Genomic DNA, 113,207 nt, shown 5'->3' with positions numbered 1-113,207 from the left:
CGGCTCGGTCCACGACAAGCCACCCTGCATCTGGGAGGTCTAGCCTTATGGCAGCCAAGATGATCGCGTTTGACGAGGACGCCCGGCGCGGTCTCGAGCGCGGTATGAACCAGCTCGCCGACGCCGTCAAGGTGACCTTGGGTCCCAAGGGCCGCAACGTCGTGCTGGAGAAGAAGTGGGGCGCTCCCACGATCACCAACGACGGTGTGTCCATCGCCAAGGAGATCGAGCTCGAGGACCCCTGGGAGAAGATCGGCGCCGAGCTGGTCAAGGAAGTCGCCAAGAAGACGGACGACGTCGCGGGCGACGGCACCACGACCGCCACCGTGCTCGCCCAGGCGCTGGTGCGTGAGGGTCTGCGCAACGTCGCCGCCGGCGCCAACCCGATGGCCCTGAAGAAGGGCATCGAGGCCGCCGTCGAGCGCGTCAGCGAGGAGCTCTCCAAGCTGGCCAAGGACGTGGAGACCAAGGAGCAGATCGCCTCCACCGCCTCCATCTCCGCCGCCGACCCCGAGATCGGCTCGCTCATCGCCGAGGCGATGGACAAGGTCGGCAAGGAAGGCGTCATCACCGTCGAGGAGAGCAACACCTTCGGCCTCGAGCTCGAGCTCACCGAGGGCATGCGCTTCGACAAGGGCATGACGTCGATGTACTTCGTCACCGACTCGGACCGCATGGAGGCCGTGCTCGAGGACCCGTACATCCTGATCGTCAACAGCAAGGTCTCGGCCAACAAGGACCTGCTGCCGCTGCTCGACAAGGTCGTCCAGTCGGGCAAGCCGCTGCTGATCATCGCCGAGGACATCGAGGGCGAGGCCCTGGCGACCCTGGTCGTCAACAAGATCCGCGGCCTGTTCCGCTCCGTGGCGGTCAAGGCCCCGGGCTTCGGCGACCGCCGCAAGGCCATGCTCAACGACATCGCCATCCTGACCGGCGGCCAGGTCATCGCCGAGGAGGTCGGTCTCAAGCTCGAGAACGCCACCCTCGACCTGCTCGGCCGCGCCCGCAAGGTCGTGGTGACCAAGGACGAGACCACGATCGTGGACGGCGCCGGTGACGCCGAGCAGATCGCCGGCCGGGTCAACGAGATCCGCGCCGAGATCGAGCGCACCGACTCCGACTACGACCGCGAGAAGCTCCAGGAGCGCCTGGCCAAGCTGGCCGGCGGCGTGGCCGTCATCAAGGCCGGCGCCGCGACCGAGGTCGAGCTCAAGGAGCGCAAGCACCGCATCGAGGACGCCGTGCGCAACGCCAAGGCGGCCGTCGAGGAGGGCATCGTGCCCGGCGGTGGCGTGGCGCTGCTGCAGGCCGGCGCCAAGGCGTTCGACAAGCTCGAGCTCAACGGTGACGAGGCCACCGGTGCCGCGATCGTGAAGAAGGCTCTGGAGGAGCCGCTGAAGCAGATCGCGGTCAACGCCGGCCTCGAGGGCGGCGTCGTGGTGGAGAAGGTGCGCAACCTCACCCCGGGTGAGGGCCTGAACGCCGCCTCCGGCGAGTACGTCAACATGTTCGAGTCGGGCATCATCGACCCGGCCAAGGTGACGCGCTCGGCGCTGCAGAACGCCGCCTCCATCGCGGCGCTCTTCCTCACCACCGAGGCCGTCATCGCGGAGAAGCCCGAGAAGACCCCTGCCGCTCCGGCCATGCCGGGCGGCGGCGACATGGACTTCTAGGTCTCTCCTCGCCGCAAGAGCTGAGGGCGGCCCGGGTCTTCCCGGGCCGCCCTTGTGCGTCTCAGGCCGGATCCGCTGTTCACACCCCGTAGACGGGGACGATGTGGCCGCGCGCCAGGGTGTTGGCGGTGATGTTGAAGCCCACCACCGCCGGGTTGACGTCGCCGTCCACATCCAGCTTGTCGACCCCCAGGGCGTGGACCGTGAAGACGTAGCGGTGCGGGGCGCCAGGAGGCGGGGCCGCGCCGCCGTACTCCTTCTTGCCGTAGTCGTTGCGGGCGTGGACCGCCCCGGCGGGCAGGCCCTTGAACTCGGGGCCGGTGCCCGCGCCCCCGGGCAGCTCGGACACGGAGGCGGGGAGGTCGAACACCAGCCAGTGCCAGAAACCGCTGCCCGTGGGGGCGTCGGGGTCGTAGCAGGTCACGGCATAGCTGCGGGTCTCGGCGGGCGCGCCCGACCAGCGGAGATGGGGCGACTGGTTCTGGCCCGTCATGCCCCAGTCGTTGAAGACGTGGAGGTCGCTCAGCCTCTCGCCGTCCCGGAGGTCGTCGCTCTCGACCACGAGCGCGGGAACCGGCGGCAGGTATTCGTGTGGCAGCGGTGCGGGCACGGCATCCTCCTAGGTTGAGAGCTGCTTGCCCAGCCATCCTAGAAGCGGCCGCGCCCGCCGCCGGTCAGGTGCTCGCGCCTAGGCTGTCAGCTGCGCGGGCAGGGGCTTGTCGTGCAGGACCGTCAGTGACGTCACCGCTCGGGTCAGCACCACGTAGAGCCTGGCCAGGCCCCGGGGCTCGGCCGCGACGATGTCCGCGGGCTCCACGACGATGACGTGGTCGTACTCCAGGCCCTTGGCCAGGGTCGCCGGGACGATCAGCAGGCGGTGCTCCTCGGCGGAGTCCGGGTCGAGCACGGCATGAGGGACGCCGGCCAGCGCGCGCGAGACGTCGGCGATCAGGGCGTCCGGGACGATGACGCCGACGGAGCCCTCTCTGGCCAGGGCCTCCGCGGCGGCCTCCGTGACCGAGCCGCCGGGACGTACGGTGAGCGAGCCGACGCCCGGGCGGAGCGAGCGGGGAGCGGCCAGGTCGGGGGCGATGGAGGGGAGCAGGCGCGCGGCGTAGTCGAGGACCTCCCTCGGCACGCGGAAGCCGAGCGTCAGCTCGGTCACCTCGCCCTCGCGCTGGCCCAGGTGCTCGAGCACCGACTTCCACGAGCTGGTCGACCACGGGGTCGTGCCCTGGGCCAGGTCGCCGAGCACGGTGGCCGAGCCGTTGCGGCAGCGGCGGCCGAGCGCTCTCAGCTGCATCTCGGAGAGGTCCTGGGCCTCGTCCACCACGAGGTGGCCGAGGGACGGGGTGCGTTCCATGAGGTCGCGGAGTTCGTCCAGGAGCGCGGCGTCCGCGGCCGACCATTTGGCGGACTTCCAGCTCCGGTACGGCTTCCGCCAAATGAGCATTTCTTGCTCTTCGGGTGACAAATCGGATTTAGCTGCTTTGACGGCTGTAGCGAGAAATTCCGGGTCGGAGAGCAGGCGATAAAGGACCTGTTCTGGCGTTAGTTTTGGCCAGACCGTATCAACGAGTTGCTTCACCGGTTTCGACCTGGCCACGGCGTCCTGGACCCGGTCGTCGGGCGATTCGCCGCGCTGCTCCATTCGTACCAGCACCATGTGGGCCAGCCGCTGGGCCAGCGCCGCTCGACCCGGGTTGTATCGCGTGGTGCCGCGCAGGGAGGCGACGATCTCGCGTACCTCGTAGTCGGCCACCCGGTAGCGGTACGCGCCCTTCGTGAAGACGATGCCCTCCTCCGGCTTCACGATGTGCAGCCAGAGCGCGCGCTCGAGCACCGGCGCCATCCTGGCGTCGCCCTTCACGGCCGCCACCATCGGGTCCTCCGGCGCCGCGTGCTCGCCGAGCAGCCCCGCGACCGTGGTCTGGTCGACCTTGACCTCGCCGAGCGCGGGAAGCACGGAGGAGATGTAGGAGAGGAAGGCGCGGTTGGGCCCGACGATCATGACGCCGGCCCTGGCGAGGCGCTCGCGGTGGGTGAACAGCAGGTACGCCGCCCGGTGCAGGCCCACGGCGGTCTTCCCGGTGCCCGGGGCACCCTGGACGCATACCGTCTGGGCCAGGGTGGAGCGGACGATCTCGTCCTGGTCCGGCTGGATCGTGGCGACGATGTCACGCATGGGGCCGGTTCGGGGGCGCTCGATCTCCTCGGTGAGGATCTTCGACGGGCCGATCTCGACGCCGTCGCCGAGCGGCTCGTCCTCGAACGCCGTCAGCGCGCCCCCGTGGTAGCCGAAGCGGCGCCGCCGTACGACGCCCATGGGGTCGGTGGGGCTGGCCTGGTAGAACGCCCGCGACACCGGGGCGCGCCAGTCGATGACCAGGGGCTTGCTGTGGCCGTCGTGCACGTGGCGGCGGCCGACGTAGATCGTGCTCGGGAGGTCGTCGCCCGAGGCGCGGTCGAGGCGGCCGAAGAACAGCGGCGTGTCGGGATGGTCGGCGAGCGCCGCCACCCGCTGGTCGAGGAGGGCCTGGAGGATCTGCTGCGAGACCCAGTCACCCGCCGCGTCGGCGGACAGCGACTGGGCGTGTGCGCGCATGGCCTTGAGCGCGGCCCTGGACTCCGCCAGGTGGGCCTGCTCGGCGGCGAGCACGTCGGAGGGTATATCGGGGGCCAACTGGTGTCCGGGCATGCGAAAGCGCCTCCCTGGCTGGTTCGGAGGTGGTAAAGGCAGCGAATCGGCCAGTCTAGTGGCGACTCCGGGCGGCTTCCACAGCATTTACCACCGACACGACGCCGGGCGGAGTAGCGGTTGTTCGGGCGGGGTAGGGAGGGGTGGTGGCGCGGATTCAGCTGCGTTTCTCGCCGATCATCCCCACGATCGCGAGCTTCCTGCTAGCAGCCCTCTGGGCGTTGTCGGTGTTCGCGGACTGGGGCCTGGAGGCGTTCTGCGCGGGCGGCGAGTCCGGTTCGGCGTGCTCCCAGCGCCTCGGCATGGTCTCCACGCTGTCAGGGCTGTTCGCCGTGCTCGCCGCCGGCTGCACGGTGGCCGCCTGGCTCCTGCCGTGGTCCAGGAACGACCCGCGCACGTTCGGGCGGATCCTGGGCGCGGGCCTGCTCTCCTGGATCGTCGCGGAGGGAGTGCTCTTCCTCGGCGGCCTCATGGTGCGATAGGACCCGGCCCGCGGACCCCCGTGGCGACCCCCCTCCGACCAGTAACCAACGGCTAATACCGAAAAAATCGGGCATATCAGGTGGGTTTGTCGGATCATGGGGGTATGTCGCAGGCGGCGTGATAGTACGCAGGTGAGGGGGGTGGTTCGATTGTCTTCGGCCCGAGGAGTCTCGTGGACGTGACGCCACGCTGAACATGCCTGGCCGCTCGAGGTGAGCGGCCGGGCATCACACCTCGCCGAACACGTCGTCGGCGTCGATGATCTGGTACGCGTACCCCTGCTCGGCCAGGAAGCGCTGACGGTGCGCCGCGAACTCCTGGTCCACCGTGTCCCTGCTCACGATCGTGTAGAACCGGGCGCCCCCGCCGTCGGCCTTGGGCCGCAGCACCCGGCCGAGCCGCTGGGCCTCCTCCTGGCGTGAGCCGAACGTGCCCGACACCTGGATCGCGATGGCCGCCTCCGGCAGGTCGATGGAGAAGTTGGCCACCTTCGACACCACCAGCACCTGGATCTCCTTGTCGCGGAAGGCCTGGTAGAGCCGCTCGCGCTCCTTGATCCGGGTCTCGCCCTTGATGACCGGCGCGTTGAGGTGCTCGCCGAGCTCGTCGAGCTGGTCGATGTACTGGCCGATGACCAGCACCTGCTCGCCGAGATGGCGGCGGACCAGCGCCTCCGTCACGTGCGTCTTGGACGGCGTGGTGGCGCAGAAGCGGTAGCGCTCCTCGGACTCGGCCATCGCGTACGCCAGCCGCTCCTCGTCCGTCAGCGTGACGCGCACCTCCACGCAGTCGGCGGGCGCGATCCAGCCCTGGTTCTCCATCTCCTTCCAGGGCGCGTCGTACCGCTTGGGGCCGATCAGCGAGAACACGTCGCCCTCGCGCCCGTCCTCGCGCACCAGCGTCGCGGTCAGCCCCACCCGCCTGCGGGCCTGCAGGTCGGCGGTCATCCTGAAGATCGGCGCAGGCAGCAGGTGGACCTCGTCATAGACGATCAGGCCCCAGTCGCGGGCGTCGAACAGCTCCAGGTGCGAGTAGACGCCCTTCCTCCTGGTCGTCATCACCTGGTACGTGGCGATGGTGACCGGGCGGATCTCCTTCTTCGAGCCGGAGTACTCGCCGATCTCGTCCTCGGTCAGCGACGTGCGCTTGAGCAGCTCGGTCTTCCACTGGTGGGCCGAGACCGTGTTCGTCACCAGGATGAGCGTGGTGGCCTGCGCGTGCGCCATGGCGGCCGCGCCGACGATCGTCTTGCCGGCGCCGCAGGGCAGCACGACCACGCCCGAGCCGCCGTTCCAGAACGCGTCCGCCGCCTCCCGCTGGTACGGCCGCAGCCCCCACCCCTCCTGCAGCAGCTTGATCGGGTGGGCCTCGCCGTCCACGTAGCCGGCCAGGTCCTCCGCCGGCCAGCCCAGCTTGAGCAGGGCCTGCTTGACGTTGCCGCGGTCGCTCGGGTGCACGATGACCGAGTCGGCGCCGAGCCGCTCGCCCAGCATCGGCTGGATCTTCTTCGAGCGCAGCACCTCCTCCAGCACCGCCCGGTCGGTGGAGGTCAGCACCAGGCCGTTGACCGGGTCCTTCTCCAGCCGGAGCCGGCCGTACCTGGCCATGGTCTCGGCGATGTCCACCAGCAGCGCGTGCGGCACGGGGTAGCGGCTGAAGCTGATCAGCGCGTCGATGACCTGCTCGGCGTCGTGTCCGGCGGCGCGGGCGTTCCAGAGGGCCAGCGGGGTCACGCGGTAGGTGTGCACGTGTTCGGGGGCACGCTCGAGCTCGGCGAACGGCGCGATCGCCTTGCGGCACTCGTCCGCGCGTTCGTGGTCGACTTCGAGCAGCAGCGTCTTGTCCGACTGGACGATCAGCGGTCCATCGCTCACTGGCATTTCTCCGTGGTGTCGTACGGGGGCCTCGCGCAACAGGACCATCGTCTCCTGATCCCGGCTCCCCCGCTCCGAGACTCCAACAACCCGCGAGCCCGGATTAGTCCAAGAAGCCCCGCCGAAGTGCCATGGCGGACGTCAGGAGCGGTCGTCCAGGTAGCCGGCGAGGCCCAGGAAGAGGAAGACGGCGACGCCCAGCACGAAGCCGGCCCCGAACAGGACCCAGCTCCAGATGACCATCGTGCGGGCGGCCCGCGGCTCCGTGCGGGCCTTGCCGATCGCCAGGCCGGCCAGGATCGCGCCGGGCAGGCCGAGGATGTTGCAGCACGAGACGAGCGCGAGGAGGTTGAGCACGAGCGAGACGATCGCGTTGGCGCTGGGCCCGTCGTTGCGCGGCGGCGGGGGATAGCCGTAGCCGTAGCCGTACTGCGGGGGCGGCTGCTCCCCGTAGGGCGCGCCATAGGGCTGGTACGGATAGCCCGACGGATCTTCCTGGCTCATGGTCACCTCCAGACACGTCAACACTTATCACGGAAATCAGACGTGCCTGACCCTGAGTGCGCGATCCGGCAAGGGGAGCGAGGTGCGGCTAGAGCCGCGCCCGCAGCGCCTTCCTGTCGAGCTTGAGCACGCTCGTGACCGGGACCGAGTCCACGAACCGCACCTCCCGCGGATACTTCACCCGGCCCACCCGCTCGCGCGCCCACTCGATGAGCTCCTCGGCCGTCACCGACGCCCCCTGGCGGAGCTGGACGAACGCCACGACCTCCTCGCCGATCCGCGGCTCCGGCCGCCCCACGACGCCCGAGACCACCACGTCGGGGTGCCGGTTGAGCGCGTCCTCGACGTCGCGCGGGAACACGTTGAAGCCGCCGCGGATGATCAGGTCCTTCTTCCTGTCGACGATGTAGAGGTAGCCGTCGTCGTCCAGGCAGCCGATGTCGCCGGTACGCAGCTCGCCGCCGACCAGCGCGGTGCCCTCGGGGTCCGGCTCCTGCTCGCCCCAGTAACCGAGCATCAGCGAGTCCCCCGAGACGCAGACCTCGCCGACGTCCCCGATCTCCACGGCCTCGCCGTCGCCGTCGCGGATGGTGATCGTGTAGCCGGGCAGCGGCAGGCCGACGCTGCCGGCTTTGCGCCCGTCATGGGGGTTGAACGTGGTGACGGCGCTGGTCTCGGTCAGGCCGTACCCCTCGAGGATCCGCACGCCCGGCATCCTGCGCTCGAACTCCTCCAGCACGTCCCTCCCGAGCGGCGCCGCGCCGCAGGTGAGGTATGACAGGTCGGGCAGCGGGTGCGACTCGAGCGGCTCGGCGAGGAGCAACTGGATCATGGAAGGGACGACGGTGCCGAACTGGACGCGCTGCTCGGCGGCCAGCCTGAGGAACGCCTCCGCCTCGAACCGGCGCATCAGCACCGCCTGCTGCGGCTCCGTGGCGTGCATGGAGGCGACCGAGATGATCAGCCCGTACGCGTGGGAGAGCGGCACGGGCAGCAGGGCGCGATTCTTCCCTTCCTGGTGGGAGGTGTCCCAGACGTCCTTGGCCACCTTCCAGAGTCCCTGGTGGCTCAGCATGACGCCCTTGGCCTTGCCGGTCGTGCCGCCGGTGTACATGAGGGCAGCCAGATCGCCCGGATCCCTGGCCACCGGGCCGCGTTCGGACGCCCGTTCCAGCTCGCCCGTGTCCACATAAATCGTGATATCGGCGGCGGCGGCCCGTACGGTCTCCGCCAGCTCGGGCGAGGTGACGATCGCGGACGCGCCGCTGTCGAGCAGGATGTGCCGTAGCTCCTCGGCGCCCACCAGGAACACCACCGGTGTCACCACCGCGCCCGCGGCCCAGAGCGCCTGGTAGATCAGCGGCACCTCCGGCGAGGTCGCCATCATCACGGCCACCCGGTCACCGGGCCTGATCCCCGCCTCGACGAAGCCGCCGCACATCCGGCGCGCCCGCTCGGCGAGCGCATGACTGCGATGCCAGACTCCCTCGTAGAAGATCGCGTCGTGATCGTCGAAGCGGTTCCATGACTCCTCGGCCAACCGGCCCAACGCCTGCTCGGTCCTCACATGCCCAACCTGATGTGATCGAGGTTCCGCCGTCAAGCCTTGACTACGCTCAGTGGACAGGGAGCAAGTGCCGGGTAAATGGCGATATATCTCTCTTAAGGCTATTCTTGCTCTCTCGTTCGTCTGGATCGTGTAATGGTGAGACACCTAGGGGCCGTGGGGCCTGCGGAGAGCGATGGAGGGCATGATCGACATGTCCGCGACAGCGGCCCTGGCTGCGAGTCTCGCGCGAAAAGCCTGGTCGCACAGGGCTCGTGACTCTGTGCGATCGCCCGGTATTAAGAGAAGAAACTTGTTAGGCAACGATATTTTCCGTAGAAAAGTTTCCAGTCAAGCCTGGGGTGACTTTCGTGGCCGAAACGCCTGAATCGGGCGAGATCGATCTTGACGACAGAGCGCTCCGCCGGCACCTCATAACCATCTCCGACTACGTACGGTCGGTCGCGGCGCCGGTCACCAGAGACCTCAGCCGGCGGGAGGCGGACGCGCTCCTGCGCTCCTACCTGGAGCCGGAGTGCTTCCCGGAGGCGGTGCGCCGGCTCTCCGTCCGCCACCTGCTGGTGCTCGTGGGCGGAGAGGAGACGGGCAAACGACTGGGAGCCATGGCCCTGCTCTCCCGCATGTCCCTGGCCGACGGCGACGCGATCACCGTGCTCTCGCCCGCCCGCACCGCCGCCGAGCTGCTGTCCAGGACCGAGTACGAGCCGGGCAGGGCGTACCTGCTGCACGACTGGATCGCGGAGAGCACCGACACGCTCGAGCTGGTCAACCTGGCGCGCAAGCTGGCCGAGCTGGGCTCGTACCTGGTCATCACCAGGAACGGCACGCCCTCGCAGGCGGTCGAGGTGGAGCAGCCGTGGTCCGCGCCCGACCCCGGGGAGCTGTTCGACCTCTGCCTCAGGACGTACGACGTGCGTGCCGTGCGGACCCCGGAGGAGCTCGCCCGGGCCAGGGACCTGGCGCTGGTGCTGCCGACGCCGGCCGAGGTCGTGAGCCTGGCCACGCGGCTCGCGCGGGGCGAGGAGGCGGCCGGGGAGGAGGTGGCGGCCTGGTTCGACACCAAGCCGCCGCCGCACGAGGTGCGGGAGGCGGCGGCGCTGGCGTTCCTGCACCGGGCGGCCGAGCCGGTCTTCGAGCGGCAGTGCGCCCGGCTCGAGCGGATCTGCCAGACGCACGAGAAGCGCGGGCCCCAGCCGGCCGGGGCTCATCATCCCCTGCTCGGCTCCCACGAGGGGCGGGTGCGCTTCCTGGCGCCGCACCACCGTGGCCAGGTGCTCGCCGAGCTGGTCGGACGGTACGGGTTCTGGCTGTGGCAGCCGTTGCGCGAATGGGTGCGGTCGCTGCCCCTGGAGGGGCTCGAGGAGTCGGTACGGGCTTCGGAGGGCGTGGCGGCGCTGGCGGCGTACTCGCTGGGGGAGGTCCGGGAGGAGTTCCTGGAGGTGTGGGCGCGGGGCGTGGCGCCGCTGGCGGCGGCGAACGCGCTGTCGTACATGTGCGCCGACGACACGCTCGCCCCTGAGGCGCTGCGGCTGGCGCTGGCCTGGGCCGACGAGCCCGGGGACCCCCGGGCCGCGGCGGCGGCCGTGGCGCTGGGCGGCGGGCTGGCCGTCCGGTACCCGGCCGACGCGGTGCGGCACCTGCGGCGGCTGGCATCCTGCGACGGGCCCGCTGCGACGGTGGCCAGGGGATCGCTGGCGCTGCTGCTCCGACAGGCGGGCAAGCGCGACGACGCCTCCGCCCGCACCCTGATCGCGCTGGCCGCCACCACCGCCACCGGCCCCTGATACGGCGCGCATCGCATTCTGCCCGCGCGCCTGCGGACACCATCGGCACCGTCACGGCGCTGTGCGGCACGAAAGGCCGGACGCCCCGCACGGGGACGCGCTCGATGGGAGCCGCGGTACCTCCGGAGACCGCCTCGCAGCGGGGCCGGATGCGGCGCTGGGAGGTGGGGGTCAGAGGCCGGCGACGCCGGTGATGCGGTGGAGGGCGAAGCGATGCACGGCGGCCCGGGTCTCGTCGTAGGCCGTCAGGTAGCCGCCCTCCATCCGGGCCGGCTCCAGGATGCGCGAGGTGGCGTTGCCCTGCGAGTCGAGGTAGCCGATCCACACCCGGACGCCCTGCTTGATCGCCTCCTGCAGCGCCGAGATGGTGGCCGTCGCGGGCCCGCGCGGCACCTGGCCGCCCGGCGCCTCCACGGGCTCGCGCCGCGCCAGGTGCGCCGCGTCGCCGGCCCGCATCGCGCGTACGGCGGCCACCGCCACCTCGGGGTCCAGGCCGTTGCCGGAGGAGACGGTACGGACCGGCGCGGGCCCCTCGGTACGGCGGCTGTCGAGCTGAGAGATGATCACGTCGCCGTCGAGCGACTCGGCCACGGGCGCGTACCCCATGGCACGCAGCGAGTCGACCAGCGCCGCCCTGGAGGAGCGGGAGGCGATGACGGTGGGGGCCAGCCGGCGCAGCCGCAGCGCGGCGGAGCGCCGGTCGGCGGTGATCTGGTCGAGCAGCGCGGGGTCGTCGCAGCGGATGTACGCGCTGGCGGTGCCCACGCGGATGCGGCCGTGGCGCCTGGCCACGTCGGTCACCAGGTACGACAGCGCCTGCGGCACCGGCGTGGCCGAGTGGCGGGCCAGCATCGACACCAGCTCCTCGCCCCCGTGCCCGGCGTCGAGCGCCCGCCGGATCGAGCCTTCGCTGAACCGGTAGACCGTCGCGCCGCCCTTCGACTCCACGTCGGCGGTGAGCGTCATCCAGCGGTTGAGCTCGCTCGTGAGCGGCCCGGGCGCGACGGCGGTGAGGTCGGCCTGGAGCAGCACGTGATCGACGGGCTCGGGCAGCAGCGGCGCCAGCACCTCCGCCGGTTCGCCGCCGTCGAGCAGCGCCCGCCCGTGCGTCGACAGCGCGCCCAGCCCGGTCACGCCCACCTGCTCGGCCTCCCGCAGGGCGAACTCGATGAGCCGCTCCCGCAGCGGCCCCTTGCGGCGCGGCTGCTCCCACGCCAGCCGTTCGAGCACGGAGTCACGCGAGGGCGCGAGGCCCGGAGCGGCGGCCAGCACGCCCAGCGTGGCGGCCCTGACCCCGGGGGCGGAGGCGCGGCGCAGGTCGGTGTGCAGGGCGTTGAGCGGCCTGTCACGCTCGTCCCGCTCACCGACCAGGCCCGGCACGCGGTCCATGTGCAGCCACGTGGACGCGAGCGCGACCCACCGGTCGGCGGTCGCCCTGACCCGCCACAGGTCGTAGCCGGAGGTCGGCAGCCACTCGCCGTCCACGCCGCCGCCGGCCGCGATCAGCCCGGCCGCGTACGCGACCTCGACCACCAGCGCCGCCACCCACTCGGGCAGGTCCAGCTCGCCGGCCGTGCGCTTCATGTCGCGCACGCCGAGGCCGCCGGTACGCAGCACGCCCGGCGGATCGACGCTCCACCGGTCGCAGAGCTCCTCGACCGACCGGACGAACGAGAACGCCTGCCCCGCCGCCGTGCGATCGGCCAGGTCCTTGTCCCGCGTGGCCCCTTCGAGCGGCGGCGGAACGGCCAGCAGGCCGCGGTGCACCCGGCCGCCACGCAGGTGGAGCCCCACTTCGCGGGGCAGCGTCACGCTCTCCTCGCCCGTGGCCGCCAGCAGCCCCCTGGCCAGCAGCTCCTCGATGGGCGAACGCGCCGACGCCACGCGTACCTCGCGCCTGGCGTTGGGCACGCGGCCGGTGGGCGGGCCCCAGGCGAGCTGGTCGAGCGCGCCCCTGGCCTCGGGGGAGACGGACTCGATGAGCGCGGCGGGCTCGGCCAGCGCGGCCGCCAGCCGTTCCTTGCCCGAGCCCTGTGTGCCCGGCGCGATGTCGTCGGCCATCTCGTCGAGCTGCTCCGGCGCGTGGTGCCGGAACGCGTCGACCGCCCGCGGCCCGAGCCCGGCCGGGTCCTCGAGCACCTTGCGCACGCCGGGGCCCAGGTCGAGCGCGTCGTCGGACCCGTAGACCAGCGCCAGGTCACGCAGCCTGTCGAGCGCCGCCGACAGCGCTGTCTCGGCGTCCGTGCCTGGTCGATCATCGCTCACGGCCGCGCTCACGAGCTCGCGCAGCCGTTCCGCGGACACCGGCCCGTCCTGCACGGCCAGCGTCTCCACGACGGCGAGCGTGAAACGGTCGAGCCGGTCGAGCACCCTGCCGATCGCCGACGGGCTGCCTGCCCGCGACGCCAGCCCTTCCAGATGCGCGGGCACCGGAGTGATCAGCTCGGGCCGCGCTGAGACGAGCGCCCGTAGCTGTTCGTCCGTGCGCCCCCTGATCCACTCCGTGAACTCCATCGTTGCCATGGTATGTCCCACCTGATTGGGGCAGCATGGCTAGACGTGATAGAGCGCGCGGACCAGCTCGTGCTGAACTACGTCTCCAAGGCGGCGGACGCCGCCCACGGCGTGCTCAGGGCCGATCAGCGGCTCGACTTCGCCAAGCGGCTGCGGGCCAGGATCGAGGTCGAGCGGCGCGGCAGCCAGAACGCCCGCGAGGTGGCGAAGGTGCTGGCCAGGTTCGGCGACCCGGCGGCCCTGGTCGAGCGCGAGGCTCGCCGGCTGGCCGAGGCGGGCGTGCCCACGAAGCGCGACGCGGCGGCGGGAACCTCTGGGACCGCGGCTCACAGTGCGTCCACGACGGCCACGGGAGCCCGGCAGGAGCAGCCTCCGGGTGCGGGGCCGCTTCCCGGCCAGGACGCGGGGGCCACGAGGCGGTTCCCCACGATCGTGGACGACGGTGACGTGCCTGCGGGCGTGCGGGCGTACCGGAGGATCGCTCAGGAGAGCCTCGGCGGGCGGCCGGGCCGCGGGCTGCCGTTCGCGGGGCTGCGCCGCCTGGCCATGCCCTTTCGCAGCGGACTTCCAGCTGCGGAGTCGAGCGCAAACCCGATGGCGACCGGCGGCAGGGACGCCAGGACCATCGTCAAGGAGCACTCCCGCGAGACCGCCGCGATGGTCATCCTGGTGCTGGCGGCGCTGCTGCTGCCGTTCGACCTTCCGCCGGTGGCGATCTTTGAGATCCCCGTGCTGGTGTGGGCGGTCGGCGCGGTGATGGTGCTGTTCAGCGAGAGCTGGAAGGTGGGCGACAAGCTCCTCGGGATCGGCGCGCCGCTGCTCGGCTACTCGGTGGGCGGCGTGCTCGTCGGGGGCCTGCGGGTGGGGAGCGAGCCGGGGCTGCAGGCGTTCTTCACGCAGTTCTACGACGTCAGCGGCACGATGTTCATGATCGGGACCGGGCTGGGCGTGGTGTGGCTGGCCTACCGGCTGCTCGACGTCAGCTGACCGGCGCGGGGCTCGGAAGGAGACCGACCGCCAGGCGTACCCAGGCGGCGACGAACTGCTCCTTGTCGGCGTGCCCCGGCAGCTCGCCCACGGTCTCCTGGAACAGGCGGTAGTGCACCACGGAGCCGCCGAGCACCGCCGAGATGCCCGTCCAGTCGAGCTCGACCTCCCTGTACTCGGGCTGCGCCCTGAACCAGGTCACGATCGCGTCGAACATGGGCTGCAGCAGCCCCTCCCGCACCACGGTGACCAGTTCGGGGAACTGGCTCAGGTCGCGGAAGAACACCCGGGTCAGCTCGGACTCCTCGCGCACCTTGGCCAGCCCGGCGCGGCACACGTGGGACAGCCGCTCCTCCAGGTCCACCGACGCTTCCATGGCGCTCAGCTCGGCCAGGCTCTCCGCCACCTGGCTCCTGGTACGGCTGGCGTGCTCGTTGATCGCCGCGGCCAGCACCTCGTACTTGGACTTGAAGTGCCGGTAGAGCCCTCCGGCGCCGGGGGACAGCCCTGAGGCGGCCTCGATCTCCGCCACGGAAGTGGCGGAGTAGCCCCGCTCGGCGAACAGTCGCAGGGCCTCATCGATGATCCGCTCACGGGTTGATCTGGTCATATTTATCCTGGTACCTCCAGGTTGAGGGTAGTCCTAACGGCGGATGCGTCCAGCGGGCTCATGGAGCGGCGCGCCGGATCAGGCCCGCGACGGCGGAGCCGATGATCAGCCAGACGACCGCGGCGAGGCCGCAGTTGACCAGCGTCGTCCAGCGCGGGTCGGCGAGCTCGAACAGGTTGGCCAGGCCCAGGGAGAGCGATGCGGCGAGCGACTCCACGAACTGGTACCAGACGTTGGCGGGGTTGGCCTTGAACACCGTGAACACCGCGTACAGCACCATGACCAGCGCGGCCACCCTGGAGGCCACCTTGACCAGGTAGGCGAGGGCCGACACGGTCCGGTGCCAGGCCGTCGCCGCCGGACGGGCCGGTCTGGCGGGCCGGTGCGGGCGCGGCGGGGCGGAGGAGGCGACGAGCCGGTCTCCGGCGTGCGGCGGCTTGGGGGTGTCGGTCACAGCCGCTCCTCTCCGATAAGTAATTCCTTTCATCGCATTCTTACGGTCCCGCGACAAGGCTGTCAGTAGGGGACCGCCGTTACGTGGGCTTGGGTGACGTTTGGCATCCTGCACATGTGACGACTTCGGTGGGATTCGACCTCGACATGACATTGGCGGACACACGAGCGGGGATCGCCGCCGTTTACGACGAGCTGTCCGTGCGTTTGGGCGTGGCCATTGACTCCGCGGCGGTGGTGAGCAGGCTGGGGCCGCCACTGGAGATGGAGCTGGCCAACTGGCTGCCCGCTGAGGAGATCGCGGCGGCCGCCGACCTCTATAGGGAGATATATCCGGAAATGGGGGTCCCGGTGCACACGGCCATGGCGGGCGCGCACGACGCGATCGAGGCCGTACGCGCCGGTGGCGGCCGGGTGATCGTGGTGACCGGCAAGAACCTGCGGGACGCCATCGGCACGGTCAAGGTTCTCGGCCTCGCCGTGGACGAAGTGGTCGGCTCGGTTTTCGGTGCCGCCAAGGGTTCGGCTCTCGCGCGCTTCGGCGCGGCGGCTTATGTTGGTGACCATGTCGCGGACATCGAGGCGGCACGTGCGGGCGGCGCCGTGAGCGTGACAGTCGCGACCGGCCCTTACACGGTGGGAGAGCTGCGTGAGCATGGAACAGATGTGGCGCTGGCCGACCTGACCGAATTCGCCGCCTGGTTCGCCGGTTGGCGCAAGCATGATGAACTCCGGTAATTGTTCGGGATTTACCCGGTCGCCCTGGCGCGCTCAGGGGCATAACCTACATCCATCCATCTTTTCGACTGTTTGAACGAGGTCCTCCTGTGCCGAGTGGCAAGGTCAAGTGGTACGACGCCGACAAGGGATTCGGCTTCCTCACCCGCGACGACGGCGGTGAGGTCTTCGTGCATTCATCCGCGCTGCCCACCGGTGCGGGGCCGCTCAAGCCCGGTCAGAAGGTCGAGTTCGGGGTGGCCGAGGGGCGTCGCGGCCAGCAGGCGCTGTCGGTCAGGATCCTGGAGCAGCCGCCGACCCTGGCCAAGGCCAAGCCCAAGGGCAAGCGCAAGAAGCCGGACGAGATGGTCGTCATCGTCGAAGACCTGATCAAGCTGCTCGACGGCGTCTCCACCTCCTACCAGCGCGGCAAGCACCCGGACGCGGCGCACGCCAAGAAGATCGCGCAGGTGCTCAGGGCCGTCGCCGACGACCTCGACGCCTGACGCGGCGGGCCGGGACGCTCAGCCGTTGGGGTTGGTGAGGGGTTTGGTCGGGTCGAGGGTGTCGGCGCGCTGAAGGTCGCGCTCGCCGGCCTCGGCCCGTTCCCTGCGGAGCTTGGCGTCGGTCGCGCGCACGCGCTGCCTCCTGGCGATCAGCAGCCAGCCGAGCGCGGCCGTCAGTGCGACGGCCAGCGTGACCAGCCCGGCCAGGCTGCTCTGGGAGAGCGACAGCACCAGCCCGACCAGGCCGCCGAACACCCAGGCGAGCTGGAGCATCGCCTCGACCACGCCGAAGGTGGAGGAGCGCACCTCCTCGCCGATCTCCCGCTGCACGATCGCGTCGAGCGCGAGCTTGCCCAGCTCCTGCGCGAAGGCGGTGATCAGCGAGATGGCCAGCGCGGTCCACAGGCCGAAGAAGATCGCGGTCCCGATGGCGGTCACGACGGTCACGGCGAGCGTGACCAGCACGATCAGCTGCGGCGCGTGGTTGCGCGTCCAGTTGGCCACGGCGGCGCCGACCAGGCCGCCCAGCCCGGCCGCGGCCGCCAGCAGCGCGATCGTCTTCGTGATGTCGAAGAACGGGTCCCGCGTCCCCGCGGCCAGCCACGGCACCGCCTTGTCCTGCACCAGGAAGAGCAGGAAGAACAGCAGGAAGCCGGAGAAGACCCGGAGCGCCACGTTCGCCCAGACGGCCTCGGCGACCGCGGGGCCCACTTTGAGCAGGGTGCGCCACCGGGGCGCCGCGCCCTCTTCCTCCAGGTCGGGCGAGTCGACGTGGCGCGGCAGGCGTACGGCGGCGACTCCGAGCAGCAGGAAGGCCACCATCGCGACGCGCAGCACCATCGCGCTGCCCAGCCACGCGGTCAGCCCCGCGCCGATCGGCACCGCGACGCCCGCGGAGACCAACGTGAACAGCGCCACCCGCGCGTTCGCCGACACCAGCGTGATGTCGGCGGGCAGGACGCTCGGCATGATCGCCGCCCGCGACACGTTGTACGCCTTCGACAGCACCAGCACGCCCAGCGCCCCGATGAAGAGCGTCGGCAGGTCGCCCGGCCCCACCGCGGCGGCCATCGCGAAGCAGAGCAGCCCCCGCCCGAACAGCGTGCCCGCCATCACGTACCGCCGCCCCGACCTGAACCTGTCGAGTATCGGCCCCACGAACGGCGCCAGCAGCCCGAAGGGCAGCATCGTGATGACCAGGTAGAGCGCCACCGAGCCGCGGGCCTCGCCCACGGGCACGCCGAAGAAGACCGTGCTCGCCAGCGCCACCGTGACCAGCGCGTCGCCCGCGCTGTTGCCCGCCGACAGCTCGATCAGGCGGCCGAGCCCGGTGCGGTCCGCGCCGTTGGCGTACGTGAGGCGCCGCGTCGCCTTGCCGACTTTTCGCGCACCTCGTGCCGTGGCCCTGCTCGCCCTGGCCGTGCCGCCGGCCGTGGCCCGGCTCGCGCGCGCGGTCGCGCGTCCCGCGTCGGCGACGCCGCGCGCCACCCGCCGCGAGATCTCCCGTGCCCGGCCCCAGCCGCCCTCCACGACTACCAGTCTTACCCGATTCGTCCGCGATCTCGGAGCAGGAACCTCTGTTGTGGGCGTCTCAGGTCCGCCCATGGGTGAGAATGAAGTGTGAGCGAACAGCACCTTTCGGCGGAGGCTGCCCGATGAGCCGCACCAGGGCCCGCGTCTCCGCTCCCGACCAGGCCTGTGTCGCCGCGGTCGATCTGGCGCGTGCCGCGGCGGAGGAGCTCGCGCGTCCGGGGGAGCCCGGCGAGCACCTCGGCTTCGAGAGCGAAGGCGACCGGATCGTCACCCACTACTTCGCCTGTCTCGACAAGGCCTATCGCGGCTGGCGCTGGGCCGTCACGGTCACGCGCGCCTCGCGGGCCAAGAAGGTCACGGTCAGCGAGGCCGTCCTGCTGCCGGGCACCGGAGCGCTGCTCGCGCCCGAGTGGCTGCCGTGGAGCGAGCGGCTGCGCCCCGGCGACCTCGGCGTGGGCGACCTGCTGCCGACGCCCGAGGACGATGACAGGCTCACGCCGGGTTTCACCGAGACCGACGACGAGGCAGAGCATCAGGCGGTTTTCGAGTACGGCCTGGGCCGGGCCCGTGTGCTCTCGGCCATCGGCAAGGACCGGGCGGCCAGGCGCTGGCACTCGGGCGAGCACGGGCCGCACACGCCGATCGCACACGCCGCTCCCGCGCAGTGCTCTACCTGCGGCTTCTACTGGATGCTCACGGGTGGCTTGCGGCATATGTTCGGGGTCTGCGCCAATGAGTACGCGCCGGACGACGGCAAGGTCGTCGCCGCCGACCACGGATGCGGCGCCCATTCCGAGGCCGCCATGATGCCGCCGCCCGTCGAGCAGGCCATTCCCATCCTCGACGACCTGGGCTACGACCTGATGGAGGAGGAGGCGGCGGGCTCGGTCGACGAATCCGCCTCCGAAGAACTCGGCCATTCCTGATCGCGAAGGCCGCTAGCCTACCGCCTGGCCTCTACCTCTCTATCAGGATCGTGATCGATGACGTCCGACATCTCTGGCACCTACGGCACTGACCGGATGCGAGCCGCCGTCCTCTCCGCGTGGACGGCCTCGCCCGCCCGGTTCCGCGAAGACGCCAACGCGGAAGAGGACTTCGCGCTCGGCGGCTACCGCGACCGGCTGATCGTCGAGCTCGCCCAGAACGCCGCCGACGCGGCCCTGCGCGCGGGCGTGCCCGGGGTGCTGCGGTTGACGCTCGACGGCGACGTGCTGACGGCCGCCAACACCGGCGCCCCGCTCGACGCCACCGGCGTGGAGGGCCTGTCGACGCTGCGCGTCTCCGGCAAGCGCGACGAGTTCGGCGCCGCCGGGCGGTTCGGGGTCGGGTTCGCGGCGGTGGTGTCGGTCTGCGACGAGCCGTCCATCGGCTCGCGCGGGAGCGGCGGGGTACGCTGGTCGCGTGCCGACACCGCGGCGGCCGTGTCGGAGATCCCCGCGCTCGCGGGCGAGCTGGCCGACCGCTCGGGGCACGTCCCGCTGCTCAGGCTGCCGTTCGACGCACCGCCGCTCGACGTGCCCGAGGGGTTCGACACGCTCGTACGCCTGCCGCTGCGCGACCGGGCCTGCGTCGACGCGGTCCGCCGCATGCTCGACGAGACCAGCCCGGCGCTGCTGCTCGGCATGCCGGCGCTGGAGGCCATCGAGATCGAGCTCGACGGGTCCGTACGTACCGTGGTCGCCGACGGCTGGCACGTCGTGTCGGAGTCGGGCGAGTTCACGCCGGAGGAGGTGAGCCGGCTCTTCGCCGACCGGCCCACCGAGGAGCGCGCCCGCCCCTACTGGTCGCTGCGCTGGGCGGTCCCCGTCACCGGCACCGGCGAGCCGGGGCCGCTGCCCGCCACGGTGCCGCCCGTGGTGCACGCGCCCACGCCCAGCGACGAGCCGCTCGACCTGCCCGCGCTGCTGATCGCGTCGTTCCCGATGGCCACCGACCGGCGCCACTTCGCCAAGGGCCCGCTGGCCGACTTCCTGGTCGAGCGGGTGGCCGACGCCTACGTGCGGCTGCTCGGTGAGCTGCCGCGCACGCCCAAGCTGCTCGACCTGGTCCCGTCCCTGATGGGCAAGGGCGAGCTGGACGCCAGGATCCGCCGCGCCGTGCTGGCCAGGCTGCCCTCGACGCCGCTGCTGCCCGCGCTGTCCGCGCCCGCGCCGGCCGTGCAGACGCCGTCCTTCGCCGACGCCGAGGTCTACGAGCCCGACGCCGAGTGGCAGGTCGAGCACCCCGCGCGCGAGCCCGACGGCGACGGCTGGGTGGTCGCCGGCCGTGAGGCGGCCGTGGTGCCGTCGGCCTCGGCCGAGCTGCTCGCGGCGGTCGCCGACTTCGTGCCCGGCCTGCTGCCCGCCGGGTGGCCCGCCAGGCACCCGGCCATGGCAGCGCTGGGCGTGCGCAGGGTCGAGCTGGCCGACGTGGTGGATCTGCTGTCGGGCGAGGCCGTCGAGGCGCGCGAGCCGTCGTGGTGGCGCTCGCTCTACGCGGTGCTGCCCGCCGACGACCCCGAGTCGCTGGGCGCCCTGCCGGTGCCGCTGACCGACGGCCGGCTGGTGCGCGGCCCGCGCGGCACGCTGATCCTCACCGACGGCGGCGCGGAGCTGGACCTCACGCCGCTGGGGCTGCGTATCGTGCACCCCGAGGCGGCCCATCCCGCCCTGCTCAGGCTGGGGGCGGCCGAGGCCACGCCGCGCACGATCCTCGAAGACCCGCTGACCAAGGCCGCCGTGGCGCAGTCGCTCGACAGTCCCGACCCCGAGCCGGTGGCGCGGGCCGTGCTGTCGCTGGTGGAGGCGTCGGCGCTGGCGCCGGGGGAGGCGCCCTGGCTGGCCGAGCTGGCGCTGCGCGGCGCCGACGGCGAGCTCTACCCGGCCGGGGAGCTCATGCTGGCCGACGGGGCTCTGGCCGGGCTCCTGGAGCCCGACACGCATCTCGGCGTGGCCGCCTCCGAGCTGGAGGCGGAGTACGGCGCGCGGGTGCTCGCGGCCGCGGGCGTGCTCGACGGGTTCGCGGTGGTGCACGAGGCCGACGTGCTGCTCGACCCCGACGACTGCGACCACGACCTCGACGGCGAGGCCGACTGGCTCGACCACGTGCTTGACCTGCTGCCCGAGCTGGGCGTGCCGCCGCTGGTGCCGGAGTTCGTGGCGGTGCGCGACCTGGAGCTGGTGGCCGACTGGCCGGCCGCCCTGGAGCTGCTGGCCCGCCCGCCGCTGCGTGCCGCGCTCCACCCGGTGCGGGTGGCCGGGGTGGAGGTGCCGTCCTACACGGCGTGGTGGCTGGCCAACCACCCGGTGCTGGGCGGGCGCAAGCCGCAGGAGCTGCGGCTCCCCGGGGCCGACCCGCTGCTCCAGGGCCTGTACGAAGACGCGCCCGCGGGGCTCGACGAGGCGGCCCTGTCCATGCTCGGCGTCCGTACGACGCTGCCCGAGCTGCTGGCCTCGCACGGCGGGCCCGAGGAGCTCCTTGACCTGATGGCCGACGCCTCGATCGAGGTGGACCGGGCGCAGCTGCGCGCCCTGTGGATCGCGCTGGCCGCCGTCGATCCCTCTCGCGTGGCGCCGCCGTCCCAGGTGCGTGCCGTGCTCAGAGGCTCGATCGTGGTGGCCGCCGCGGACGACGCCGTGGTGGTGGAGGCGCCCGACCTGCTGCAGCTCGTGGCCGACCGGCCGCTGGTGCTGGCGCCGTACGATCTGGCGGAGGCCCTGTCGGAGCTGCTCGACCTGCCGCTCGCCGGGGAGCTGACGTCGGGGGAGGTCACCTCACAGGGGCAGGTGCGTCCCGTTCCCGCCGAGGTGACGGCCCTGCTGCCGACGGCGCCGGCCACGTACGTGGAGCACGAGAAGCTGCTGGTGGACGGGGTGGAGTGCACGTGGCGCTTCTTCGAGGGCGCGGTGCACTGCACGGGGCTCGACGGGCTCGCCCGCGGCCTGGCCTGGGCCACCGGCCAGTGGAACGACCGCCTCGCCGTGGCGGCGCTGCTGCGTGATCCCGAGTCGGTGCCGCTCCTGCTCGCGGAGGCCGACCTGTCCTGACCGCCGCGTCAGCGGCGCGGGCGCCGTACGAACCACATGCCGAAGAATCCGAACCCGACCCCGGTCAGGCACGTCCAGATCCACCACGTGTGCTCCGGGGCGGGACGGAAGATCAGCAGGACGACCAGCGCGACGGCCCAGAGCCCGGTGCCCACGGCGACGGCGGCGGTGTCGTTGGTCTTGATGGGCTCCGGATCGGGATGCCACTGCTGCTTCACGTTGTCCAGCCTAGCTTCCAATCGGGTCTCGATCTCATTACTGACTCTTTTCGCAGGTCACCGCGACTGTCACTCTTCGCGTCGTGAGTGACACTCGTAACGCAATAGATCGTTTCTTCGCAATCACCGCAAGAGGGTCAACAGTCTCCCGAGAGGTGCGAGGTGGCCTGGCCACCTTCTTCACCATGGCCTACATCGTGGTGCTGAACCCCATCATCATTGCCAATGGCACCGACGTGCAGAAGCAGGTCATCGGCGACGGCACGACGCCCAACGTGGCGCTGGTCGCCGCCGGGACGGCTTTCGTGGCGGGCGTGCTGACGATCCTCATGGGCGTCGTCGGCAGGGTGCCCTTCGCGATGGCGGCCGGGCTGGGGCTGAACGCCTTCGTCACCTTCAACATCGCCAAGGTGATGACCTGGGAGGAGGCCATGGGCCTGGTCTTCCTCGAAGGCGTCATCATCGCCATCCTGGTGCTGACAGGGCTCAGGACGGCGGTCTTCCACGCCATCCCGGCCCAGCTCAAGACCGCCATCAGCGTCGGCATCGGCCTGTTCATCGCGCTGATCGGGTTCGTGGACGCCGGCTTCGTGCGGCGGGTGCCGGCCGGACCGCCGCTGGAGATGGGCATCGGGGGCAGCCTGACCTCGTGGCCGGTCTTCGTCTTCCTGGTCGGGCTGCTCGCCACGGCGGTGCTGGTCGCGCGTAAGGTCAAGGGCGCCATCCTGATCGGCATCGTCGGCACCACCGTGCTGGCGATCATCGTGGAGCAGCTCACCAAGTCCGGCGCGTCCTCGCCCGAGAACCCCGGCGGCTGGCAGCTGAACGTCCCCACCCTCCCCAAGGAGATCTTCGGCTTCCACAACCCGCTCACGCTGTTCACGGAGTTCGACCCGTTCGGCGCGTTCAGCCGGGTGTCTGTGCTGCTGGCCGTGCTGTTCGTCTTCACGCTGCTCATCACGGACTTCTTCGACACGATGGGCACCATCGTGGGCGTCGGCCGCCAGGCGGGCCTGGTGCAGGAGGACGGGACGCTGCCGCGTACCAGGGAGATCCTGCTCGTCGACTCGATCGGCGCGGCGGCCGGCGGCGCGGGCTCCGTCTCCTCCAACACCACCTACATCGAGTCGGCCGCCGGCGTCGGCGAGGGCGCGCGCACCGGCCTGGCCAGCGTGGTCACCGGGCTGCTCTTCCTCGTGGCGATCTTCTTCGCGCCGCTCGTCACGGTGGTCCCGTACGAGGCCGCCACGCCCGCGCTGGTCGTCGTCGGCTTCCTGATGATGACCGCGATCCGCGACATCGACTGGAACGACTACGAGATCTCCATCCCGGCGTTCCTCACGATCGTCGTCATCCCGTTCACCTACTCGATCTCCAACGGCATCGGCGCCGGCTTCATCAGCTACGTGCTGATCAAGGCGGTGCGGGGCAAGACCCGCGAGGTCCACCCGCTGATGTGGGTGGTCACGCTGCTGTTCGTGCTTTACTTCGCGATCGGGCCGATCCGAGCGCTGTTCGGAATCTGAGTACGTGGGAAGAGGCCGCCCTGCGCCTGCGCGTGCGGGGCGGCTTCGAGGTACCAAGAAGGCAGGGCCCCTGAACACCTGATTGGGGAAATATCTTGAGATGCCGTATAGTTAGCAAAGGTAATGACACATGCTAACCAACACCCAGCACAAGACAGACCTGCGCAGCGACGCAGGCCTGGCTTCAGCCCTGCGCGTCTCCTTGGCAAGGCTGACCAGGCGCCTACGACGACAGGCGGCAGCCCACTCGCTGACTCCCACGCAGTTCGCGACGCTCGCCGCAGTGGAACGGCATTCCGGGATAACCCCCGGCGAATTGGCCGAGCTCGAGAAGGTACAGCCGCCCTCGATGACCCGCGTGATCGCCGCGCTCGAGGAGCGTGGCCTGGTGTCACGCTCCCCGCATCCGAGCGACCGGCGGCAGGTGACCGTGAGCGTGACCGAGGCCGCCCAGAAGCTGCTGAAGGAGGAGCGGCGCCGCAAGGAGGCGTGGCTGACGCAGCGGCTGAAGGAGCTCACGCCGGAGGAGCGGACGATCCTCAGGCAGGCGGCTCCGATCCTGGAGAAGCTCAGCAGGATATAGAGCCTGAAGAACCCAAGACCGGGATGTTCCGGTCGCTCAAGGTTCGTAACTATCGCATGTTCGCAGCCGGGGGCATCGTCTCCAACGTCGGCACCTGGCTGCAGCGCACCGCCCAGGACTGGCTGGTGCTCGATCTGACCCACGGGAGCGCGGCGGCGCTCGGCACGGCGACCGCGCTGCAGTTCCTGCCGATGCTGCTGTTCGGGATGTTCGGCGGCGTGCTCGCCGACCGCTACACCAAGCGGCCCATCCTGATCGCCGCCCAGTCGCTGATGGCCACGCTGGCCCTCACCATCGGCGTGCTGACCATGACGGGCGCCGCCCAGGTCTGGCACGTGTACGTGATGGCGTTCCTGCTCGGCATGATCTCCTGCGTCGAGGTTCCGACGCGGCAGGCGTTCGTGGTCGAGATGGTCGGCCGGCAGGACCTGCCCAACGCGATCGCCCTGAACAGCTCGATCTTCAACCTCGCCCGCGTGGTCGGCCCGGCGCTGGCCGGTGTGCTGATCTACGTGCTCGGCGGCACGGGGCCCATCTTCCTGATCAACGCGCTGACGTTCGGGGCGGTGATCTCGAGCCTGATCTTCATGCGGAAGTCCGAGCTGAACCCCGCCGCGCCCGTGCCCCGGGCCAAGGGCCAGCTCCGCGAGGGGCTCCGCTACGTGATCCAGCGCGAAGAGCTGCTCATGCCGGTGCTGCTGATCGGGTTCGTGTCGATGTTCTCGCAGTCGTTCTCGATGTCGATCGCGCTGATGGCCCGCCAGGAGTTCGGCGCGGGAGCGTCCTCGTTCGGGCTGGCCTCCAGCATGTTCGCGGTGGGTGCGCTCGGCGGCGCGCTGCTCGCGGCGCGGCGGGCGCGGTTGACGCGCAAGGTGCTGATGGCGGGGGCGCTCGGGTTCGGGCTCTTCCAGATCGCCACCGGGCTGGCCCCGTTCTACCCCGTCTACCTGCTGCTGCTGATCCCGACCGGGATCGCGCTGATCACCATCAACACGGCCGCGAACGCCAGCGTCCAGATCGCCACGTCGCCGGAGATGCGGGGGCGCGTCATGGGGATCTACATGCTCGTGTTCACCGGCGGGGCTCCGCTGGGCGCGCCGCTGATCGGGTGGCTGTCCGAGCTGGGGGGTCCGCGCACGGGCGTGATCCTCTCCGGCGTGCTGGTCCTGGTCGGCACCGGGCTGGCGGTGCTGATGACGAGGCTGATCAGCGCCAGGGTCGCCAGGCAGCCGGTGCTCGCCGTCGCCTGAGCGACTGTCGCCTGAGCGACTGTCGCCTGAGGCGCGTTAGCCCGTCGCCTGAGCCCGTCGCCTGAGCCGCCCGAGCCCGAGGTGGGACAATCGGGTGGTATGAGGCTCTTCGCCGCGCTGGTGCCGCCCGACAGGGTGCTGGACGAGATCTCGCACGCCATCGCCCCGCACGTCGGGCAGGTGCCGGGGCTGCGCTGGCCGGACCGGGCCACCTGGCACATCACGCTGGGCTTCTTCGGCGAGGTGCCCGAGCACATGCTGCCCGAGCTGGAGGTGCGCCTGGCCCGCGCCGTGCGCCGCTACAGCGTGCTCGACCTGGCCTTCGAGGGCTTCGGGGCCTTCTCGTCCGTACGCCGGGCCAGGGTCTTCTGGGTCGGCGTCACCGGCGACTCCATGACCAGGCTGGCCGACTCGGTCAAGGCGGGGGCGCGGCGGGCGGGAGCCGTACAGACCGATGAGAAGCGGTTCCACCCGCACCTGACGCTCGCCCGGACCAAGACGGAGACGGACCTCCGCCCGCTGGTGGAGTCGCTCTCCGGGTTCAGCGGCTCGCCGTGGCGGGCGGAGCACGTCCATCTCGTCCGCAGTCACACCGGGCCCCAGGTGAGGTACGAGTCACTCGCCGAATGGGCTCTGGCACCCGTCGAGCGGGGCTAGGCTCCAGGGCGTGGATCGTCCTCGCCCGTGGCTGCTGCCCGTCGTGCTCGGCCTGCTGCTGCTCATCGTCGTGCTCGGCGCGCTGCTGACCTGATTTACCAGGCCTGATCTACCAGGCGTAGTCCTCAGGGGCCGTCTTGTGGCCCGGGAAGATCTCGTCGAGCCGGGCCAGGGTGGCCTCGTCGAGGTCGATCTCCAGGGTGCGCAGGCTGCCCTCGAGCTGCTCCAGGGTGCGCGGGCCGATGATCGGCGCGGTGACCGCCCGCTGCTTGAGCAGCCAGGCCAGGGCCACGTACGCCGGCTCCTCGCCCAGCTCGTCGCAGAGCTTCTCGTACTGCTCGATCTTGTCGCGGTGCTTCTCGAGCTCCTTGACCATGTGGTCGGCGGCCGAGCGGCCCTTGTCCATCTTGCGGAGCACGCCGCCGAGCAGGCCGCCGGCCAGCGGGCTCCACGGGATCACGCCGAGGCCGTAGTCCTCACAGGCGGGCAGCACCTCCAGCTCGACCGTGCGGGTGAGCAGGTTGTAGTGGGACTGCTCGCTGATGAGGCCGTTGAAGTTGCGCCTGGCGGCCGACTCCTGGGCCTTGGCGATGTGCCAGCCGGCGAAGTTCGACGAGCCGACGTAGATGATCTTGCCCTGCTGGCGCAGGATCTCCATCGCCTCCCAGAACTCCTCGAACGGAGTGTCCCGGTCGACGTGGTGCGCCTGGTAGATGTCGATGTAGTCGGTCTGCAGGCGCTTGAGCGAGGCGTCGCAGGCCTTGCGGATGTTGAGCGCGGACAGCTTCTGGTCGTTGGGCCAGTCGCTCATCCTGCCGTTGAGCTTGGTCGCGATGACCGTCTTCTCCCGGCGCCCGCCGCCCTGCGCGAACCACCGGCCGATGATCTGCTCCGTGATGCCCTCGCCCAGCTTCCATCCGTAGACGTTGGCCGTGTCGAAGAAGTTGATCCCCAGATCGAGGGCCCTGTCCATGATCGCGAAGGAGTCCTCCTCCGTGGTCTGCGGGCCGAAGTTCATGGTGCCGAGGCAGAGCGGGCTCACCTGGAGTCCGCTGCGTCCGAGATTGACGTAGTCCATGACTCAACCCTAAGGACCTGGAGCGCACTCCAGGCCATACACTAGGTCCATGATCTCGACTGGAGCGCCGAGGGAAACCCGCGCTTCGTGATCGCTTTAGTCCGCACCGCAGTGCCGCTCTTCCTCGCGATGATCGCGGGCATGGCCGGCTCGCTGGTGGTCACCTCGGTGCTGGGCAAGCATGACACCGTCACCCTCGCCGCGTTCGCCGTCGTGACCGCCGTGCTCAATCCCGCCACGTCCGCGGTCCAGGGTGCGCTGCGCGGGCTCGGGCCGTTCGTCGCCCCCTACCGGGACGACCCGGCGGCGGCCGTGCCGATCGTGCGGGACGCGCGCTGGCTCAGCCTGGCCACCGGCCTGCTCGGCGCGGTCGCGGTGATCTGCGTGCCGCTGCTCGCCAGGTCCACGGGGGTGCCCGGCGAGGTGGTGGCCGAGATGGGCCTGCTGCCGTACTTCCTGGCGGCGTATCTCCTCGTCTTCGCCTCCACCGGCGGAGCGAGCACCATCCTGGTCGCTCTCGGGCGGAGCCGTAGCGTGCTCTGGCCGACCCTGGTCTTCGGCGGGGTGCTGAGCGTGCTCACCGTCGCGCTGGTGCCGTCGCTGGGGCTGACCGGGGTGGGCCTGGCCTGGGTGATCTCCGGTACGGCGGCGGCCGCCACGGCCACCTACAACCTGCGGCGCGCGCTCGGGCGGCCCGTCGGGCAGGCCAGGCCCAGGTTCGGCGAGATCGCCCGCCTGGCGAAGGTCAGCATCCCGCTGGCCGGGACCGTGCTGATCAAGTTCGGCGTGCTCGGGGTCGTCACCTTCGCCGCGAGCACCACGAGCACGCGCGACACCGCCGCCCACGCGGTGCTGACCACGCTCACCGGCTTCATCATGCTGGCCTCGCTCTCCATCGCCCAGGCGGCGGTGCCGGACATGGCCCGCGCCTCCGACACCGCGCAGGTACGGCGGGTCAGCCGGACCGCGGCCCTGCTCGCCGTGACGGGGACGCTGGTCGGCGCCGGGCTGCTGCTCGGGTTCGGGGATCGGCTGCTGGCGCTGTTCAGCGACGACGCCGCGGTGCGCGAGCGCGTGCTCTCGCTGCTGCCGCTGATGCTGCTGTCGTCGATGCTCGACGGGGCCCAGGCGGTGCAGGGCTTCGGGCTCACCGCGCTCAAGCGGTCCGCGTCGAGCATGGGCTATTTCTCCATCGGGTACGGGCTGCTGGTCGTGGCCGCCGTACCCGTGGCCAGGACCTGGGGGATCACGGGCCTGTGGACGGCCATGGCGGCGGCCAACGGGCTGCTGGTGGTGCTCCAGGGCACCGGTTTCCACCGCCACAGCGCCAAGGTGGGGCGGGTCCTCGTCGGCTAGAACCCGGGAAGGGAGAGGCTGCCCGACCATGCCTTGTACGTGTACTCGGCGAGCTTACGAACCTGGCCGGTGTTGACGTCGAGCGCGTACGTGACCTGGCCCAGCGTAGGTACGCCGTCCTCCTTGCCCTCCCCCCAGGAGCCGCTGTCCGCCACGGCGCTGATCATCACTTCCGTGGGGCTCTGCCAGCCGCCGATTCGCAGGCCACGGAGCTTCTTCGAGGCGTCGGTGAACTTGGCCTTGGAAAGGATCTCGCCGGTGGTGACATCGAGTGTGACAATCGTGTCGAAGTCATGGGTCATGAAGTGGTCCTTGAACTCTTTGCCGTCGAGGTAGGCCAGCGTGCGCCCGTCCGCGGACAATTCGCTGACCTCCTGCGCGGACTTGCCCAGCGGCGTCACCTTCCCGCCGTCGAATATCCCCAGCCGATCCTTGTCGTCGCTGACCACGACCGGGCTCCCGCCGTTGCCGATCCGTTGTACGTGCCAACCCTCGGGGATCTCGGTCACCTGGCCGCTCTCCATGTCCACCACGGAGCTCGTCTGTCTGGCCAGGCCGAGGAAACGCCCGTCAGGGGAGAGCACCAGCATCATCCCGTTCTTCACCATCGTCTCCCGCGTGACGGTCTGCGGGGTGAGCCAGATCCGGCCGTCGGCCAGGTCCCGGACCGCGAACCTCTGGTCCTTCTCGCTGTAGTACGCCACCCGCTTCCTGTCCGAGGAGATCTGCACAGGTCCGCCGGTGTTCATGTAGTTGCCGGGAGTCTGCTCGGTGTACACGCTCAGTGCCTCGGGCATCCGGAAGCTCTCGCCTGTGCTGGTCACCAGCCGCCACTGGGCGCATTCCTTGTCGAAGGTCCGGGTGTTCTTCCGGGGGTCCCACCGCCGGCCGCAGAAGTCGTAGTACGCGTACGCGGCCGGGTCCACGCCGGAGGCGGGCAGCACGTCCGCGATCTTGCCGCTCATCGTGGCGCCGCCCGGGGCGGTGATCAGGACGGTGGCCGTGAGCGCCGTCGCGACCAGCGATGCCACCGCCGAGCCGAACGTCGCCGCCTTCTTCCTGCGCGCGCCCCGCACGGCCCGCTCGGCCAGGTCGACCTCGGGCGCCTGGGCGGCGATCAGCCGGAGCTCGTCACGGAACCGGGTCATCGGTGGGCCTCCTCGGGATCGACGTCGTGGAGCAGTTCGGCCAACTCGGGTGCGAGGGCGCGTAAACGGCCGAGCGCGTGGTTGGTCTGGCTCTTGACCGTGCCGGGCGAGCAGCCGAGCAGGTCGGCGGTCTCGTCGATGCTGCGGTCCTCGTAGTACCGCAGCACCAGTACCGCCCGCTGCCGTGGTGTCAGGCGCATGAGGGCCCGCTGCAGCGCCATGCGGTGCAGGCTCTCGTCCCGCGGGTCGGCCCCGGGCTCGGTCTCCGGGGGGTGCGCGGTGAGCGTCTCGGTGGCCCGCCTGCGCCGCCGCCAGGAGATGTGCTCGTTGACGAGCCCCCTGCGTACGTACGCCTCCGGATTGCCGTCGCGCGCCAGCTTCCTCCAGTGCCTGGCGGTACGCATCAGAACGGTCTGCAGCAGGTCCTCGGCCTGCGGGGCGTCGCCAGTGAGCAGGTACGCGGTACGCATCAGTGCGTGCTGACGCCCCCGGACGAACTCCCTGAAGCCCTCATATGGGTCCATGCCCCTCCTTCCACCCGCTATCAACGCGCACGGGAGCGGCGGCGTTGGAAGCCGGCCCGTGGGGCATGATGTCCGAGTGGGGGATGTCGTTTTCCGGGCGATGGGGGCTGTTGTGGCGGCGGCCTGCGTGCTGCTGGCCGTTCCTGCCCAGGCGGCGGCGGACGACGGGGGCCAGCAGCTGTTCACCTTCAAGGACCGCCGGATCACGGAGTCGAGCGGCCTGGCCGTCTCGCCGACCCACGAGGGCGTCTACTACACGCACAACGACAGCTCCGCCGCCCCCACCTTCTACGCCGTGGACGGCAAGGGCCGGACGAAGGCCACCTTCCAGGTACGCGGCGCCCAGGCCAGGGACTGGGAGGCCATGGCCGCGACCAAGGACCCGGCGACGGGGCAGGGCGTGCTCTGGTTCGCCGACATCGGTGACAACCTCGACGGGGCGTGGCCGGACGTCTCCATCTACCGGGTGATGGAGCCGCAGACCCTCCAGGACGCCACGCTGCCCGCCACCCGCTACCGCTTCCGCTACGCCGACGGCGGCCGCAACGCCGAGGGCATCATGATCAACCCTCGGACGGGCCGGCTCTACGTGGTGTCCAAGGAGTTCGCGGGGTCGGTCTACGCCGCGCCGAAGAAGCTCCGTACCGACAGGACGAACGTCCTGCGCAAGGTGGCCGTTGCCCCTCTCATGGCCACGGACGCCGCCTACGCCCCCGACGGCTCCTCGTACGTCATCCGCACGTACTTCTCCGCCACCCTCTACGAGCCCTCAGGGAAAATGATCACCAGGGTGTCGATGCCGGAGCTGAAGCAGGCCGAGTCGATCGCGTACACGGCCGACGGCAAGGCCCTCCTCACAGGGTCGGAGGGTCCCCGCAGCCCGGTCTACCGCGTCCCCTTCCCGGCCGGCACGGCAGCCACTCCCGCGCCCACTCCCACGAAGACCCGGACCCCCGCCACCCATGCGGCCGCGAGCACCGGCCAGGCCCGTGCGGCAGGGACCGGCTTAACGGCCAAGAACATCCTGATCTGGCTCGCCGCCGCCGTGGCCGCCCTGGGCACCATCACCTTCATCGCCCGCCGCACCCGGTGACAGTCAAGGGATGAGCAGCCCCCAGTACAGAGCCCAGGGGATGAACAGGGTGCCCGCGACCGCGACCATGCGCACCCTGAGCGAGGCCGTACGCCACCGGGTGAGACAGGTGAGCGCGGCGACAGTGGCGACGGCCGCGAACAGCTGGGCGGCCAGCCAGGTGACGGGACGGCCGAGCAGCATCGGGCCGGTCGTGACGCCGAGGCCGTTGGACGTCATGAGCAGGCTGACCAGCGTGTACGCCATGGCGACGATCGACAGGGCGCCCGAGACGGCCAGGATGCGGGCGGCCCAGGAGCCCGCGCCCAGGCGGCGCACGGCGTAGGCCAGGAAGGCCAGCAGCATCAGCGCCATGGCGCCGACCATCAGCTGCCACGACTCCCACCAGGCCGACGGCGGAGTGTCGATGCTCCGCGACTCCTGCGCGGGGTACGGCTGCGCGCTGGAGGGCGGGACGTCTCCCGCGGCCACGCCCGTCACCCACGACCCCACCGCCTCGGCGTACCCGGGGGTGAGGGTGCTCTCGTTCACGTGCAGCGCGTGGGGAGCGCCCGGGAAGAACTTCACGGTCAGGCTGCTGTGCACGTTCGCGCGGAACCGCTGGGCGCTCTCGGCCGGCATCACCTGGTTGTCGGCGGCGCCCCACATGGCGAGCACCGGCTGCGTGAGCCTGCCGAGCGTGACCGCCGGGTCGTAGTACGCCTCGGGGAAGAGCCCGGCGTCGGCCGCCAGCCGGTGCAGCGAGCCGGCGTACGCCCGGCGCAGCGAGCCGCGCACGCCGGCCCGGTCGAGCTTGTTCATCGCGTTCCAGGACTGGGTGCGCAGCGGGGCGAGGCCGGGGCCGCCCACGGTGACCAGGAACTTCACGTCCTTCGACCGGACGGCCGCGATCGGCGCCACCCAGCCGCCCTCGCTGAGCCCCCACACCCCCGTGGGTCCCACGCCGGGCTGCCGCCTGAGCACGGCCAGCGCCGCCAGCGCGTCGTCGGCCAGTTGGGAGTAGTCGCGGTGCGTCTTGGAGTAACCGGTGGCCCGCTTGTCGGGGGCCAGCACCACCATGCCCTGCCTGGCGAAGGCCTCGGCCTCGGCGCGCAGCTCCCGCCAGCTGTTGCCGGCGCCCGACCCGTGCACGAGGAGGAGGCCCGGCAGGTCGCCCGTCGCGCGCGCGGGCCGGAAGATCTCGCCGCCCAGCCGCTGTCCGTCCGTGGTCGTGAAGGTGACGTCGGTCGTCTTCAGCGACACGTCCTGGCCGGCTGGGGTGTGGAGGGATGCTGCCAGGAGAGCGGCGGCCACGAGCTTCATCGGTGTTTCTCCGTCTACGAAGTGCTGCGAACAACGACAAGTCTCGAAAAATCGGCCTTTAAGGGCATCGCCGACGCAGGCGATCTGGCCCCTCCCTCGCGTGGGGGAGACACGGGGGATACTTGGCCTTTGTGCCCGATCTGCTGAAGAGGCTCAGGGAACGCCTGCGCGCGATCCCGCCGGTCGGCGTCGACTTCGCCATCGCGCTGGCCGCGCTGATCGGTCAGACTGTCCCGTTCCTGTTCACGCGGAGGATGTCCGGCCCCGAACCGTGGACCCTGGCCGAATACTGGCCGGTGCTCCTCAGCTCGCTGCCGCTGCTGGTGCGCCGCCGCTTCCCGATGACGGTGTTCGTCGTGGTGGCGGCCGCGTCGGCGGTCTACTCGCTCAAGGATCCCGACATCCCGCCCCAGCCCATCCCGTACGGCTGGGTGGCCGGTCTCTACACGGTCGCCGAGCTCTGTCCCGGCTGGCAGCGGGCGCTGGCGATCCTGCTCAGCCTGGTCCCCGGGGTCACGGTCTCGCCCGCGACCTTCGTACGCAGCGCGCTGACCGCAGGGGCCGCTTACGTCATGGGCCGCGCCGTGGTGCAGCACCGGGAGTACGCGGCCCTGGTCGAGGAGCGAGCCGCCGAGCGGGAGCGGGCCAGGATCGCCCGCGACATGCACGACATCCTGGCCCACGGCATCAGCGTCATGATCGTCCAGGCCGAGGCCGGGCCGTACGCCGTGCGCAACGCGCCGGAGCGGGCAGAGCGGGCGTTCAGGGCGATAGCCGACACGGGCCGGGAGGCGCAGGGCCAGCTCCGCCGCATGCTCAACCTGCTCAGGGAGGCCGACTCCGCGCGTGCCCCGCAGCCCACCCTGGGCGCTCTCCCGGACCTGGTCGCCCGGGTCTCCGAGACAGGCCCCGCCGTACGGCTGGCGGTCTCGGGCGCCCCGGCCGCCCTGCCCGCGGACGCCGAGGTGGCGGCGTACCGCATCGTCCAGGAAGCGCTCACGAACATGGTCAAGCACGCCCAGGCCACGACCGGCGAGGTCAGGCTCGACTGGAAGGACGACGAACTGATGATCACGATCTCCGACGACGGCCGCGGGCCGGCTCCCGGCGGCGGCGGCCACGGCCTGGTCGGCATGCGCGAGCGGGCGGCGGCCTGCGGCGGAACCGTCACGTACGGCGCGGGCGCCACGGGGTTCGAGGTCGTCGTCAGGCTGCCCGCCGGGGAGCCGATGTGACGATCAGCGTGCTGGTGGCGGACGACCAGGAGCTGGTCAGGAGCGGGTTCGCGCTGATCGTGGACTCCCAGCCGGACATGCGGGTCGTCGCAGAGGCCGGCGACGGGCGGCAGGCGGTCGAGGCGGTCCGCCGCCACGCCCCCGACGTGGCCCTGCTGGACATCCGGATGCCCGGCATGGACGGCATCGAGGCCGCCAGGGCCGTGTGCGCGGAGACGGCCACGAAGGTCATCATGCTGACCACGTTCGACCAGGACGACTATGTCTACGACGCGCTCCAGGCCGGGGCGAGCGGCTTCCTCCTCAAGGACGTGCGCGCCGACGACCTCGTTCACGCGATACGGGTCGCCGTCGGCGGCGAGGCCCTGCTCGCGCCCGCGGTCGCCCGCCGGCTGATCGACGACATCGTCCGCAAGCGGGCCCGCCCCGGGCCGCCCCCCGCGGACCTGAGCAGGCTGACAGGGCGCGAGCGCGAGACCCTCACCCTGCTCGGCCGCGGCCTGTCGAACCCTGAGATCGCGGCGGAGCTGGTGGTCAGCGAGCACACGGTGAAGACGCACGTCAGCAACGTGCTGACCAAGCTCGGCCTCCGCGACCGGATCCAGGCCGTCATCGCCGCCTACGAGACGGGCCTCATCCAGCCCGGAGCGTGAGCGTCACCGGACGGGCTAGGGCCGGCGGTCGTTGGAGAGGTTGATCCGGATCTCCGTGTTGCGGTATCCGGCGCGCCCGAACGCGGCCGCCATCGGCGCGTTGCCCACGTCGGTGGTGGCGGTGATGCGTAGCTCTCCGTTGGCCGCGTGCATGCGGGTGATCTCGCCGAGTATCTCGTCCACGTAGCCGCGCCCCCGGAACTCCGGGACCACCCCGAGGTACCCCACGTTCACGCTGTACGGCGTCGCGGAGGGGATCGCCATTCCCGCCACCTCGCCCTCGTGCGTATAGCCGATCCGCCACCACTCCCGCTTGCCCGGCGCCCTGAGATAGAAGTCCATCTCTTCGCGCGCGGTCGCGTCCACGCCCTTGGCCGCCACGCTCGTTCGGGTCTGGGCGTCCAGGCTGCCCTCGGCGATTCTCGTGAACACCGTCAGGAACTCCTCGTCGGACGCCTCGGCGAACCGCAGCACGCCGGTCGCCGGAGGCAGCCCGTCGGCGGGTGTCCACTCGAACTGCAGCCGCTCCACTTCCCGGGTGAGGCCGGCCGCGTGTGCTGCCGCCCGCCGCCATTCCACGGCCGCCGAGGTGAGCGGATCGTCGCGCCAGCCGCCGGCTGCCTTGATCGCGTACTGCACCGGCTGCGGGAATCCGGGCAGCGCGGCCCTGATCAGCTCGGCGGCGATGGCCGTGCGCTCACCCACTGCGGGGTCCACGTCGAGGCAGTCGAGTGCGACCGGGTACGCGCTGTCCCTCGGCCCCCACCACAGCGCCCGCCCCACGACCTGGTCGTCGACCTCGGCGATCCACGTCCATTCCGGCCGGTACATGTTCTCGGCCAGCTCTGCGAGATAACGGTCGGCGGAGATCCAGCCGACGGGCTCGGTCACGCTCCACGCGGTCACGCGGTCGAGGTCGGCGGCGACGGTAGGGCGGTAGGAGATCATCTGGGGAAAATACCTAACCTTTGTCATAATCTGAGCAAAATGTCCGGTCACGTGTTGAAGCCCGCCTTTGTGCGGCCCGAAGGCGGCGGCACACACCTTCATGAGGGGTGAAATCGCGTCGGCGCGATGGCGGACGCAGGCTACCAGGGGCTGAACACGCGTCACTCGGCCGTGTGCGCGAGGATGGCGGCAGCCAGTTCCTCGTGTACCTCCGGCGGCAGTGTGTGCCCCATGCCCGCCACGATCATCAGCCGCGCCCCTGGGATCTGCTCGGCGATGATCGCGCTGTGGCCCGGCTTGGCCGGCTCATGGCTGCCCTCGATGACCAGTGTGGGCGCCTTCACCTGATGGAGCACGCCCACCGGCTCGAAGTCGGGCTTGGCCATGGCTGCCAGCCGGTGGTTGACCACCGCCGACAGGTCGCGGGCCCGGTCGTAGATCCGTTCCTGCAGGCGCCGCGCATGATCACCTGGCCCTCGCCGCCGCCGAGCGGGGAGGAGCCGATGACGGTCAGCGAGCGCACCCGCTCGGGCCGTTCCACGGCGACGAACTGGCCGAGCAGGCCGCCCGCCGAGTGGCAGACCAGGTGCGCGCTCTCCAGGCCGTGGTCATCCATCACGCGGTAGACGTCGTTCTTGATGTCGTCCCATGTGTACGGCTCCGCCTCGAAGTCGACGGTGCCCGACATGCCGGTGTCACGGTGGTCGTACCGGATCACCCGGCGGTCTCCGGCGGTCAGTCGGCCGGCGAACTCGTCCGGCCACAGGATGCCCTGCGACATCGAACCCATGATCAACAGGATCGGCGCATCCGTCTCGGCGCCGAACTCTTCGCTCCAGATGTTCACGTTTTGCATGCCTCAAAGCATGCTGACGCCGGCTACTGGTGCCTTCTGTAGAACTACTGGTCGCGCCAGATCCGTACGGGGGCTGATGCCCCGCAGGTCCGGAGCGCGGCCTCGTGACTCGAAATCGAACGTGAGTACGATGGTCTCATGTATCTGCCGCCGGAGTGGCCGCCCGAGGTCCGTCCACCCAGCGTTCCCGACTGGGAGACCTCGGCCGTGGCCTGGCTGCTCGATGCCGTGCCCCCGGACTACCGGGCCTATGAAATCTTGAAACGCTTCCCGATCGCCTTGGCCAGGATGGCTCTTCACCACGTGAACGCGGCGGTTGAAGCGGCTCGGGCGGGATACCGGAGTGCCGCGGTGGATCTCAAAGGTCAGCTCCCTCCTCATGCTGTCGAGGCGGTGCTCGACGTCTATCGCGAGGAGGGGCCACGTCTGGTCCGCCTGGCCCGCTCCATCGCCGTCGTGGAGCAGGCGTTGCGTGGCGACATGTTCACCGCGACCATGCGCAACTCCCGATGAGGTGCTCAAGAGGCGCGGATTCGTACGGATATGGCGGTGAGGGCCGGTTAGCGCGGAAAATCGTCATGTGACGGAGAAGATCGGGGTCGTGGGAGCCGGCATCGTCGGCCTGGCCGTGGCGCGCGAGCTGGCGAGGACCAGGGGCGCCGAGGTGACCGTGCTGGAGAAGGAGTCGCACGTCGGCGCCCACCAGACCGGGCACAACAGCGGCGTCGTTCACGCGGGCATCTACTACCCGCCCGGCTCGCTCAAGGCCAGGTTGTGCCGGGAGGGCGTGGCGCTGCTCAAGGAGTACTGCGCCGCGCACGCGCTGCCGTACGACGAGGTCGGCAAGCTGGTCGTCGCGAGTAACCAGGCCGAGCGGCCGCTGCTGAGCGCGCTGGCCGAGCGGGCGCGCGCCAACGGCGTGCCCGGCATCGCCGAGCTCGACGCGCTCGCGCTGCGCGAGATCGAGCCGCACGCGGTCGGCGTCGGCGCGATCCACTCGCCGTACACCGCGATCTGCGACTTCCCCGCCGTCGCCCGCAGGCTCGCGCTCGACGTGGCGGAGATGGGCGGTTCCGTACGCCTGTCGCATCCGGTCAGGGGGATCAGGGAGCGTTCGGGAAAGGTCGAGGTGGTGGCGGCGAAGCGGAGGTTCGCCTTCGACCGCCTGGTGGTGTGCGGGGGGCTCGGGACCGACAAGGTGGCCCAGCTGGCGGGGCATCCGGGTGATGTGCGGATCGTCCCGTTCCGAGGGGAGTTCTACGCGCTCACGGATGCGGCCAAGGACCTGGTGCGCGGGCTGATCTATCCGGTGCCGGATCCGCGCTATCCGTTCCTGGGGGTGCACCTGACGCGGCAGATCGACGGCCGGGTGCTCGTGGGGCCGAACGCGGTGCTCGCCCTCGCCTATGAGGGCTACCAATGGCGAAATATCCGTGATTTCGGGCGGATTCTCAGCTGGCCGGGGACATTGCGCATGGCCCGGGCTCACTGGCGTACCGGGATCAAAGAGACCTACGGCTCCATCGTCAAAAAAGCCTTCCTCAACGGGGCGCGCCGCTACGTCCCCGAGCTCGCCGCCGCCGATCTCGTACGAGCCCCCGGCGGCGTCCGCGCCCAGGCCGTCGCCAGGGACGGCCGCCTGCTCGACGACTTCGTGGTCGACGTGCACGGCAACATCGTCCTGGTACGCAACGCGCCTTCGCCCGCGGCCACGTCAAGCCTGGCAATTGCCCGGCATATCGCCGGAATTGTCCCAGCACTCGTCCGATGAGGGCATCCTTGAACGTGATGGAATCACGCCTACTGATCGTCGAAGACGACCCGAACATCCTCGAGCTGCTCGCCGCCAGCCTGAGGTTCGCGGGTTTCGACGTGACCACCGCGAAGAGCGGCCACGACGCCGTCGCCGCCGTCCAGCGGCACCGTCCTGATCTCGTCGTGCTCGACGTGATGCTGCCGGACCTGGACGGCTTCGAGATCGTCAGGCGGCTGCGCGGCGGCGGGCTGCACACGCCCGTGGTGTTCCTCACCGCCCGTGACGAGACCGAGGACAAGATCCGCGGGCTCACGATCGGCGGCGACGACTACGTGACCAAGCCGTTCAGCCTGGAGGAGGTGGTCGCCCGGATCCACGCGGTCCTGCGCCGCACGAGCGGCGACCTCCCGGCGGCCCCGCCGCGGCTCACGTTCGCCGACATCGAGCTGGACGAGGAGAGCCACGAGGTGTGGCGCGGGGGCAACGCGGTGGCGCTGTCGCCGACCGAGTTCAAGCTGCTGCGCTACTTCATGACGAACGCCGGCCGCGTCCTGTCCAAGCCGCAGATCCTCGACCACGTGTGGGACTACGACTTCCGGGGCGAGGTGGGCATCGTCGAGTCGTACGTGTCCGTGCTCCGCCGGAAGATCGACAATCGCAGCCCCCGGCTCATCCACACCCTGCGCGGTGTCGGATACGTGCTGCGCCTGCCGCCGAGCCCCTGATGCGCGGCCTGCCGCTGCGGATCAAGCTCATCGCGTCGATGGTGGCGCTGCTCGGGTTCGGGCTGACCTTCATCGGCCTGGTGAGCGTCTCGGTGCTGCACGGCTATCTCCTCGATCGGGTGGACAGCCAGCTCACCCTGCTCAGCGCCCGCATGGTCAAGAAGGTCAAGAGCGACTGGCGCAACGACAGGGAGACCGCCGACCGGCCGATCCTCATCGAGTCCGACGCGATCGCGCTCGTCAAGGAGCCCGGCGGCCAGTTCGTGCCGATGCTGACCGACCGCGACGTGGACGTGAAGCCGAAGCCGGTGCTGTCGCCGTCGCCGGGCGCGGATCCGTACACCACGCACGCGATCAGCGGCGACGGTGAGTGGCGGGTGCTGGAGAGCACGGTCCAGCGGCGCACGCTCGTGGTCGCGGTGGACCTGGAGGAGGTCGACGCGATCACCAGGCGGCTCGTGCTCATCGAGCTGCTGGGCGGCGGCGGCATCCTGCTCCTGCTGGCCGTCGTGGGCGTCACCATCGTGCGGCGGAGCATGCGCCCGCTCGGCCAGATCGAGCGCACGGCCGAGGCCATCGCCGGGGGAGAGCTGGGCCGCCGGGTGCCGGACGCCGACCCGCGTACCGAGGTGGGACGCCTGGCCAGGTCGCTGAACGGGATGCTCGCCCAGATCGAGGCCGCCTTCACGGCGAGGTCGGCGTCCGAGGCGGCGGCGCGCCGCTCCGAGGACCGCATGCGGCAGTTCGTCGGCGACGCCTCGCACGAGCTGCGCACCCCGCTGACCTCGATCCGCGGGTTCGCCGAGTACGCCAGGCAGAACCCCGGCGCCGACCCCGCCGAGCTGATGCAGCGCGTGGAGAAGGCCGCGGGCCGGATGAGCCTGCTGGTGGACGACCTGCTGCTGCTGGCCAGGGTGGACCAGCAGCGGCCGCTCACGATGCGCCCGGTGGACATGCTGGCCCTGGCCGCGGACGCCGTGCAGGACGCGAGGATCCTCGCACCCGACCGGATCATCAAGCTGGACGTGATCGGCGGCGCGGCCCTGATCGTCTCGGGCGACGAGGTACGCCTGCGCCAGGTCATCAGCAACCTCGTCAGCAACGCGATCATCTACACCGAGCCGGGCTCGCCGATCGTCCTGCGGGCCGGGGCGGGCGCGAAGACGTTCTTCCTCGAGGTGGTCGACCAAGGGCCCGGGCTCACCCCCGAGCAGGTCGAGCGCGTCTTCGAGCGCTTCTACCGCGCCGACTCCGCCCGGTCGCGCCGCCGGTCCGGCGAGGACAGGGGCAGCGGGCTGGGCCTCGCCATCGTGCAGGCGCTCGTCCACGCCCACGGCGGCACAGTGACGGTGGAGAGCTCGCCGGAAGCCGGCTCCACCTTCCGGGTCGAACTCCCACTTGCCTTGGAGTGAGCGTTCAGCTAACCCTCAGGTCGCTGAGTCACTCTAAGTAGGTGATGAAATCCGAGGCGCTGATCATGGTGGTGGACGACGAGCCCAGCATCCGGGACCTCTTGTCCGCCAGCCTGCGCTTCTCCGGGTTCGAGGTGCTGACCGCCGCCGACGGGCATGAGGCCGTCGAGGTGGCCGACCGGACCTCGCCCGACCTCGTGGTGCTCGACGTGATGCTGCCGGACCTGGACGGGTTCGAGGTGGCCAAGCGGATCGACGCCCCCGTGCTCTTCCTGACCGCCCGCGGCGACACCGAGGACAAGATCGCCGGGCTGCGGGTGGGGGACGACTACGTGACCAAGCCGTTCAGCCTGGAGGAGGTGCAGGCCAGGATCCGGGCCGTGCTGCGGCGCACGCGCGGGGAGGGCGCGCCCGCCAGCAAGCTCAAGGTGGCCGACCTGGAGCTGGACGAGGACGCCCGCGAGGTGTGGCGGGCCGGACGGCAGGTACGCCTGTCGCCGACGGAGTTCAAGCTGCTGCACTACTTCATGGTCAACGCGGGCCGCGTGCTGTCGAAGGCGCAGATCCTGGACCACGTGTGGAACTACGACTTCGGCGGCGACGCGGGTGTCGTCGAGTCGTACGTCTCCTACCTCAGGCGCAAGGTGGACGACGTCGAGCCGCGCCTCATCCACACCCTGCGCAGCGTCGGCTACGTGCTGAGAGAGCCGCCCACAGGCTGAACACGGCCCACCGTGGGTAGCGTGACTCCATGGACCTGCTGGGCGCGTTGGAGGCGCTGCGCCGGCCGCTGGGTCGCGAGCTGTTCCCCCTGGCGGTCGGCGATGCGGCGGGCGACCGGCGCGCGCAGCGCGAGCTCGCCGGCCAGCTCGACGACTACCTGCTGCCCCGCCTGCGCGCCCTCGACGCGCCGCTGCTGGCCGTCGTCGGCGGGTCCACGGGGGCGGGCAAGTCCACGCTGGTCAACTCGCTGGTCGGGGCCGACGTGACCGAGCCCGGCGTGCTGCGGCCCACCACGCTGGTGCCCACACTCGTGGTCAGCCCGGCCGACCGGGCCTGGTTCATGGGCCAGAACGTGCTGCCCGGCCTGTCCCGTGCCACCGGCGCCGGGCCCGGAGAGCTGCGGGTGGTCCCCTCCGACGCGCTGGGTCCCGGTCTCGCGCTGCTCGACGCGCCCGACATCGACTCCGTGGTGGTCGCCAACCGGGAGCTCGCCGCGCAACTGCTGGCCGCCGCCGATCTGTGGTTGTTCGTCACGACCGCCGCCCGGTACGCCGACGAGGTGCCGTGGAGCTTCCTGCGCTCCGCCCGCGAACGCAGCACCGCCCTGGCCCTCGTACTGGACCGGGTGCCCCCGGACGCGGTCGGCCCCGTCTCGCGCGACCTCTCCCGCCTCCTCGCCGAGAACGGCCTCGAAGGCACCCTGCTGTTCACCGTCCCCGAGGCCGCGCTCCCCTCCGAGCGGGCCAGGCTGCCCGCGGAGACCGTGCGGCCCATCTCGTCCTGGCTCACCGGGCTGGCCGCCGACGCCCAGGAGAGATCCCGCGTCGTACGCCAGACGCTGTCGGGAGCGCTCGACAGCCTGGCCACCCGGGTCCCCGTGCTGGCCGAGGCCGTCGAACGCCAGCAGGCGGCCTTCGAGGGCCTGCGCTCCATCGTGGCGGGCGCGTACGCGGGCGGGCTGGCCGACTTCGACGCGGGCATGCGTGACGGGTCGCTGCTGCGCGGCGAGGTGCTGGCCCGCTGGCAGGACTTCATCGGCACCGGCGACCTCATGCGCTCCCTGGAGAGCCGGGTCGGCTGGCTGCGCGACCGGATCGTCGGCTTCTTCACGGGGCGGATGCCGGAGGTCCAGCTCAGGGACGCCCTGGAGAGCGGCGTGGAGGCGCTCATCAGGGGCGCCGCCGACGGGGCCGCCGAGCGCGCCCTGGAAGGCTGGTCGGCCGCGCCCGGCGGTCCCGGCCTGCTCGAACGGCTCGGCCCCATGGAGGCCGCCCGCCTCGGCCGCGCCTCGCCCGACCTGGCCAAGCGCTCGGAGTCGGCGGTCCGCGGGTGGCAGGAGTTCGTCCTGGACCTCGTACGGGAGGAGGGCTCGGAGCGGCGGACGGCCGCCCGCGTGGCGTCGTTCGGGGTGAACGGGGCGGGGCTGCTGCTCATGCTGGCCGCGTTCGCCTCGACGGGCGGGCTGACCGGGATCGAGGTCGGCATCGCGGGCGGGACGAGCCTGCTGTCGCAGAAGCTGCTCGAGGCCGTCTTCGGGGACCAGGCGGTGCGTACGCTGACCGTGTCCGCGCGGGCGGACCTGCGGGACCGGGTGCGCAGGCTGCTGGAGGAGGAGTCGTACCGGTTCACGGCCCAGCTGGAGGCGGTGGAGCCGCCCAGCGGGACGGCGAACGCGCTCCGGGTGGCGGCCGAGCGCATCCACATGATGGAGCGGCCATGAAGCTGCTCCGCCGTAAGGAAGGCCCGTCTCTCGACTCCCGGCTGGCTGCCCTGTCCGAGGCGGCCTCGCTGGCCGAGGGGCGGCTGGCCGAGGAGGCGGTGTCCGGCGCACGCGCGGTCGCCGAACGGGCCGGGGCACGCCGCAACCTCTCGATCGACCACACGGTGGCCGCGCTGGCGGGCGCGACGGGCAGCGGCAAGTCCTCCCTCTACAACGCCCTGGCGGGAGAGGACCTGGCGGCGGTGGGTGTCGTACGGCCCACCACCTCGACCGCGCAGGCAGCGCTATGGGACGGCGAGGGCTCCGGCCCGCTGCTGGACTGGCTGGACATCCCCCAGCGCCACTCCGCCGCCACCGCATCCGACCTGTCCGGACTTATCCTCCTGGATCTGCCCGACCACGACTCCATCCGGCTCTCCCATCGCCTGGAGGTGGACCGCCTGGTGGAGCTGGTGGACCTGCTGGTCTGGGTGGTGGACCCGCAGAAGTACGCCGACGCCGCCCTTCACGAGCGCTACCTGCGCCCGCTGGCCGCGCACCGGGACGTGATGCTGGTGCTGCTCAACCAGGTGGACCGGCTTCCCGCGCAGGCCGTCGAGCGCTGCCTCGCGGACCTCCGCCGCCTGCTGGAGGAGGACGGCCTGGCGGGCGTCCCGGTCCTCGCCGTGTCCGCCCGTACCGGTGCGGGGCTCGGCGAGCTCCGCGCGCTCCTCGGTGACCGCGTCGCACACCGCAGGTCCTGGTCCACGCGCCTCGCCGCCGACATCACCACCGCCGCCACCCACCTCGGCGGGCCGGCGGCGGAGGGCGGCGCGGGGCGGACGGTGGGGATGGACCGCGCGCTCACCACGGCGCTGTGTGACGCGGCCGGGGTGCCGCTGGTCGTCGAGGCCGTGGCCAAGGGACATCGGCACCGTGCCGTCGTCGCCACGGGGTGGCCCGTCACCCGCTGGATACGGAAGCTCAGACCCGACCCGCTGCGCCGGCTGCGCGTCGGCACCACCGTCCCGGCAGGCAGGCGTCCGAGCGAACAGGGCGAACTGGCGGGCGGGCCGCCGGACGAGCGTCCGGCGTCCGGGGCGGCGATCGTCGGCCGTACGTCCGTGCCGGCGGCGTCCGGGGCGGGGATCGTCGGCCGTACGTCCGTACCCGCGGCCTCGGCCGTACAGAGGGCGAAGGTCGAGACGGCGATCAGGGACGTCGGCGAGGCGGCCGCAGCGGGCCTGCCAGGTCCGTGGGCGGCGGCGGTGCGGCAGGCGGCGCGCTCCCGTTCCGGGGAGCTGTCCGACGCGGTGGACCGGGCGGTGGCCGTGAACTCCCGCCGCGCCACCAGGCGTCCCAGGTGGTGGCGGGCCGTGAACGCCCTGCAGTGGCTGGTGTTCGCGGCCATGCTCGCCGGTGGCCTGTGGCTGGGCGGGCTGTTCGCGATGGACTACCTGCGCCTGCCCCAGCCGCCGCTCCCGACCGCGGGCGTGGTGCCGTGGCCGACGGTGCTGCTGCTCGGCGGGGCGCTCGCCGGCGTGCTGATCGCCTTGCTGTCGAGGCTGGCCGCGTGGGCAGGCGGCAGGAGAAGGGCCAGGCGTACGGCCAGAGCCCTGCGTACGGCCATCGGCCAGGTGAGCGACGACCTCGTGCTGGCCCCCGTGCGAGCGGAGCTCGACCGGTACGCCCGCTTCACCGAGGCGATCGACCGAGCCCTAGGCGGCACGTGACGGCCGGAGCAGCACGGCCGCCAGCCCGGCCCCCGCCACCGCGAACCCGGACGCCGCCAGGAAAGGCGCCGACGCCCCTAACCGCTCCCCGATCACCCCCGCGGCCCCCGACCCCAGAGCGCCCCCCACACCGATGGCCGTGGAGATCCACCCGAACGCCTCCGCCTGCGCCGCCGGCGCGAACTCGTCCACCAGCAGCGAAGACGTGGTCAGCGCCGGATTGAACACCAGCCCGCCGCCGAACAGCACCGCCCAGAACAGCGGCCACGCCTCCACCACCGCCAGCGGCGCCAGCACCACCCCGAGCGCCAGCATCAGCCCGACGATCCGCACCCCGGCCCCGGACCGCCAGGCGCGGGCGCCGTAGGCGGCGGCCCCCGCGATCCCGCCCAGCGAGAGCGCCGCCACCAGCGGCCCGGTCGCCGCGGGCACCCCACGCGCGGCGGCCAGCGCTGGCACGCCCACCTGCAGCGCTCCCAGCGTCCCGCCGAGCAGCAGCACCACGGCCAGCAGGACCGGCATCCGCCGATCCGTGAACACCCGCCCGCGCTCCCGCGAGGGCACGCCGGACCCGGCCCGCAGCGCGCGGGCGAAGCCCAGCGTCCCGGCCCCGGCCGCCACGGCCACGAGGCCCAGCCCCAGCGGAGCCCCGGAAGCGGGCATGATCGCGATCAGCGTCCCGAACGCCAGCGGTCCCAGGAGCATGGCCAGCTCCTGCACCAAATACACGAGGCTGTAGGCGGCCGTACGCCCCTCGCCCGCCATCCGGCGGCCCCACTCGATCCGCATGCTGACGGAGATGGGCGGCAGTCCCACCCCCGCCACCCAGGCCAGCGCCACCACGATCCACCAGGCCCAGTGGCCGGCGCCCACGACCAGCGCGACGAGCGCCGCCACGTGCAGCAGCGCAGTGGCGGCCAGCACCGGCCCGGACCCGCGCCGGTCCATGAGCCGCCCCTGCACCGGGCGGCCCATGCCCGCTCCCACGGAGAACGCCGCCGCGGTCACCCCGGCCAGCGCCAGCGACCCGCTCGAGCCCTGCACCACCAGCACCATCCCGACAGGCGCGACCTGCTGGGTGAGCTGCGCCAGGAAGCCCAGGACAGCCTGTGCGGGCACGCCGGGCAGCCCGAGCAGCCTGCGGTACGGCACCGGTTCCATACGCCGCACGCTATCCCTTGAAGATCAGGACGTGGGGCAGCCGTTGGCCTGGTTGAGATTGTCAATGATCGTCTGGGGCATCGGTGTCGCGTACACGTCGACGCTGGCGCGGCCGGGCTCGGTCATGCTGCCGCCGTTCACCAGCCAGGAGTCGGGCACGGAATCCTTCTTCTCGTAGTCGAGAGCGTCGGTTCGGCTCGGATCCTCGACGATGAACTCCTCGATGCTCACTCCGCGGTCCCGCAGCATCGTCCGCACCTCTGCGACGGTCTTGTTGTAGTAGGGGACGCAGTGCATGGGCTCACCCTTGGCGTCCCACGAGGTGGTGCTCTGGAACTGTTCGCCCGGCCTGGCCTTCCTGCCGACCGTCACGCTGGCTGAGCCCTTGAAGCCGACGGGGATCTTCAAGCCGATGGCGCAGCCGTCCAGCTTCTCGCACGGGCCGGGCGGGTAGATGCCCTGGATCTCGGTGACGTACTTCTGGTCGGGAGTCGTAGGGAAGACCTGGCCTTCGAAGGCGGCGGTGGCGGGGATCACCTTGATGGAGACGTCGAGCCCGACGGTTCGCAACTGTGTCTCGTAGCTGTCCGGGTCGGCGTACAAGTCCTTGATCTCGATGATGTAGTAGCCGCCCTCCTTCTTGATGTCCAGCGCTGCGGCGGTGGAGTTCGGCAACATCCAGGTCAGCGCCACGACGGCGGCCGTCAGCAGGCCACCGGAGACGGCGACCACCCGTCCACGCCTCCTGCCGGTCCTGCCGGTCTCGGGAGCGGGCGACCCGGCCGTGATCTCGTGCATCAGCTCGCGGGCGCCCTCGCTGACTTCCGGCACCGGCGGGGCCGCGAACCGGGCGACGATCTGGTCGATGTCCTGGGTCATGACTGTCCTTTAGCGAGAGAAATGGCACGCTGTCCGTATCCGGTGAGGTCGGGGTCGAGGCCCGCCAGCTCCTTGGCGAGCCGTTTGCGGGCGCGGTGCAGCCGGAGCCTGGCGGCCCCGCGCGAGCAGCCGAGCACCTTCGCGATCTCGGCCCCGTCGAGCCCTTCCCACGCGACCAGTGCGAGCAGCTCCCGGTCGTCGTCGGAGAGTCGCTTGAACGCCTCGTACGCGGAGTCGGCGCCGGCGACGGAGGACGCCCACGTCGTGATCTCCTCGCGCAGCCGTACGGCCAGGGCGGCCCGGCGTTCCTCGCCGCGGAAGTGGTTCGCGAGCACGCGCCTGGCGACGCCGTACAGCCAGAGCCTGGCCGCCTCCCCCTCGGGGACGTCGTGCAGGCGGCGCCAGGCGGTTGTGAACGTCTCCGCGATCACGTCCGCGGTGTCGTCAGGGGAGTGCGTACGCCGCCTGACATAAGTGGCTACGGCGGGATAATGCGCCATATACATCTCCTCGAAGCGCTGCTCGAGCTCGGGTGGCCCCATGTGGTGGTCCTTCCAATTGGCGAACACACCGGAGGAGATGTCCGGATAAGACAGGATGTTTCACCTAGTGCCGAGCGAGCCCGCGACCGTGCGCAGCGCCGACAGGAGCGGGCGCAGGAGGGGATGGGCGTCGGCGCCCCGGCGTATGGCGGCGAAGACGCGCCGCTCGGGCCCCGGCGTCTGGCGTACCACGACCCCCGCCAGCGCCATGTCGCGCAGGGCCAGCCGCGGCACGAGAGCCACCCCCGCCCCCGCCCCGACCAGGGCGACCACGGCGCGGAAGTCGTCGGAGCAGTGCGCGAGGTTCGGCGTGAAACCCGCCTGCCGGCACGCGAACGTGATCACATCGTGCACCGGGTTGCCGGGATACGGCCCGATCCAGGTCGCATCGGAGAGCGACACGAGGGTGGCCGACCCCGCCAGCGGGTGGTCCTGGGGGAGCACCAGGTCGAACGGCTCGGCGTACAGCGGCAGGCGCGCCAGGCGCCGGTCCGCCGCGTCGGGGGCGCCCCGGTACTCGACCGTGATCGCCAGATCGGCCTCGCCGTCCAGCAGCATGGCCAGGCTGTGGTCGCCCTCGGCGTCCAGCACGCGTACGCGCACGCCGGGCGAGGTGGCACGCAGGGCGGTGATGGCGGGGGAGAGCACGGCGCTGATCGCGGTGGCGAAGCAGGCCACCGTGACCTCGCCCGCCTCGCCCGTGGTGTACGCGGCCACCTCGGCCTCGGCGCGTTCGAGCTGGGCGAGGACCTCGTTGGCGTGGCCGAGCATGATCTTGCCGACGGCGGTGAGGTGCACGCCGCGCCCGTCACGGGTGAGCAGCCGGTGGCCCACCTCGTGCTCCAGGGCGGCGAGCTGCTGGGAGACCGCCGACGGGGTGAGGTGCAGCGCGGCCGCCGCGGCGGTGACCGTGCCGTGATCCGCCACCGCCCGCAGCGTGCGCAAGCGCCGCGTGTCTATCACGCAGCGAGAATACTCACCCCGCGGGCGACAGCTGTCCGGAGCGGTGGTTCAGCCCCGGGCCTGGATGAACGCCTGGACGGCGCGGTCCACGTCCTCCTGCGAGTGGGCGGCCGAGAGCTGGACACGGATCCGGGCCTGGCCGTGCGGCACGACGGGGTACGAGAAGCCGATCACGTAGATGCCCAGGTCGAGCAGGCGATCGGCCATGGCGGCGGCCTCGGCGGCGTCGCCGATCATGACGGGCACGATCGGGTGGTCGCCGGGCAGGATGTCGAACCCCGCCTTGGTCATCTCGCTGCGGAAGCGCGCGGTGTTGGAGCGCAGCCGCTCGCGGGCCTCGTTCGAGGTCTCCAGCAGGTCGAGGATGCGCAGCGACGCCGAGGCGATGACGGGGGCGAGCGAGTTGGAGAACAGGTACGGGCGGGAGCGCTGCCGCAGCAGCTCGCAGATCTCCTTGCGGGCCGAGACGTAGCCGCCGCTGGCGCCGCCGAGCGCCTTGCCCAGCGTGCCGGTGATGATGTCGATCCGGTCGGTGACGCCGTGCAGTTCGGGCGTGCCGCGACCGGTCGGGCCGACGAAGCCGACGGCGTGGGAGTCGTCGACCATCACCATGGCGTCGTACCGCTCGGCCAGGTCGCAGATCTCCCGCAACGGCGCGAGATATCCGTCCATGGAGAACACGCCGTCGGTCACGATCAGCCGCCGCCGCGCCTCCGACGCCTCCTTCAGCCTGGCCTCCAGCTCGGCCATGTCGCGGTTGGCGTAACGGAAGCGCTGGGCCTTGGAGAGCCGGATGCCGTCGATGATGCTGGCGTGGTTGAGCGCGTCGGAGATCACCGCGTCCTGCGCGTCGAGCAGGGTCTCGAAGACGCCGCCGTTCGCGTCGAAGCACGAGCTGTAGAGGACGGTGTCCTCCATGCCGAGAAAGTCCGACAGGCGCGTCTCGAGCTCCTTGTGCACCTCCTGGGTGCCGCAGATGAACCGTACGGACGCCATGCCGAACCCCCACCGGTCCAGCGCCTCCTTGGCGGCCTCGACCACGGTGGGGTTGTCGGCCAGGCCGAGGTAGTTGTTGGCGCAGAAGTTCAGGACCTCGCGCCCGGCCACGCTCACCGACGAGCTCTGCGGGGTGGTGATCACGCGCTCGGGCTTGAGCAGCCCGGCCTCGGTGATCTCGTCGAGCGTGGCACGCAGCTGCTCACGCACGTTTGCGAACATCAGGCAGCACTCCAATCGAGGATGACCTTGCCCGTGCGGCCGCTGGCGGCCGTGTCGAAGGCGGCGTCGAAGTCTTGGTACGGGAAACGGTCGGTGATGACCGGGGAGAGGTCGAGACCCTTCTCCAGCAGGACGGACATGTTGTACCAGGTCTCGAACATCTCCCGGCCGTACACGCCCTTGATCGTGATCATGGACGTCACGACGGTCGCCCAGTCGATCGCGAACTCCTCCGCGGGCAGCCCCAGCATGGCGATCTTCCCGCCGTGGGTCATGTTGGCGATCATGTCGCGCATGGCCTGGGGATTGCCGGACATCTCCAGCCCCACGTCGAAGCCCTCGCGCATGTGGAGCTGCCGCATGCCGTCGGCGATCGACGACCTGGAGACGTTCAGGGCGAGGGAGACGCCGAGCTTGCCGGCCAGGTCGAGGCGCTCGTCGCTGACGTCGGTGATCATCACGTTCCGCGCGCCGACGTGCGTGGCCACGGCCGCGGCCATCAGCCCGATGGGGCCCGCCCCGGTGATCAGCACGTCCTCACCGACCAGGGGGAACGACAGGGCCGTGTGCACGGCGTTCCCGAACGGGTCGAAGATGGCCGCCACGTCGGGGTGGACGGGGACCCGGTGCACCCAGACGTTGGAGGCGGGCAGCGTGACGTATTCGGCGAAGGCGCCGTTCCTGTTGACCCCCAGTCCGACCGTGTTCCGGCACAGGTGGCGGCGGCCCGCCATGCAGTTGCGGCACTTGCCGCACACGATGTGGCCCTCGCCGCTGACGAGGTCGCCGACGGAGACGTCCTCGACTCCCGGCGCCACCTCGACCACGTGGCCGCAGAACTCGTGCCCGACGATCAGCGGAAGCCGCAGGGTCTGCCGCGCCCAATCATCAAATTTCCGGATATGCAGGTCGGTGCCGCAGATGCCGGTCCGCAGCACCCGGATCTTCACCTCGCCGGGGCCCAGCTCGGGCTCCGGCACGTCCACAAGCCAGAGGCCGGCCTCGGCCCTCTCCTTGACCAGCGCTTTCATGGCTCCATTCCCCCTAGTCCGAACCTAACGCACTGTGCCCGCTCACCTCCGAGCATGTCCATCGAGGGATTCTTAAGTGCCCCCACAGCTCTGCTTCACGCCGCGGCAAAGGCGCCCCTTGTGGTGCGCAGCCATGCCGAGGGGCGGCATCGATGCATGGGCCATGCTCAGAGTTGCGCGATTTGCGCTAGTTAGTTGCATAAATAGGTAATAGCCTGGGCCGGCTGTGGCTGATTGGGAGGAAGAATGGAAGACCTGCGCATCGGCGTCATCGGCCTGGGCCTGCGTACGAGCCTCGCCCTGCACGCGCACCGGCCGGGCAGGGGCTCGGTCGTGACGGCCCTGTGCGACTCCGACCCGGCGGTGCTCAAGCGGCAGGCGGGCAGGTTCGAGGCCGAGTTCCTGACCGGGGACCACCGCGAGCTGCTCGCCCGGCCCGACCTCGACGCGGTCATCGTCAACACCCCCGACGACACCCACGAGGCCATCGCCGTCGACTGCCTCCGGGCCGGCAAGCCCGTCTACCTGGAGAAGCCGATGGCGATCACGGTGGAGGGCTGCGACAACATCCTGCGCGCCGCCCGCGACACCGGCACCCGCCTGTACGTGGGTCACAACATGCGTCACATGGGCGTGGTACGGCTCATGCGCGACATCATCGGCAAGGGCGTCATCGGCGAGCCGAAGACCGTCTGGGTGCGCCACTTCGTGTCGTACGGCGGCGACTACTACTTCAAGGACTGGCACGCCGACCGCGCCCGCACCACGGGCCTGCTGCTGCAGAAGGCGGCGCACGACCTGGACGTGATCCACTGGCTGGCCGGCGGCTACACGTCCAGGGTGAACGCGTTCGGCGACCTCATGGTCTACGGCGACCTGCCGCGCCGCGCGCCCGGCACGCCACGGCCCGACGGGTGGCTCCAGGAGTACGAGTGGCCGCCGGTCGCACGCACCGGCCTGCACCACGTCGTGGACGTCGAGGACGTGTCGGTCATGAACATGCGGCTCGACAACGGCGTCATCGCCGCCTACCAGCAGTGCCACTTCACCCCCGACTATGTGCGCAACTACACGGTCATCGGCACGGAGGGCCGCCTGGAGAACTTCGGCGACGGGCCGGGCGACACGGTCAAGGTGTGGAACACGGGGCCCACGGCCTACCGGGACGACTGCGACATCGCGTACAAGGTGCCCCTCGCGGAGGGGTCGCACGGGGGAGCGGACGCGCAGATCATGGCGGAGTTCTGCCGGTTCGTCCGGGACGGCGGCGCGACGGACACCTCTCCGGTGGCGGCCCGGATGAGCGTGGCGGCCGGCTACATGGCCACGATGTCGCTGCGGAACGGCGGCATGCCGTACGATGTGCCGCCACTGGATCCTGAGCTGGCCGCGTACTTCGACGCCGGGCAGGGCTGACCAGGATACGCAGCATATGCCCGCGTGCTGGGGACGGGGATTCGCGAAGACATCGTCGGCCTGCGCGGGTCGCCCCGCGGAACCCGGCCGCGCCCCGCGGACAGTAGACAGATGTGGATATGTCGATGCGTGCCCGTATACGTAGCGGGGACAAGGCGGCGTTCGGCGAGCTCTTCGACGACTGCGCGAAATCCGTCTACAACCATGCCTTCCGCCTGACCGCCAACTGGTCCACGGCCGAGGACGTGATGGCGCTGACGTTCCTCGAGGCCTGGCGATTACGGCATCGGATCGACCCCGAGGGCGGCTCGCTGCGGCCCTGGCTGCTCGGTATCGCCACCAACGTCGCCCGGAACGTGCGCCGGGCCGCCCGCAGGCACGACGACGCGCTGGCCCGGCTGCCCCGGGGCGAGGAGGTGCCGGACTTCGCCGACGAGGTCGTGGGCCGCATCGACGACGCCCAGCGTCTGGCGGCGGTGCGGCAGGCGTACGGGCGGCTACGCCGGCAGGAGCAGGACGTGTTCGCGCTGTGCGTGTGGGCCGGGCTGGACTACGCCCAGGCGGCCGAGGCGCTCGGCGTCCCGGTGGGCACGGTCAAGTCCCGGCTGTCGCGGGCCAGGAAGAAGCTCGCGGATCGGGAACCGCCCCCGCATCCCCGACAGGTAGTAGGTGACCTCGGCCCCGAGAAGGAGGAGATCCGATGAACTGGCCGGCCGAACGCGATCTTCCCGAGGGCCGTCACCGACTGCTCAAGGAGTTCGTCATGACCGAGATCGACCGCAAGCCCGCGCGGAGGCGCCTGACCGTCCTGGCCCCCGTCGCCGGGCTGGCCGCCGCCGCCGCGGTGGCCCTCCCGCCGCTGTTGGGCGGCGCTCCCGCGTACGCCGTGACCAAGGGCCCCGACGGGCTCATCGAGATCACCATCAACGAGGCCAAGGACCCGGAGAAGCTCCAGGAGGACCTGCGGGCCATGGGGGCGAACGTGGTGGTGGACTACATCCCCCAGGGCAAGAAGTGCAGCCCGCAGCCGCGCAGCAGCCACTTCCTCAGCAACGAGGAGGCGCCGCTGGCGGTCTTCCCGCGCCCCAAGGGCTGGGAGCCGGCGGAGGGCTCGGAGCCGAGCTTCCTCATCGACCCGCGCGTGATCGGGCCCGGCCAGACGGGGGTGCTGGAGTTCAGCGTGGGGGAGGTGGGGGGCGGCATCGTGGCAGGCATCTGGGCCCGCGTCGGCGAGGGCCCGATCGCCGACTGCACGCTGGTGGACACCACGGAGGCACCGCTGTCCCACTGACCAGGCCAAATTACGGCGTCCGGCTGCACCCTCGTGTGTGGCGGGCGCCGTTGCCATTAGTGGGGACTCCAGGGTTGGAATCGCCGTTCTAACTATGCAACACTGTTGCAAGCTTGCTACATGGTCGGAAAAGGAAGACATCAACACAACGAGATCAACGCGGCCCTCAAGGCGATCCGCAAGATCGGGTGGTTGGCCGTGGTGGAGAGCCACAACGGTCACCGCTGGGGATCGGTCGAATGCATCTGTGGACGCGATCCGTACACAATCTGGTGCACGCCACGAAACCCGGGCAACCACGCGAGAGACATTCTCAAATGGGTCCGTAAGCATGCGGTGTGCAAGGGCGAGGAGGAGTCATGATCGAGTGGGACTTCAGCATCACTCTGAACCGCGAACCCACCGGCGAAGAGGCGGATGCGCTCTACGAGGCCGGTCTCGACGACTGCTCGATCGGGGGCGCCAAGCTCTACTGCGACCGTGAGGCCGAGACCCTGATGGACGCGATCGAATCCGTTCTCCTCCAGATCAGGACGGTCCCTGGTCTCTGGGCGACCGGCGTGGGAGAGGACGACGGGGTGACGCTGGGGGACGCGGCGCGCCGCCACGGGGGCCGTACGCAGGCCAGCCTGCGGCAGCTCGCCACGGGGCAGCGCGGTCCCGGTGGCTTCCCGAAGCCGCTGATCGAGGCCGACAACATCAGCCTCTACTCCTGGGCCGAGATCTCCGAGTGGCTGCGCACCGAGATGGGCGATGACATCCCGGCGGTGAACCGCGACATCGTCATCGCCGACGCCGCGGTCAAGCTGGCCTGCCGCGCCCGGGAGACTCACCAGCAGGCCCAGGTCGGTCACATCTACGAGATCGCCTGCTGATCCCGGCGGACGGCTCACTCCTCGACCGACCTGCCGTCCGCCCGGAAACGATCAGCGCTCCGCCTCCCTCGGCTTCCGGTCCACCTCAGGGAAGGGCGACGGCTCCTGGACCCCCTGCGTGAGCTGGCGCGGCCCGCCGGGGCTCTCCGCCTCCTGGGCGTCCGCGACCGCCTCGGCGGCCGCCTCCGAGGCCTTGAGCACCTCCTCGTCCGTCTGCGACGTCTCGGGCACCTCCTCGCGGGTGGCCGCCGACTTGGGCAGGGCCTCCGTGAACGCCTTCGAGACCCCCTGCAGCGCCGAGGTGACCTCGCTCGGGATCACCCAGAACGTGTTGCCGTCGCCCTGCGCCAGCTGCGGCAGCACCTGCAGATACTGGTACGCCAGCAGCTTCGGGTCGGGGTCGTTGCGGTGGACCGCCTGGAAGACCTGGTCGATGGCGCGCGACTGGCCCTCGGCCTCCAGGATGGCCGCCGTGCGCTGGCCCTCGGCGCGCAGGATGCGGCTCTGCTTGTCGCCCTCGGCCGTGAGGATCTGCGACTGCCGCTGGCCCTCGGCGGTGAGGATGGCGGCGCGCTTGTCGCGCTCGGCCCGCATCTGCTTCTCCATCGCGTCCTTGATGGTCTTGGGCGGGTCGATGGCCTTGATCTCGACGCGGTTGACGCGGATGCCCCACTTGCCGGTGGCCTCGTCGAGCACGCCGCGCAGCTGGCTGTTGATGGTGTCGCGCGAGGTCAGCGTCTTCTCCAGGTCCATGGAGCCGACCACGTTACGCAGTGTGGTGACGGTCAGCTGCTCGACGGCCTGGATGTAGTTGGCGATCTCGTACGCCGCCGCCCGCGGGTCGGTGACCTGGAAGTAGAGGACCGTGTCGATCTCGACGACGAGGTTGTCCTCGGTGATGACGGGCTGCGGACGGAAGGAGACGACCTGTTCGCGCAGGTCGATCATGGGGTAGACGCGGTCGATGTACGGGATGACGAAGTTGAGACCCGGCTTGAGCGTGCGGTGGTACCGGCCGAGTCGCTCCACGTTGCGTGCGCGCGCCTGCGGGACGATCCGTACGGCCTTGAGCACGGTGAGAAAGGCGAACAGTATGATCAGGATTCCGACCAGCAACAGTGGATCCATGAGTCACTCCCGGGGATAGACGAGGGCTGTCGCCCCTTCGATCTCGATGATGTCGACGGTCGCCCCCTCGGGGATCACCAGCGTCTCGTCGTAGGCGCGTGCCGACCACTCCTCGCCCCCGATGCGTACGCGACCGTCGCGGCCCGTCACCTCTGAGACGACGTAGGCGGGCTTGCCGACCAGTGCTTCCACGCCGAACCGCTGCAGCGGCCGCTGCTTGATGTGGCGCATCGCGATGGGCCTGAGCACCATCAGGCCGGCCGCGGACGAGGCGGCGAAGCAGAGCAACTGCAGGGGGACGGGCAATCCGACGACGGCGGTGAGGGCGGTCAGAAGAGCGGCCGCGCCCAGCAGCCCGAGCGAGGCCGTGAGGGTGAATATCTCGGCCACCCCGAGGACCACCGCGAGGATTACCCAGACGATCCAATCTGCCATGTCCGGCCCTCCTGATGGGACAACGGGCCTGTGTCTGTAAGCGTTCCCCCTCCTCTACCGTAATCCTGGAATCATCCTTACGGCACCCGGCCACCTGCGGGATCGGCGTCAGGCAGGGCGCTGCCTTGCCGCCATTTCTCCCACGACAGCTGCCAGAAACCCCATCCGTTGCTCCATTCGAGCTCGCGGTCGGTGCCGGTGATGGTGACCGGGTCGCCGCGCAGCGAGCCGTCGTAGAACCAGGCCGCCTGGTCGGGCCTGGCGTTGATGCAGCCGTGGCTGACATTTGCCCGGCCCTGCGCCCACACATTGTCCTTGGCATGCACATATTCGCCGCTGTTGGAAATGCGTACCGCATGGTCGATCAGCACGTCGTAATAGCCGGGCTCCCCTTTGACCCGCCCCGGGGAGATCATGCGGACCGGGTCGCCCTTGTCCATGGTCAGGTGGATGCCGCTGGTCGTGGTGTATTCGGGGGTGGTGGCCATGCCCGCGCTGATGGCCATCCGCCGCACGATCACGCCGTCGCGGCGGACCAGCATCTGGTGGGTCCTGGTGTCGACGGTGCTGGTCTGCGCGCGGCCGACGGTGAAGGCGAAGGTGGAGTCGGTGGCGCCGTAGCGGCCCGCGCCCGCGCGTACGCCGGCCAGATGCGCGGTGACCGTGACCCGCTGGTGCGGGGTCCAGAAGCGGCGGGTGCGGTAGATCACCTGGGTGTCGCTGGTCCACCGCCACGCGCCCTCGACCGGATGCTCCGCCTTGACCTCCAGCGCCCGCTCGACGGCCGCCTTGTCCGCTATGGGGGCGTCGAAGTCGATGATGACCGGCATGCCGATGCCGGCCGTCTCGCCCGGCAGCGGCGTCGTCGAGGCGACCTGGAAGCTCTGCTCGACCGGGCGGGTGCGGAAGCGGCCCATCGCCACCGTGGCCGGGCCGCGGGCGCCCTGGGCCGTGGCGGTCACCGTGTATTCGGCCGCGGGCTTGAGCGTCCAGGCGGAGCGCCAGATCGTGCCGGAGCCGTCGAGCCGTCCTGGCACCGGCGCCCCGCCCACGGAGACCAGCACCCGGCCGAGCCTGCCGCCGAGCGACCTGATCACCAGGCCGCGGTCGGTGCGGGCGCGCCTGGTGTCGAAGGCCGGCGAGATCTGCACGACCGGGGGCGAGGACGGGGTCTCAGCCGTCACGGACGTGCAACCGCAGACCAGGAGGAGCAAGATGACACAAGTCAGCACCGCCTGCCGCATGTCACTCCTGAGGGATCCGAGGGAGGGGTCGAACCCAGGGTAGCGGTCAGTCAGCGATCATTCACCTTGAGTCACTTATACGATCGTTCCGGAAACTTCTCCCAATGTGAGGTCGCCGGCCGTGGCCCGGATGGTCACCGTGTCGCCGTCCTCCAGGAAGGAGCGCGTCTCACCGCTCGGGAGCTTGAGAGGATCGCTCCCGTTCCAGGTCAGCTCGATGAGCGAGCCGCGCTCGCCCGGCGCGGGCCCCGAGATCGTGCCGCTGGCGAACAGGTCTCCGGTGCGCAGCGAGGCCCCGTTCACCGTCATGTGCGCGAGCATCTGGTCGGGGGTCCAGTACATGCTCGAGTACGGCGGTCGCGACACGACCTCCCCGTTGAGCAGGATCTCGAGCGAGATGTCCAGCCCCCAGTCGTCCTGCCTGCGCAGGTAGCCGACCGGCTCCGGATCCTGGGGACGCCCGGGTATCCGGGGCAGCGCCTCCAGCGGCGTGATCCACGGCGAGATCGACGTGGCGAACGACTTGCCCAGGAACGGCCCGAGCGGCACGTACTCCCACGCCTGGATGTCACGCGCGCTCCAGTCGTTGACCAGCGTCACGCCGAACACGTGCTCCTCGAAGGCCCCGGCGGGCGAGCCGAGCGCGGTCGGCACGCCGACCACGAACCCCAGCTCCGCCTCGATGTCCAGCTTCGCGCACGGCCCGAACGCGCCGGGCCCGAGCTGTCCTTGCGGGCGCCGGACCGGCGTGCCCGACACGACGACCGTCCCCGCCCTGCCGTGGTAGCCGACGGGCAGGTGCCGCCAGTTCGGCTGCAGCGGCTCGGTGCCCGGCCGGAAGATCTGGCCGATGTTGCTCGCGTGGTCGATCGAGCAGTAGAAGTCGACGTAGTCGGCCACCTGGAACGGCAGGTGCAGCCGCACCTGCTCCAGCGGGATCAGGTGCCGCTCCGTCATGGAGGCGTCGTCGGTCAGCTTGTTCCGGATGAGCGCCCTGGTGTCGCGCCAGGCCGTGCGCCCGCGCGCCATGAACGGGTTGAGCGTCGGGGCGGCGAAGACCTCGTCGTGCAGGGCCGGCGCCAGGTCGAGCACGTGGTCGCCGTAGCGCACGCCCACGCGGGGTGACTCACCGGGGCGCGAGAAGACGCCGTAAGGAAGATTGTCCACTCCGAATGTCACGTGATCAGCCCCAGTGTGCGCAGGTCTTCGACGGGGGTGCTGGTGCTGCATGAGCCGTAGCTCACCAGCAGCCGCCGCGCCCGTTTCGCGGTGTCCTCCGGTACGCTCTGCGCGAGCCGCACGATGTGGCCCACGTCGGTGGTGCGCAGGATGGGCACGGGATCGCGCCCCTCGACAGCCTCGCAGACCGCCAGCACCAGGTTCAGGAAGCCGTGCCGGTCGACGCCCAGCGAGGGGTCGAAGTGGCGTACGGCGTGGTGCAGCCCGGCCGTGGCCTTGAACGGGATGTCGTGCTCGACGCAGAACCTGATGAACGCCCCGAGATGCTCCGCCGGCGGGAACGCGTCCGCCGTCAGCCCGCCGCAGCGCACCTTCAGCCCGATCCCGTCGGGCACGTCGAGGCCCAGCCTCCCCGGCGCCAGCTCCACGAAGAGCCGCACGCCCGCCGCCAGCCCGAGCTCGCGGGCCAGCACGTCGATCGTCATGTCAGGCGGCAGCGCGGCCTCGACGAAGTCGACGGGCAGGTCGTCGAAGCCGGGCACCTCCTCCTGGTCCAGGATGAGCCCGATGCGCCGCGGCAGGTAGTCCATGTCGCGCAGCCGGTGCAGTCGGCTGGCCGGGCAGAGGAAGCGGTGGGTGAGCACGGAGCTGCCGTGCTCCAGATCGCGCCGGTTGCGGGCCAGCGCCTCGTCCATGTGCAGGGACGTCGGCGGGAACAGCCCCGCGTCGTCCACCAGTGCCGTGTAGACGTTCATCGTGACCACGTCCACGCATAGCCGGGATCCTCGCAGGACAGCGCGCCCTGGCCCAGGTCGAGCGGGCGGAACGTGTCCACCATGACGGCCTTCTCGCTCGTCGTCGTGACGCCGCGGGAGACCGCGTCGATCACCGCCTCGACCGCCCCGGGCTGCGGCCCGTGCGTGAAGCCCGCGGGGTGCAGCGAGATCGAGCCGACGTCGATGCCCGAGCCCTTGCGCGCGGAGTAGTCGCCGCCCACGTAGAACATGAACTCGTCGGAGTCCACGTTGTGGTGGTTGTACGGGATCGGCACGGACTCGGGGTGGAAGTCGAGCGGCCGCGGGCAGAACGAGCAGACCACGAACCCCGGCCCCTCGAACGTCTGGTGGACGGGCGGCGGCGCGTGCGTCTTCTTCACGATCGGCTCGAAGTCGTCGATGTTGAACGCGAACGGGTAGAGGTAGCCGTCCCAGCCCACCACGTCGAACGGGTGGTTGCGGTAGACCAGCCGGCTCAGCCCGCCGCGCGTGCGGACCAGCACCGGCACCTCCTCGCCCTCGACGAGGAGCGGCTCGGCCGGGGCGCGCAGGTCGCGCTCGCAGTAGGGCGCGTGCTCCAGCAGCTGCCCGTACTGCGACAGGTAGCGCTTGGGCGGCCTGATGTGCCCGCCCGCCTCGATGGCCAGCACGTTGACCTGGCCGTCCGGCACCCAGCGGTGGATCGTGCCGGTCGGGATGACGATGTAGTCGCCCTCGCCCGCCTCGATCACGCCGTACGTGGACTCGAACCTGACGCGGCCCCGCTGCACGTAGACGCACTCGTCGCCCATCGAGTTGCGGTAGAGCTCGCTGGCCTGGTCGCTGGTGGCGTACGACAACCGGACGTCGCCGTTGCCCGCCAGCAGCATGCGTCCCGTGACCAGGTCACCCGCGCTGGACAGCTCCTGCGTGCGGAAATGGCGCGGCGAGAGCGGCAGGTTGGGCTCCAGCCGCGTCTCCGCCGTGGGCGTGACGGCCTCCGCCTTGACGATCGCGGTCGGCAGGTAACGGTGGTACAGCAGGGATGAGTCGGACGAGAAGCCCTCCTCGCCCATCAGCTCCTCCGCGTAGAGACCGCCGTCCGGCCGCCTGAACTGCACGTGTCGCTTGCGCGGCACCTCCCCAACGACGCGGTAGTACGGCATCCCTGCCTCCGTAGTGATGTCCGTTAATCGGACGGAAGTGTCCTTTATCTGTAACAACCGTCCGCCATCGGCCTGGAGATGTCAACCCAGCGCGGCGGCCAGCTCGGCGGCGGCAGCGACCACCCGAGATCCCGTGGACTTCTCCAGCGGCCCGAACGTCACCACCCCCACCGAAGCCTCCAACCAGGACAACCCGGTGACGGGCGCGGCGACGCCCCGCGCCCCTTCCTGCAACTGCCCCTCCGTCGTGAAGTAGTCGTCACGCCCCTCGCGCAGCGCCAGGATCGCCTGCCCGGCCGCCCCTTTCGCCAGCGGATGGCGAGAGCCCTCGCGGTAGGCCACGTGCATGTCGGTCCAGGACGGCTCGACGACCGCCACGGCCAGCCCGTCGTCGCCCTCCGCCACGGTCAGGTGCGCGGTCGCGCCCACGTCCTCGGCCAGCCGCCGCAGCGTCGGCACGGCCGCCGCCCGCAGCAGCGGCTGCACGGCCTGCGCCAGCACCAGCACCCCGAACCCCAGGTGCACCCGCCCTTCGGCGTCCCTGCGGACGAACCCCTCGCTCATCAGCGTCGTCAGCAGCCGGTACACCACGGGACGGCTCAGCGACAGCTCGGCGCTGAGCTCGGTCGGCGTGCGGCCGCCCTTGCCGTCGGCGAGCAGTCTGAGCAGGCGGAGCCCGCGCTCCAGGGTCTGAGCGGATTCAGCGGCCATAGGACCGATTATCCAGTGACTCTGCGCACTGAAATGGGTACGTGTCCGAGTCGGGGGGATGACGATGCTGCGGCAATGGTGGGTGCTCGTGCTCGGTGTGCTCGCCGTGTGCGCTCTGTACACCACCGTGCCCAGGCTGGCCATGACCTTCATGGCCCGGCAGATCCCGCTCGATCCGCCCGCCGACAGCCTGGTGGAGAGCACATTCGACTTCACCCAGGGCATCGAGGTGCGCCAGCAGCTGCTGCCCACCACGAAGGGCGTCACGTTCCGCCCCGCCTACCTCGCCGTCGGGATCAGGGTCGACCAGAGCGGCAGGCTGTACGGCATGCCGCAGCGCTCCGGCACGTACGTCACCCCTGTCGAGCTCTGCGCCGGCCAGTCGTGCCAGGGGCGGCCGCTCACCCTCATCGTGCACGGCAATGTGCCCTGGGAGCCGCGGGAGCTCACCTTCCCGGGCCGGGTCGGCTCCCCGCTGGACAGCGAGATCGGCGTCAACGGCGGCCCGCCGGGCGTGGTGCCCACGTTCACCGTGACCGATCACGAGAGGCTGCCCGCCGGCGTGACCGTCGGCCCCGACGGTCACGTGGGCGGCGTGCCCGTGGTGGCCGGCATCTCGGAGGTGCCCGTACGGATCTGCGTGGCGGGCAACTGCGCGGGCGTCGTGGTCCGGCTCATAGTCGTCTGACCGGCGTGGACGGCCCCTGGTAGGGCCCGCCTTACCGCAAGTCGGGGGAGTGCGGGCATGATCCGGCCCGGGTGCGCGGCGGACACTTCAGGTACGCATCGCTCACCTATGGAGGTCCGCCATGAGCACCGTCATGAAATCACGCATGGAGCCACGCAGCGCCGACCCGCCGCCCGTCGTGCAGACCGCCGCCATGCTCTGGCTGACCGCCGTGGCGTTCGGCGCGTTCGAGACCGTCCTGATGGTCGCCCAGCTGCTGTACGAGGGCACCGCCACGGTCGCCGGACTGCTGCCCCAGGCCGGGATCCGGCTGGCGGTGTTCGGCGCGGCCGTCTTCCTCGCGCTGCGGCTCAGGCGCGGCGAGAACTGGGCGCGCCTGACCCTCGCCGTGACGCTGGGGATCTTCGGCACGCTCTCGCTCGTCATCGGCCCCGTCCAGTGGCTGCTGGCCGGCGGCTCGATCGGCGCGGCCGTCGCCGGGGCGGACGCGATGCAGCTGATCTTCGCGGGCAGCAGGATCATGCACGTGGTGGCCGTGCTGGGGGCGGTGACGCTGATGTTCCAGCCCAGGGCCAACGCCTACTTCAAGAGACCGGCTCGCCCGCCGGCGCCTTGAGATTGCGCACCCCGGGGGAGAACAGGGCGGCGAGCGTGGACAGCACGATGATGACCGCGCATCCGAGCAGCGACTCCTCCGTGCCGAACCACTCGGCCGCCCGCCCCGCGAGCAGCAGCCCGATCGGGCCGAACATCAGCGACCCGAGCATGTCGTACGAGCTGACCCGCGACAGCGACTCACCCGGGATCTCGCGCTGCATCGTCGTCTGCCACAGCACGCCGAACACGTCGAAGCACACCCCCAGCACGAACGCCCCGATCACGATCGCCCAGAGCGGTGCGTCCACCCCGAGCAGCACGTACGGCAGCGCGGGCGGCAGGCAGAGCAGCACGGCCACCAGAATGGGGCGGCGCGGCCGCAACCGCATCGCGGTCACCACCCCCACGAGCGTCCCGACGGCCTCGCCCGCCAGGAACGCCGACCAGGCCGCCGGGCCGCCCAGGGTCTCCTTCGCCAGCAGCGGGCCGAGCACCCCGTGACCGGCCTGGATGGCCATGACCATCAGCGAGAACTGCGCGACCACCACCCAGATCCACTGCCGCGAGGCGAACTCCCGCCAGCCGTCCCGCAGATCGGCCAGCACCGAGTGCCGCTGCCTCGGCTCCGGGGCCGCGTCCGGCCTCATCCGCATCATGGCGATCAGCAGGCCGGCCGCCGTGAACATCGCGCCGCTCACGATCAGCGCCCAGCCCCCGCCGAGGAGCACCACCGCGCCGCCGCCCAGCACCGCGCCCAGCACCCGGGCGGCGTTTCCCCCCAGGCCGATCAGCGCGTTGCCGGCCTGCAGCCGGTCGGCGGGCACGACCTCGGGGATGATCCCGGCGAAGGCGGGGAACGCGATCGCCGTCGCCACCCCGCTGAACGCCGCCGCCGCACAGAGCGCGGGCAGCGGGGTCCAGCCGGTGAGCAGCATCGCCGCCAGCGCGAGGTACCCGGTCGCCATCAGGAAGTCGCCGGCCATCAGCACCCAGGTCCGCGGCAGCCGGTCCGCGAGCACGCCGCCGAAAAGGGTCAGCGCGATCATGGGCACCGACTCGGCGGTGAGCACCGCGGACAGGGTGGAGGCGGTGGCGCCGGGCAGGCCGAGCACGCCGAACGCCAGGGCCACCGGTGCGAACGCGCTGCCCAGGACCGCGATGGTCCGCGCCGTCACCAGCAACGCGAAGCGGCGGTCCCGCAGCAGCCCGAGATCGCGGAGATAGCTCTGCACCGGCGTGAACCCCCCTGGGAAATGGCCAAACCCCGCTATTTTGCCGCTCCTCATCGCCCTTGTCGTGTGAATATTCCTCCGGTAACAAGACCGGACGCGGAATGTGTCCGCCTTTGGCAAGACTCCGGTCGCCTTTCTCCCGTAATTTGCTAGGGCCCGGCTGTCGGCGAGGGGACTCCATGGGTCGGCTGGTCTATCGCGGTAGGTGGACGCTTCTGGCATCAGCCCTGGTGGCGGCCCTGCTCGTCGCGCCGCTGGCCATGGCGGGGCGGGTGACGGGCGGCGGCTTCGAGGATTCGCGCACCGGCTCCGCGACCGCCGCTCGCTGGAGCGAGCAGTGGTACGGCGGCGGCCAGAGCCCCGACGTGGTCGTCCTCTACCGGCACCCGGCGGTCAAGGTGCGCGACCCGCGGTACGAGAAGGCGGTGCACGACTCGCTGCGCCGGCTGCCGGACGCCTATGTGCGGCGGACGGCCACGTACTGGACGACGGGGTCGAAGGAGATGGTGTCCGGGGACGGGCACTCGACGTACGCGCTGATCACGCTGAAGGGCGCCAAGAGGGAGAGCTACGCGGCGATCGCGGGGCGGCTCAGGAGCGCCAGGAACCTGTTCGTCAAGGTCGGCGGGGCGGTGCCGACGCAGGCGGAGCTGGACGCGCAGGCGGCCGCCGACCTGGCCCGCGCCGCGGCCGTCGGGGCGCCGGTGCTGCTGGTGCTGCTCGTGGCGGTGTTCGGGAGCCTGGTGGCGGCGCTCCTGCCGCTGGTCGTGGGGGCGCTCGCGGTGCTCTGCGCGCTGGCGCTGCTCCCCGAGGTGTCCGTCTACTCCTGGTACGCCGTCGTGCTGCTCGGGCTCGGGCTGGCCGCCGGCCATTCGCTGCTCATGCTCAGGACGTTCAGGCAGGAGATCGGGGCCGGGGCGTCGAACGAGGAGGCGGTGGCGCGGATGACGGCCTCGGCCGGGCGGGCCGTCGCCGTCTCCGGGGCGACGGTGGCCGCGTCGCTGGTGGCGCTGCTGCTGTTCCCGCAGCCGTTCCTGCGCTCGATCGGGCTGGGGGCGGCGGCGGTGGCGCTGGTCGCGGCCGTGGCCGCGCTCACCGTGCTCCCTGCCCTGCTGGGGATACTCGGCTCCCGCGTGGACGCGCTGAGGCTGATCCCCGACTTCGGGTCCGTACGGCGGGACGGCGGGCTCTGGCACGCCGTCGCGGCCGGCGTGGTGCGCCGGCCGGTCGCGTACCTGGTGGCGGTGACGGTCGTGCTGGTGTCGCTGTCGACGCCGCTCTCGCACCTCCGGTTCGGGAACGCCGACCACAGGGCGCTCCCCGCCGCCTCCGAGAGCCGTCTGGTGACCGAGGCCCTCGACCGCGACTTCCCCAGGAACGCGCTCTCGCCGATCGACGTGCACGTCCTGGCCGACGGCGCCCTCTACGCCCGGCCCTTCATGGAGCAGGTGGAGCGGCTGCCGCACGTCACGGGTGTCGACGTGGCGGGGGAGTCGCGGAAGAACGGCGACGTGCGGCTCGCCGTACGGCATGATCTCGACCCCATGTCGGCGGAGGCCGAGGCGCTGGTCACGGCGATCAGGGCCCTGCCTCCCGGGCCGGACGTCAGGCAGGTCGTGGTCGGCGGGCCCACCGCCGCGCGGCTCGACCTCCTCGACAGCCTCTCCGCCACCCTGCCGTGGCTGGCGCTGGTGGTCTGCTCGGTGATGTCGGTGCTGCTCTGCGCGGGCCTGGGGTCGCTGGTGCTGCCCGTTCGCGCGCTGACGGCCATGGTGCTCTCCGTGGGGGCCTCGGCCGGGGTGCTCGCGTGGGCGTTCCAGGAGGGGTGGCTGGGCTTCGCCGGGCCTGTCGACGTCTCCGTGGCGCTGCTGATCGTGGTCGTGCTCTTCGGGCTGTCCGTGAGCTACGAGGTGTACTTCGTGGCCCGGGCGCGTTCCGCGTGGGTGCTCACCGGCGAGCACGCGCGGGCCGTGGCGGCGGGGGCGCGGGAGGCGGGCGGGGTGATCACAGGCGCGGCGCTCCTGCCGATGGCCGTCGCCGGGGCGTTCGCGACGGCGGGGATCACGGTGGTGCGGCTGCTCGGGGTGGGGCTGTGCGTGGCGATCGCGGTGGACGCGGTGCTGGTGCGGCTGCTGCTGGGGCCGGCCTCCCTGCGGTTGCTGGGCTCCGCGAGCTGGTGGCCGCTGCGCCCCCGCGAGCGCGCCGAGCCGCGCGAGGAGCCGCCACCGCTTCCGCCGCCGCCCGTGGACCGGCGTCCGATCACGTCGGGCGGCTCCGATAGGCGCCCGATGCTGACCATCAAGGGAAGACCGGCCCTCTTCGGCGCGGACACCGATCCCGTGCCGGTGCCCGCGGAGCCGACGGAGCCCGACCGGCCCGCGTGGGAAAAGGTGGCGGAGGGGCGTACCAGGGCCGTGCGCGCCAATACCGACGGATCCGGCTGGAAATGGGTCGAGGTGGACGAATGAGACTGACGTGAAGTCATGGATTTTATTGAACGTTATTGATCGTCCAGATAGTGTGCGATATGCCCACGATCATCCCCTGGAAGTTAAGGTGCCATGCGACGGCGGTTACGGCAGCTCTTCGTCATCGGACTCGCTCTCTCACTCCTAGGCATCGGCGTTCCGGCGTGGTCGGAGGGCGACGACAGGAGCTGTAACGACCTGATGTCCGCCGACACCCCGGCGTACGTGATGTGCCGGTGGCTGGCCACCCCCGAGGAGGCCGCGGACATCGCGCGGTTCTGGCTCGAGAACGACGGCCAGCACATGCAGGAAGCCGGCCCCGCGAACCCCATCACGGTGGACTGCACCGAAGAGGGCAACGAGTGCCCGACCGACTCCGAGGGCGACGGCGAGATGCACGACGTCGACTCCCCGGACGTCCCGGGCGCCGAGGACGGCGGCACCCCGGACTGCTCGAACGGCACCGAGTGCGGCTACGTCGACCCCACCGGCGTCACGGCCGCCGAGAAGGCCTCCGCCCAGGAGAGCCCGGCGGGCAAGGCCGCGCAGGCCGTCGTACAGACGAAGATGCGCCTCTGGATCGAGACCGAGCTCGCCGACGACTACAAGGCGGGCAAGCTGGCCGAGGCCGTCAAGAGGGTCGCCGCCCTGGTCGCCGCGCAGCCGGGCGTCGTCGGTGTCCGGTTCACCTCGCAGCTCGGCTTCAACCAGACGTTCGCCACGGCGGACGAGCTGGACAAGTTCGTCGCCGAGACCACGGCCGCGCTGCGTACCGCGGTGCCGGGCAAGAAGCTGGCCGCGCACACGGTGGTCCCGGTGTTCGGCTGCGGCGCCAACGACGCCTGCAAGGCCGAGATGACCAAGAAGTACCCGCTGCTCGACCCCGACCGCATCGGCGCGTGGCTCGACAAGGGCCTGATCGACCAGCTCGCCCTCGACAACGGCCACCTGGCCACCGAGTACGCCACCTGGAAGATCGACGCCGTTGAGGCCCAGCGCAACCAGTCGATCCAGGTACGCGCCCGCGCCTGGGACGCCTACGCCCAGATCGCCGTCGAGGACGCCACCTTCGCCGCCGCGGGGAGCTCCCAGCTGAACGAGGAGCAGGCCACCAAGGCCATCACCGAACGCATCGCCTCCCCGCTGCAGGACGACGCCGCGGAGACGGTCACGCTCTGGACGCGCTGGCAGAACAACCAGGGCCAGGTCAACCGGGTGTACGGCGAGAAGTGGGCCGCCAACGCCACCTGGGAGCAGCTCAAGAAGCTCGACTCGGTCCGCCCCCGGCTGGCCACCATCTACGACCCGGCCAACCCCGAGGTGGACGTGGCCACGGACCTGAAGAACCTCTCGGAGGTCTTCGGCCAGGTCTACCTGCACGCCGCCTGACCGATCCACGACGGCCCGGGCACCGCGTCTCTCGCACGCCGGTACCCGGGCCTCGTCGCGTCATCCGGACACGGGCAGCCGCCAGGCGGCCGGCTCAGAGGAGGGTCCCGCCCGTGACATCGAACTTGGCCAGGGCCGCGTCCAGCCGGGCCAGCGTGTCGGGGTGGAGAGTGAGGTCGGCCGCCGCCAGGTTCTCCTCGATGTGTGCGGGGGTGCGGCTGCCGGGGATGGGCACCACGTGCTCGTCCTGGTGCAGCAGCCAGGCCAGGGCGAGCTGGGCCGGTGTGAGGCCCAGTTGCGTGGCCAGGGCCCGGATCGGGGCGTAGCGGTCGTTGTTGCTCGCCAGATTCTCGGTGGAGAAGCGGGGCGCGTTGTGGCGGAAGTCGCCCTCCCCGAGCGTGCGGACGGTGCCGGTCAGGAAGCCGTTGCCGAGCGGGCTCCACGCCACGATCCCCACGCCCAACTCCCTCGCGGCCGCCAGCAGCTCGGCATCGACGGGGCGCCACATCGACCACTCGTTCTGCACGGCCGTCACCGGATGCACCGCGTGCGCGGCCCTCAGCTGGGTGGCCGTCACGTTGGACAGGCCGATGTGCTTGACCAGGCCGTCCCGTACGAGATCCGCCATGGCGCCCGCCATGTCCTCGATCGGGACACCGGGGTCCGGGTAGTGCGCGTAGTAGAGGTCGATCACGTCCGTGCCCAGATTGCGCAGGCTGCGTTCGGCGTAGCCGCGGATCAGGCGGGGGTCGGCGTTCACCCGCAGCTCGTTGAACGCGTACCCGACCGGCTGGGACCGGCTCTGCTCACCCTCGGGGATCGCAAGCCCGAACTTCGTGGCGACCACCACCTCGTCCCTGCGGCCCTTGATCGCGCGGCCCACGAGGCGCTCGTTGTGGCCGTCCACGCCGTACGCGTCGCTGGTGTCCACGTGGGTGGCGCCGCCGTCCAGCGCGGCCTTGAGCGCCACCTCGGCGCGGGCGTCGTCGATCTCGCCGTAGACGCCCGGCGAGAGCACCATGGCGCCGAAGCCGATGGCGGAAACCTGCAGGCTGCCAAGCGTTCGTGTCTTCATGCCCTCGATCCTGCTGCGCGGAGGCCCGGGACGTCCAAGACCCTTTGCTATAACCACTGGTTATGGATGTGCACGTGCGAGAGCTGCGGTATTTCGTGGCGGTGGCCGAGGAGCTGAACGTCACGCGGGCCGCCGAGCGGCTGTTCGTCTCCCAGCCGGCGCTGTCCAAGCAGCTCAGGGTGCTGGAGCGGCAGCTCGGGTTCCGGCTGTTCGAGCGGGTGCACAGCGGCGTGGTGCTCACCCGGCAGGGCGAGGTGCTCCTGCCGGTGGCCCGGGATCTGATCGAACGGTGGACGGCCGGCGTCGAGGCCGCGCGGGCGGCGGCCCCCGCCGGCACGCTGGTGATCGGGATACAGACGGCCGTGGGCAGGGGGCTGCAGCAGGAGGCGCTGCGGCGGTTCCGTGCGGCGATGCCGGGGTGGGAGGTGTCGCTCAGGCTCGTGGGCTGGGACGACCCCAGCGGTGGGCTCGCCGACGGGTCCTCCGACGTGGCGTTCATCTGGCTGCCGGTGCCGCCGGGGCTGCAAACGTACGTGCTGGCCACCGAGAGCCGAGGGCTGGCCATGCCGGACGACCACCCGCTGGCGGAACTGCCGGAGATCCCGTTCGCGGCGCTGCGCGAGGAGCCGTTCATCGCCCTGCCGCCGGCCGCCGGGCCGCTGCGGGACTTCTGGCTCGGACGGGACGCCCGCGACGACGAGCCGGTGGTCGGGGTCACCGCCAACACGCCGGAGGAGGTGTTCGAGGCGGTGATCAGCGGGCTCGGGGTGGTGCTGGTGGCCGAGGGGAACGCCGCGCTCTACAACAGGCCCGGCATGGTCTACCGTCCCGTTACAGGGCTGCCTCCCGGGGAGCTCGCCATCGCCTGGCGCGAAGGGGATGGAAGCCCGCAAGTAGCGGCATTCGTTGACGCGCTCCGACAAGTCGTCGCTAAGGTCTGACGGGACATCTGATCCCGTGGAAGGGCGAGACATGAGCGATCACGACATCACCTTCGACCTCATCGACGCCGACAACGACGGCCGCATCTCCGCCGTCGAGCTCGTACGGCTGATGGAGGTGCTCGGCCAGCCGGTCAGCCTCGAGGCCGCGCAGGAAGGCGTGCGGAAGCTCGACAAGGACGGCGACGGCCTGATCGACAAGCAGGAGTTCGCCGACTTCCTCCAGAAGTGACAGAAACAAGCTCTTGCTACCCAACCTCCTGTTGCCTGGGTCACAATGGCGGCGGGAGGGACGATGGTCATCACGAGTGATATCCCCGTGCAAGCCCTCAGAGCGGGGGTCGGCACGGTCACAGAAGAGGTGATCGAGGAGATCCAGGCCCGGATCCCCGAGTACGCCCGGCCATCGGACGGTCTTTACCTCAAGGTCATCAGGATGGCGGTCGAGCAGGCCATCGAGGGCTTCCTCAACCGCATCGAGCACCCGGGAGCCCCCTGGGACCCGGAGCCGTTCCGCCTGATCGGCAGGGGCGAGGCCGCCGAGGGCCGCAACCTCGAGCCGCTCCAGACCGCGATGCGGCTCGGCGCCCGGGTCGGCTGGCGGCGGCTCACGGAGCTCGCGGAGCCGCTCGGGCTCTCCCCGCAGACCCTGTACGACCTGGGCGAGGCCATCTTCGTCTACCTCGACCAGCTCGCCGACGCGGCGGCCGAGGGCTTCGAGGAGGCCAGGGCGCGCGCCGCCGGCGAGATCGAGCGCCGCCGCGCCCGCCTGCTCGACCTGCTGCTCAGCCACCCGCCCGCCGGCGCGGAGGCCGTCGCCGAGCTGGCCAAGTCCGCCGGGTGGCGGCTGCCCAAGACCGTCGCGTGCGTGGCGCTCGACGACCGGCACGGCATGCCGGCGCCGGCTCCCGACGTGCTCCTGGGCCTCGACAGGCCGGTCCCGTGCCTGCTCGCGCCCGACCCGAACGGACCCGGCCGGGCCCGGCTGCTCGAGCACGCCCTGCGCGGGCGCAGGGCCGCGATCGGCCCCGCCGTGCCCCTGGCCGCCGCCGCGACCTCGCTGCGGTGGGCCGGCGAGGCGCTCGAGCTGTCACGGCGCGGCGTCCTGCCCCGGGGGACGCTGCGGTGCGAGGAGCACATGGCGACGCTGGTGGTGTTCAAGGACGAGGAGCTGGTCAACGCGCTGGCCGAGGTCCGGCTCGCGCCCCTGGCGCACCTGCGGCCGGCGCAGCAGGACCGGCTGGCGGAGACGTTGCTGGCCTGGCTGCGGTACGGGCGCGGCGCGGGCGAGGTGGCCGCCAGGCTGCACGTGCACCCGCAGACCGTGCGCTACCGGCTGCGGCAGCTCGAGGAGCTGTACGGGGAGCAACTCGCCGATCCGGACATCCGCTTCGAACTGGAGATAGCGCTCCGGGCCCGGCAGGCCGTCCAAGGGGCCTGACCTGCGGGCTCGGCGTTCCGGCGGTTCCTGGGGCCTGAGCGCGTTTGTTGGGGGTAGCGGTCGTCGCATGCGACTGACGTACACCTCCGACGTCTGGTACAAGAACGCCGTCGTCTACTGCCTCGATGTGGAGACGTTCAAAGACGGCAACGGCGACGGCGTGGGCGACTTCCGCGGTCTGACGCAGCAGATCGACTACCTCGCGGGGCTCGGCGTGACGTGCCTCTGGCTCATGCCGTTCTTCCCGACCCCCAACCGGGACGACGGGTACGACATCACCGACTTCTACAACATCGACCCGCGCCTGGGCACGCTGGGCGACTTCGTGGAGTTCATGCGTACCGCCAACGACCGGGGCCTGCGGGTGATCGCCGACCTCGTCGTCAACCACACCTCAGACCAGCACCCCTGGTTCGTCGAGTCGAGGTCGAGCAGGGACTCGCCCATGCGCGACTGGTACGTGTGGTCCGACACCCCCGAGCCGGACGACCCCTCGCAGATCGTCTTCCCCGACAAGGAGAAGAGCGTCTGGGAGTACGACAAGAAGTCGGGGCAGTACTACCTGCACAGCTTCTACCGGCACCAGCCGGACCTGAACGTCGGCAACCCCGAGGTCAGGGACGAGATCGCGCGCATCCTCGGCTTCTGGATGGAGCTCGGGCTCTCCGGGTTCAGGGTGGACGCGGTGCCGTTCCTCATCGAGAACGTCAACCCGCAGCTGGCCAACCCGCACGAGTTCCTGGCGGACCTGCGGGCGTTCATGACGCGGCGCAAGGGCGGGTCGATCCTGCTCGGCGAGGTCAACGTCCCGTACAAGGACCTGCCCGCGTACTTCGGCGAGGGCCTCGGCGACCAGCTCACCATGTGCTTCGACTTCATCGGCATGCAGAACGCCTGGCTGTCGATGGCCCGCAGCGACGCCACGCCGCTCGCCCGCGCCCTGCGCGAGCGCCCCAAGCCGCCGAAGGACTGCCAGTGGGCCATGTTCCTGCGCAACCACGACGAGCTCACCCTCGACAAGCTCACGGAGGAGGAGCGGCAGGAGATCTTCGATGCGTTCGGGCCGCGTAAGGACATGCAGATCTACGGCCGCGGCCTGCGCCGCCGCCTGCCGACCATGCTCGGCGGCGACCTGCGGCGCATCAAGATGGCCTACAGCCTGCTGTTCTCGCTGCCCGGCACACCCGTGATCTTCTACGGCGAGGAGATCGGCATGGGGGAGAACCTCGACGAGGAGGGCCGCATGGCGGTCCGCATCCCCATGCAGTGGTCGGCGGACGGCGGCTTCACCCAGGCCGAGCCGGTGCGCGAGATCCCGGAGGGCTCCTTCGCGCCCGACCGGGTCAACGTGGCCGACCAGAAGCGGGACGTGAACTCGCTGCTGCGCTGGTTTCAGCTGCTGATCGAGCGCTACCGCGAGTGCCCCGAGCTGGCGTGGGGCCAGCACACGGTGCTGGACACCGACCAGCCGTCGGTCCTCGCCCACCGCTGCGACGCCGACGGGGCCACGGTGGTGGTCACGCACAACCTGTGCGACACGGCCGTGGACGTGGACCTGACCCTGGAGGGGCTGGAGGGTCAGCTCCTGACGGACCTCCTGGTGGACGGCACGCTGGAGGTCTCGGCGGACGGCGCGGTACGGGTCCCGCTGGACCCCCACGGCTGCCGCTGGTTCCGCGCCTCACGCCCCGAGGTCGCCCCGGAGGACGCCTCGGTCAAGTCCCTGTGACCCCGATCGGGAGGCGGGCCAGGCGGACATGGCCAGTTCGGCGATGTGCAGGAGGGCGGCGTGGGAGGCGCCGTCGCGGGACTGGGTGGACATGCCCTGGATCACCGCCGCGTAGAACGTCGCCAGCCCGGCCGTGTCCGTGTCCGCCGGGAGCCGCCCGGCCGCCACGTCACCGTCGATCCGCTCCTTGAGCGCCGCCTTGGCCGCCTCCCTGAACTCCCGCAGCAGCCCCTGAACCTCGGCCGACTCGGGCCCGCAGTTCACCGCGGCCGTGATGATCAGGCATCCCGCCGGGTGCGAGTCGCTCGCGTACTCGGCGGCCGACTCCCGCAGCACGCGCTCGACGGCCGCGCGCCCCGTCGGCTCCTCCGCGAGCGCCCGTGACGTGAAGGCCCCGTACGTCTCCTGGTAGCGCCGCACCGCCTCCTCGAAGAGCCGGCGCTTGTCCCCGAAGGCCGCGTACAGGCTGGGCGGTCTGATCCCCATGGCGGCGGTCAGCTCGGCGACCGAGGTCGCCTCGTAGCCGTGCCGCCAGAACGTGAGCAGCGCCCGCTCCAGCGCCACCTCTCTGTCGAACGCCCGCTGTCTGGCCATGGCCACATTCTATAGCGATTGCTATGTTATTGTTCTGTAGCGATCGTTAAAGAAAGGATGCGAGGGATGAAAACAGCCCTAGTGACGGGAGCCGGCCGGGGGATCGGCCGTGCTATCGCGCTGCGCCTGGCCAGGGACGGCTTCCGGGTGGCCGTCAACTACGTCGCGGACGAGACGGCCGCCAAGGAGGTCGTGGGCCTGATCGAGCAGGACGGCGGCAGCGCGTTCGCCGTCCAGGCCGACCTGGGACGGCAGGAGGACGTGCGCCGGCTCGCGGAGCGGATGAGAGGTGCGACGGACGTCCTCGACGTGCTGGTCAACAACGCGGGCATCGGCAGGTCCAGCTCCATCGCGGAGGAGACGCCGGAGGCTTACGACCGGTTGTTCGCGGTCAACGTCAAAGGGCTGTTCTTCCTCACCCAGCAGCTGCTGCCGCTGATCCCCGACGGCGGCAGGATCGTCAACATCACCTCGGGCGTGGTCCGCATCGCCTTCCCGGAGAGCATCGCGTACTCGATGACCAAGGGCGCGGTGCAGGTGTTCACGCTGGCGCTGGCCAAGGAGCTGGGCCCGCGCGGCATCACGGTCAACAACGTCGCGCCCGGCATCATCGACACCGACGTCAACGCAGGCTGGCTGCGCGGCAACCCGGAGGCCGAGGCGTACGCGGCGAGCAGGCACGCGCTCAACCGGATCGGCCAGGTGGACGAGATCGCGAACGCGGTCGCGTTCGTCGCCTCGCCGGAGGCGAGCTTCATCACCGGCAGCACCATCGACGCCACCGGCGGAGGGAACCTCTGAGATGCCGACGATCACCCACAGCTCGGGCCAGGTCCACTACCGCCGGGCGGGCAGCGGCCCCGGCCTGGTCATGGTGCACGGCACCGGCGGCGACGCCGTCACCAACTACGCCCACCTCGTGCCCGGCCTCGCCGACATCCGCACCGTCATCACCCCCGACTACGCGGGCAGCGGCCGGACCGCGGACCCGGGCGGCGACCTCACCCTCGACCTGCTCGCCGGACAGGTCGCGGCCACCTTCGAGGGCCCGTCCGACCTCGTCGGCTTCTCGCTGGGCGCGGCCGTGGCCGTCGCGGTCGCGGCCGAGCATCCGGAGCTGGTCCGGCGCCTGGTGCTGATCGCCGGCTGGACGCACGCGGAGGACTCCCGGCTCAACCTCGGCCTGCGGACCTGGGCCAGGCTGGCGGCCACCGACCCGGAGAGCTTCGCCGCGTACGGGCCGCTGATGGCGTTCAGCCCCGGGTACGTGAGCGCGGCCGGCGCCGAGGCCCTCATGGCCGGCGAGCCCCCGCACGGGACGCTCCGGCAGATCGAGCTGGATCTCCGCCTCGACATCAGGGACCTGCTGCCGAAGGTCACCGCTCCCACGCTGGTCATCGGCAACACCCAGGACTACCTGGTCCCGGTGGAGCACGCCCGCGCGCTGCACGCGGCGCTGCCCGGCAGCGCGTACGCCGAGCTGGACAGCGGCCATGTCGTCCTGCACGAGCGGCCGGCCGAGGTCACGAAGCTGATCCGGGAGTTCGTCACCCGCGTGACCAACGAGTGATTCGTCCTGATTACTCTGCCATCTCATGCAGACCAAGAAGCTCGCCCTCACCGGGGCCGTCGCGCTGTGCGCGCTGGCCCTGGTGGCGCCCCCCGCGCAAGCCGGTGCCGCCTCGGTCACCGTCACGGTCATGGGCACGTCCGACATCCACAGCAACGGGCTCAACTGGGACTACTACAAGGACACGGCCTACGCCGACAGCGCGGGCAACAGCGTCGGGCTGGCCAAGGTGTCCTCCCTGGTCAACCGGATCCGGGCCGAGCGCGGGGCGGACCACACGCTGCTGTTCGACTCGGGTGACACCATCCAGGGCACCCCGCTGGCGTACTACTACGCCAAGGTCGAGCCGATCACGCAGACCGGCCAGATCCACCCCATGGCCAAGGCCATGAACGCCATCGGGTACGACGCGGTGACGCTGGGGAACCACGAGTTCAACTACGGTCTGCCGCTGCTGGCCACCTGGATCAAGCAGATGAGGGCGCCGGTGCTCGGCGCGAACGCGGTCTACGACAAGAGCGGGCTGCCCGCGTACCGGCCGTTCGTGATCAAGACCATGAAGGTCGACGGCGAGAAGCCGATCAAGGTCGGCGTGCTCGGGCTGACCAACCCCGGCGTGGCCATCTGGGACAAGGCGAACGTCGAGGGCAGGCTCCGCTTCACCGACCTGGTCGAGTCGGCGAAGAAGTGGGTGCCGGTCATCCGCGGGCTCGGCGCGGACGTGGTCGTGGTGACCGCGCACGCGGGCGACAACGGCATGTCCTCCTACGGCGGCGACCTGCCGGTCGAGAACGCCTCCGCGATGGTGGCCGAGCAGGTGCCGGGCATCGACGCGGTGCTGTTCGGCCACGCGCACAACGACGTGCCCCAGCGGTTCGTCACGAACAAGGTGACGGGGCGGCAGGTGCTGCTGACCGAGCCCGGCAAGTGGGGCCAGCGCCTGTCGAGGCTGGACTTCCAGCTCGCCAAGGAGCACGGCAGGTGGGTGGTCACCGGCAAGTCCGCCACCACGATCAACACGAACACGGTCGCCGAGGACCCCAGGATCGTCCAGCTGCTCAAGCCCCAGCACGACGCGACCGTCGGTTACGTGAACAAGGTCGTGGCCAAGTCGTCGCAGGAGCTGTCGGCCGCCGAGTCGCCGTACAAGGACACGGCGATCCTCGACTACATCCAGCACGTGCAGGTGGAGACGGTCAAGCAGGCGCTGCCGGGCAACACGCTGCCGGTGCTGTCGATCGCCGCGCCGTTCAGCCGCACCGCCGTCTTCCCCGCCGGTGACATCCGGGTCAGGGACGTGGCCGGCCTGTACGTCTACGACAACACGCTGCTGGCGATCAAGCTGACCGGCGCGCAGATCAAGGACTATCTGGAGTACTCCGCCAAGTACTTCAACCAGCTCGCCCCCGGTGCCCCGGTGGACGTGACCAAGCTGACGAACGCCGGCAACACCCCCGACTACAACTACGACCAGCTCTCCGGGGTGTCGTACGACATCGACATCTCCAAGCCGGTCGGGCAGCGGATCGCCAACCTCGCCTATGACGGCGCCCCGGTCCCGGCCGACAAGGAGTTCGTGGTCGCGATCAACAACTACCGGCAGTCGGGCGGCGGCGGCTTCCCGCACGTCACGAACGCCCCGGTGCTCTACAACGCGCAGGTGGAGATCCGCCAGGCGCTGATCGACTACGCCACCGCCAAGGCCACCGTCGACCCGGGCGACTTCGCCGTCCAGAACTGGAAGCTGACCAGGGACGGCGTGCCGGTCTTCTGAGGCGTGCGGGCACCGGGTCAGAGGTAGGAAGGTCCCGTGACCCGGTGCCTGAACGTCCACCACACCCAGCCCTGCGCGGCCACCAGCAGCGGGATCAGGGTCAGGATGACCGGCACCAGCAGGGCGCCCGACGTGCCGGGGTGCAGCGGCAGCCGGAGGCCCGCCAGCACCCCCACGGCCACCAGCGCGCCGGCCGTCAGCGCGTAGGTGCGGGCCTCGCCCGCCCCGCCCGACAGCACGGCCGCCCGCTCCCGCATGGTCCCGCGCAGCCGCAGCGCCGCGAAGGCCAGCCCGTGCGTGGCGAACAGGGCGGCCACCACCAGGGCGGGCAGCGCGGCGATCGGGCCGCGGATGCCGAGCAGCACGTGGCTGAGGAGCAGACCCCAGCTCAGAGCCAGCCCCCAGCTCCCGGCCACGATCGCGCCGTCCCAGAACGCCTGCCACCGCGGCCCCGGCACCCGTCCACGCAGCCACAGGCCCATGTCGCGGACGATCCACGACAGGATCAACGTCACCACCAGGGAGTAGTTGCCACTCAGCAGCGTGCCCTCCAGCTCGGGGAAGAGCCCCGCGAGCACGCCTGCCGTGGCCACCAGCCAGACCTCGTTGCCCAGGAAGAAGGGTGCGATGGCGGCGATCACCTCCCGCCGCTCGCCGGCCGACCTGCCCAGGTACGGCAGCGCCATGCCGACCCCGATGTCGGCCCCGGCCAGCACGAGGTAGCCGAGCGTGAAGAAGGCCAGAATGAAGATCTCCATGACGGGCTCCTCAGAAGCTCAGAGCGGGGACAGCGGGAGCGGTGGCGCCCAGCGCCGCGGCGGCGGGCCCGCGGCGGGCGTGCCTGGCCAGGAGCCAGTAGTTGATCGCGATCAGCACGGCGAACACCGTGGCGAAGGCGGTGAGGGAGAAGCGCATCTGGGCCGCGGACACCGGTGACATCGCGTCGGCCGTCTTCAGCAGCCCGTACACGGCCCACGGCTGGCGGCCCAGCTCGCGGAAGATCCAGCCGGACAGCATGGTCACGAACGGGACCGGGATCATCAGGGTCAGCAGCCAGTGCCACAGCCGGAACCCGCGCACGACCGGGCGGAAGAGCACGAGCAGCCCGCTGAGCGAGGCGACCACCGTCATCACCAGCCAGAGCATCATCATCGTGATGCCCGCGCCGTGCACGGGGCCCACCGGCGGCATGTAGTCGCCGGGGCCGTGGGCGGCCGCCATCTGCGCCTGGAGCTCGGCGATCTCGGCGGGCGAGCCCGACCACGCCGCCGCCTTGGTCGGCTGCAGGGTCTGGAACCCGAGCCCGCCGAACGTCACGGTGACGAACAGCGCGGGCACCGCCACCCCGATCCCGATCCGCAGCGACTTGCGGAAGAAGTCCTGCTCGGCGGTGCGCTTACGGAGGTGGTACGCGCTCACCCCGGCCAGGAAGAACCCGCCGGTGATCATCGCGCCGCCCATGATGTGGCCGAACGCGATCAGCGCCGCCGGGTTGGCCACCATCGCCCCGAAGTCCACCAGCCGCAGCACGCCGCCGTCCACCACGTGACCGGCCGGGTGCTGCAGGAAGCCGTTCGCGACCATGATCCAGAACGCCGACGCGTACGCGGTCAGCGTCACGACCCAGATCAGCGCGAGGTGCGCCCACCGGTTCAGCCGGTCCCAGCCGAAGATCCACAGCCCCAGGAACGTGGACTCGACGAAGAACGCCACCAGCGTCTCGATGGCCAGCGCCGACCCGAAGACGTTCCCGGCGTACTCCGTGAGCCCGCTCCACGACAGCCCGAGCTGGAACTCCATCACCAGCCCGGTGACGATGCCCATCGCGTAGTTGATGATGTAGAGCTGGCCCCAGAAGCGCGTCATCCTCAGGTGCACGGGGTCGCGGCTGAAGGTCGCCCTGGTCTGGATGGCGGCGACCAGCGTAGCCAGGCCGAGCGTCAGCGCCACGAAGAGGAAGTGCGCTCCCGCCGTGAGCGCGAACTGCAGGCGGGCCAGATCCACGGTGTCCATGGTCAGAGGTTCCCGGTACGGCTACGCCTACCGCGTCATGCCCGGGCGGCAACCTGCCGTACATCTCCGGTCGCACGAAGATCGCCCGGCGTACGACTCAGGGCGTAACCCAGCCCGGGACGATCATGCCGGCCTCGTACGCGATGATCACGAGCTGCGCCCTGTCGCGGACCGACAGCTTGGTCATGATGCGGCTGACGTGCGTCTTCGCCGTCGCGGGGCTGAGCACGAGCCGGGCCGCGATCTCGTCGTTCGACAGGCCGCCGGCCACCAGCGCCATGACCTCGCGCTCGCGCTCGGTGAGCGCGTTCAGCTCCGGGCCGGGCTCGGGGCGCTTGACCCGGCCCGCGAACTCGGCGATCAGCCGCCGCGTGATCGACGGCGCGATCAGCGCGTCACCCCTGGCCACGACCCTGACCGCGTGGATCAGCTCGGCCGGCTCGGTGTCCTTCACCAGGAAGCCGCTCGCGCCGGCCTGCAGCGCGGCGTACACGTAGTCGTCCAGGTCGAACGTGGTCAGGATGATCACCTTGACGCCCTCGAGCCGGACGTCGGCGGTGATCCGGCGGGTGGCCTCCAGGCCGTCGAGCTCGGGCATCCGGATGTCCATGAGCACCACGTCGGGCCGGTGCTCGCGCGCCGCGGCCACGGCCGCCGCGCCGTTGGCGGCCTCGGCGACGACCTCGAAGTCGTCCTCGTCGCTGAGTATGGACCGGAACCCGGCCCGTACCAGGGTCTGGTCGTCGGCGAGCAGTACGCGGATCATCCGGCCCCATTCGATGGCTGGTCCAGTGGCAGGTGGGCGACGACGCGGAAGCCGCCCTCGGCGCGGGGGCCGGCCTCCAGGGTGCCGCCGAGCGCGGTGGCGCGCTCGCGCATGCCCTGCAGGCCGAAGCCGCTGCCTTCGTCGTACGTGGCACCCGGCCCGTCATCCTCCACGCAGATCATGATATTTCCGGAAGCGTTGTTGATCGTGAGCGTGGCCTGGGTCGTGCCGGAATGGCGGGAGACGTTCGTCAGCGACTCGCTGATGATCCGGACGGCGGCCAGGTCCACCTCCGCCGGCACGGCGTCGAGCGGCCCGGACAGCTCCGTACGCACCTCCAGCCCCGACGCCGCGACCAGCGCGTCGACCCGCGCCAGGCTGTCGGCCGGCCTGGTCGGGGCGTCCTCGTCCACCTGGCGCAGCACGCCCAGGGTGGTACGCAGCTCGCGCAGCGTCTCCTTGCTGGTGTCCTTGATCGTCCGGAGCGCCGTCTCGGCGTCCTCCGGCCGCTTTCTCATGCCGTGCAGCGCCGCCGCGGCCTGCACGTTCATCATGGAGATGTTGTGCCCGAGCACGTCGTGCAGCTCGCGCGCGATCCGCAGCCGCTCCTCGCTCGCCCGCCGCCTGGCCTCCTCTTCCTTGCTGTGCTCGGCCTCGAGCGCACGCTGCTCGACCGCCCGCAGGTAGGCGCGGCGGTTGCGGGTGACGCCGCCGAACGCGATGGCGGCGACCTCCCAGCCGGCGATCATGAGGAACAGGCTGTTGTCCACGTGCCGGACGCCGCCGCTCTCACCGATCCCCATGCCCAGCACCGACGCCGCCCCGACGGCGATGGCCGCGGTGAGGTGGCCCCGGTCGGCCGCGGTGTAGAGGGTGACGAACGGCAGGACGGCGAGCGGCCCGTCGAGGCCCGCGAACCTGTAGTACACGGCGACGACCACCATCACCAGGATCAGCGCCGCGACGGGGTAGCGCTCCCGCAGCAGCAGCGCGCCGCAGCCGACGATCGGCAGCACCAGGTCGAAGCCGTTGGGCTGCTCGGTCCCCCGGAGCGCGTACGTCACGGCCACGCCGGCCAGCGTCGCCACGATCACGACCAGTGACACGATCGTGCTGGTGGAGGGCCTTCGCATGCCTCCTATTGTGGGGGGTAATCGGAGGGACGCATCTGGGTAGAGCAGGTAAATGACCACAAAGGACGAACTGCAGCAGGTCGAAGAGGACCTGGTCCGGTTGAAGGCCGAGAACAAGGACGTTCGCAACCAGATCCGGGACATAGGCGCGACCGACCAGGTGGAGATCTCGGCCATGATCAGCCAGGCGGACGAGCAGGAAGAGCTGATAGCCCAGCTCGAGCGCCGCCGCGACGCGCTGCAGCAGCGCCTCCAGCAAGAAGGGGTCACGTAGGCTTGTCAGGATGATCTACGCGAAGACCCCGCTGACCCCGGAGATCCGCGAGGCCGTGGCCTCGACGTGGGGGATCACGGGTGACGGCGAGCGCCTGCACGGCGGTGAGGAGTCCGCCGCCTACCGGCTCGACGGCCACGTCGTCCGCATCGGCCCCGCGGGGCGCGCCGCCGCCGAGTCCGAGTGGTGTCACGCGATAGCCCGGCACGCCGCCACGACCCTCCCGGAGGCCGTCGCCCCCGTTCCCACGGCCGGCGGGGCGACGGTCATCACGGTGACGGGCCGCCCGATCTCCCTCTGGCCGTACGTCGAGGGCGTCTGGCCCGACTCCGACGTGCCGGAGCAGCGCGTGGCGGGGGCGCGGCTGCTGGCCAGGCTGCACGGGTCGCTGGCCACGTCCCGCCCGGCACCCCGCCCCGTACCCGCCTTCCAGGAGTCCGGTCTGTACGGCGAGAAGCCGCAGGACGCGCCCGACCTCGACGATCCCGCGCTGGACCGCTGGCTGGCGGAGTTCCACGCCCGGCACCCGCTGCGCCACCCGCTCCACGGCGACTACTACACCGGCAACACCCTGGCCAGGGACGGCGGCATCGTCGCGGTGCTCGACTGGGACGAGACGTTCGTCGGCGCCCCGGAGGTCGAGCTGGCCGCCGCCGCCCTCGAGTGGGGGGATGACGAGCTCGGGCCGAGCAAGGAGTTCGTGGACGCGTACCACGAGGCGGGCGGCACCGCCGGAGAGCTGGAGGAGGAGGCGCTGGCGCAGCTCATCAGGCACAAGCTCCGCAGGGAGTACGCCTATTTCCACAAGGCGGTGCGTGCGGGGGTGCGGCACGACGAGGAGGACCTCGAGTACCACCGCGCCCGCGTGGCGCTGTTCCATCGGCTGCGCCCCTGAAAGCGGCTGACAGAGATCTGGCAGCGCCCCCGTGCATCGTCATCGCCATGACGAACACGCTGATCGTCGGCTCCGGGCCGACGGGACTGACTCTGGCCATCGAGCTGGCCCGCAGGGGCGTCGACCTCCGCATCGTGGAAAGATCTCCGCAGCCGCCCACCGGCGTCCGCGGCAAGGGGCTGCAGCCGCGCACGCTGGAGGTCTTCGACGACCTCGGCGTGATCGACGAGATCCTCGCCACCGGCCGGCCGTACCCGAGCCTGCGCAGCTACCAGGGCGACCAGGTCGTCTGGGAAGGGCGCATGGACGAGATCCGCGAGGCGTCGGAAGGCGTGCCGTACCCCAACCTGATCATGCAGCCGCAGTGGCGGACCGAGCAGATCCTCCGCGACCGGCTGGCCGAGCTGGGGCATCAGGTGGAGTTCGGGGTCGAGCTGACCGGGTTCGAGCAGGACGACGAGGGTGTGACGGCCCACCTGAGCACGGGCGAGCGCGTCGGCTGCGCCTACCTGGTCGGGGCGGACGGCGGCCGCAGCACCGTACGCAAGCAGCTCGGCGTCGGCTTCGCAGGGGAGACGTACGAGAGCGAGCGCATGCTGCTGGCCGACATCAGGACGGGCGACCTGGACCGGGAGCACTGGCACGTCTGGGGTTCGGTGGCGGAGCAGACCGTCCACTTCACCATCTGCCCGCTGCCGAACACCGACGTCTTCCAGCTCGTCGCCCCGTACACCGGCGACGACCACGACCTGATCGGGCTCGTCGCCGAGCACGCCCCGCACGTGCGGATCGACGAGGTCCTGTGGCGCTCCGAGTACCGGGTCAACATCCGCATGGCCGAGCGGTTCAGGGTCGGCCGGGTCTTCCTGGCCGGGGACGCGGCCCACGTGCACACCCCGGCGGGCGGCCAGGGGCTCAACACCGGCGTGCAGGACGCCTACAACCTGGGCTGGAAGCTGGCCATCGGCTCCGAGGCGCTGCTCGAGACGTACGAGGACGAGCGGATGGCGGTGGCGGAGCACGTGCTGGGCCTCAGCACCCGCCTGTACAGGGAGAAGCAGAGCAGGCGCGGGGACGACACCAACCAGCTCGGCCTGGCCTACCTCGGCAGCCCGCTGTCCGTGGGGGAGCGCGGCGGCGACCGGCTCGGCACCCTCTTCGAGGAGCAGCGGGGCACCGGCTTCCTGCTGCTGGCTGAGACCGCGGCGGAGTACCCGTTCAAGGTGCTGCCGCCGCTCGACGGCCAGGAGGGCGTCATCCTGGTCCGCCCCGACGGCTACATCGGCTATCACGGGGACGAGAGCGGGCTCAGCGCGTACCTCTCGGGATTCGGCATCGTGGCGCCCCGCTGCGACGCCGCGCGGTAGCCGTCCTCGCCCAGCGCGGCCCGGCACCGCGCCGCCAGCTGGTTGACGTGGGGATCGGCGGACTCGCCGATCCCGCGCAGCGCCCGCGCCGCGCCGAGCAGCTCGGCCGCGGCCTCCGGCTCCAGATGCTCGGCCACGCCCTCCAGCACGGTCGCCCGCGCGGTGCTGTCGGAGCACGTGACCATCAGCTCCAGCGCCCGGCGCAGCGGCTCCCGGGGCGCGCCCACCCTGGCGAGCTCGACGTACATGAGCGCCCTGGCCTGCGCGGGCAGCTCGACGTCGAGCGCGAGCGCCGACTCCAGCAGCCGGGCGGCCTCCTCCGGGCGGCCCGTACGCCGGGCCAGCTCGGCCCTGGCATGCATGACCCTGGCCACGATCGCCCGGTCCTCGGACCTGACGGCCGCGGCCCACGCCCGCTCCAGCGCGGCGGCGGCTCCGGCGTGGTCACCCGCGCGTCCCTTGAGCTGCCCGAGCCGTAGCAGGAACGTCATCACCCCCATCGAGGTGTCGGGCCCCGTCAGCTCGGCGGCCAGCCGCTCCGGCTCCTCGGCCAGGGCGACCGCCGCGGCGTGGTCTCCGCGGTTCTCGGCGGCCAGCGAGAGCCAGAAGAGGCCGGCCCACTGCCCCCACCGGTCGCCGGTGCGCCTCAGCCCCTCGAGCGCCGGCCTCAGCAGGTCCTCGGCCCCGGCCACCGCTCCGTACTCGAACCGCACGATGCCCGCGATCAGCAGCGCCGCCGACCTGGTCCACAGGTCGGGATGGTCGCGCAGCCGCTCCGCGGCCCGATCGGTGCGGCTCACCAGGTCGGCGGGCGGCGCGCCTCCGCTGATCAACCCCATCGCCCAGGAGTTGAGCGCGGCCGGATGGTCCGACTCCAGCACCGCCCGGGTGGGCTCGGCCCCCATGACCACCCGGCAGATCCCGTGCGCCACCTCCCGGCCCGGCGGCGGCACGTCTCCCACCCTGCGCAGCACCGCCTCGGCCTGCTGCCGGATCTCGCGGTGCCTGTTCCGCAGGGTCCACGGCCAGAAGAGCGGCAGGATCAGCCTGAGCGGGTCGTCGGTGTGGCGCAGCGCCGCGTCCAGGTTGCCCCGCTCGGCGTCCAGCACGGCCAGCCACCTGAGCTGGTCGCCGGTCCGCAGGTGCGGCTCCGCGCTCTCGGCCAGCCCGGTGTAGTGGCGGGCGTGGGCCAGACGGAGCTCGGGGAGGTCGGCGGCGGCGTACTGCCTGATGATCTCCAGCATCGTGTAGCGGTCGCCGGAGAGCTGGATGAGCGACTTGTCCACCAGCGAGGAGAGCAGGTCGAGGTCGCCGCCGCACACGCGGGAGATCGCCTCGTACGTGGCCCCGCCGGAGAAGACCGTCAGGCCGCGGAGCAGCTCGCGCTCGCGCTCGGAGAGCAGGTTCCAGCTCCAGTCGATGACCGCGCCCAGCGTGCGGTGGCGCGGCTCGGACGTACGGCCGCCGGGGAAGGCCAGCCGGTCGCCGAGCTGCTCGACCAGCACGGACACCGGCATCGTGCGCAGGCGTGCGGCGGCCAGCTCGATGGCCAGCGGGATGCCGTCGAGCTCGCGGCAGATCCGCACGGCCTCCTCCCGCCTCAGCCGGACGTCGGCCCTGGCGGCGACGGCCCGGTCCATGAACAGCTCGGCCGCCTTCTCCGCCGGCAGCGGCAGCACCTGGTGCAGCGCCTCGCCCGGGATGTCGAGCGGCTCTCTGCTGGTGGCGAGGATCCGCAGCCCTCCCGCCTCGGACAGCAGCCACTGCGCGATCCGGGCGGCCTCCTCGATCACGTGCTCGCAGTTGTCCAGCACGATCAGGGGAGCGCTGCCGCGCAGGGCCCTGGCGAGGTCGGTCGTCCTCAGCGCGCTCTCCATGGCGGCCCGTACGTCGGTGGCGGCGGCCAGCTCCACCAGCCACACGCCGTCCGGCACCGCCAGGCCCGCCGCCACCTCCACGGCCAGCCGGGTCTTGCCCGCCCCGCCGGGTCCGACGAGCGTGACCAGTCTGGCCCGGTCGAGGAGCGCGGTCAGCCGGGAGACGTCCTCCGACCGGCCGACGAAGCTGGTGAGCCGGGCGGGCAGGTTGCTCCTCGGCTCCTGGTCCTTCAGCGCTTCGAGGTGGGCTTCCCGCAGCTCGGGCCCGGGATCGACGCCCAGCTCGCCGGCCAGGGCGGCCCTGGTCCGTTCGAAGAGGCCGAGTGCCTCGGCCCGCCGCCCGTTCGCGGTCAGCGCGCGGATGAGCAGGGCGTGGAACGGCTCGCGTAACGGATGGGCGGCGACCAGCTCCTCCAGCTCGGCCACCAGCTCGGCCTTGGGGGTGGTGGCTGCGAGGTCGGTGGCGATCCTCGTGGCCAGGGCGGTGAGGCGCAGCTCCTCCAGGCGGGCCGCCGGGGCCTCGGCGAAGGGCAGCTCGTACGCGTCCGCCAGGGCCGTGCCCCGCCACAGCGCCAGCGCCCTGTGCACGTCACCGGCCCGTACGAGCCGCTCGAACGCCCACGCGTCCACCTCGTCCGGCGGCACGTCGAGCACGTATCCGGCCGGATGGGAGGTGATCAGGCCGGGGGCCTCCCTGCGGGCCCTGGAGACCAGCGACTGCAGCGCCGCCATGGGGTGGGCGGGCGGCTCGTCCGGCCACAGGTCGTCGATCAGCCGGTCGGCGGTCACGACGCGGCCGGGGTCCAGCGCCAGCCGCACCAGCAGCACCCGCACCCGGGCACCGGCGACCTCGCTCCCGGCCACCTGAAGCGGCCCCAGGATCCCGACCCGCACCCCGTCCTCCCCTCGCGCGCCGCCTCCACAGTACGACCCTCGGTCCCGGCCTGTGGGGGAGCGGTCGCCGGGCGACCGGCTGGTCAGGAGAACGCCCTGGCCTTCAGCGAGGGGAAGCGGTGCGTCAGCCGGAGGAAGGTCTTGAACCCCACCCGCGCCATCCGGCTGTCGCCGACGAACTGCTCGGCCGCCCGCAGCGAGTCGCGGACCGCGCCGAAGCCGTACTCGCGCATCTGGGCCTCGTACTCCGCGACGGCCTCGATCGAGCCGCCACCCGTGAGCGCCCGGCAGAGCAGGCGGGCGTCGCGTAGCGCGGTGTTCGCGCCGATGCCGCGCATCGGGGTCATGCTGTGGATGGCGTCCCCGAGCAGGGTGATGTTGGTGGCGGGCCAGGGGTCGATCGGGACGGAGGTACGGATCGGCAGCAGGCTGACCGTGTCGGGGTGCGACATGTCGACCAGCCTGCGCAGGTCGGGGTGCCAGGACCTGATCATCCGTGCCACGGTGGCTTTGAGTTGCTCACCCGACATTTCGGAGATGTCGGCAGGGAACCCGGCGCCGGCCGCTCCGAACGCCCACAGTATGTAGCTGCTGGTGTTGTCCATCAGCGCGCCCTCCTGCTCCGTCACGCCGATCCCGCCGTACGCGACGCCGTCGCCCAGGTCGTGCGGCGCGGTGAACAGCCCCATGCTCTTGGGCGGGATGACGGTGTTCGGCCCGTCCGTCAGCCGCGGGGCCACGAGCTTCCTGGTCTCCTCGGTCAGCGGGAACTTGCCGGCCACGGTCGTGATCCCGGTCTCCACCCGCTCGGCGTGCGGCAGGTACTGCCTGCGCACCCGCGAGTTCCCGCCGTCCGCGCCGACCACGAGGTCCGCGGTCTCGCTGGTGCCGTCCGCGAAGAACAGCTCGACCCGCCCGTCGGGGAGCCGCTCGTACCTCTCGTACGACTTCCCGAACCGCACGACGTCGTCGAGCCCCGACAGCAGGACCTGCCTGAGCGTGATGCGGCTGACCGAGTGATGGTCGTCGGCCGGGTCGGCCGCCTTGGGCGTTTCGATCAGTGTGAGCAGCTCCAGCCGCTCGGTGACGAAGCCGAAGTCCTGGCCGCTCTGCCCGGCCGTGTCGAGGAAGGCCCGCCACAGCTGCGGGGGCAGGCAGTCGTGCAGCGCCCGGGCGCCGTTCGGGTCGATGTGCACGCGGTAGCCCTGCAGCCGGTCCGCCGGGGTCCTGTCCCGCTCGTAGACGGTCACGTCGAGGCCCGCCTTGCGCAGCCCCTGGGCCAGGCAGAGCCCGCCGATGCCGCCACCGATGATCGCGATGTTCCGTGTCATGGCTCCACAATCAGCCATAAGGATGATTCTGTCAACCATCCGGATGGGTGATAAACTGAGCCTCATGAGACGAGCACCGGAGGAGAAGCAGCGCGATCCCGAGCGCACCAAGGCCCGCATCCTCCAGGCCGCGCTGGAGGAGTTCGCGGCCAAGGGGTTCGCGGGGGCGCGGGTCAGTGAGATCGCCACCCGGGCCGGGATCAACAAGCAGCTGATCTCCTACTATTTCGGCGGCAAGGAGGGTCTGTACCAGGCCCTGACCACGCGCTGGCAGGCGGAGGAGAGCGCGTTCGCCGACCGCTCGGCCTCGCTCGGCGCCCTGGCCGCCGGATACGTGCGGGGCAACGCCGAGCGCCGCGACTACGGCAGGCTCATGCTCTGGGAGAGCCTCAGCGACGACGTTCCGCCCGACCCGGCGTTCCAGGAGGAAGTGCGCAGGGACGTCGAGCACCTGCGGCAACGCCAGCAGGACGGCGAGTTCCCCGCGGATCTCGACCCCGCGGCCGTGCTGGTGGCGCTCTTCTCCATGGCGTCGGCGGGCATCTCCTTCCCCCAGCTCGTCCGGGCCGTCTGGGGCCTGGACCCGGCCTCGCCGGAGTTCGCCGAGCACTACGCGCGGGAGATCGAGAAGCTGGTGGGCTGTCTGCGGAACGTTCCCGGTTCATGAGATCTGGTGGTTTCCTGGGTGTATGCCTGATCTAGTGGTCGACGGCGGCGACAAGCTCTGCGTGCAGCTGCTCATCGAGCTGCGCGGGCACGTGCGCACGGCCGGTCCCGGAGCCGTGATCCACCTGATCGCCTCCGATCCCGCCGCGCCCGTCGACCTGCCCGCCTGGTGCCACCTGACCGGGCACACCTACCTCGGGCCGGTGCCGGGGGCGGAGCGGCCCACGTACGCGCTGCGCGTGGCCGGCGCGGCGAAGGAGACCGACGAAGCCAGGCCCTGGCACGCGGCTTAAGCGGTTAATTCCCTTACCGGAGGGGGTGGCCTAGAGTATGAGGGTTATCCGGTTCAGAGAGGGAGACCGTGAAGCGACCCACGATCGCCGACATCGCCAGCCGGGCCGGGGTGTCCAAAGTGGCGGTCTCCTACGCGCTCAACGGGCAGCCCGGCGTGTCGGCGGCGACGCGCGCCAGGATCGTGGCCATCGCCGAGGAGATCGGCTGGCAGCCCAACAGCGCGGCGCGGGCTCTCAACGGCGCCAGGGCCAACTGCGTCGGCCTCGCGCTCTGCCGTCCCGCGCGCATCCTGGGCGTCGAGCCGTTCTTCATGGAGCTGATCAGCGGCATCGAGGGCGTGCTCGCCGACCGCTCCTACGCGCTGCTGCTCCAGGTCGTCACGGGCCACGAGCAGGAGAGCGAGGTCTACCGCCGCTGGTGGGGTGAGAGCCGGATCGACGGCGTGTTCCTCGTCGACCTGCACTATTCCGACACGCGGGTGAGCGAGCTGGAGCGGCTCGGCATGCCGGTCGTGGTCATCGGCCACCCCTCGGAGTCGGGCTCGCTGTCGGCCATCTGGTCCGACGACGGCGAGGCGGTGCGCGAGACCGTCGGCTACCTGGTGGCGCTGGGCCACCGCCGCATCGCGCGGGTGGCCGGGCTGCCCGAGCTGGTGCACACGACCGTCCGCGACCAGGCGTTCGCCCAGGCGTGCGAGGGCGTGGCCGAGCACGTCACCGTGCACACCGACTACACCGGAGACGAGGGCGCCAGGGCCACCAGGCGGCTGCTCAGCTCTCCCCACCGCCCCACGGCGATCGTCTACGACAACGACATCATGGCCGTGGCGGGCCTGTCCGTCGCCCAGGAGATGCGGGTGGAGGTGCCGCGCGACCTGTCCATCGTGGCCTGGGACGACTCGCCGCTGGCCCAGGTCGTCCGGCCGCCGCTGACGGCGCTCACCCGCGACATCCCGGCGTACGGCGCGCACGCCGCCCAGCGGCTGCTGGCGCTGATCGCGGGCGAGAGCGTGCCCCCGTACGAGGACCAGGCGGCGGTGCTCACGCCGCGCGGCAGCACCGGTCCGGTTCACCTCAGCAGGTAGATCTTCGCCTTCCAGGGTCGGGCGGGTCTGCCCGTCCAGCGCGCTGTTGCCGTGCCCGGCGCGGGCGGGGGCGTCCCGGCACGTGCCGCGGGCGGGAGTCTGGCGGCTGGCAGACCGCCGAATCCCGACCCGCGGCACGTGCCGTCCCCTCCTTCGCGGCACGCCCCCCCGGAGCCGCCCCCGCGTCCCCCGCGCCGGGACGGCTCCAACCATGACGGAGTTCGGGGCAGACCGCCTGAGTACCCCTATACCTAAACGAGATACGAAATGACACGAACCGTGACCCGAGCTGCCGGTCGCCCCTTGACAATTTTTTTTGTCGGCACGTACCCTCATCCCAGGGAAACGGAGGACGTCATGAGCAAGGTCATCTCGGCGGACGGCACCGCCATCGCATACACCCGCGCAGGCCAGGGCCCGCCGGTCATCCTCGTGGACGGCGCGATGAGCTATCGCGGCCAGAGCATCAACACCGGCCTCGCCACCGCGCTGGCCACGAGCTTCACCGTCTACACCTACGACCGGCGCGGCCGCGGAGAGAGCGGCGACACCAGGCCGTTCGCCCCCGAGCGGGAGATCGAGGACCTGGCCGCCCTGGTCGCGGAGGCCGGCGACGAGGTCCGCCTGTACGGCATCTCGTCGGGCGCCGCCGTGGCGCTGGCGGCCGTCGAGAGCGGGCTGCCGGTCGAGAAGCTGGCGCTGTACGAGCCGCCGTTCATCGTCGACGACAGCCGCCCGCCCATCCCCGGCGACTACCAGCGCCGGCTCGAGGAGATGGTGGCCGAGGGCCGCAGCGCCGACGTGATCCGCTACTTCATGCGCAAGGGCGTCGGCCTGCCGGCGGTGGTCGTGGCCATGATGCGGTTCATGCCCGCCTGGCCCAAGATCAAGGCCGTGGCGCACACGCTCCCGTACGACGCGGCGTTCGTGGTCCCGTACGAGCAGAGCACTCCGTACCCGGCGGGGAGCTGGGCCTCCGTGAAGGTCCCCACGCTCGTCATGGACGGCGGCAAGAGCCAGACGTGGATCCGCAACGCCGCCAGGTCGCTGGCCGAGGTGCTGCCCAATGCCGAGCACCGCACGCTCGAAGGCCAGACCCACGTCGTCAAGCCGGCCGCGCTGGCGCCCGTGCTGGCGGGATTCTTCCGATGAGATTCCGCACCACGATCGAGCTGGGCGGCAAGACGGCCACGGGATTCGAGGTCCCCGCCGAGGTCGTCGAGGGGCTCGGCACCGGCAGCGGCCCTCGGTGACGGTCACGATTCTTCGAGAGCTTCTCCTATTCGCGCAAGAGGCGGTACGTGCTGCAGTTGAAGCGCTCCCCACGACTAAGGTCGGGGGATTCCAGCCAGCTCGGGGCTCGCCGTAGCGTGGCCCTGAGCTGCTGTTGCTTGGCGGTTCGCCTTCCGGCCCACGCGGTTGTGTGGTTTGCGCGCCCAGCCCGCGCACCCGGTCCGGGTGGTGCGTGCTCCGCCCTCCCGGCGGTGAGGATGTTCTTGGCGGCGTTCACGTCGGCGTGCTCGGTGTGGCCGCACCAGGTACACCGGAAGACCGCTTGACTATCGCGGGACTTCCGATCCACCACCGTGCACACATTGCACGTCTGGCTGGTGTACGCCGGATTCACGGTGATCACGCAGGTGCCCGTGTAGCGGACCTTGCTGCGGGTGGCCAACTCGATCCGGTGCCAGCCTCTGTCCAGGATGGACCGGTTCAGACCGGACTTGCTCGCGGCCCCGTTGGGCAGGAACGCGCCCGACTGTTCGGGGTCTGGTCTGGGTGCCACGGCGGCGGTCATGTTCGTGGTCGTCAGGGCCTCGAACACGATCAGCTCGAAACTCGTGGCCAAGGTGTGGGCGGTCTTGGCGGCGAAGTCCGCGCGGCGACGCCGCACCTTCGCCAACGCCTTGCCCAGCTTTGCAGCGGCGTGCTTGCGCTGGGCCGAGCCCTTGCGGGTGCGGGCCAGGCGACGCTGCAGCGTGGCGGCATGCTCGACCTCCCGCTCGCGGGCGAAGACCTGGTGGTGGAAGAGCCCGTCCGAGCGGGTGACGACCTTGGCCACACCTCGGTCGATACCGACCGCGCTGCCCGGGCTGGCATGCCGCTGCGGTGTGACCACGCCGTCCTCGACGAGGAAACTGACATACCAGTGGGGGCCGTCCCGGCTGACGGTGGCGTTCTTGATCCTGCCACCGAGCGGGCGGGTGATGCGGAAGCGGACCCAGCCGAGCTTGGGGAGTTTCGCCCGTGCCCAGCGCCGATTCAGCCGCTCGATGGCGATCTTCCCACCTTCGGGGAACCGGAACGACGGCCGCGTTTTGGCCTTGGATTTCCAACCGACCTTCCAGGTCCCGTGCCGGGAACACGCCTGGTCCAGGTCGATGAGCGTCTGCTGCAGGCAGTGGCCAGGCACCTCCGCCAGCCAGCCGAACTCACCCTTGGCCTCAACGAGCTGGCGGGCCTGTTCGTGGTAGCCGATCCACGCGTCCCGACGGCGGTAGGTACGGCGCTGCTCCAGGGCGGTGTTCCACACACTGCGGGAGACGCCGCCGATCCGCTCGGCGAACTCCGCCTGGCCGGGGGTGAGGTCCAGGCGGTACTTACGTCCGGTCAGCATCCTCGGATCACCGCCTCTTGTGGTTCTCGACGCCCCGCTTGACCGCATCCACAGGCGCCCCCGCCCACGGTGGCCACGACGTAAGCGTTGGTCCACAGCGTCGGACGTTTCGACGTCAAGCTCGGGAATTCCTGACGCAGGACGCGGGAAGAGCGGCCCTTGATGGCCTTGACCAGCTTGTGGATCTGGAACTGCGGGTCCATCTCGACCAGCAGGTGAACGTGGTCGGGCATGACCTCCAGGTCCACCAGCCACGCGCCTTTCTCCGCGATCACCTGGCGGATCAGCTCTTTCGGTCGCGTCTCGATCCGTCCACCCAGCACTCGCCTGCGGTACTTGGGGCACCACACCACGTGAAAGGCGCACTGGAAGGCGATGTTGCCGTTCGTGTGTGACTGTTGACGCATGGTCACAGTCACACGGATCAATATACGGAGTTGATCTATCTACCGCTCAAAGATTCGACAGAAGGGCTCACCCCCATGGCTGAAGCCAGGGGTCCGCGCCCTTGATCTCCGATCGAGGGCGCCAAGAAGCCGGAGACCAGGCAGCGGCGCGTCGCCGACACGGTCGCCAAGCTCGCCGACGGCATCGGCTGAGGGCGTTCGCCCAGCTTGGGTCCCGTGCGACCCGGCGACAGGCGCGTAACGCCGTGTTCGGCGGGTATGCGGCCACCATGACTGAGGGCTTTGACACCGACCTGCTGTGGGACGAATTCCACCGGCTGGTGAACATGAACTCCGAGGAGCTGCGCGCGTACCTGCTGGCCGACGCCTCCGACGCCTCCGACGCCTCCGACGCCTCCGACGGGGACGGCTTCCCGCCCGACCCCGACCTGGGCGTCGACGAGCTGGGACGCGGCGTGCTGCACGTCCTGAGCAAGCGGAAGGGCGACCTCACCGAGGACGACGTCGAGCTGATGCGCCAGGTGGTGGAGCTCGTCGAGACCCTGGGCGAGCGGACGGACGCGGAGTCGCGGCGGGAGCTCATGTCCGTGGGCCACGATCCGCTGAGAGGGTAGGCCGATGGTCGAGCCGGGTCCGTGGATCGAGAGGTACGTACGCGCCTGGAACTCCAACGACCCCGACGACATCTCCGCGCTCTTCACCGAGGACGCCCTCTACTACACCGAGCCGTACTGCCCGCCCTGGCAGGGACGTGACGAGATCGTCTCCGAGTGGCTGGGGCGGCGGGACAAGCCTGGTGAGGCTACGTTCGAGTGGCAGCCGGTGACCGTGACCGATGACGTGAGCGTTATCCAGGGGGTCACTACATATCCGGACAAAACGTACAGTAACCTGTGGGTGATCAGGTTCGTACCCGACGGCAGATGCCGGGAATTCACCGAATGGTGGATGCGACAGGACGTCAAATGATGCAATGGGCCGAACCGTCTTCATCCGAGGAGATCCGTTGAGAGACAACCTCGACCTCGCCGCGAGCGCCCAGGAACTGGCTGACGCCGCCCCGACGGGATCGATCGACCACGCCGCCGCCTCGTCCGTGGCCATCACGCTCGCCACGACCCGCGACATCTCGCACGCCAGGATGACGCTGGACGGGGTCTCTCCGGACGAGGTCCGGGAAGCGGCGGTGGCGCTCTTCGAACGGCTGTCGGCGGGCGCCTAGCACGCAGCCCGGCTCCCCGGTCGCCCTCACGGACGCGCGGCCGGGGGTAGGACGCTGCCGTCGATGCCGCCGGGCGCGGCGAGGAGGCCCAGGCGGGCCTGTACGGTGCGGCGGGCGAGCTCCGGCGCCCGCGGGTCCCGGTGCAGCTGGACGGCGTGGTTCAGGGCCATGGCCGCGCCCAGCAGCTCGAACACGAGCTGATCGACGTCCGTCTCCTCCGGCAGCTCCCCGGCGTCCACCGCGCGCCGGGTCTCCTTGCGCAGCCGCCCGCGCCAGGCGTCGAACAGGGACTCGACCGCGTCCCGCACCGTCCCCAGCCTGCCGTCGAACTCGTGCGCCGCGGCCACGAAGAAGCACCCGCCGGGGAAGACCTCCCGCTCCAGGTACGAGATCCACGCCTCGCAGAGCACCCGCAGCCGGGCCAGGCCGGGCGCGGCGGGAATGGCGGGCTCCCAGACCTCGGCGCGGAAGACCTCCCCGGCCCGGCCGAGGACCGCGAGCTGCAACGCCTCCTTGGAGCCGAAGTGCCCGAGCACGCCTGCCTTGCTCATGCCCAGCTCGCCGGCGAGGCGGCCGATGGTCAGCCCTTCGAGCCCCTCGGCGGAGGCGATGGCGACCGAGCGGTCGAGGATGGCCGCACGCGTGCTGAGGGCTTCGGCGACGGACTTGCGCGGGCTCATGCCCGCTACTTTAGCGTCCGAACGTTCGGTTGCTATAGTCCGCCTATGAGCGGATCGCGCCTTGTCGCCACGGGCCACTATCAACCAGCCAAAATCCTGACAAATGATGATTTGGCGGCGATGGTGGACACCAGCGACGAGTGGATCAGCAAGCGGGTCGGCATCCGTACCAGACATGTGGCCGGGGCCGACGAAAGCGTGGCCGACCTGGCCGGGCACGCCGCCGCCAAGGCCCTGGCCGCCGGCGGCCTGGCCGCGTCCGACATCGACCTCCTGCTCATCGCCACCTGCACGCAGACCGAGCGCGCCCCCAACGTCGCCTCCCGCGTCGCCGCCAGGCTCGGCGTGCCGGGCGCGGCGCTGATGGACGTCGGCGTGTCGTGCTCCGGCTTCACCCACGCCCTGGCGCTGGCCGACCAGGCGATCCGCGCTGGGGCGGCCACCAACGCCCTGGTCGTGGGGGCGGACAAGATGACGGCGGTCACCGACTGGACCGATCGGACCACGTGCGTGCTGACCGGCGACGGGGCGGGGGCGGCAGTGGTCAGCGCGGCGGGCGAGGCGGAGATCGGCCCGGTGGTGTGGGGCTCGGCGCCGGAGCTCGGCACCGCCGTACGCATCGAGGGCACCCCGACCCGCTTCTCCCAGGACGGCCAGACCGTCTACCGGTGGGCCACCACCCAGCTCCCCGACATCGCCCGCCGGGTGTGCGAGCGCGGCGGCGTACGGCCGGAGGACCTGGCGGCGGTGGTGTTCCACCAGGCGAACCTGCGCATCATCGAGCCCCTCGCGGCCAAGCTGGGCGCGGTCAACGCGATCGTGGCGCGCGACGTCGTGGAGTCCGGCAACACCTCGGCCGCGAGCGTGCCGCTGGCGCTGTCGAAGCTGCTGGAGCGGGGCGAGGTCCCGAGCGGGGCGCCGATGCTGCTCTTCGGCTTCGGGGGCAACCTGTCCTACGCGGGGATGATCGTACGCTGCCCCTGACGGCGCCTCAGGAGCTGCCCGGCGGGGAGGTGGAGTCGCGGATGACGAGTTGGCAGGGCATCTTGTGGACCCCCGGCGTCGCCTTGCCGTCGATGGCCGCGAAGAGGTGCTGGGCGGCGGTCCGGCCCAGCAGTTCGAGGTTCATGTCCACCGTGGTCAGCGCGGGCCGGGTCTCCGTGGAGAGCACCTCCCAGTTGTCGTAGCCCACCACCGCGATGTCGTCCGGCACCCGGCGCCCGCGCTCCCTGGCCGCCTCCACGAAACCGGCCGCGATCTGGTCGCTCCCGCAGAACACCGCGTCGATCTCCGGCTCGGCCATCAGCAGCATCTCGGCCGCGTGCCGCCCCCACCGCTGCGACCACGGCCCCGACAGCGTCTGCCCGGCCTGCGCCACGCCCGCCTCCCCGAGCGCCTGGTGCAGGCCCTCCTCGCGGTCGCGTGCCGCCTTGTAGTGCGTCGGGCCGGTGATGTGCGCGATCCTGCGGCGGCCCATGGCCAGCAGGTGGTTGACGGCCATGGCGGCCGCGCCCACGTCGTCCGGCACGAACGACACGTCCGAGGGGTCCTCCGACGGGCCGTAGGCGTACACCACCGGGATCGGCAGCTCCTTGCTCACCGACGGCCGCGGGTTCGTGCTCTCGCCCACCACGATCAGCCCGTCCACGCGGCGTGACAGCAGCGCCCGTACGTGGTGCTGCTCCCTGATCGCGTCGCCCCGGGCGTCGCAGAGCAGCACGGCCATCTCGCCGGCCCCGAACGCGTCCTCCGCCCCGAGCAGTACGGGGATGCCGAACCGGCCGACGCTGTCGGAGGTCAGCAGGCCGACCGTGCGCGTCTGTCCCGAGATCAGCCCCCTGGCCAGGGCGTTCGGCTGGAAGGAGAGCTCCGCCGCGGCGGCGAGCACGCGCTCGCGCGTCGCCGCCCGCACGTCCTGGCGCCCGTTCAGCGCTTTGGACGCCGTGGCGATCGAGACCCCCGCCAGCGAGGCCACATCCGAGATGGTCGCCCGCTTACTCGCCATGTTTCGAAACCCTTTTCGGTCACCTGTGAACTGATAGAACCCTAGCACCCATTGACATGGACTCTTGTTTCTTCTACGTTTCCGAAAACCTTTAAGTCCAGGAGCACATCATGAGACGAAGGCTGGCCGGGATCTCCCTCCTCGGCGTGTTAGCGCTCACAGCGGCGGCCTGCGGCAGCGGCGGCGGAGGCGGCGGTGGCGCGAAGCCGTCGGAAGGCCCCGCGACGATCACCATGTGGACCCGTGCGGCTACCCAGGCGCAGAGCGAGCGGCTGGTCAAGGCGTACAACAGCAGTCACAAGAACATCCAGGTGAAGCTCACCGTCATTCCTACCGACAACTACCAGCCGCGCATCGCCGCCGCGGCCGGTGCCAAGCAGCTCCCCGACGTGTTCGCGGCCGATGTCATCTTCGTCCCGAACTACACCTCGCAGGGCCTGTTCATGGACATCACGGACAGGATCGCGAAGCTGCCGTACAAGGACAGCCTCGCACCTTCGCACATGAAGCTGGGCACGCTCGACGGGAAGCAGTACACGCTCCCGCACACCCTCGACCTGTCGGTCTGGTTCTGGAACAAGGACCTGTACCAGAAGGCCGGGCTCGACCCGGAGAAGGGGCCGAAGTCGCTGAAGGAGTTCGCCCAGCAGGCCACCACGATCCAGGAGAAGCTCGGCAAGGACGGCAAGGTTCACGGCACCTTCTTCGGCGGCAACTGCGGCGGCTGTTACGTGTTCACGTTCTGGCCCTCCGTCTGGGCCGCCGGCGGCCAGGTGATGAACCCCGAAGGCACCCAGTCGCTCAACGACCAGGCCGCCATGACCGACGTGTTCAAGATCTGGCGCGACCTGTACGAGAAGAAGGTCACCGGCCCGACGGCCAAGGAGGAGCAGGGCCCGACCTGGACCGGCTTCTTCCCCAAGGGCGAGATCGGCGTCATGCCGATGCCCTCCACCACGCTCGGCCTGATGCCCAAGGACATGAAGATCGGCGTCACCCCGATCGCGGGCCCCGACGGCGGCGAGTCGACGTTCGTGGGCGGCGACTCCGTCGGCATCTCCGCCACGACCAAGAACCCCGACGCGGCCTGGGACTTCCTGTCCTGGACGGTCTCCGACGAGGCCCAGGTCGAGATCATGGCCAAGAACAAGGACGTGCTCGCGCGTACCGACCTGGCCGGCAACAAGTACTCCGCCGAGGACCCGCGCGTGGTGCTGATCAACTCGCTGGTGGCCAAGGGCCAGACGCCGTACGCGCTCCGCTTCGGCCAGACGTTCAACGACCCGCAGGGACCGTGGCTCCGGCTGGCCCGCGAGGCCGTGTTCGGTGACGCCTCGAAGGTCCCCCAGCTCAACGCCGAGATCACGAAGTCGCTGCAGCAATGACCTTGACGATCACGCGATCCGGGCGGCGGCCGGCGCACACCGCGCCGTCGGCCCGGTGGCGGAGCAGGAAGGTCCAGGGCTGGCTCTACGCCGCCCCGACGGCCGTCATCGTGGGGGTGCTCTTCATCGCGCCCCTGGCGCTGGTCGTCTGGATGTCGCTCAACCGCTGGCCCCTGCTCGGCCAGGCCACGTTCAACGCCCCCGACAACTACCGCAAGATCGGGGAGAACCCCCTCTTCATCGACGCGGTCCTCTTCACGCTGAAGTACACCGCCATCACGACGGTCCTGCTGTCGGCCGTCGCGCTCGGCCTGGCCCTGCTGGTGCAGGACCGCAGGCCCGGCATCGGCTTCTTCAGGACCGCGTTCTTCCTGCCCGGCGCCGTGGGCTTCGCCGCCGCCGGCCTGCTGTTCTACGGGATGCTGAACAACGACTTCGGCCCCATCGACCCCCTGCTCCAGGCGCTGCACGTCACCAGCGAGCCGGTCAAGTGGATCGGCACGCCCAACATGGCGCTGTTCTCGACGATCGCGCTGGTGCTGTGGCGCTTCGCCGGGTTCAACATGCTCATCCTGCTGACCGGCCTGCAGGCCATCCCGACCGAGGTGTACGAGGCCGCCAGGAGCGACGGCGCAAACCGCTGGCAGGTGTTCACCAAGATCACGCTGCCGCTGCTGCGTCCCACGCTCGCGCTGATGCTGATCCTCAGCGTCACCGGCTCGCTGCTGGCCTTCGACCAGTTCTTCGTCTTCACCAACGGCGGCCCGGACAACAGCACGGTCTCGATGGTCATGGTCGTCTACCGGGACGCCTTCTTCCGCTTCGACCTCGGCGGCGCGGCGGCGCTCTCGGTCGTCCTGCTCGTCGCCCTCGTCGGGCTCAACACGGTGATGATGCGGAGGCTGCGATGAGCCGGTACCTCACGCTGTCCGCCCTGGCGGTGCTCTTCCTGTTCCCGCTGGTGTGGAGCGGCTACGCCTCGCTGGAGGAGCCGTCGAACTACCTGGAGATGGCCCGCTTCGGGGAGGGGCTCGGCACGTACGCGACCAACAGCGTGCTGGTGTCGGTGATGACCGTGGCGGGCACGCTGGTGATCTCCGCGCTGGGCGGCTACGGCTTCGCCCGTTTCGACTTCCCGGGCAAGAACGTGCTCTTCCTGGCCACGCTGGCGATCCTCATGGTGCCGTACGCGACGATCCTGATCCCGCTCTACGTCCTGCTCGGCTACCTGGGGCTGCAGAACTCGCTCGTCGGCCTGTCGCTGGTGTTGGTCATGTTCCAGCTCCCGTTCGCGCTGTTCATGATGCGCAACGCGTTCGAGGCGCTGCCGCGCGAGCTGGAGGAGGCGGCGCTGGTGGACGGGTGCGGCACGTTCAGGGCGTTCGCCAGGATCCTGCTGCACGCCGTGCGGCCGGCGCTGATCACGGTGGGCCTGTTCGCGTTCCTCGCCTCGTGGAACGACTTCTTCGCGCCGTTGATCCTGCTCAACGACGGGGCCTCGTTCACCCTGCCGGTGGCCGTGGTCAGCATGACGCAGCACACGTTCGGCGCGATCGACTACGGCATGCTCCAGGCCGGCGTGATGGTCATGGCCGTCCCCTGCCTCATCCTCTTCATCGTGTTGCAGCGCCACTACGTGCGCGGATTCATGTCAGGAGCTCTGCGTGGCTAACCCTGTCCTGCCCTCATCGGGCGTCCTGTCCCCCCTCGGCCTCGACAAGGTACGGCTGAACCCCGGCTTCTGGGGCGACCGGGCGGCGCTCAATCGCGAGGTGACCATCGCCCACTGCGTGGAATGGGAGGAACGCGAAGGCTGGATCCCCAACTTCCGGGGGGTGCGTCCCCGTAGGGGCCGGGAGTTCAGCGACTCGGAGACCTACAAGCTGCTGGAGGCCATGGCCTGGGCCGACCATCCGGGGCTGCCCGCGCTCGCCGAGACCGTGGCCCACGCGCAGGAGGGCGACGGCTACATCAACACCCGCTGGTCCGGCAGCCGCTACACCGACTTCGAGTGGGGCCACGAGCTCTACTGCTACGGCCACCTCATCCAGGCCGGGGTCGCCCGGCTGCGCATGCACGGCGAGGACCGGCTCACCCAGGTCGCCATCAGGGCCGCCGACCACGTCTGCCGCCGCTTCATGGAGGGCACCGAGACCTGCGGGCACCCCGTGATCGAGATGGCGCTCGTCGAGCTCTACCGCGTCACCGGCGCCGATCGCTACCTGGAGATGGCCCGCCGCTTCGTCGAGCGCCGCGGACTGCCCGCGCTCGCCGACATCCCCTTCGGCCGCGCCTACTTCCAGGACGACATGCCGGCCAGGCAGGCGCAAGTGTTCCGCGGGCACGCGGTGCGCGCCCTCTACCTGGCCTCCGGCGTGGTCGACGTGGCCGTCGAGACCGGCGACCAGGAGCTGCTGAAGGCCGTCGAGGCGCAGTGGGAGCGCACGATCGCCCGCCGCACGCACCTCACCGGCGGCATGGGTTCGCGGCACATCGACGAGTCGTTCGGCGATGACTACGAGCTGCCGCCGGACCGGGCCTACAACGAGACCTGCGCGAGCATCGCCTCCATCATGCTGGCGCACCGGCTGCTGCTGGCCACCGGCGACGTCCGGTACGCCGACCTGGCCGAGCGGACCATGTACAACATGCTCGCCACGGGCGTGGCACTGGACGGCAAGTCGTTCTTCTACGCCAACCCGCTGCAGGTGCGGGTGCCCGCGACGCCGCTCGAAGGCGTCAACCACGCCGCCGAGGGCGGGCTCCGCTCGCCCTGGTTCGACGTGTCCTGCTGCCCGCACAACATCGCCCGCACGCTGGCCTCGCTGCCCGCCTACATCGCGACCTCGTCGGCCGACGGCATCCAGATCCACCACCACACGCCGTCGGAGATCCGGCGCGGCGGGCTGGCGGTGCGGGTGGAGACCGGCTACCCGTGGAACGGCTCGGTGACCGTCCGGGTGCTGGAGGGCGGCGAGGGCCGGATCGGCCTGCGCGTCCCGGCCTGGGCCACGGACGCCACGCTCGCGCGCGTCCCGGCGTCCTCGCCTGACGCGCCGCTGGAGGAGAGCCCGGAGGTCCGTCCCGTCGATCCGGGCTACGCCCATGTCGAGGGTCCGTGGCGGCCCGGCGACGAGATCCGGCTGGAGCTGCCGATGGCGCCCCGGTGGACGTACCCCGACCGGCGGATCGACGCGCTGCGGGGGAGCGCGGCGGTGGAGCGGGGGCCGCTGGTCTACTGCGCGGAGTCGGTGGGCGACGAGCCGCCGCTCGGCGACCTGACCGCGCGGGTCCAGCCGCCCGTGGAGCGCGAGGCGGACGGCATCGTGGAGCTGGAGGTCGAGGCGTCGCTCGGGTCCGGCGCCCCCGACGGCTGGCCGTACGCGCCCGCCTCCGACGGGCGGGCGAGCGGCACGGACGTCACGCTCCGGCTGGTGCCCTACCACCGGTGGGGCAACCGCGGTCCCGCGACCATGCGTGTCTGGCTACCGATCTAGGAGAGGCAAGTGCGTAAACCGTTGGTGTGCTTGGCTGTGTTAACGCTCACAGCTTCGCTTGCCGCGTCCCCCGCGTCCCCCGCGTACGCCGCGCAGGACGGCCTCGGCATGCCGGTGTTCACCGGCGCCGATCCCGTCCCCGCCGAGCCCGTGGCGTACCACCCGCGCAAGATGATGGACGAGATCTACCGCAAGGAGAAGGGCGGCGACTCGTACTGGATCGACCGCATGCTGGCCCGGCCGGGCGACGACCCGGCGGGCACGTGGTTGATGTCGCGCGGGCGGGCGCTGTTCATGAAGGAGCACGATCCGTCGGTCATCGGGTTCGGCGGGTACGTGGCCTATTGGGAGAGCATCGACAACCGCGGCGCGTACGAGATCTCGCTGGGCAGCGAGTTGAAAGAGGACGTGGCCAAGCGGCTGCAGATGCCCAGCCACTGGACCGGCCAGTACGCGGGCGACGGGCTGTCGGTCGGGGTGAAGAAGTTCATCACGCACGAGAACGTGGCCGTGACGACGCTGGAGATCACCAACACCGGGTCTGCCGCGCGTTCGGTGCCGATCACCGTGACCTCGCCCTACACCAGGACGGCGGAGGGCGACCGGGAGCTGACCGGCACCGTGTTCGCCAAGAACAGGCTGACCACGATCTTCCCCCGGCTCAGTGGTGACGGGTTGAAGGTCGCCGACGGCACCCTGAAGGGCTCGGTGACGGTCGAGCCGGGCAGGACCGTGCGGACCAAGGTGCAGATGGGCTTCGTCACCGAGGAGCTCCCCGGGTCGAGGGCCGAGTACGACGGCTACAAGGGGCGCTCGTCGCAGGACGCGCTGCGCCGCCAGCTCCAGGACTACAACGCCTGGTGGGCCGAGAACCTCCCCTACATCGACGTGCCCGACGAGAACATCAAGAAGTTCGTGTACTACCGCTGGTGGCTCATGCGCTTCAACTTCCTCGACGCCGACATCCCCGGGAACGACTTCCAGTTCCCGACCTCGGTCGAGGGGGCGCTGGGCTACAACAACGCGATCGTGCTGACCGTGCCGATGTTCCTGCAGGACCTCAAGTACCTGCGCGACCCGATCTACTCGTACGGGCCGTGGGTGTCGGCGGGCGAGGTCTCGCGTAACTCGAAGTACAGCGACAATCCGGGCGATCCCGAGAACTGGTCGAACAGCTACACGCAGTACATCTCGGCCTCGGCGCTGGAGAGCTACCAGCTCCACGGCGGGCAGCCGTCGATCCTGCGCAACCTCGCCCGCTACGCCGAGAAGGACGTGTACGGCCAGCTCGACGCGTACGACTCCAACAAGAACGGGGTCATCGAGTACGACCGGGAGTACATGACCGGCAACGACGCCGACGCGGTGTCGTTCCACTACTACGGGCGGGCCAACGAGCGGCTCGAAGGCGCGTACGTGTACGCCAACGCGATGGCGGCGGCGCAGGCGTACGAGCTGACCGGCAATGCGGCCAAGGCCGCGGAGATGCGCGGCGTGGCCGACAAGGTCAGGAACGGCATCCTCACCCTGCTCTGGGACGACAAGGAGAAGCTGTTCAAGCACCGCGACCTCCAGACGGGCAACCTGATCCCGTGGAAGGAGTCGAACAACTACATCCCGTACGCCACCGGGCTCGTGCCGACGGACGACCCGAAGTACCGGGAGGCGCTGCGCCTGTGGACCGACCCCGCGGAATACCCGATATTCCCGGCGTACACCGCCAACCAGAAGGACAAGGCGGAGGCCGCGGCGGCGGGTAACCCCGGCTCCAACAACTTCTCGCAGATCAACTCCACCCGGAACTTCGCGCTGTTCTCCAAGGCGCTGCGGCAGTACACCTCGCCGTACATCACGGCCGACCAGTACAAGCAGCTCCTGTACTGGAACGCCTGGTCACAGTACATCGGCGGCGACACCCGCTACCCCGACGCCAACGAGTTCTGGGCCGACTGGAACCCCGAGACCAAGAGCATCGGCTACCGCTCCTGGATCCACCACACGATCCTGGGCAGCAGCAACTGGACGGTCATCGAGGACGTCATGGGCCTGCGCCCGCGTTCGGACGGCAAGGTCGAGCTCTGGCCGGTGGACATCGGCTGGGACCACTTCACCGTCAACGGCGTCAACTACCGGGGCAGCGACCTGACCATCGTCTGGGACAAGCCGGGCGACGGGACCAGGCACTACGCCGGGGTGCCCGAGGGGTACTCGATCCTGATCGACGGCAAGCGCAAGGTCACCCTGTCCGGGCTCGCGCACGCCGTCTGGGACCCGGCGACCGGCAAGGTCGAGGGCGGCCAGGTCGAGGGCGGCCAGGTCGTCCACGCGGAGAAGGCCGGGTCTATGAAGGCGCCGGCCCAGGTCAAGCTGGCCGGCGACCGCATCGAGGACCTGTTCCAGAAGGCCGGCGTGGACCTGCGCTCCGACCGCCCCAACCTGGTCAGGTCCGCCACCGCCTCCTTCGGCGACGCGGCGGGCGCGGCCGACGGGTTCACGATCAACGAGCCGCACTGGGGCAGCAAGGGCTCCGGCAACGCTCAGGACTGGCTGGCGGCGGACTTCGGCTCGGCCCAGAAGGTCGACCAGGTCAAGCTGTACTTCTACAACGACCGCAAGGCGGGCGGCTACCGCGAGCCCGCCTTCTACACGGTGCAGTACCAGGACGGCGACGCCTGGAAGGACGTGCCGGGCCTGGACAGGAAACCGGTCCGCCCGCGGGCGAACCTCAACGTGCTCCGCTTCCCGGCCGTCACCACGCAGAAGCTGCGGGTGCTGGTCACGCACCAGCCCGGCTACGCGACGGGGCTCAAGGAAGTGCAGGCGTACCTGACGGGCGCCGGTGCCGGGCCGGTCGCCAACAAGGCGCCGTCCGTGGTGGTCGTGCCCGATCCCACGTTCAGCCGCCCGGGCCAGGCCAGGCTCGAAGCGGTGGTCAAGGACGACGGGCTGCCGTCGGGCAAGCTCACGACCCAGTGGGCCACGGTTGACGGGCCCGGTGCGGCGTTCTTCACCAACCCGACGGGCACCGACACGGTGGTCTCGTTCTCCGAGGCGGGCTCGTACCGGCTGAGGCTCACGGCCACGGACGGCGAGAAGAGCACCTCCACGACCGTGACCGTCACCGCGATGCCCCAAGCCGCGCAGGTGAACGTGGCGCCCAAGGCCACGCCCACCGCCTCCTACACCTCGCCGTGGGAGAAGGTCACCGCGATCAACGACGGCATCGACCCACCGCGCTCCAACGACGGGTCCAACCCGCGCTGGGGCACCTGGCCGCAGCAGGGCACGCAGTGGGTGCAGCTCGAATGGCCGTCGCCGGTGCGGTTGAACAAGGCCGACGTGTACTTCTTCGACGACGGCGGCGGCGTCCGCGTGCCCGCCTCGTGGAAGATCCAGCAGTGGGACGGCGACTCGTTCGAGGACGTCACCGGCGCCGCCTCGTACCCCAAGGCGGTCGACGCCTACAACACCGTCTCGTTCGACACGGTCACGACCTCGAAGCTGCGCGTGCAGCTCGAGGCCGACGGGGCGTCGGTGGGGCTGCTGGAGGTCAAGGCCTACGAGGTCCCGCCGGACTCCGTGCGCCCCGTGCACGTCCCCACCCTGGTCGGCGCGCTGCCCAAGCTGCCGGCCACCGTGGAGACCCTGTACGCGGACGGCGCCCGCAGCTCGGCCGCCGTCACCTGGCAGCAGGTGACGGCCGACCAGGTGAGGACCGGCGGCACCAGCTTCACCGTCGTCGGTCTGGCCGAGGGCGTGCGCCGGCCGGCCCAGGCTACCGTGTACGTCCGCACGACGTCGGCGGTGACGATCACCTCGATCGCCGAGGAGGCGGTCACGACCAGCGCCGGGGTCGCCCCCTCGCTGCCCGGGACGGTCGTGGCGACGTACAACGACGGGTCGAAGGACAGCTCCGTGGCGGTCACCTGGGAGGCGATCAGTCCTGACAAGTACGCCCAGCCGGGCACGTTCACGGTGAGCGGCCAGGTAGCGGGCACGACCGTCGCCGCCAAGGCCACGGTCACGGTGGAGTAGCCCCTCGGCTCCCTGCCCTGGCCTCTGCGGGATCGCGGGCCGGGGCAGGGTCTCCCGAGCCGCCGGAAACGATTGGCACGATTATTCCGATAAAGGGGTCATAATCCTCTTTTACGGGAGGCGTGCCTGGCATCGAAGGGGCGGGGGCGACGGAAATGGCTGCGGGATTCGCCGAGACCGCCGGGGAGGCCCCTACGGATGCGGAGGCTTCCAGCGGGGTGACGGAAGCAGGAGCGCTCGGTTTCGGTCGAGTGACGGCCGTGCGGGGCGTCGCCGTCGCCATGGCGGTGCTGTCGCCGCTGCTCATCGTGATCGCGGTGGCCGTATGGGCCGGGCTGCCCGACGCGTGGACGCCCGCCAGGACGGTGAGCCCTCAGACGGCTGCCGGTCTGACGTTCCCCGCGGTGGGCGCGTTCCTCCTGTTCCAGCGCCCCCGGCTGAACCTGGCGTGGCTCATGTGCGCGGGCGGCCTCGCGGCGGCGATCAGCGACCTCTCGCAGGCGCTGATGTTCCGCGCCGCCGCCGACGGAGAGTTCCTCCTCGCGGGCTACCTGCGCCTGCCGGCCCAGCTCGGGTGGGCGGTGTGCGGCGTGACGCTCACGATGGTCCTGCCGCTGTACTCGCCCGACGGCCGGCTGCCCTCGCCTCGCTGGCGGTGGGCCGTGCTGCTGGGCTTCGCCTCGATCACGACCGACTTCCTGCGCGCCGTGCTCCGCGTGCCGCCGGTCCACACGCCGTACCCGCGGGCGATCCCCAACCCGCTGCAGGTCCTCGCGCTCGCCCCGTACGCCGAGACGGTCTCGGTGATCGCCTGGACGGGGATCTACGTCTCCATGGCGCTGGCGGCGCTGTCGCTGGCCGTGCGGTTGCGGCGGGCGGACTCCGTCACCAGGCGGCAGATCGGCTGGCCGCTGCTGGCGTTCGCCGGGTACATCCTCTTCCTGATCCTGACCGCGTTCGTGCCCGAGGTCGCGTGGATCGCGATCGGCTGGGCGACGCTCATCCCGGTCGCGACGGCGTTCTCCGTGATGCGCTACCGGCTCTACGGGATCGACACGGTGATCAGCCGGGCGTTCGTGGCCGCCGGGGTGGTGGCCGTGATCAGCGCCGTCTACTTCGGCGCGGGGGCGCTGTCGAGCCTGCTGGTCTCCGGGTACGGCCAGGTGGCCAGCGTCGCCGCCGCGCTGTTCGCCGGCGCGTTCTTCCAGCCGCTGCGGCGCGCGCTGCAGCGGGCCGTGGACCGGCTCCTGTACGGGGCCGTCGGCGACCCCGGCCTGCTGGCGGAGCGCCTGACCCAGGCGCTGCGGCGCGGCGACCCGGCCAGGGCGCTGAACTCGGTGGTGAGTGTGCTGCGCGACGGGCTGGCGGTCGAGGGCGTGGCCGTGGAGGTGGCCGACGGCGAGCCCCGTTACATCGAGAGCGGCCGGGTGGGCGCCGACGTCCGCGAGGTGCCGCTGATCTGGCATGGCGAGCGCGTCGGCCGCCTGCTCGTCGGGCCTCCGGGCCCGCGCCGCTTCCCCGCCGCGCACAACGAGCGCGTGCTGGCCACGCTCACGCCGTACGCGGCGGACGTGGCGCACGCGGTGCGGATGGCCGCGGACCTGCAACGTTCCAGGGAACGCATCCTGACCACCCGGGAGGAGGAGCGCCGCCGCCTGCGCCGCGACCTGCATGACGGGCTCGGCCAGACCCTCTCGGCCATGGCGATGACCATCAACATGGCCCGGATCAGCCTCAAGAAGTCACCGGAGGCGGCCGACGAGCTGCTGCGCGAGCTGCACGCCGGCATGGGCGCGGTCACGGGGGACATCCGCGAGCTCGTGTACGGCCTGCGCCCGCCCGCGCTCGACGACCTGGGCCTGGTGCGCGCGGTGGAGGAGCTGGCGGAGCAGTCCTGGCCGCCCGCCGAGGTCGAGGTGGAGGGGGACCTGTCAGAGCTGCCCGCGGCCGTCGAGGTGGCGGTCTACCGGATCGTCCAGGAGGCCCTCACCAACGTCCGGCGGCACGCCCAGGCCGCCACCGCCCGGATCGTCCTGCAGCGGGAGCCGTCGGTGCTGCGCGTGCTGATCGCCGACGACGGCAAGGGACTGCCCGAGGAGCACCGCGCGGGCGTGGGGCTCGGGTCGATGCGCGAGCGCGCGGCGGAGCTGGGCGGGATCTGCGTGGTCAACGGCGAGCCCGGCGCCGGAACCCGCGTGGAGGTCATGCTCCCCCTCCTGACCGCGCGTGAGGTGGCCTGAGACGCGCCTTTGCGGGCAGCTGGCCAGGGGGAGTCGATCCCCAGGGAGGCCGAGATGCGTTCATCGATCCCTTTGGGCCGCATCAAGGGCGTGCAGGTGGGGCTGAACGTCAGCGTGCTGGTGATCGTCGCGATCCTGGTGGTCGGGCTGGCCTACGGGCGCTTCCGCGCCGTCTTCCCCGGTCACTCCCTGCCCGTCTACCTGCTGGCCGGGCTGGTGGCGGCCGTGCTGTTCATGGGCTCGCTGCTCGCGCACGAGCTGGCGCACGCGATCATGGCGCGGCGCGAGGGCATCGAGGTGGAGCGGATCACGCTCTGGCTGCTGGGTGGGGTGGCGGAGCTGCGTGGCGAGCCACGTACGCCAGGCGCGGATCTGCGGATCGCGGTGGTGGGCCCGGCGACGAGCCTGGTCGCCGGGCTGGTGTTCGGGGCGGCGTGGCTGGGCGCGGGGCTGGTCTTGGGCGCGTCGCTGGTGGCGGAGGTGTTCAAGTACCTGGCCGCGGTGAACGTGCTGCTCGCCGTCTTCAACCTGATCCCGGCCGCGCCGCTGGACGGCGGGCGGGTGCTGCGGGCGGTCCTGTGGATGCGCTGGCACGACCGGGCGCGGGCGGCGATCACCGCCGCGCGGGCCGGACGCTGGTTCGGGTACGCGCTCATCGTGCTGGGATTCCTCCAGGTGGCCACCGGGAGCAGCCTCAACGGGCTGTGGTACGCGCTGATCGGCCTCTTCCTGGTGAGCGCCGCCACCGCCGAGGAGCAGCAGACCCGGCTCGGCACCGCCCTGCGCGGGATCCGCGTCGTGGACGCGATGACGGCACAGCCCGTGGTCGCCTCGCCGGAGGAGACCGTGTCCGGGCTCGTCGAGCGCGTGGTGCTGCGGCACCGGCTGTCCACGTATCCACTGGTGGGTGTGGACGGATCCTTCCGCGGCATGGTGACGCTCAACCGGATCCGCGAGGTGAAGCCGGAGCTGCGCGACACCGTACGGCTCGCGGACATCGCCTGCCCGCCGCAGGACGTGCCTCAGGCCAGGCCCGACGAGCCGCTGACCGACCTGCTGGCCAGGATGCCGGGGCGCGCCGACGGGCGGGCGGTCGTGCTCGATCCGGCCGGCCGGCTGGTCGGGCTGCTGACGCCCACGGACATCAGCAGGACGGTCCAGACGGCCGATCTGCGCAGCGCGCTGTCGGGGCCGCGGGGCACGGACCTCATGCCGCCCTACCACGGCCATCACCGCGACGCGGCCTGAGCGTGTGCAATCGCTTGCAGGATCGCCCGCCCATCGTGGCGTCGGCGACGTCGCCCAGTGAAGGAGCCCGTTGGCGGCCCTGTGCCGTCTGCGTACTTTGATAGGTTGTCGGCAGGTGTGCCGGGAAGTCTGGTCGGCGATCGTTCCGCTGTTGCCGACTGTCGACGTTCCGGAGGTCTCATGACCGTCACCGCGTGGGTGGCGGTGGTGGCCTTTCTCGGCGCGTACACGCTGATCGCCACCGAGAAGGTGCACCGGGTCGCCGCGGCGCTCGGCGGCGCCGGCGTCATGCTGCTGATCCACGCCACCGACGCGGGCGCGGCGTTCTTCGACGAGCAGACCGGGATCGACTGGAATGTGATCTTCCTGCTGCTCGGCATGATGGTCATCGTCGGCGTCCTGAAACAGACCGGGGTATTCGAGTATCTGGCGATCTGGGCGGCGAAACGCGCCAGAGGGCGGCCGTTCCGGCTCATGGTGCTGCTCATCGTCATCACCGCGGCCGCCTCCGCGCTGCTGGACAACGTGACCACCGTGCTGCTGATCGCCCCCGTGACGTTCCTGGTGTGCGAGCGGCTGTCGGCGCCCGTGGCCCCGTTCCTGATCGCCGAGGCCATGGCGGCCAACATCGGCGGCGCGTCCACGCTGGTCGGCGACCCGCCGAACATCATCATCGCCAGCCGCGGCGGCCTGACCTTCAACGACTTCCTCGTCCACATGGCGCCGCTGATCGTCGTCCTGCTGGTGGTGTTCGTCGGGCTGTGCAGGTGGCTGTTCAGGGAGGCGTTCCGGTACGACCCCGAGCGGGCCGCGGAGATCATGACGTTGAACGAGCGGGAGGCCATCGCCGACCGCAGGCTCCTGTGGCAGTCGCTCGCCGTGCTGGCCCTGGTGATGGCGGCGTTCGTGCTGCACCCCGTGCTGCACTACGCGCCGTCCGTGGTGGCGCTGCTCGGCGCGGGGGTGCTGGTGGCGGCCACGAAGGTGTCGACCGAGGAGGCCATCGGCGAGGTCGAGTGGCCGACACTCGTGTTCTTCGCCGGGCTGTTCGTCATGGTCGGGTCGCTGGTGGAGACCGGGGTCATCGGCCAGGTCTCCAAGGCCGCCTCCGAGGCCACCCACGGGCAGCTCGGCCTGACCACGATGCTGCTGCTCTGGGTCTCGACCGGCCTGTCGGCCGTCGTGGACAACATCCCGTACGTCGCCACCATGAGCCCCATCGTGGCCGACCTCGTGCAGGCCAACGGGGGCAGCGGTCCCGCGCAGGTGCTGTGGTGGGCGCTGGCCGTCGGGGCCGACCTGGGCGGGAACGCCACGGCCGTCGGGGCGGCGGCCAACGTCGTCATTCTCGGCATCGCCGCCCGCAACGGCACCCCGATCAGCTTCTGGCAGTTCACCAGGTACGGGCTGGTGGTCACGTTCGTGACCGTGGCGCTGTCGGTGCCGTATCTGTGGCTCCGCTACCTCACCTGAGCGGCAGCACGTCCACGCCGCGTTCGCCGTCGCCGCGCGGGCCGAAGATGCGGCGTTCGCCCTCCTCGATGCGCACGTCGTTGATGCTCGCCTCCCTGCGCCGCATCAGCCCCGACTCGTCGAACTCCCACTGCTCGTTGCCGTAGCTGCGCCACCACTGCCCGGTGACGTCGCGCGACTCGTACTGGAAGCGGACCGCGATGCGGTTGCCGAGCACGGCCCACAGCTCCTTGCGCAGGGCGTAGTCCAGCTCCCTGTCCCACTTCCGGCGCAGGAAGGCCCTGATCTCGTCGCGGCCCGTCACGAACTCGTCGCGGTTGCGCCACACCGAGTCCTCCGTGTACGCCGCCGCGACTCGGTCGGGGTCGCGCGTGTTCCAGGCGTCCTCGGCGGCCTGCACCTTGACGCGGGCGCTCTCCTCGGTGAACGGCGGGACCGGCGGCTTCGGCATGATCGTCTCCAGGCGGGGCTTCACAGCGGCAGCAGCTTATCCAGCGTGATCGGCAGGTCGCGGACCCGCTTGCCCGTGGCGTGGCGCACGGCGTTCGCCACGGCCGCGCCGACTCCCGTGATGCCCACCTCGCCGACCCCGCGCAGCCCGAGCGGCATCGTCGGGTCCGGTTCGTCCAGGCAGTGCACGTCGATGCGCGGGATGTCGGCGTGGACGGGCACGTGGTACTCGGCCAGGCTCGCGTTCACGACGCGCCCGGTGCGCTGATCGATCAGCGTCTCCTCCGACAGCGCCAGGCCGATGCCCATCACGATGCCCCCGCGCAGCTGACTGGCCACCGTCTTGGCGTTGATCACCGTGCCGACGTCGAACACGCCCACCCAGCGCGACACCCGTACCTCGCCGGTGTCCCGGTCCACCCGCACCTCGCAGAACTGCGCCCCGCACGCCGCCTTCACCCACCGCCGCTGGTCGCGCACGGCCTTCGCCAGGAACCTGAGCATGCCCATCCCCGCCGCGGCCTCCAGGTGGTCGCGGCCGGCGCGGGTCAGGATCGCCGCGTACGTCTCCCCGCGGGAGCCCTGGTAGAGACCGCCGTCCCGGGCCTCCGGAGAGGTCACCCCGCGCAGCGGGGAGCCCGGTGACTTCCGGGCCAGGTCGAGGGCGGCGCGCTTCAGCTTGCGGCAGGCCGCCAGCACGCCGGCCGCCGCGCTCGCCGTCTGTCCCGAGCCGCCCGCCATCGGGGCCTCCGGCAGCTCGGAGTCGCCGACCTCGACGCGTACCGACTCCAGCGGCACCCCCAGCTCGTCCGCGGCGATCTGCGCCTGCGCGGTCGCCGCGCCCACGCCGATCTCCTGCAGGCCGCACCGCACCACGACCCCGCCGTCCGCGCCCAGCCGTACGGTGACGTTCGCCGGGAGCTGGAACGACGGGTGGTACGCCGACGCGACCCCCATGCCGACCAGCCACCGCCCGTCCCTCATGGAGCCGGGCCGCGGATCGCGCTCGCGCCAGCCGAACCGCTCCGCCCCCAGCTCGTACGCCTCGCGCAGCATCCGGTTCGCGAACCGCTTGCCGTCCACCGGGTCCCGCGCCGGCTCGTTGCGCATCCGCAGCTCGATCGGGTCCATGCCCAGCTCGCAGGCCAGCTCGTCCATGGCCGACTCCAGGGCGAAGGTGCCGATGGACTCGCCGGGGGCCCGCATGAACGTGTTGGGCAGCAGGTCGAGCCGGACGAGGCTCTGGCGCAGGCGGATGTTCGGGGAGTCGTACAGGTGCCGGGAGGCCGCGGTGATCTGCTCCGGCATGCCGCCGGCGCGGCCGGTCCTCGCCACGCTGGTGTGGATCAGCGCGGTCAGCTTCCCGTCGGACTCCGCGCCCAGCGCGACCCGCTGGGTGCTCGGGGTCCGGCCCCCGACCGTGTGGTAGACGGCCGCCCGGGTGAGCGCCAGCCGCACCGGGCGCCCGGTGGCCCGGGCGGCCAGCACGGCGAGGAGCGTGCCCGCCCAGACCGAGCCCTTGCCGCCGAACCCGCCGCCCACGTAGGGGGAGAGGACGCGGATGTTCCGCTGCGGAACGCCGAACCGCTGCGCGAGGTGGCTGCGCAGCCACGCGATGCTCTGCGTGCTCTCGTGCACGGTCAGGCGGTCGCCGTCCCACGCGGCGGTCGTCGCGTGCGGCTCGATCGCGTTGTGGCTGTGCGGCGGCGTGGAGAAGCGCAGGTCCACCGAGACCGGCGCGGCCGCCAGCGCCGCCTCGGCGTTCCCCTTGTCCGTCGCCGCGGGCCGGATCGCGCTGCTCTTCTGCGGGGTGGCGTTCGGCTCCTCGGCCGCGAAGTCCACCACGGCGGGCAGTTCCTCGTACGTGGGCCGCACCAGGTCCGCCGCGTGCCGCGCCGCCTCGGGCGACTCGGCCACCACGACCGCCACGGGCTGGCCGTTCCAGTGCACCTCGTCCGTGGCCAGGTAGTTGACCGACGTCCCGGTGACCATCGTGCTGGGGTTCAGCAGGCTCTGGGCGGGCGGGGGCTTCATGGTCGGGGCGTTCTCGTGCGTGAGAACGTCGATCACGCCTTTCACGGCCCGCGCCGCCTCGGTGTCGATGGCGGTGATGCGGCCTCGGGGGATGGTGGCGTGCACGAGCGCGGCGTGGGCGAGGTCCGGGTAGGGGTGCTCGGCCGCGTAACGGGCCTGCCCGGTGGTCTTGGCCCGGCCGTCCAGCCGGTCGACGGGGCGGCCGACGTACTTCTCACTCATCCTTCTCACTCATCCGTAAGCTCCCTCAACGTGGCCACGATCGTGGCCCGGGCCAGCCCCACCTTGAACGCGTTGCCCGGCCGCGTGGTCGCGGGCGCCAGCTCGGCCTCGGCCGCCCGGCCGAACGCCTCCTCGGTCGCCGGGCCGCCGACCAGGAGCCGCTCCGCCTCGCGGGCGCGCCACGGCTTGGTCGCGACGCCGCCCAGCGCCAGCCGGGCCGCCGTCACGGTCCCGTCCCGCACCTCCAGCGCCGCCGCGACGGAGACCAGGGCGAACGCGTACGACGCCCGGTCGCGTACCTTCCGGTAACGGGAGTTGGCCGCGACCGGCGCGGGCGGCAGCTCGACCGCCGTGACCAGCTCGTCCTCGGCCAGCGCGGTCTCGACCTGCGGCGTGTCGCCGGGCAGCAGGTGGAAGTCCGCCAGCGGGATCCGCCGCGTGCCGCGCACGCTCGTGACCTCGACCGTGGCGTCCAGTGCGGCGAGCGCCACGCACATGTCGGAGGGATGCGTGGCGATGCAGCTCTCGCTCACGCCCAGGACGGCGTGCCCGCGTGTGAACCCGTCGAGCGCGTCGCAGCCGGCGCCCGGCTCGCGCTTGTTGCAGGCATACGCCTGGTCGTAGAAGTAGCGGCATCGGGTGCGTTGCAGCAGGTTGCCGCCCACGGTGGCCATGTTGCGCAGCTGCGGCGAGGCTCCGGCGAGTATCGCCTGCGACAGTACCGGGTAGGCGGCGCGGACGCGGCGGTCGGCGGCCAGGGCGCTGTTGCGCACCAGCGCGCCGATCCGCAGCCCGCCGCCGGGCAGCTCGTCCACCTCGTCGAGCGGCAGCCCGGTGATGTCGACCACCGTCTCAGGACGTTCGATGCCCTCGCGCATGAGGTCGACCAGGTTGGTGCCGCCGCCGAGGAGCTTCGCGCCCGGGCCGGCGGCCGCCACGGCCTCGGCGAGGTCGAGCGGCTTCACGTACGCGAACGGCCTCATGGCGCCTCCTGCGCGGCGACGTCCTTGATGGCGTCGAGGATGCCGTTGTAGGCGCCGCAGCGGCACAGGTTCCCGCTCATGCGCTCTCTGATCTCGTCGTCGGTCAGCTGCGTGCCGCCCTGGCGCGGGGTGACGGAACTGGGCATGCCCGCGGCGTGCTCGGCCAGCATGGCGACGGCCGAGCAGATCTGGCCCGAGGTGCAGTAACCGCACTGGA

Annotated in this window: 104 protein-coding genes and 1 pseudogene (1 of these 105 cut by a window edge); 58 read left to right on the top strand and 47 right to left on the bottom strand. The window is 71.0% G+C overall.

Annotation, left to right across the window (positions count from 1 at the left end):
• Nucleotides 1–47 precede the first annotated feature (47 nt).
• Nucleotides 48–1,673 carry a chaperonin GroEL gene (gene groL / locus AB0H84_RS16790; protein WP_357604163.1) on the top strand — a complete coding sequence of 542 codons (1,626 nt, stop codon included), beginning with the start codon at nt 48–50 and terminating at the stop codon, nt 1,671–1,673.
• A 79-nt stretch (nt 1,674–1,752) separates the two neighbouring features.
• On the opposite strand, the gene AB0H84_RS16785 is transcribed toward groL, so the two are convergent.
• Entirely contained in the window at nt 1,753–2,283 is a 531-nt protein-coding gene (locus AB0H84_RS16785) for a YbhB/YbcL family Raf kinase inhibitor-like protein (protein WP_357604161.1), read from the bottom strand.
• Nucleotides 2,284–2,361: 78 nt separating this feature from the next.
• A complete protein-coding gene (locus tag AB0H84_RS16780; RefSeq protein WP_357604159.1) occupies nt 2,362–4,371 on the bottom strand; it encodes an AAA family ATPase in 2,010 nt (669 codons plus the stop codon).
• A gap of 146 nt (nt 4,372–4,517) precedes the next feature.
• Between AB0H84_RS16780 and AB0H84_RS16775 the strand changes: the two genes are divergently transcribed.
• Nucleotides 4,518–4,853, top strand: coding sequence for a hypothetical protein (locus tag AB0H84_RS16775; RefSeq protein WP_357604157.1), 336 nt, complete (start codon nt 4,518–4,520; stop codon nt 4,851–4,853).
• Between the two features lie 228 nt (nt 4,854–5,081).
• On the opposite strand, the gene AB0H84_RS16770 is transcribed toward AB0H84_RS16775, so the two are convergent.
• The 3 genes from AB0H84_RS16770 to AB0H84_RS16760 form a co-directional block, all read right to left on the bottom strand.
• On the bottom strand, nt 5,082–6,734 hold the full coding sequence (locus AB0H84_RS16770; protein ID WP_357604155.1) for a DNA repair helicase XPB: 1,653 nt from the start codon (nt 6,732–6,734) through the stop codon (nt 5,082–5,084).
• A gap of 135 nt (nt 6,735–6,869) precedes the next feature.
• Entirely contained in the window at nt 6,870–7,232 is a 363-nt protein-coding gene (locus AB0H84_RS16765; protein WP_357604152.1) for a hypothetical protein, read from the bottom strand.
• An 88-nt stretch (nt 7,233–7,320) separates the two neighbouring features.
• Nucleotides 7,321–8,799, bottom strand: a complete 1,479-nt coding sequence (locus tag AB0H84_RS16760) for an AMP-binding protein (RefSeq protein WP_357604151.1) — start codon at nt 8,797–8,799, stop codon at nt 7,321–7,323.
• Between the two features lie 350 nt (nt 8,800–9,149).
• Between AB0H84_RS16760 and AB0H84_RS16755 the strand changes: the two genes are divergently transcribed.
• A complete protein-coding gene (locus AB0H84_RS16755; protein WP_357604149.1) occupies nt 9,150–10,583 on the top strand; it encodes a hypothetical protein in 1,434 nt (477 codons plus the stop codon).
• 171 nt (nt 10,584–10,754) lie between these two features.
• Here AB0H84_RS16755 and AB0H84_RS16750 read toward each other — a convergent pair whose 3' ends face one another.
• The gene (locus AB0H84_RS16750; RefSeq protein WP_357604148.1) at nt 10,755–13,097 is read right to left on the bottom strand and encodes a helicase C-terminal domain-containing protein; all 2,343 of its coding nucleotides are present in this window, start codon (nt 13,095–13,097) and stop codon (nt 10,755–10,757) included.
• A 45-nt stretch (nt 13,098–13,142) separates the two neighbouring features.
• On the opposite strand from AB0H84_RS16750, the gene AB0H84_RS16745 reads away from it, so the two are divergent.
• A complete protein-coding gene (locus AB0H84_RS16745) occupies nt 13,143–14,084 on the top strand; it encodes a hypothetical protein (protein ID WP_357604146.1) in 942 nt (313 codons plus the stop codon).
• Here AB0H84_RS16745 and AB0H84_RS16740 read toward each other — a convergent pair.
• Together AB0H84_RS16740 and AB0H84_RS16735 are read right to left on the bottom strand one after the other, a co-directional pair.
• Nucleotides 14,077–14,694 carry a helix-turn-helix domain-containing protein gene (locus AB0H84_RS16740; protein WP_357604144.1) on the bottom strand — a complete coding sequence of 206 codons (618 nt, stop codon included), beginning with the start codon at nt 14,692–14,694 and terminating at the stop codon, nt 14,077–14,079. The genes AB0H84_RS16745 and AB0H84_RS16740 overlap by 8 nt on opposite strands.
• Nucleotides 14,695–14,752: 58 nt before the next feature.
• Nucleotides 14,753–15,148: a hypothetical protein gene (locus AB0H84_RS16735; protein ID WP_357604143.1), complete on the bottom strand. Its 396-nt coding sequence runs from the start codon at nt 15,146–15,148 to the stop codon at nt 14,753–14,755.
• A gap of 116 nt (nt 15,149–15,264) precedes the next feature.
• Between AB0H84_RS16735 and AB0H84_RS16730 the strand changes: the two genes are divergently transcribed.
• Complete coding sequence (locus AB0H84_RS16730) at nt 15,265–15,885, top strand: HAD hydrolase-like protein (protein WP_357604141.1); 621 nt, start codon at nt 15,265–15,267, stop codon at nt 15,883–15,885.
• Between the two features lie 89 nt (nt 15,886–15,974).
• Entirely contained in the window at nt 15,975–16,370 is a 396-nt protein-coding gene (locus AB0H84_RS16725) for a cold-shock protein (protein ID WP_357604139.1), read from the top strand.
• A gap of 18 nt (nt 16,371–16,388) precedes the next feature.
• Here the strand turns inward: AB0H84_RS16725 and AB0H84_RS16720 are convergent, their stop codons facing one another.
• On the bottom strand, nt 16,389–17,900 hold the full coding sequence (locus AB0H84_RS16720; RefSeq protein ID WP_357604137.1) for an MFS transporter: 1,512 nt from the start codon (nt 17,898–17,900) through the stop codon (nt 16,389–16,391).
• A gap of 125 nt (nt 17,901–18,025) precedes the next feature.
• Here AB0H84_RS16720 and AB0H84_RS16715 point away from each other — a divergent pair, with 125 nt between their 5' ends.
• Together AB0H84_RS16715 and AB0H84_RS16710 are read left to right on the top strand one after the other, a co-directional pair.
• Complete coding sequence (locus AB0H84_RS16715) at nt 18,026–18,829, top strand: DUF3027 domain-containing protein (protein WP_357604136.1); 804 nt, start codon at nt 18,026–18,028, stop codon at nt 18,827–18,829.
• Between the two features lie 57 nt (nt 18,830–18,886).
• Nucleotides 18,887–21,931 (top strand): hypothetical protein, encoded by a 3,045-nt coding sequence (locus AB0H84_RS16710; RefSeq protein WP_357604134.1) that lies wholly within the window; start codon nt 18,887–18,889, stop codon nt 21,929–21,931.
• 8 nt (nt 21,932–21,939) lie between these two features.
• On the opposite strand, the gene AB0H84_RS16705 is transcribed toward AB0H84_RS16710, so the two are convergent.
• Nucleotides 21,940–22,149 (bottom strand): DUF2530 domain-containing protein, encoded by a 210-nt coding sequence (locus AB0H84_RS16705; RefSeq protein ID WP_357604132.1) that lies wholly within the window; start codon nt 22,147–22,149, stop codon nt 21,940–21,942.
• Nucleotides 22,150–22,304: 155 nt separating this feature from the next.
• Between AB0H84_RS16705 and AB0H84_RS16700 the strand changes: the two genes are divergently transcribed.
• The 4 genes from AB0H84_RS16700 (at nt 22,305) to thpR (ending at nt 26,165) form a co-directional block, all read left to right on the top strand.
• Nucleotides 22,305–23,675, top strand: coding sequence for an NCS2 family permease (locus tag AB0H84_RS16700; protein ID WP_357604130.1), 1,371 nt, complete (start codon nt 22,305–22,307; stop codon nt 23,673–23,675).
• 130 nt (nt 23,676–23,805) lie between these two features.
• Nucleotides 23,806–24,258, top strand: coding sequence for a MarR family transcriptional regulator (locus AB0H84_RS16695; protein WP_357604128.1), 453 nt, complete (start codon nt 23,806–23,808; stop codon nt 24,256–24,258).
• A gap of 23 nt (nt 24,259–24,281) precedes the next feature.
• Nucleotides 24,282–25,508 carry an MFS transporter gene (locus AB0H84_RS16690; protein WP_357604126.1) on the top strand — a complete coding sequence of 409 codons (1,227 nt, stop codon included), beginning with the start codon at nt 24,282–24,284 and terminating at the stop codon, nt 25,506–25,508.
• Nucleotides 25,509–25,607: 99 nt separating this feature from the next.
• Entirely contained in the window at nt 25,608–26,165 is a 558-nt protein-coding gene (gene thpR, locus AB0H84_RS16685) for an RNA 2',3'-cyclic phosphodiesterase (protein ID WP_357604124.1), read from the top strand.
• A 109-nt stretch (nt 26,166–26,274) separates the two neighbouring features.
• On the opposite strand, the gene AB0H84_RS16680 is transcribed toward thpR, so the two are convergent.
• Nucleotides 26,275–27,243, bottom strand: coding sequence for an aldo/keto reductase (locus AB0H84_RS16680; protein WP_357604122.1), 969 nt, complete (start codon nt 27,241–27,243; stop codon nt 26,275–26,277).
• Between the two features lie 87 nt (nt 27,244–27,330).
• Here AB0H84_RS16680 and AB0H84_RS16675 point away from each other — a divergent pair, with 87 nt between their 5' ends.
• Nucleotides 27,331–28,599 (top strand): MATE family efflux transporter, encoded by a 1,269-nt coding sequence (locus tag AB0H84_RS16675; RefSeq protein ID WP_357604120.1) that lies wholly within the window; start codon nt 27,331–27,333, stop codon nt 28,597–28,599.
• Here the strand turns inward: AB0H84_RS16675 and AB0H84_RS16670 are convergent.
• Both AB0H84_RS16670 and AB0H84_RS16665 read right to left on the bottom strand, forming a co-directional pair.
• Complete coding sequence (locus AB0H84_RS16670; RefSeq protein ID WP_357604119.1) at nt 28,596–29,747, bottom strand: hypothetical protein; 1,152 nt, start codon at nt 29,745–29,747, stop codon at nt 28,596–28,598. The genes AB0H84_RS16675 and AB0H84_RS16670 overlap by 4 nt on opposite strands.
• Nucleotides 29,744–30,271 carry a SigE family RNA polymerase sigma factor gene (locus AB0H84_RS16665; protein ID WP_357604117.1) on the bottom strand — a complete coding sequence of 176 codons (528 nt, stop codon included), beginning with the start codon at nt 30,269–30,271 and terminating at the stop codon, nt 29,744–29,746. The genes AB0H84_RS16670 and AB0H84_RS16665 overlap by 4 nt, the downstream gene beginning before the upstream one ends.
• A gap of 76 nt (nt 30,272–30,347) precedes the next feature.
• On the opposite strand from AB0H84_RS16665, the gene AB0H84_RS16660 reads away from it, so the two are divergent.
• Nucleotides 30,348–31,364 (top strand): hypothetical protein, encoded by a 1,017-nt coding sequence (locus AB0H84_RS16660; RefSeq protein ID WP_357604115.1) that lies wholly within the window; start codon nt 30,348–30,350, stop codon nt 31,362–31,364.
• Nucleotides 31,365–31,367: 3 nt separating this feature from the next.
• Here AB0H84_RS16660 and AB0H84_RS16655 read toward each other — a convergent pair whose 3' ends face one another.
• On the bottom strand, nt 31,368–32,666 hold the full coding sequence (locus AB0H84_RS16655; RefSeq protein WP_357604113.1) for an alpha/beta fold hydrolase: 1,299 nt from the start codon (nt 32,664–32,666) through the stop codon (nt 31,368–31,370).
• 131 nt (nt 32,667–32,797) lie between these two features.
• Here AB0H84_RS16655 and AB0H84_RS16650 point away from each other — a divergent pair, with 131 nt between their 5' ends.
• Together AB0H84_RS16650 and AB0H84_RS16645 are read left to right on the top strand one after the other, a co-directional pair.
• On the top strand, nt 32,798–33,901 hold the full coding sequence (locus AB0H84_RS16650; RefSeq protein ID WP_357604112.1) for a histidine kinase: 1,104 nt from the start codon (nt 32,798–32,800) through the stop codon (nt 33,899–33,901).
• Nucleotides 33,898–34,554, top strand: a complete 657-nt coding sequence (locus AB0H84_RS16645; RefSeq protein WP_357604110.1) for a response regulator transcription factor — start codon at nt 33,898–33,900, stop codon at nt 34,552–34,554. Before AB0H84_RS16650 ends, AB0H84_RS16645 begins: the two co-directional genes overlap by 4 nt.
• Before the next feature lie 15 nt (nt 34,555–34,569).
• Here the strand turns inward: AB0H84_RS16645 and AB0H84_RS16640 are convergent, their stop codons facing one another.
• The 3 genes from AB0H84_RS16640 to AB0H84_RS16630 all read right to left on the bottom strand — a co-directional run bounded on the left by AB0H84_RS16640 (nt 34,570) and on the right by AB0H84_RS16630 (nt 36,358).
• A complete protein-coding gene (locus tag AB0H84_RS16640; protein ID WP_357604108.1) occupies nt 34,570–35,502 on the bottom strand; it encodes a GNAT family N-acetyltransferase in 933 nt (310 codons plus the stop codon).
• A gap of 161 nt (nt 35,503–35,663) precedes the next feature.
• Nucleotides 35,664–35,888, bottom strand: a complete 225-nt coding sequence (locus tag AB0H84_RS16635) for an alpha/beta hydrolase (RefSeq protein WP_357604106.1) — start codon at nt 35,886–35,888, stop codon at nt 35,664–35,666.
• Nucleotides 35,843–36,358 carry an alpha/beta fold hydrolase gene (locus AB0H84_RS16630; protein WP_357604104.1) on the bottom strand — a complete coding sequence of 172 codons (516 nt, stop codon included), beginning with the start codon at nt 36,356–36,358 and terminating at the stop codon, nt 35,843–35,845. The genes AB0H84_RS16635 and AB0H84_RS16630 overlap by 46 nt, the downstream gene beginning before the upstream one ends.
• Nucleotides 36,359–36,496: 138 nt before the next feature.
• Between AB0H84_RS16630 and AB0H84_RS16625 the strand changes: the two genes are divergently transcribed.
• The 7 genes from AB0H84_RS16625 to AB0H84_RS16595 all read left to right on the top strand — a co-directional run bounded on the left by AB0H84_RS16625 (nt 36,497) and on the right by AB0H84_RS16595 (nt 44,406).
• Complete coding sequence (locus AB0H84_RS16625) at nt 36,497–36,871, top strand: hypothetical protein (protein ID WP_357604102.1); 375 nt, start codon at nt 36,497–36,499, stop codon at nt 36,869–36,871.
• A 67-nt stretch (nt 36,872–36,938) separates the two neighbouring features.
• Complete coding sequence (lhgO, locus tag AB0H84_RS16620; RefSeq protein ID WP_357604101.1) at nt 36,939–38,129, top strand: L-2-hydroxyglutarate oxidase; 1,191 nt, start codon at nt 36,939–36,941, stop codon at nt 38,127–38,129.
• A gap of 17 nt (nt 38,130–38,146) precedes the next feature.
• The gene (locus AB0H84_RS16615) at nt 38,147–38,839 is read left to right on the top strand and encodes a response regulator transcription factor (protein ID WP_349449128.1); all 693 of its coding nucleotides are present in this window, start codon (nt 38,147–38,149) and stop codon (nt 38,837–38,839) included.
• Nucleotides 38,839–40,251 carry a HAMP domain-containing sensor histidine kinase gene (locus AB0H84_RS16610; RefSeq protein ID WP_357604099.1) on the top strand — a complete coding sequence of 471 codons (1,413 nt, stop codon included), beginning with the start codon at nt 38,839–38,841 and terminating at the stop codon, nt 40,249–40,251. Before AB0H84_RS16615 ends, AB0H84_RS16610 begins: the two co-directional genes overlap by 1 nt.
• A 44-nt stretch (nt 40,252–40,295) precedes the next feature.
• The gene (locus AB0H84_RS16605; protein ID WP_357604288.1) at nt 40,296–40,973 is read left to right on the top strand and encodes a response regulator transcription factor; all 678 of its coding nucleotides are present in this window, start codon (nt 40,296–40,298) and stop codon (nt 40,971–40,973) included.
• Between the two features lie 29 nt (nt 40,974–41,002).
• Nucleotides 41,003–42,694 carry an ABC transporter gene (locus AB0H84_RS16600; protein WP_357604097.1) on the top strand — a complete coding sequence of 564 codons (1,692 nt, stop codon included), beginning with the start codon at nt 41,003–41,005 and terminating at the stop codon, nt 42,692–42,694.
• Nucleotides 42,691–44,406 carry a YfjP family GTPase gene (locus AB0H84_RS16595; protein ID WP_357604096.1) on the top strand — a complete coding sequence of 572 codons (1,716 nt, stop codon included), beginning with the start codon at nt 42,691–42,693 and terminating at the stop codon, nt 44,404–44,406. The genes AB0H84_RS16600 and AB0H84_RS16595 overlap by 4 nt, the downstream gene beginning before the upstream one ends.
• Here the strand turns inward: AB0H84_RS16595 and AB0H84_RS16590 are convergent.
• From AB0H84_RS16590 to tdh, 6 genes are read right to left on the bottom strand one after another with little or no spacing between them, the layout of a single operon-like run.
• The gene (locus AB0H84_RS16590) at nt 44,392–45,567 is read right to left on the bottom strand and encodes an MFS transporter (RefSeq protein ID WP_357604094.1); all 1,176 of its coding nucleotides are present in this window, start codon (nt 45,565–45,567) and stop codon (nt 44,392–44,394) included. The two genes, AB0H84_RS16595 and AB0H84_RS16590, sit on opposite strands and share 15 nt — an antisense overlap.
• A 24-nt stretch (nt 45,568–45,591) precedes the next feature.
• Complete coding sequence (locus AB0H84_RS16585) at nt 45,592–46,446, bottom strand: hypothetical protein (RefSeq protein WP_357604092.1); 855 nt, start codon at nt 46,444–46,446, stop codon at nt 45,592–45,594.
• Nucleotides 46,443–46,988, bottom strand: a complete 546-nt coding sequence (locus AB0H84_RS16580) for an RNA polymerase sigma factor (protein ID WP_357604090.1) — start codon at nt 46,986–46,988, stop codon at nt 46,443–46,445. Before AB0H84_RS16580 ends, AB0H84_RS16585 begins: the two co-directional genes overlap by 4 nt.
• Nucleotides 46,989–47,048: 60 nt before the next feature.
• Nucleotides 47,049–47,951: a LysR family transcriptional regulator gene (locus AB0H84_RS16575; RefSeq protein WP_357604088.1), complete on the bottom strand. Its 903-nt coding sequence runs from the start codon at nt 47,949–47,951 to the stop codon at nt 47,049–47,051.
• Nucleotides 47,952–47,999: 48 nt separating this feature from the next.
• Entirely contained in the window at nt 48,000–49,169 is a 1,170-nt protein-coding gene (locus AB0H84_RS16570) for a glycine C-acetyltransferase (protein ID WP_357604087.1), read from the bottom strand.
• The gene (gene tdh / locus AB0H84_RS16565; RefSeq protein WP_357604085.1) at nt 49,169–50,200 is read right to left on the bottom strand and encodes an L-threonine 3-dehydrogenase; all 1,032 of its coding nucleotides are present in this window, start codon (nt 50,198–50,200) and stop codon (nt 49,169–49,171) included. The genes AB0H84_RS16570 and tdh overlap by 1 nt, the downstream gene beginning before the upstream one ends.
• A 246-nt stretch (nt 50,201–50,446) precedes the next feature.
• Here tdh and AB0H84_RS16560 point away from each other — a divergent pair, with 246 nt between their 5' ends.
• From AB0H84_RS16560 to AB0H84_RS16545, 4 genes are all read left to right on the top strand, one after another.
• Complete coding sequence (locus AB0H84_RS16560) at nt 50,447–51,616, top strand: Gfo/Idh/MocA family oxidoreductase (RefSeq protein WP_357604084.1); 1,170 nt, start codon at nt 50,447–50,449, stop codon at nt 51,614–51,616.
• A 125-nt stretch (nt 51,617–51,741) separates the two neighbouring features.
• On the top strand, nt 51,742–52,320 hold the full coding sequence (locus AB0H84_RS16555; protein ID WP_357604082.1) for an RNA polymerase sigma factor: 579 nt from the start codon (nt 51,742–51,744) through the stop codon (nt 52,318–52,320).
• The gene (locus AB0H84_RS16550; protein ID WP_357604080.1) at nt 52,317–52,907 is read left to right on the top strand and encodes a hypothetical protein; all 591 of its coding nucleotides are present in this window, start codon (nt 52,317–52,319) and stop codon (nt 52,905–52,907) included. The genes AB0H84_RS16555 and AB0H84_RS16550 overlap by 4 nt, the downstream gene beginning before the upstream one ends.
• A gap of 359 nt (nt 52,908–53,266) precedes the next feature.
• A complete protein-coding gene (locus tag AB0H84_RS16545; RefSeq protein ID WP_357604078.1) occupies nt 53,267–53,782 on the top strand; it encodes a hypothetical protein in 516 nt (171 codons plus the stop codon).
• A 51-nt stretch (nt 53,783–53,833) separates the two neighbouring features.
• Here the strand turns inward: AB0H84_RS16545 and AB0H84_RS16540 are convergent, their stop codons facing one another.
• The 7 genes from AB0H84_RS16540 to AB0H84_RS16510 all read right to left on the bottom strand — a co-directional run bounded on the left by AB0H84_RS16540 (nt 53,834) and on the right by AB0H84_RS16510 (nt 60,400).
• Nucleotides 53,834–54,910 carry an SPFH domain-containing protein gene (locus AB0H84_RS16540; protein ID WP_357604076.1) on the bottom strand — a complete coding sequence of 359 codons (1,077 nt, stop codon included), beginning with the start codon at nt 54,908–54,910 and terminating at the stop codon, nt 53,834–53,836.
• Between the two features lie 3 nt (nt 54,911–54,913).
• Nucleotides 54,914–55,345: an NfeD family protein gene (locus tag AB0H84_RS16535; RefSeq protein ID WP_357604074.1), complete on the bottom strand. Its 432-nt coding sequence runs from the start codon at nt 55,343–55,345 to the stop codon at nt 54,914–54,916.
• Between the two features lie 77 nt (nt 55,346–55,422).
• Nucleotides 55,423–56,529 (bottom strand): Ig-like domain-containing protein, encoded by a 1,107-nt coding sequence (locus tag AB0H84_RS16530; protein ID WP_357604072.1) that lies wholly within the window; start codon nt 56,527–56,529, stop codon nt 55,423–55,425.
• 135 nt (nt 56,530–56,664) lie between these two features.
• Nucleotides 56,665–57,768, bottom strand: a complete 1,104-nt coding sequence (gene fahA / locus AB0H84_RS16525; RefSeq protein WP_357604070.1) for a fumarylacetoacetase — start codon at nt 57,766–57,768, stop codon at nt 56,665–56,667.
• The gene (locus AB0H84_RS16520) at nt 57,765–58,538 is read right to left on the bottom strand and encodes a hypothetical protein (protein ID WP_357604068.1); all 774 of its coding nucleotides are present in this window, start codon (nt 58,536–58,538) and stop codon (nt 57,765–57,767) included. Before AB0H84_RS16520 ends, fahA begins: the two co-directional genes overlap by 4 nt.
• Entirely contained in the window at nt 58,520–59,689 is a 1,170-nt protein-coding gene (locus tag AB0H84_RS16515) for a homogentisate 1,2-dioxygenase domain-containing protein (RefSeq protein WP_357604066.1), read from the bottom strand. The genes AB0H84_RS16520 and AB0H84_RS16515 overlap by 19 nt, the downstream gene beginning before the upstream one ends.
• A gap of 81 nt (nt 59,690–59,770) precedes the next feature.
• On the bottom strand, nt 59,771–60,400 hold the full coding sequence (locus tag AB0H84_RS16510) for a helix-turn-helix domain-containing protein (RefSeq protein ID WP_357604065.1): 630 nt from the start codon (nt 60,398–60,400) through the stop codon (nt 59,771–59,773).
• Between the two features lie 64 nt (nt 60,401–60,464).
• On the opposite strand from AB0H84_RS16510, the gene AB0H84_RS16505 reads away from it, so the two are divergent.
• Together AB0H84_RS16505 and AB0H84_RS16500 are read left to right on the top strand one after the other, a co-directional pair.
• Nucleotides 60,465–61,088: a hypothetical protein gene (locus AB0H84_RS16505; RefSeq protein ID WP_357604063.1), complete on the top strand. Its 624-nt coding sequence runs from the start codon at nt 60,465–60,467 to the stop codon at nt 61,086–61,088.
• A 121-nt stretch (nt 61,089–61,209) separates the two neighbouring features.
• Nucleotides 61,210–61,704, top strand: coding sequence for a hypothetical protein (locus AB0H84_RS16500; protein WP_357604061.1), 495 nt, complete (start codon nt 61,210–61,212; stop codon nt 61,702–61,704).
• On the opposite strand, the gene AB0H84_RS16495 is transcribed toward AB0H84_RS16500, so the two are convergent.
• Entirely contained in the window at nt 61,673–62,917 is a 1,245-nt protein-coding gene (locus tag AB0H84_RS16495) for an MFS transporter (RefSeq protein WP_357604060.1), read from the bottom strand. The genes AB0H84_RS16500 and AB0H84_RS16495 overlap by 32 nt on opposite strands.
• A gap of 179 nt (nt 62,918–63,096) precedes the next feature.
• Between AB0H84_RS16495 and AB0H84_RS16490 the strand changes: the two genes are divergently transcribed.
• Nucleotides 63,097–65,385 carry an MMPL family transporter gene (locus AB0H84_RS16490; RefSeq protein WP_357604058.1) on the top strand — a complete coding sequence of 763 codons (2,289 nt, stop codon included), beginning with the start codon at nt 63,097–63,099 and terminating at the stop codon, nt 65,383–65,385.
• Between the two features lie 93 nt (nt 65,386–65,478).
• Entirely contained in the window at nt 65,479–66,774 is a 1,296-nt protein-coding gene (locus AB0H84_RS16485) for a hypothetical protein (RefSeq protein ID WP_357604056.1), read from the top strand.
• A gap of 94 nt (nt 66,775–66,868) precedes the next feature.
• Here the strand turns inward: AB0H84_RS16485 and AB0H84_RS16480 are convergent, their stop codons facing one another.
• Nucleotides 66,869–67,849: an aldo/keto reductase gene (locus AB0H84_RS16480; protein ID WP_357604055.1), complete on the bottom strand. Its 981-nt coding sequence runs from the start codon at nt 67,847–67,849 to the stop codon at nt 66,869–66,871.
• Between the two features lie 74 nt (nt 67,850–67,923).
• On the opposite strand from AB0H84_RS16480, the gene AB0H84_RS16475 reads away from it, so the two are divergent.
• The 4 genes from AB0H84_RS16475 to AB0H84_RS16460 all read left to right on the top strand — a co-directional run bounded on the left by AB0H84_RS16475 (nt 67,924) and on the right by AB0H84_RS16460 (nt 71,960).
• Nucleotides 67,924–68,790 carry a LysR family transcriptional regulator gene (locus AB0H84_RS16475; RefSeq protein ID WP_357604053.1) on the top strand — a complete coding sequence of 289 codons (867 nt, stop codon included), beginning with the start codon at nt 67,924–67,926 and terminating at the stop codon, nt 68,788–68,790.
• 31 nt (nt 68,791–68,821) lie between these two features.
• Nucleotides 68,822–69,022 carry an EF-hand domain-containing protein gene (locus tag AB0H84_RS16470; protein WP_357604052.1) on the top strand — a complete coding sequence of 67 codons (201 nt, stop codon included), beginning with the start codon at nt 68,822–68,824 and terminating at the stop codon, nt 69,020–69,022.
• Between the two features lie 87 nt (nt 69,023–69,109).
• The gene (locus tag AB0H84_RS16465; RefSeq protein ID WP_357604050.1) at nt 69,110–70,231 is read left to right on the top strand and encodes a helix-turn-helix domain-containing protein; all 1,122 of its coding nucleotides are present in this window, start codon (nt 69,110–69,112) and stop codon (nt 70,229–70,231) included.
• Nucleotides 70,232–70,298: 67 nt separating this feature from the next.
• Complete coding sequence (locus AB0H84_RS16460; RefSeq protein ID WP_357604048.1) at nt 70,299–71,960, top strand: alpha-amylase family protein; 1,662 nt, start codon at nt 70,299–70,301, stop codon at nt 71,958–71,960.
• Here AB0H84_RS16460 and AB0H84_RS16455 read toward each other — a convergent pair.
• Nucleotides 71,913–72,554 carry a TetR/AcrR family transcriptional regulator gene (locus AB0H84_RS16455; RefSeq protein ID WP_357604046.1) on the bottom strand — a complete coding sequence of 214 codons (642 nt, stop codon included), beginning with the start codon at nt 72,552–72,554 and terminating at the stop codon, nt 71,913–71,915. The genes AB0H84_RS16460 and AB0H84_RS16455 overlap by 48 nt on opposite strands.
• 66 nt (nt 72,555–72,620) lie before the next feature.
• On the opposite strand from AB0H84_RS16455, the gene AB0H84_RS16450 reads away from it, so the two are divergent.
• From AB0H84_RS16450 to AB0H84_RS16440, 3 genes are read left to right on the top strand one after another with little or no spacing between them, the layout of a single operon-like run.
• On the top strand, nt 72,621–73,355 hold the full coding sequence (locus AB0H84_RS16450) for an SDR family oxidoreductase (protein ID WP_357604045.1): 735 nt from the start codon (nt 72,621–72,623) through the stop codon (nt 73,353–73,355).
• Nucleotide 73,356: 1 nt separating this feature from the next.
• Nucleotides 73,357–74,124: an alpha/beta hydrolase gene (locus AB0H84_RS16445; RefSeq protein ID WP_357604043.1), complete on the top strand. Its 768-nt coding sequence runs from the start codon at nt 73,357–73,359 to the stop codon at nt 74,122–74,124.
• A gap of 25 nt (nt 74,125–74,149) precedes the next feature.
• Nucleotides 74,150–75,898 (top strand): 5'-nucleotidase C-terminal domain-containing protein, encoded by a 1,749-nt coding sequence (locus AB0H84_RS16440; protein WP_357604041.1) that lies wholly within the window; start codon nt 74,150–74,152, stop codon nt 75,896–75,898.
• Nucleotides 75,899–75,915: 17 nt separating this feature from the next.
• On the opposite strand, the gene AB0H84_RS16435 is transcribed toward AB0H84_RS16440, so the two are convergent.
• The 4 genes from AB0H84_RS16435 to AB0H84_RS16420 all read right to left on the bottom strand — a co-directional run bounded on the left by AB0H84_RS16435 (nt 75,916) and on the right by AB0H84_RS16420 (nt 79,810).
• Entirely contained in the window at nt 75,916–76,656 is a 741-nt protein-coding gene (locus tag AB0H84_RS16435; protein WP_357604039.1) for a cytochrome d ubiquinol oxidase subunit II, read from the bottom strand.
• A 10-nt stretch (nt 76,657–76,666) separates the two neighbouring features.
• Entirely contained in the window at nt 76,667–77,911 is a 1,245-nt protein-coding gene (locus tag AB0H84_RS16430; RefSeq protein ID WP_357604038.1) for a cytochrome ubiquinol oxidase subunit I, read from the bottom strand.
• 97 nt (nt 77,912–78,008) lie between these two features.
• Nucleotides 78,009–78,677 carry a response regulator transcription factor gene (locus AB0H84_RS16425; RefSeq protein ID WP_357604036.1) on the bottom strand — a complete coding sequence of 223 codons (669 nt, stop codon included), beginning with the start codon at nt 78,675–78,677 and terminating at the stop codon, nt 78,009–78,011.
• Complete coding sequence (locus AB0H84_RS16420) at nt 78,674–79,810, bottom strand: sensor histidine kinase (RefSeq protein ID WP_357604034.1); 1,137 nt, start codon at nt 79,808–79,810, stop codon at nt 78,674–78,676. Before AB0H84_RS16420 ends, AB0H84_RS16425 begins: the two co-directional genes overlap by 4 nt.
• A 52-nt stretch (nt 79,811–79,862) precedes the next feature.
• Here AB0H84_RS16420 and AB0H84_RS16415 point away from each other — a divergent pair, with 52 nt between their 5' ends.
• The 3 genes from AB0H84_RS16415 to AB0H84_RS16405 are packed head-to-tail and all read left to right on the top strand — an operon-like array spanning nt 79,863 to nt 82,346.
• A complete protein-coding gene (locus tag AB0H84_RS16415) occupies nt 79,863–80,084 on the top strand; it encodes a hypothetical protein (RefSeq protein WP_357604032.1) in 222 nt (73 codons plus the stop codon).
• A 10-nt stretch (nt 80,085–80,094) separates the two neighbouring features.
• Nucleotides 80,095–80,979, top strand: coding sequence for a phosphotransferase (locus AB0H84_RS16410; protein WP_357604030.1), 885 nt, complete (start codon nt 80,095–80,097; stop codon nt 80,977–80,979).
• A 47-nt stretch (nt 80,980–81,026) separates the two neighbouring features.
• Nucleotides 81,027–82,346: an FAD-dependent monooxygenase gene (locus AB0H84_RS16405; RefSeq protein ID WP_357604028.1), complete on the top strand. Its 1,320-nt coding sequence runs from the start codon at nt 81,027–81,029 to the stop codon at nt 82,344–82,346.
• Here the strand turns inward: AB0H84_RS16405 and AB0H84_RS16400 are convergent.
• Nucleotides 82,268–85,117 carry a BTAD domain-containing putative transcriptional regulator gene (locus AB0H84_RS16400; RefSeq protein WP_357604026.1) on the bottom strand — a complete coding sequence of 950 codons (2,850 nt, stop codon included), beginning with the start codon at nt 85,115–85,117 and terminating at the stop codon, nt 82,268–82,270. The two genes, AB0H84_RS16405 and AB0H84_RS16400, sit on opposite strands and share 79 nt — an antisense overlap.
• Before the next feature lie 83 nt (nt 85,118–85,200).
• A complete protein-coding gene (locus tag AB0H84_RS16395) occupies nt 85,201–86,448 on the bottom strand; it encodes an NAD(P)/FAD-dependent oxidoreductase (protein ID WP_357604024.1) in 1,248 nt (415 codons plus the stop codon).
• 64 nt (nt 86,449–86,512) lie between these two features.
• Between AB0H84_RS16395 and AB0H84_RS16390 the strand changes: the two genes are divergently transcribed.
• From AB0H84_RS16390 to AB0H84_RS16375, 4 genes are all read left to right on the top strand, one after another.
• Nucleotides 86,513–87,115, top strand: a complete 603-nt coding sequence (locus tag AB0H84_RS16390; RefSeq protein ID WP_357604022.1) for a TetR family transcriptional regulator — start codon at nt 86,513–86,515, stop codon at nt 87,113–87,115.
• A 22-nt stretch (nt 87,116–87,137) separates the two neighbouring features.
• On the top strand, nt 87,138–87,407 hold the full coding sequence (locus AB0H84_RS16385; RefSeq protein WP_357604021.1) for a sulfurtransferase TusA family protein: 270 nt from the start codon (nt 87,138–87,140) through the stop codon (nt 87,405–87,407).
• 68 nt (nt 87,408–87,475) lie between these two features.
• Nucleotides 87,476–88,492: a LacI family DNA-binding transcriptional regulator gene (locus tag AB0H84_RS16380; RefSeq protein ID WP_357604019.1), complete on the top strand. Its 1,017-nt coding sequence runs from the start codon at nt 87,476–87,478 to the stop codon at nt 88,490–88,492.
• Between the two features lie 357 nt (nt 88,493–88,849).
• A complete protein-coding gene (locus tag AB0H84_RS16375; RefSeq protein ID WP_357604017.1) occupies nt 88,850–89,644 on the top strand; it encodes an alpha/beta hydrolase in 795 nt (264 codons plus the stop codon).
• A 127-nt stretch (nt 89,645–89,771) separates the two neighbouring features.
• Here AB0H84_RS16375 and AB0H84_RS16370 read toward each other — a convergent pair whose 3' ends face one another.
• Together AB0H84_RS16370 and tnpA are read right to left on the bottom strand one after the other, a co-directional pair.
• Entirely contained in the window at nt 89,772–91,109 is a 1,338-nt protein-coding gene (locus AB0H84_RS16370; RefSeq protein ID WP_357604016.1) for a transposase, read from the bottom strand.
• 7 nt (nt 91,110–91,116) lie between these two features.
• Nucleotides 91,117–91,528 (bottom strand): annotated as a pseudogene (gene tnpA, locus AB0H84_RS16365) (IS200/IS605 family transposase).
• 99 nt (nt 91,529–91,627) lie between these two features.
• Here tnpA and AB0H84_RS16360 point away from each other — a divergent pair.
• The 4 genes from AB0H84_RS16360 (at nt 91,628) to AB0H84_RS16345 (ending at nt 92,738) form a co-directional block, all read left to right on the top strand.
• Entirely contained in the window at nt 91,628–91,708 is an 81-nt protein-coding gene (locus AB0H84_RS16360; RefSeq protein ID WP_357604287.1) for a YdeI/OmpD-associated family protein, read from the top strand.
• A gap of 77 nt (nt 91,709–91,785) precedes the next feature.
• The gene (locus AB0H84_RS16355) at nt 91,786–92,130 is read left to right on the top strand and encodes a DUF3140 domain-containing protein (protein ID WP_357604014.1); all 345 of its coding nucleotides are present in this window, start codon (nt 91,786–91,788) and stop codon (nt 92,128–92,130) included.
• Between the two features lie 4 nt (nt 92,131–92,134).
• On the top strand, nt 92,135–92,485 hold the full coding sequence (locus AB0H84_RS16350) for a nuclear transport factor 2 family protein (protein WP_357604012.1): 351 nt from the start codon (nt 92,135–92,137) through the stop codon (nt 92,483–92,485).
• A gap of 37 nt (nt 92,486–92,522) precedes the next feature.
• Entirely contained in the window at nt 92,523–92,738 is a 216-nt protein-coding gene (locus AB0H84_RS16345) for a hypothetical protein (protein ID WP_345001616.1), read from the top strand.
• 26 nt (nt 92,739–92,764) lie between these two features.
• On the opposite strand, the gene AB0H84_RS16340 is transcribed toward AB0H84_RS16345, so the two are convergent.
• Complete coding sequence (locus AB0H84_RS16340) at nt 92,765–93,418, bottom strand: TetR/AcrR family transcriptional regulator (protein WP_357604010.1); 654 nt, start codon at nt 93,416–93,418, stop codon at nt 92,765–92,767.
• Nucleotides 93,419–93,463: 45 nt separating this feature from the next.
• Between AB0H84_RS16340 and AB0H84_RS16335 the strand changes: the two genes are divergently transcribed.
• Nucleotides 93,464–94,402, top strand: coding sequence for a beta-ketoacyl-ACP synthase 3 (locus AB0H84_RS16335; protein WP_357604008.1), 939 nt, complete (start codon nt 93,464–93,466; stop codon nt 94,400–94,402).
• Nucleotides 94,403–94,409: 7 nt separating this feature from the next.
• Here the strand turns inward: AB0H84_RS16335 and AB0H84_RS16330 are convergent, their stop codons facing one another.
• Nucleotides 94,410–95,423, bottom strand: coding sequence for a LacI family DNA-binding transcriptional regulator (locus tag AB0H84_RS16330; protein WP_357604007.1), 1,014 nt, complete (start codon nt 95,421–95,423; stop codon nt 94,410–94,412).
• Nucleotides 95,424–95,533: 110 nt separating this feature from the next.
• Between AB0H84_RS16330 and AB0H84_RS16325 the strand changes: the two genes are divergently transcribed.
• The 8 genes from AB0H84_RS16325 (at nt 95,534) to AB0H84_RS16290 (ending at nt 109,301) form a co-directional block, all read left to right on the top strand.
• On the top strand, nt 95,534–96,808 hold the full coding sequence (locus AB0H84_RS16325) for a sugar ABC transporter substrate-binding protein (protein WP_357604005.1): 1,275 nt from the start codon (nt 95,534–95,536) through the stop codon (nt 96,806–96,808).
• Nucleotides 96,805–97,719 (top strand): sugar ABC transporter permease, encoded by a 915-nt coding sequence (locus AB0H84_RS16320; protein ID WP_357604003.1) that lies wholly within the window; start codon nt 96,805–96,807, stop codon nt 97,717–97,719. The genes AB0H84_RS16325 and AB0H84_RS16320 overlap by 4 nt, the downstream gene beginning before the upstream one ends.
• On the top strand, nt 97,716–98,480 hold the full coding sequence (locus AB0H84_RS16315; RefSeq protein WP_357604001.1) for a carbohydrate ABC transporter permease: 765 nt from the start codon (nt 97,716–97,718) through the stop codon (nt 98,478–98,480). Before AB0H84_RS16320 ends, AB0H84_RS16315 begins: the two co-directional genes overlap by 4 nt.
• Complete coding sequence (locus AB0H84_RS16310) at nt 98,473–100,305, top strand: beta-L-arabinofuranosidase domain-containing protein (RefSeq protein ID WP_357603999.1); 1,833 nt, start codon at nt 98,473–98,475, stop codon at nt 100,303–100,305. The genes AB0H84_RS16315 and AB0H84_RS16310 overlap by 8 nt, the downstream gene beginning before the upstream one ends.
• 36 nt (nt 100,306–100,341) lie before the next feature.
• Nucleotides 100,342–104,340, top strand: a complete 3,999-nt coding sequence (locus tag AB0H84_RS16305; RefSeq protein ID WP_357603997.1) for an Ig-like domain-containing protein — start codon at nt 100,342–100,344, stop codon at nt 104,338–104,340.
• A gap of 260 nt (nt 104,341–104,600) precedes the next feature.
• The gene (locus AB0H84_RS16300; RefSeq protein ID WP_357603996.1) at nt 104,601–106,580 is read left to right on the top strand and encodes a sensor histidine kinase; all 1,980 of its coding nucleotides are present in this window, start codon (nt 104,601–104,603) and stop codon (nt 106,578–106,580) included.
• A 54-nt stretch (nt 106,581–106,634) separates the two neighbouring features.
• Nucleotides 106,635–107,828 (top strand): site-2 protease family protein, encoded by a 1,194-nt coding sequence (locus tag AB0H84_RS16295; protein WP_357603994.1) that lies wholly within the window; start codon nt 106,635–106,637, stop codon nt 107,826–107,828.
• Between the two features lie 180 nt (nt 107,829–108,008).
• The gene (locus AB0H84_RS16290) at nt 108,009–109,301 is read left to right on the top strand and encodes an ArsB/NhaD family transporter (protein WP_357603992.1); all 1,293 of its coding nucleotides are present in this window, start codon (nt 108,009–108,011) and stop codon (nt 109,299–109,301) included.
• Here AB0H84_RS16290 and AB0H84_RS16285 read toward each other — a convergent pair.
• The 4 genes in view from AB0H84_RS16285 to AB0H84_RS16270 are tightly spaced (at most 20 nt apart) and all read right to left on the bottom strand, a layout consistent with a single transcriptional unit that may run on beyond the window.
• Nucleotides 109,294–109,752, bottom strand: a complete 459-nt coding sequence (locus tag AB0H84_RS16285) for a nuclear transport factor 2 family protein (RefSeq protein ID WP_357604286.1) — start codon at nt 109,750–109,752, stop codon at nt 109,294–109,296. The two genes, AB0H84_RS16290 and AB0H84_RS16285, sit on opposite strands and share 8 nt — an antisense overlap.
• 20 nt (nt 109,753–109,772) lie before the next feature.
• Complete coding sequence (locus tag AB0H84_RS16280) at nt 109,773–112,007, bottom strand: xanthine dehydrogenase family protein molybdopterin-binding subunit (RefSeq protein WP_357603990.1); 2,235 nt, start codon at nt 112,005–112,007, stop codon at nt 109,773–109,775.
• Nucleotides 112,008–112,012: 5 nt separating this feature from the next.
• Nucleotides 112,013–112,990 carry a xanthine dehydrogenase family protein subunit M gene (locus tag AB0H84_RS16275; RefSeq protein ID WP_357603988.1) on the bottom strand — a complete coding sequence of 326 codons (978 nt, stop codon included), beginning with the start codon at nt 112,988–112,990 and terminating at the stop codon, nt 112,013–112,015.
• Nucleotides 112,987–113,207, bottom strand: partial view of a 2Fe-2S iron-sulfur cluster-binding protein gene (locus AB0H84_RS16270; RefSeq protein ID WP_357604284.1) — the end only. 277 nt of this gene lie beyond the right edge of the window; the window shows 221 of its 498 coding nt (coding positions 278–498); its start codon lies off the right edge, out of view — the gene reads right to left on this strand; it ends in the stop codon at nt 112,987–112,989. Before AB0H84_RS16270 ends, AB0H84_RS16275 begins: the two co-directional genes overlap by 4 nt.

It is taken from the genome of Nonomuraea sp. NPDC050786 (genome assembly GCF_040654115.1).
Lineage (GTDB): Bacteria > Actinomycetota > Actinomycetes > Streptosporangiales > Streptosporangiaceae > Nonomuraea.
Note: the sequence above shows the minus strand (reverse complement) of the source record. Positions and strands in the feature narration are given on the sequence as shown.

Coding starts and splice junctions, on each gene's coding strand:
- AB0H84_RS16340 (WP_357604010.1), bottom strand. CDS start 93,418: ATGAGCCCGCGCAAGTCCGTCGCCGAAGCCCTCAGCACGCGTGCGGCC.
- AB0H84_RS16545 (WP_357604078.1), top strand. CDS start 53,267: ATGATCGAGTGGGACTTCAGCATCACTCTGAACCGCGAACCCACCGGC.
- AB0H84_RS16490 (WP_357604058.1), top strand. CDS start 63,097: ATGGGTCGGCTGGTCTATCGCGGTAGGTGGACGCTTCTGGCATCAGCC.
- AB0H84_RS16355 (WP_357604014.1), top strand. CDS start 91,786: ATGACTGAGGGCTTTGACACCGACCTGCTGTGGGACGAATTCCACCGG.
- AB0H84_RS16770 (WP_357604155.1), bottom strand. CDS start 6,734: ATGCCAGTGAGCGATGGACCGCTGATCGTCCAGTCGGACAAGACGCTG.
- AB0H84_RS16710 (WP_357604134.1), top strand. CDS start 18,887: ATGACGTCCGACATCTCTGGCACCTACGGCACTGACCGGATGCGAGCC.
- AB0H84_RS16580 (WP_357604090.1), bottom strand. CDS start 46,988: ATGGGGCCACCCGAGCTCGAGCAGCGCTTCGAGGAGATGTATATGGCG.
- AB0H84_RS16510 (WP_357604065.1), bottom strand. CDS start 60,400: ATGGCCGCTGAATCCGCTCAGACCCTGGAGCGCGGGCTCCGCCTGCTC.
- AB0H84_RS16440 (WP_357604041.1), top strand. CDS start 74,150: ATGCAGACCAAGAAGCTCGCCCTCACCGGGGCCGTCGCGCTGTGCGCG.
- AB0H84_RS16695 (WP_357604128.1), top strand. CDS start 23,806: ATGCTAACCAACACCCAGCACAAGACAGACCTGCGCAGCGACGCAGGC.
- AB0H84_RS16425 (WP_357604036.1), bottom strand. CDS start 78,677: ATGATCCGCGTACTGCTCGCCGACGACCAGACCCTGGTACGGGCCGGG.
- AB0H84_RS16430 (WP_357604038.1), bottom strand. CDS start 77,911: ATGGACACCGTGGATCTGGCCCGCCTGCAGTTCGCGCTCACGGCGGGA.
- AB0H84_RS16335 (WP_357604008.1), top strand. CDS start 93,464: ATGAGCGGATCGCGCCTTGTCGCCACGGGCCACTATCAACCAGCCAAA.
- AB0H84_RS16460 (WP_357604048.1), top strand. CDS start 70,299: ATGCGACTGACGTACACCTCCGACGTCTGGTACAAGAACGCCGTCGTC.
- AB0H84_RS16585 (WP_357604092.1), bottom strand. CDS start 46,446: ATGACCCAGGACATCGACCAGATCGTCGCCCGGTTCGCGGCCCCGCCG.
- AB0H84_RS16415 (WP_357604032.1), top strand. CDS start 79,863: ATGACCACAAAGGACGAACTGCAGCAGGTCGAAGAGGACCTGGTCCGG.
- AB0H84_RS16280 (WP_357603990.1), bottom strand. CDS start 112,007: ATGAGTGAGAAGTACGTCGGCCGCCCCGTCGACCGGCTGGACGGCCGG.
- AB0H84_RS16350 (WP_357604012.1), top strand. CDS start 92,135: ATGGTCGAGCCGGGTCCGTGGATCGAGAGGTACGTACGCGCCTGGAAC.
- AB0H84_RS16500 (WP_357604061.1), top strand. CDS start 61,210: ATGAGCACCGTCATGAAATCACGCATGGAGCCACGCAGCGCCGACCCG.
- AB0H84_RS16555 (WP_357604082.1), top strand. CDS start 51,742: ATGCGTGCCCGTATACGTAGCGGGGACAAGGCGGCGTTCGGCGAGCTC.
- AB0H84_RS16670 (WP_357604119.1), bottom strand. CDS start 29,747: ATGACCCGGTTCCGTGACGAGCTCCGGCTGATCGCCGCCCAGGCGCCC.
- AB0H84_RS16485 (WP_357604056.1), top strand. CDS start 65,479: ATGCGACGGCGGTTACGGCAGCTCTTCGTCATCGGACTCGCTCTCTCA.
- AB0H84_RS16625 (WP_357604102.1), top strand. CDS start 36,497: ATGTATCTGCCGCCGGAGTGGCCGCCCGAGGTCCGTCCACCCAGCGTT.
- AB0H84_RS16275 (WP_357603988.1), bottom strand. CDS start 112,990: ATGAGGCCGTTCGCGTACGTGAAGCCGCTCGACCTCGCCGAGGCCGTG.
- AB0H84_RS16655 (WP_357604113.1), bottom strand. CDS start 32,666: ATGAAGCTCGTGGCCGCCGCTCTCCTGGCAGCATCCCTCCACACCCCA.
- AB0H84_RS16315 (WP_357604001.1), top strand. CDS start 97,716: ATGAGCCGGTACCTCACGCTGTCCGCCCTGGCGGTGCTCTTCCTGTTC.
- AB0H84_RS16295 (WP_357603994.1), top strand. CDS start 106,635: ATGCGTTCATCGATCCCTTTGGGCCGCATCAAGGGCGTGCAGGTGGGG.
- AB0H84_RS16570 (WP_357604087.1), bottom strand. CDS start 49,169: ATGTTCGCAAACGTGCGTGAGCAGCTGCGTGCCACGCTCGACGAGATC.
- AB0H84_RS16715 (WP_357604136.1), top strand. CDS start 18,026: ATGAGCCGCACCAGGGCCCGCGTCTCCGCTCCCGACCAGGCCTGTGTC.
- AB0H84_RS16480 (WP_357604055.1), bottom strand. CDS start 67,849: ATGAAGACACGAACGCTTGGCAGCCTGCAGGTTTCCGCCATCGGCTTC.
- AB0H84_RS16765 (WP_357604152.1), bottom strand. CDS start 7,232: ATGAGCCAGGAAGATCCGTCGGGCTATCCGTACCAGCCCTATGGCGCG.
- AB0H84_RS16590 (WP_357604094.1), bottom strand. CDS start 45,567: ATGGAACCGGTGCCGTACCGCAGGCTGCTCGGGCTGCCCGGCGTGCCC.
- AB0H84_RS16390 (WP_357604022.1), top strand. CDS start 86,513: ATGAGACGAGCACCGGAGGAGAAGCAGCGCGATCCCGAGCGCACCAAG.
- AB0H84_RS16320 (WP_357604003.1), top strand. CDS start 96,805: ATGACCTTGACGATCACGCGATCCGGGCGGCGGCCGGCGCACACCGCG.
- AB0H84_RS16665 (WP_357604117.1), bottom strand. CDS start 30,271: ATGGACCCATATGAGGGCTTCAGGGAGTTCGTCCGGGGGCGTCAGCAC.
- AB0H84_RS16450 (WP_357604045.1), top strand. CDS start 72,621: ATGAAAACAGCCCTAGTGACGGGAGCCGGCCGGGGGATCGGCCGTGCT.
- AB0H84_RS16605 (WP_357604288.1), top strand. CDS start 40,296: ATGAAATCCGAGGCGCTGATCATGGTGGTGGACGACGAGCCCAGCATC.
- AB0H84_RS16550 (WP_357604080.1), top strand. CDS start 52,317: ATGAACTGGCCGGCCGAACGCGATCTTCCCGAGGGCCGTCACCGACTG.
- AB0H84_RS16290 (WP_357603992.1), top strand. CDS start 108,009: ATGACCGTCACCGCGTGGGTGGCGGTGGTGGCCTTTCTCGGCGCGTAC.
- groL (WP_357604163.1), top strand. CDS start 48: ATGGCAGCCAAGATGATCGCGTTTGACGAGGACGCCCGGCGCGGTCTC.
- AB0H84_RS16740 (WP_357604144.1), bottom strand. CDS start 14,694: ATGACCAGATCAACCCGTGAGCGGATCATCGATGAGGCCCTGCGACTG.
- AB0H84_RS16610 (WP_357604099.1), top strand. CDS start 38,839: ATGCGCGGCCTGCCGCTGCGGATCAAGCTCATCGCGTCGATGGTGGCG.
- tdh (WP_357604085.1), bottom strand. CDS start 50,200: ATGAAAGCGCTGGTCAAGGAGAGGGCCGAGGCCGGCCTCTGGCTTGTG.
- AB0H84_RS16750 (WP_357604148.1), bottom strand. CDS start 13,097: ATGGAGTTCACGGAGTGGATCAGGGGGCGCACGGACGAACAGCTACGG.
- AB0H84_RS16690 (WP_357604126.1), top strand. CDS start 24,282: ATGTTCCGGTCGCTCAAGGTTCGTAACTATCGCATGTTCGCAGCCGGG.
- AB0H84_RS16535 (WP_357604074.1), bottom strand. CDS start 55,345: ATGGCAGATTGGATCGTCTGGGTAATCCTCGCGGTGGTCCTCGGGGTG.
- AB0H84_RS16600 (WP_357604097.1), top strand. CDS start 41,003: ATGGACCTGCTGGGCGCGTTGGAGGCGCTGCGCCGGCCGCTGGGTCGC.
- AB0H84_RS16330 (WP_357604007.1), bottom strand. CDS start 95,423: ATGGCGAGTAAGCGGGCGACCATCTCGGATGTGGCCTCGCTGGCGGGG.
- AB0H84_RS16410 (WP_357604030.1), top strand. CDS start 80,095: ATGATCTACGCGAAGACCCCGCTGACCCCGGAGATCCGCGAGGCCGTG.
- AB0H84_RS16370 (WP_357604016.1), bottom strand. CDS start 91,109: ATGCTGACCGGACGTAAGTACCGCCTGGACCTCACCCCCGGCCAGGCG.
- AB0H84_RS16635 (WP_357604106.1), bottom strand. CDS start 35,888: ATGGCCAAGCCCGACTTCGAGCCGGTGGGCGTGCTCCATCAGGTGAAG.
- AB0H84_RS16405 (WP_357604028.1), top strand. CDS start 81,027: ATGACGAACACGCTGATCGTCGGCTCCGGGCCGACGGGACTGACTCTG.
- AB0H84_RS16505 (WP_357604063.1), top strand. CDS start 60,465: ATGCTGCGGCAATGGTGGGTGCTCGTGCTCGGTGTGCTCGCCGTGTGC.
- AB0H84_RS16435 (WP_357604039.1), bottom strand. CDS start 76,656: ATGGAGATCTTCATTCTGGCCTTCTTCACGCTCGGCTACCTCGTGCTG.
- AB0H84_RS16615 (WP_349449128.1), top strand. CDS start 38,147: ATGGAATCACGCCTACTGATCGTCGAAGACGACCCGAACATCCTCGAG.
- AB0H84_RS16395 (WP_357604024.1), bottom strand. CDS start 86,448: ATGACACGGAACATCGCGATCATCGGTGGCGGCATCGGCGGGCTCTGC.
- AB0H84_RS16445 (WP_357604043.1), top strand. CDS start 73,357: ATGCCGACGATCACCCACAGCTCGGGCCAGGTCCACTACCGCCGGGCG.
- AB0H84_RS16375 (WP_357604017.1), top strand. CDS start 88,850: ATGAGCAAGGTCATCTCGGCGGACGGCACCGCCATCGCATACACCCGC.
- AB0H84_RS16515 (WP_357604066.1), bottom strand. CDS start 59,689: ATGCCGTACTACCGCGTCGTTGGGGAGGTGCCGCGCAAGCGACACGTG.
- AB0H84_RS16640 (WP_357604108.1), bottom strand. CDS start 35,502: ATGATCTCCTACCGCCCTACCGTCGCCGCCGACCTCGACCGCGTGACC.
- AB0H84_RS16560 (WP_357604084.1), top strand. CDS start 50,447: ATGGAAGACCTGCGCATCGGCGTCATCGGCCTGGGCCTGCGTACGAGC.
- AB0H84_RS16630 (WP_357604104.1), bottom strand. CDS start 36,358: ATGCAAAACGTGAACATCTGGAGCGAAGAGTTCGGCGCCGAGACGGAT.
- AB0H84_RS16325 (WP_357604005.1), top strand. CDS start 95,534: ATGAGACGAAGGCTGGCCGGGATCTCCCTCCTCGGCGTGTTAGCGCTC.
- AB0H84_RS16470 (WP_357604052.1), top strand. CDS start 68,822: ATGAGCGATCACGACATCACCTTCGACCTCATCGACGCCGACAACGAC.
- AB0H84_RS16540 (WP_357604076.1), bottom strand. CDS start 54,910: ATGGATCCACTGTTGCTGGTCGGAATCCTGATCATACTGTTCGCCTTT.
- AB0H84_RS16595 (WP_357604096.1), top strand. CDS start 42,691: ATGAAGCTGCTCCGCCGTAAGGAAGGCCCGTCTCTCGACTCCCGGCTG.
- AB0H84_RS16385 (WP_357604021.1), top strand. CDS start 87,138: ATGCCTGATCTAGTGGTCGACGGCGGCGACAAGCTCTGCGTGCAGCTG.
- AB0H84_RS16285 (WP_357604286.1), bottom strand. CDS start 109,752: ATGCCGAAGCCGCCGGTCCCGCCGTTCACCGAGGAGAGCGCCCGCGTC.
- AB0H84_RS16680 (WP_357604122.1), bottom strand. CDS start 27,243: ATGGACTACGTCAATCTCGGACGCAGCGGACTCCAGGTGAGCCCGCTC.
- AB0H84_RS16780 (WP_357604159.1), bottom strand. CDS start 4,371: ATGCCCGGACACCAGTTGGCCCCCGATATACCCTCCGACGTGCTCGCC.
- thpR (WP_357604124.1), top strand. CDS start 25,608: ATGAGGCTCTTCGCCGCGCTGGTGCCGCCCGACAGGGTGCTGGACGAG.
- AB0H84_RS16420 (WP_357604034.1), bottom strand. CDS start 79,810: ATGCGAAGGCCCTCCACCAGCACGATCGTGTCACTGGTCGTGATCGTG.
- AB0H84_RS16455 (WP_357604046.1), bottom strand. CDS start 72,554: ATGGCCAGACAGCGGGCGTTCGACAGAGAGGTGGCGCTGGAGCGGGCG.